Here is a 115,343-nt window from a genome sequence, read left to right on the forward strand (position 1 = left end):
GATAAAAACCGTAATGTTGCTTCCAAAGCACTATCAAAGACCAATCAACCTAGCGGCTATGCCCTTAAAATACCTTATTTTAGGAAAACCGAGTCAGCTGACTTTGAGTGTCAAGAATACGATGCAGGCGAAGTCTGCATTAAAATAACAGGGCAAGTCTATGGGCTTGCCGCAGCAACTTGTCAATTAGGTACAAGTCTATCTTTTGGCCTTGGTGACTCAGAAGGTACCGTCGGTATCAAAGGCTCTGCTATCAGCATTCCAGATTACAACACGCATGCTGGTCAAAAAGAATCGGGGGCTTCAGCTGCTGCGATAAATAAATCTAATTTGAATGGTGTCATGGAAAGTAGATTTAAAGCCGATGCTTTTGTTGGTGTTGAAGCTGGCGGCTCTGTAACCGGTGAAGTCCTATGGCGTCCACCAAGTGTCAACATAGCGAATGGTTCAGGAAATATTGACCATAATAAACTCCTGCCACTTGGTAAGGTAAGTGCTTCAGCTTCTGTAAATTATGGTATCGGTGCTCATTTTGAATTTCGGCTAACATATCAAAATGGATGCTTTTATATAATAACGATAGCAAAGTTAATTGTTGGGCCTGGTTGTTCAGGAAAAGTAGCAATTGAGTTAAACCCTGAAAACGCAGATAGATTTATTACATGTTGTTTAAATATTCTAAACCAAAGTGGCTTTCGTAAAATTGCCATCTTTGGCGATGTCGATAGCAACGATGAAAATAAAGACTTCATGGCGTTGAACCTTTACCTAACATTAGCAATTGCTTTGGGATTAAGCTTGGGTGAGGTAATGCTGTTACCTTTATCAGAATTAAAAGCGCATAGAGATAAAGTATTAAAGAAAGACTATGCTCCGCTTCTATCTGAACAGATTTTAAGAACAGATATTAAAGATAGGATGCAAGCGTGGATAGTTAACCTTCCACCAGAGACGCTATCAGGCTTACTTAACTGCCTAATTTCATATCAAGATAAGGCGGCAGATAATACAATCCAAGTTGTTGCTATTTTACAAGTTTTGCGATGGTTAAAAACTTCACCAAATGGCACCAATCAAAACCAATTTGAGCGAACGCTTGTATTAATGAACGGTGATATTGAGTCGCAACAATCCCCTCTCACTCAATGGAACAGCTTTACAACGAGTTGGCTAAGGTTAGCAAAGTTTATTATCAAACATGAAGAAGAAGGTGGCTCTGATAGCTATGACTTTAACCGCTCATCAGCCGAACTTTGTAAAAACATGAGTCTTTATAAATTAGAGACTAATCACATACTTGATATCAAAACAACGGAATACAAATGCTTTTATAATGGCGATGACCTCGACGAAGACACAAAGAAAATACGAAAAAAACTCGAAAAACGTATTCAAACATTTAAGAAAATCGCATGGAGTACTGATGAAATTTAAAATACTAATTATTGCGCTAGTATCGATTATAACTGTTGGCTGTACAGAGGTTACAACACCTCAACAAGCTGATATTAAAGTTTTTAAGAAATTCCTTTCGGAAAATCCTATATCGTCAGTAAGTCCAACCGTTGATATCGCAAGTATATACCATCAAGGTGATCCACTTTTTGAAGGAGTGTTGAATATTCAGCGTAAGTTATGGGGAAAAGCTGAAAAAACACTTCAACCTTTAGCTGATAAAAAAAATCCAGAAGCGATGTATTGGTTAGCCACCATTACCTACGGTTCGAGCATATATGATACCCCGAAGGCCGGAAAAATGTTAATGGAAGCAGCAGAGTTAGGTAACCCCTATGCCGCTCTATTTTTTTCACCAGATAGCCGCTATTGTAATATGTATTTTAAAAAACAATGCAGTGAGAAGTGGGTAGAAAAAGCACAAAAACTGTTTGCAGAACAAGCAAAAACAGGTGACGTTCGTGCCGTATATTACAGTACGATATTAAAACCAGATTTAACCCACGAGCAATATATTAACGCCATTATCAATGCAGCAGACAATCACTATTATTACCCGCTTGTTGAATACTCTAATATTTTGAGAAAGTCAGAAAGTTCTAATCAAGAAATGAAGGAAATCGCTATTGAACTTCTTAATTATGCACGCTTTTATAACTTTGTTCCTGCTATTGAATCCTTAATGAAAATTGAGGGTAAACATAAAAGAATGAATGGTTCTATATATAAAGAATTAATGACACAAGGTATTTCTTTAGGTTCAAACTATGCCTGGCGAGGATATAGAATCTTAAGTATTGAAGATGACTCTTTATCTGAAAAAGATAAATATATTGCAGCAAAAGCAACTGAGCTTTTTAATGGTGATGACTTTGCAATAAGCTTTACTCATCCTCCTAAAGAAAAAGAGGCTTTAATTGCTGCGAATAAAAAGGCACAAGAAAAAGTTGATTCGGTGAAAAAAGTAATCTTTATAGATGGTGCTCATTATCAAGTTCTTTATTAGCATTTAATTTAACTGTTTGAAAAGCGCTACATAACTATTTAAGTAGCGCTTTTTAATCACCTCAAGCAAATTATTGCCCAATTTATTTTTAGGTGTACCATTCTTTTTTTATTCAAAAACTAAAAATATCGCTAAGCTAAGGCCTTAACTAAGAAGTACGTTTTATGCCCTTTCGGTGAATCATTAATTTCACCATAGACTTTAAATCCCTGTTTTTCATAAAACGGTTTTGCTTGAAAATCTAACGTTTCAGTACGTATTTGAGTTAATTGTTTTTCTTTCGCGAACGCCGCTAAATGTTCGATAAGTTGAGAGCCTACACCTTGCCCACGGGTTTCTTCAGATAGCCAAAGTAACTCTAGTACGCAATAGCTCCACACCACACTCGCTTGCAGCCCACCGACATATTCACCTTGTTCATTCTGCGCCATAATGGCAAAACGTAAGCCTGATTCAAACTCACCATCATTGGGTAAATACGGTGCGTTAAACGCGCTAATACCATCACTTATCACTTGTAATTGATGCTCAGACGGCTGAACAGATACTTCAATTTTCAATGTTTGCTCCAATAGCGATAAACAAAATATTAACGCGGAGAAATTAGCATGAAAATTATCTTAATGCTTTGGGTTATCGGTTATTCTGCGACGTCGGTTAGAATCATTAGTAGCATGTGTAAATACACTTTTAGTTTGAGCCGTTATTAAAGAAAATTGCTAATAAAAAAGCACTCAATTGAGTGCTTTTTTAATTAATGGGTTTGTTTTGCCTTAACTATCTTTTCCGCTAATTCGGCAAACCCATATCCCCCATTTTCTGTCGTAATAAATTGGGGGTGATGAATTAACTTAGGTAATAATGCGCGGATATTATTAACACCAAATGTTAATGGCAACCATGCAAACATACCTTCATCATTTAAAGAGTCACCAACATAACTGATTTCAGTTAGATCCAGTTTTTCATCTAGTAAAAATCGCGTTAAGTAAGCTTCACTCGTTTGCTGTTTACTATGATGACCAACCCAAGCATTAATATGAATTGAGCTTTGTGTTGCATGAACTCTCTGCCCTTCAATATCAAGTTGCTTTATCTTTTCAAGAATGGTTTTCGTTACATCCGAAGGTAACGGCGCTCTATCTTGTGCAATATTGACGGCAACATCACAAAATCGAAAAGGTTGATCAAGGCTCAAACTTACATCAGGATAATCCAGTAGCAAACTTTCAATAGCATGGTTCAGTGTTTGTTGCTCTCTTTTCATCATCTCGGCGTTACGAATATAGTGTGTCGTAAAACCTTGCTGATCTTTACGCATCCAAAACGCGCCATTTTCGCCAATAACACCATGCAAAGGCCATAACTTTGCCATTTGATCGCACCAACCGGCACAAGCTCCCGTTACAGCAATAACGTTAACACCAACGGCTTCGAGTTTACTTAATGCTTGTAACATCTCGGGTGGTAATTTACCTTCCCACGTTAACGTATCATCGACATCTGTCAGTAACCATTTCAGTTTTTTCAACTGATGCACATCTACGTTGTCCAATGACTCAACCATTTACCACTCCAAGAATCACTTCTTCGTTTTGTTTGAAGTGATCATAAGGTATGCGCTTGGAAGTGTCACAATCAAATAAGTGGATATTTTCAGGTTTAATATTCACCCCTAAAGTATCGCCCATTTCAATTGGGCTGTGCCCTTCTACTCGTAAAACGAGCTGTTGCGATTGGGGCTCTTGTGTCTGGCAATAAAGTAATAAATCAGCCCCCAACGCTTCAATAAACTCGACTTCAACGTTAAACCAAGGCTGATCATTATCGATTTGTAGATGTTCAGGACGAAGCCCAAGCTTCACTTTCTTTTGCTCTAAAGGTTTTGCTGATAATGATTTTACAGAGCCATTTAGCTCAATACCTTGAGACGTCATATTCGCATCAAGAATGTTCATTGAGGGAGAACCAATGAATGTCGCAACAAATAAAGATGCTGGGTTGTCATAAATTTCTATCGGTGCCCCTACTTGCTCGACGTTACCTTTGTTCAACACTACTAACTTATCAGCCAGTGTCATTGCTTCTACCTGATCATGCGTAACGTATACAGATGTCGTACCAAGGCGACGTTGTAGCTTTTTGATTTCAAGGCGCATTTGAACACGTAACTTAGCGTCGAGATTGGATAATGGCTCATCAAAGAGGAACACTTTAGGGTGCCTTACAATAGCTCGTCCCATAGCGACACGCTGACGTTGACCACCCGATAATTGATTGGGCTTGCGATCCAATAAATGATCAAGTTCTAACATGGTCGCAGCTTCATTGACTAAGCGTTCAATCTCGTGCTTTGGCGTTTTACGGTTACGTAAACCATAAGCCATGTTATTAAATACCGTCATATGGGGGTATAAGGCATAGTTTTGAAATACCATCGCAATATCACGCTCACCCGGTTCGAGATCATTGACCCTTGTCGTATCTATGCTTAAATCCCCTGATGATATTTCTTCAAGCCCTGCAATCATGCGAAGCAATGTTGATTTACCACAACCACTTGGACCAACTAATACCACCATTTCACCGTCTGAAATATCAAGGTTCAGTTCATGAATTGCTTTAAAACCATTTGGGTAAGATTTCGCAATTTTATTAAGCGTTAAAGTAGACATTTATTTCTCCGAATCAACTAGGCCTTTAACAAAGGCTTTTTGCATTGCTATAACAACAATGACTGGTGGTAACATTGCGATAATCGTGGTTGCCATAATTTTGTTCCATTCAATGACGCCATCAACCACTCCCGTCATTTGCTTGATCGCCATGACGATAGTGAAATAATGGGTATCCGTCGTGATCAATAACGGCCATAAATATTGGTTCCAACCGTAGATAAAAGTGATCACAAATAAGGCTGCGATATTGGTGCGTGATAATGGCAATAAAATATCGAAAAAGAATTTTATTGGACCTGCACCATCAATACGTGCGGCTTCAACAAGTTCATTGGGAATCGTTAAAAAGAACTGCCTAAATAAGAACGTGGCTGTTGCACTAGCAATCAATGGAATGGTTAAGCCTGAAAATGAATTCAACATCCCCAAATTACTGATCACCTCAAAAGTCGGCATAATACGCACTTCAACAGGTAACATCAGGGTAAAAAAGATCAACCAAAAAGCAATCATACGGCCACGAAAACGGAAGAAAACCACCGCATAAGCTGACATAATAGAGATTGATAATTTACCCACAGTGATACATATCGCCATAATAAACGAGTTAAGTAATAGTCCATTTATGGATAATGACTTATCACTAAAAGCGGTATGCCCACTGAGTAAATCTTTAAAAATACTGAACCCAAGATCACCAAACCACAGAGGAGTACTTGTCGCGAAATCATGATTTTCGTGTGTCGTTGCCACAATGGCTAACCATACTGGTAACGCGATAGAGATCACGCCAAGTATCAACAATAGATGACAACAAAAATTAAAAAGAGGTCTTCTTTCTACCATTAGTACGCTACCTTCTTTTCAACATACTTAAATTGAATAACCGTTAATAAAGCAACCAATATCATTAGGATCACTGACTGTGCCGCTGAGCCACCTAAATCTAATCCAATAAAGCCATCATTAAATACCTTATAAACCAAGGTTGAGGTGCTATTACTTGGCCCGCCTTGTGTCATCGCATGAATAATCGCGAAGGTATCAAAAAAGGCGTACACAAAGTTCACGACTAGTAGGAAAAAGCTCGTTGGGGAAATCAGTGGGAAACTGATCGTTAAGAAGCGCTTAATTGGGCCACTGCCATCGATAGCTGCTGCTTCGTGTAATGATTTAGGGACAGATTGTAATGCCGCTAAGAAGAACAGAAAGTTATAGCTGATTTGCTTCCAAGTCGAAGTAATGATCACCATCCACATCGCATGGCTGCCATTGAGTTTGGGATTCCAATCTACGCCCAAGAAATGCAACATATCGGTAAACACACCAATCGTTGGATCAAATAAAAATAGCCACAATGAACCAGCAACAGCCGGTGCTACAGCGTAAGGCCAGATTAAGAATGTTCGATAGGCTAATGAGCCACGGATAATTTGCTCGGCTAATGCCGATAATATTAACGCGCAAACTAATGCTAATACGGCAACACTAATACTAAATTGAAGTGTCGTAAAAAAAGCATCTAAATAATTAGGATCATGAAACAGGTTCATGAAGTTTTCGAAACCAACAAATTCTTGGCTCATACCAAAAGCATCTTCAAGTAGAGATGATTGATAAATCGCTTGTCCTGCCGGCCAAATAAAGAACACAAACGTGATCAGAAGTTGTGGCGCAATAAGGAAAAACGGAAGCCATTTGTTTTTAAATACAACAGGGGATGACATACAAATACCAAAATAATACAGGCAAGGTGTATATCCCCCGCCCAAATTAGCGGGGGATGAATCTTAATCAAATCGTTGAATTATGATTTTTGTGTTCTTTCAAAGCGACGAAGCTGTGCATCACCTCGGCTTTTCGCATTATCCAATGCTTCTTTTGCCGAAATTTTACCCGCCCATACGGCTTCAAGTTCTTCATTAATAATGTCGCGTGTTTGTAAGAAGTTACCGAAGCGTAAGCCTTTTGAATTAACCGTAGGTGTTGTCGATGTCATTTGCTTAACAGCAACATCTGTACCTGGGTGAGTTTTGTAAAAGCCTTGCTTTTGGGTTAGTTCGTACGCTTTTTCTGTGATTGGCAAGTAACCAGAGAATTGGTGCCAATCAGCTTGAACAGCAGGACTTGAAAGGTAGGTGAAAAACTTAGCAACACCTTTGTATTCTTCTTTTGAGTGTCCACGAAGTACCCATAACGATGCACCACCAATAATAGTATTTTGTGGTTTTTTCACTAATTCATCATCATAAGGTAATTGTGCAACACCCACATCTACCCCTTTCATATTCTCTTGAATACCAGCCAGACCCGAAGATGATCCCATGGTCATCGCACACTCACCTGTATAGAAAAGCGGCATACCATCCGATTGACGACCACCATATTTAAATAGACCTTCTTTAGCCCACTTACCCATCTGTTCAACATGTTTAACGAAAGGCGCATTATTAAAGGTAAATGTGGTATCTACACCATCAAAACCATTATTGTTTGTCGCCATTGCAACATTGTTTCTTGCACCAAAGTTTTCAATTTGAGTCCAAGACTGCCATGTTGTACTAAAACCACATTTAGCGCCTGAAGCAATCAGCTTACGAGAATCTTCTTCTACTTCTTTCCATGTTTTCGGTGGGTTAGTAATACCCGCTTTAGCAAACATATCTTTGTTGTAATAAAGCACTGGGGTTGAACTATTAAATGGCATCGATAACATTTTGCCATCGTTGCTTGTGTAATAACTTGTTACGGCTGATAGATAATCGTTTTTGTTAAAAGGTTCTTTGGTATCAGCCATTAGTTCATATACAGGATAAATCGCTTTCTTAGCTCCCATCATAGTGGCAGTACCCACTTCGAAAACTTGTACAATGGCAGGCTGCTCTTTCGCTCTAAATGCAGCAATTGCACCTGTCATCGTTTCGGCATAAGTACCTTTATAAACAGGTTTAATCTCGTATTCAGATTGGCTGGCATTAAAGTTGTCGGCAATTTCATTTACCTTTTTACCTAATGCTCCACCCATAGCATGCCACCATTCAATTTCGGTCTTTGCTTGCACTTGTGTACTCATTAGCGCCGCTGCAACGGCAAGTCCTGCAATATGTTTAAAAGCCATTTTTATTCCTTGGAAACCATTTTTAACAAAAGCTGACGACTTAGTGGATGTTCACTTCTTGTGTTCCAACCACTCGTTTATTTTCAAGTGAACATTAGAAGCAAAAAGTGACATCTCGGTTACAGTTGCATGAAGTAAATAAGATTAAGGCTTTCAGAGTAGTTGTAATAAAATTTTCATCAAACAAAGGGATAGTTCATTTGAAAATAACTACATATGGAAAAGAAAATGAAAATTACAGCTCACCGTGGTTTTTCGAGCTTAGCCCCTGAAAATACCCTTGCAGCGATGAAAGAAGCGATTAACTATGGCTGTGAGTGGATTGAAATTGACGTCCAATTAAGTGCTGATCACGTTCCTATGGTAATACACGACAAGACGGTAAACCGTTGCAGTAACGGTAAAGGTGAAGTGAGAAACTTGTCTAAAATAGAACTAAAACAGCTAGATGCTGGCTCTTGGTTTAGCGATGATTTTAATGGTGAATCCATACCGACATTAGAAGAAGTATTATTGCTAACAAGTGAAGCTAAGGTCGCGTTAAATATAGAATTAAAAATTCACACAGGAGACTGTGTTCATTTATTATGTGAAAAAGTTGCTGAAGTGATTAGTAAGTTAAATATTGAACCTGAGTTGATGCTTTTCTCTAGTTTTGACCAATCAGCGCTATTAGCCATAAAACAGCACCTTCCTCACGTTAGAAGAGGTCAATTGTGGGAAACGATCCCAAATAATCACGCTGATGTTTTGATAGAGCTAGACGCTTTTAGTGTTCATTGTAATTATCGTTATTTAACAGAAGAAAAAGCAAAAGCAGTAAAATATTTAGGTTATCAGCTTTACTGTTACACCCCGGACCAACCGGAACTTGTTGAAGATCACTGGCTATGGGGAGTTGATATGATGATCACCGATACGCCAAACCGTTACCTAGCATAAAAATAATCAAATAGAGGATGGCAACATATTTCATGGATGATTTAAGTACCCGTCAACAACAAATAATTACTTTAATACATAAGCAAGAATATTGCTCAATTGAAGAATTAGCGCAAAAGTTTGAAATAACACCACAAACCATCAGACGCGACATTAACTTACTTTGCCAACTAGGGATCACTATGCGTCACCATGGTGGCGTTGGTCTTCCTGTTACGTTAAGCAATCGAAGTTACGATGCAAGACAAATCACTAATAAAGACGAAAAACAAGAGATAGCAATAAACGTCGCTAAAGCTATCCCCAATGGGTGTACACTATTTTTAGGTATCGGAACCACCATAGCGTGTATTGCTGAGCAATTAGTTAACCACCGAGAATTACGTGTAGTAACGAATAATTTTGAAGCTGCGCATACTCTCTCTAAGTTCGAAAATATAGAAACCTGGATACCCAGTGGAAGAATAAGAACAAATGGTGGTGATATTGTCGATGACACGGTACTCAATTACTTTAGTCAATTTGCAGCAGACATCGGTATCATTGGCTGTGCAGGTATCAGTGAATTACCTTATGCCTCCCCCCAAACCACTTATTCAGCAGAGAAAAAACAAGAAGTTGCGATGGAGCATGAGCTAAGAGAGGCCAGAGTCAGTCAGGCTATTTTAGAGAATTCTCAACAAACTTGGTTAGTCGCAAATCATACGAAATGGCAACGCAAAGCCAGTACAAAAGTAGCTCCTCTTTGCCAGTTTTATCGTGTATTTAGTAACAATTTCAAAGGAAATTGATTTTAATTGATGTATACAATTGAACGTAAGTTAATAAATAATATAAAAAAGCTATAAGTCGTTTTGCATATCATTACAAAACGACATTATTGCTTTTAGTTATATTTAAGCAAATGTTATTGAGTAAGCTCCGTACCACAACGATAAGCATCAATAACAACTGAACTTGCTTTACCTTCCTTCGTATCAATCACTTTCGTGATGTGAAAGCGGTTACCACCTAACATGTAAGTTTTATTTGCGATCTCAGCGTCTAGATTATCAGTATTAGCACTTTTCACGACGTCAGTATCAATTAACGTACACTGCTTTTGATTCATATTTGAAATAATTAGTGGCTTAACATTTTCAGCACCAGGAAGAAGCTCTGAATCAGTTTTTTCAGTTGTTCTTTCATTACAGTTATATAACTCAGCAACAACACTGCTAGGACGTGAGCTCTTGGTATCCATAACCTCTATGACAGCAAAGTGATTACCACCCTTAGCATAAGTGACATTTTTTAGCTCACGATCAACATTATTTGGATGTGCATCTTTAATCGAGTGAGTAGCAATAATTTGGCACTTTTCTTCTTTTGCTAGAGCAGCTGAAATTGCCGTCACTTTATTGGCTTCCGGTGAAACATGTATTTTTCTTGTCACACAACCAGAGACTAATAAAAAACAAATTATTAAGAGGGTTATTTTTTTCATGGTAATTATCGACGCTAATAAGATTATGTATATTCTAAGATAGCAAATTTACATCTTCAACCTAGCAACAGAACAAATTAATAACACCTAATATAAAATAATTTCACTTTTGACATTTTCACTACTTTTCAGTCTCTATAGAGCTAATCTTGATATATTTTTAAATAAACCGTTAACTTATTTTGCATAAACTAAGGTTCATTTCCCTGATTCAACCATCACCTTAATTGTGGACGCTTTTTCAAAGTGATCGAGCTGATGCGTTTTAATCCACCATTCAGCCGCCTCCATTAATAACTCAGGATCGTCATTTTTATTTTTGAAAAATGCGTAAAATGACACGCCTACATTTTCACCTTTACTGGCTATTTTCTTTTCGCACACGTTAATAATTTTATTTCTTAGTGATGCTCTCATTATTTTCCTTTATTTTATTATTTATCAGCAGAGTTAGATTAAGGCATCTAATATTTCTTAATACCGATTATACAACTTTCAAAGCAGGCCATTTCACTAACCATTGTTTTGACTTGACTCTATCTTCAAATATTTCGCGAGGTCTTTTGGCATTATATGTAATGCAGTAATTAAATAGAGATTCAAAACCAAATGCGGCAATGCATTCATATTGATCTTGACCTATTTGACGTACTGCAACAGCCGTTTCCTTTTCAGGCCAATAGCTCATTGCATTCATGGTACTTTGATACGGTTTATCATTATTTCGATTATGCATTATCGCTTGATTACGCACTTGCCAATTAAGATCGGGCATACATTTATTTAATTCTGCTTCATAATCTAAATAGGCGTTGGGATTTAATTCTTCAGGATCAAAATAGATGACATCAATGTCATTTAAAGGGCTCGGTGATTTGAAATCATGTAATGCATCCCACACTAAATTTCTCACAAAACCGGCGGCAATGTAACACTGTGGTAAGCCCAACAAAGAGACATAATAAAGCGCCTCGGTTCTTACCGAATCTTGTTTTATTAATTCTACAATTTTGTCCATTTTCCCTCACCAAAAGACATATATTCTTCAGAAAATCGCTTTGTTCCCCACTCTTAAAGTTGCACCTATAAACAATATTGAACCAAACGAAAATCACGTTGAAACCATAGTAGCGGTGTTCACAGATTAGCAAGTGTAATCAAACACGATGATATCTTCGAGCAAAGGCCTAAACACTTGTTTCAAAGCATCGTGTTCAACATGCGGTAAATAATTTTGTCGGCCACCTTCATCCGAAAACGTCATCAAAACCGAATGGGTATAACCTTTATTTTTATCTTCAGGACTATCATTTTCACCCCATTCTACCGATTCAACACCCTCGATTTTCTCGGGTATTAGTTCGAACAAACCTTTGAGTTTTTCAATCTCGGATGCAGGTGACGACTCTTTGAATTTTATAAGTAATATATGCCTAATCATCTTTTCTTGTCCCTAATATTTAATACTGCAGCATAACCTACCTCATAGTGACACTGAGATAGAACAGGATTAAACAAAAAATTAGGCATGAAACAATGAAAAACCGTATTAAAATAAAACTTCAGCTATCATACGCAGAGCTAATAGCGTTAGTAATATCTTTATAATTTTAACGAGGATGGCATTATTTGCCTTAAAACGAAGCTTGGTACCTATATATGACCCCATCACAGCCCCTATAACCATAACAACAATGGCAGGCACATCAGTAAGTAGTTCCGAGGAAAGTACAAGGTATACGGGGATCTTGGCTAAATGACTGATAGACATAAACAGCGAACTGGTCGCTATGATTTCGTCTTTACACTTTAGCTGTTTCGTTAACACCGTCAAAGCAAGTGGGCCAGGAGCACCAATAACAAGCCCTAATCCTGTTTGTAGAAAACCGATCAAATAATAGTTTTCATACTTACTCACTGCTTTAGAAAAACGCGGATTCCATAAGTTAAGTAAAATATACAAACCGATACCCAATGGAACATAATCCATTGGTATATGAGACAAACCATAACCGATGACAAGTGAGCCTAGTACCGAACCAATTAAGAAGCGTGGTAGCAGCCCCCACCTCACTTTATTAATTGAAAACAGCATCCTAGATGAGTTGCTTGCTAATTGAACAAGTCCGTGAGTAGGGATGATAAGGCTTGGCGCAAGAAATGAAGGTAGAAAGGCAATCAATAGCATACCACCACCAAACCCGACTACGGCAGCGATCATAGAAGTAACTAAAGCAAGTATCCCTAATATAATTTCGATAACAGTACTTCCCTTGTAATGTTATTTAACGTGCGTGCTAATGAGGTAAATAAGTAACATCCACGTTGGTTTTATTGTGATAAGGATGGTTTAAGCATGTATACAAACGCTTTGTCTTGCCCAGTAATCTCGAAACCAAACCTTTTATATAGTTGCCCCACCCGGTTTCCTTGTAAATAACTCAGCTTAATAGGTAATGATTTTTGGTTAGCTAATTCAATAACAGTTTTCAATACTTGGCTACCAATGCCTTTACCCTGATACTTTGGTAACAAGAAAAAACGACAAAAGTACAGATGTTCAGCGTGGAATTGCACAAGGTAGCTCCCCACTGCGACTCCGTCGACTTCGATTATGATTGGTTTTTCCTCGTCCCATTCTTCGTGATGAATTTTTCTTTGAACATTTTCGTTCCAACCAAAGACAGCTTTAATCGGTTCAAATTCTGCTGATTTCTTAAGTTCGAACAGGAACTCATAATCACTGTTTTCTGCTTGACGGGTTGTGTACATCTAACTCTCCAAACCTACAACTACAGATAACTCATCATTCCTTGCTGATAGATGCCAAATGCTAGTGAACAATCTACACAGCAAATGGCATGGCAGCATGGTGAAGTCTAATTCTAGCTAATTAATATTAATTATTAATAACTTGAGGATTTCGAACAAACTAGATAATCAAAGCCATTATCAACGAGAGAATCTTCCATAATAGAAATCACTTGCCGACTCGTTTTTTTACACATGACATCCGAATAATTGATCTTGTTTAGAATTAGCGAAGATATATGCTCAATTTCGTATTCAAACCCACCTCCGCTAACAACCTCTGAAATTTGTGTTTGCTCACCTTTAAACGATATGTCGATTTTCTTTGGGTTCCACCATTTGTTATGAATAACGATTTCTAGTTCAGGCCCTCGAATGATGGCTTCTCGTTTGAGATCACGCGTGATCGATGCGCAAATTTCACCATTTATCTGACCATCAAACTTAAACACAACATTTTCATCGACTTCACTTTGGTTATTATCATTAACGTATTCGACAGTTGGTTTCTCTATAGGACTATTTGTTAATCGACACAAATCAGCATAAAACCAGAGACCGTATACACCAACATCTAAAGTCGCCCCGCCACATAACTTTGGATTAAATAAGTGCCAATCATTATCGAACTCATGCCAATTACCAAATGAAGCTTCTATAGCGTTAATTTCTACCTTGTTTTCTTTTATAAACTGCTTCATTGCTTGATAAGCGGGAAATGCGACTGTTTTCATTGCTTCAGCTAAAAGTAACCCTTTTTCTTCAGCAAGTGTCGACATAGCATCCCAATCTTGTAAGTTCGTGAATGCTGGTTTCTCTACAAGAACATGCTTTCCTTTATTTAAAAATAATTCAACCAAGCCTTTATGAAATGGGTGAATAGTCGCGATATAGACAATATCTACATTAGCGTCGTTTGCGAGTTCTGTGTAGGAACCATAACTTCTTTGGCAACCATATTGATTTGAAAAGCTATCAGCTCGCTGTTTATCTCGTGCCGCAACAGCATAGAGTTCAGCATTGTCGACTTGCATAGTCAGGTCTGAAACAAAGCGATGTGCAATTTTACCAAGCCCTGCAATACCCCAGCATGCTTTCTGATTATTCAACTTATTATCCTTTAATGTTTGCTTTCTGGTCTTGTCCGCGTTTAGTGACCAATATTCCCATAAGGATACACAAAATACCCAATAAAGGGGTGAGCTCTACACCATTACTGATAGCATCCCAAACAACTCCAGTCAGCAATTGACCGGTTATAACAAGTATTACTGTCAGCGTTGCGCCGACTTTTGATAACACATAACTATTAAGAGCGACAAACAAAGCCCCCATTACACCGCCAAGCCAAGCTATCACAGGAGCATCCATAATAGTTTCAACCGGAACAGTAGATGTAAAATAAACGACAAGACTCAGAAAAATAAACCCTACAACATGATTCCCAAACGATGCATAAAATGCGCTGGTATCCTGACTAAGTCTTCCATTAAGCACTCGGCAAAAACTGATGCAACAACCATTCAATAGTGCAAGAAATATAACTAGCGTCATCATTACCCCCTACCGAATAATGTCATTAAGCAACCTGCTACCATCAACATTAATGCAATAAAATCATTAGAATTCATTGCGCGTTTAGCCAAACCAAATAAGCCAAAAGAATCGCAAACAAGTCCAAACAGCACCTGACCTGCCATGATCAGTGCGAGTGAACCAGACAATCCCAATGGACTATTAACAGTAATCGCAGCCAAAATCACAGTGAAAGCGCCTGGTATACCTCCTAAATAAGCCCAAATTGGGGTTTTAGTTTTAGGTAATAACGATATTTTTTTCCCAATTAAGATACTGGCGATCATCAATACAATAAGAGAGACCACAGCACCGATGCCATGTGCAACCCAAGATGCAAGTAAAGGGGAGCTAAAAAATGCCATATGACTATTAAGTGCGATCATACTGGCGAGTGTTACTCCCCCAGCTATCGCTAGAGATAAATGAAATGGTTGAGTTTTCATATTATTTTTCCAATGGTTATCCGTTGGGATGCAATATATAGCGTTTCTTTTGTATTGATAATCCGTTATATTTTGAACTCTTTGTTTCCTATAAGTTAACAATATTAGATGGACACATTTTCAACCATTCCCATATTCACAGCCGTTGTAGAATTGGGCAGCTTTTCCGAAGCAAGCCGCAAACTCGGAATAACCAAGTCAGCGGTAAGCAAACGAATTAGCGCATTAGAGACCCACCTAGGTGCTAAGCTTATTCAACGGACGACACGGAAACTAAGCTTAACTGAGGCTGGAGAGCAATATTACAGCTACATACATAGAGCAAAATCTTTGGTCAATGAAGGTGAGGATGCTATAAGCAGCCTTCAGGGCTCTCCCAAAGGTCACCTCAAAGTAAGCGTTCCTATGGTATTCGGCGAGCTTCATATTGCCCCTTTACTCAGTGAGTTTTTACGTCTTTATCCAGATATAAAACTGAATTTATCTATGGATGATAAAGTCGTTGATTTAGTAAAAGATGGATTGGATATGACACTTAGAATCGGGGCATTATCTGATTCAAATTTAGTGGCTCGTAAGTTATCGCCGTGTCACAGCGTACTTTGCGCATCACCTGAATACCTTGAAAAATACGGAACACCAACAGCGCTAAACGATCTAAAACAACATAACTGTTTATATTATTCTTATTTCAGATCTGGCATAGAGTGGACTTTTTATGGTCCCAGCGGCTTAGAACGAATTAGGCCAGAAGGTAACATTCAGGTAAATAACAGTAATGTTCTAAAACAACTGATGCTTGATGATGTTGGGATCTGCCAAATGCCACTTTTCCTTGTTGAACATGAGATAGCTAACGGCACGCTAATTCCAATATTGGAACAATATCGGTTACCCGAACATGGCATATACGCTGTATATCCTGAACGTGCATTTATGCCAGCAAAATTGAAGGTATTTCTTGATTATTTAGAACAAAAATTGAGTGATAAAAGCCAGATTTGGTAATAAGCTTCAGTCTAACTGGAAAAGAGGTAATGATGAGTTAGCCGAATAGACTAACTCATTTATAAACATATACTTGTCAGTATATTTGATATATACATTTAATGAATGACTAAAAGTATAATGCAACCAGTTTCTAAAACTGTTTAACCAGACAAAATTGAAGGGTTGGAACTCACAAGCATAGAAAATGATAAATAATAGGTTAATTCACCTTTATTCAATGAGTCGCTGTGTGTTACATCAACGTCACGTTTGTTAAAATCTGAATTAATATTTAATAGCCGTTTTTCCAATTGACGCAGCACTTTCAATACGCTGGTGTGCTTCTTTTAACGTCTCGACACTAAAACCATTCAATGTTGAGGTAAGTATTGACTTAATACGTCCAGCATCAATCAAGTTTGCAGTTTGGCATAAGATATCTTGTTGCTTCTGAATATCATCAGTATTAAACAGTGAGCGAGTGAACATAAACTCCCAAATAAAACCTACGGATTTACCTTGTAGTGCTGATAGATCAACGCCACCATCAAATTCTACAATTGAACTGATCATGCCTTGTGGAGCAATCAGCTCGACCATTGCATCCCAGTGACCTTTGGTATCAGCAACGTTTAAAATATAGTCAACATACTTAATGCCCTGCTCACGAGCAGACTCCACTAGGTTACGGTGATTCACAACATGGTCAGCGCCCATTTCCCTCACCCACAGTTCAGTCTCTGGCCTTGAAGCCGTTGCAATAACAGTCAGGTTAGTTAGCTGTTTCGCCAATTGAATAGTAATAGAGCCAACACCACCAGCCCCACCAATAATCAGGATAGATTTCTTTTCTTCTGGGCGGATACGCAGGCGATCAAATAAAGCCTCCCAACCAGTCAGCGTCGCTAGAGGCATGACTGCCGCAGATTCATCGGATAGACTTTTTGGTGCGTGAGCTGTAATTCGGTAATCTACCGCTTGGTATTCGGCGTTTGCCCCCATGCGAGTCACATCACCTGCGTAATAAACACGGTCTCCAATTTCAAAGCCTTCTACATTGTTACCTTTAGCAATTACTTCGCCTACTGCGTCGTAGCCTAATACTTTTGGGGTTTCTAATGTTTTGTCTTTTGCGTTACGGATCCGAATTTTTGCATCTGCTGGGTTAATAGAGGTTGCACTCACTTTTACAAGCAGATCATTTTCTTTCAAGTCTGGAAGGTTAGTTTCAAATTCAAATAAGCTATCTTGCTCATTAATCGCAAGTGATTGAGTAAAACCAATTGCTTTCATTGTTAATGGTGACATTATTCATTCTCCTTTGATTAGACACATTCAACCTAGAGAATTTTTACTCCAGATAAACCGCCTAATTTTTAAATTGTATTTAAGCTGTATTTGATAACCACACGACTCAACGGTGTAGTGAAGGGATACTTTTCTACTAGTTCAGTGAGATCACGCCCTGTGTAACCAACCACTCATGCGTAAGATTCATAGTGAAGTCCAAGCTCGATTAATGGTATAACCTCTTCAACATTCGACTTATAGATACCATGGCTCGACGGTAACCAAGCAGAAGAGAGAAGACTCACTCAACTTCGAATCCCATGGTTTTCAATACATTGGTAATTAATAACGTTGTCGTGCGATGAAAAGACAACTCTGTTACACCAATTTTAATCCTTTTATCCATTGATCTTTTTTCTTAAGGTGGCGTGGGGTTTAGAATACAAGGTCAAATACCAATAAAAAACAGCCTAAAATTTGAATAATTATCAAAAAAAAATTGATAATAACGAGCTTAACTTTCTTTATATTGTGTTGAAGCAGACTGCTTAGATGCTTCTATGACAGATAAGTTATTAACAATTAAAAGCAACCTTTAATTTAAATGATTATCAAATGTCATTTGATAATTTATTGCCCTGTCGCGACGACTACTTTATAAGTAGTGAAATTCAGTAATTACTGATGCCCTCTTTACCAGTAAAGGCCTAGTTATGCTTTTAGAAGATCTACAAGTCATTTTAAAAGTGGCGGAGTTTCGCAGTATCACAGCCGCCGCAACAAATTTAGATATGCGTACCGCAACGGCTAGTGCCGCCGTTAAACGTGTTGAAGCATACCTTGGTGTCGAAATTTTTGTGCGTAGCACACGCCATTTGAGGTTATCTTCAGCGGGAGAGCGCTATTTACCTCAGTGTGAAGAAGCGCTAAAAATGCTTGAGCATGCCAAAGTGAATATGCAGGAAGAGCTGGGCATTATTGACGGTGAAATCCGTATCGCACTATCGTCTGATTTAGGACGAAACCTCGTCACCCCTTGGTTAGATGAGTTTTTACTTCAATACCCAAATGTATCTCTGCGTTCAAGTATTAGTGACAGCAATATTGATTTCTATAGGGATTCAGTCGACATGGCTCTGCGCTATGGTTCGCCAACAGATCAGAATGTGTATGGCTTTAAGATCTGTGACGTTCCAAGAGTGGTATGTGCAAGCCCGAGCTACCTAGCTGAACATAACATACCAACGCACCCAAGTGATTTACTAGAGCACAATGCACTCTTTTATCAGCTATATGATGTTTTGCAAAATGAATGGCTGTTTAGCAATGAGGAAACGACTCATAAAGTAAAGCTCAAGGGTAACAGGGCTTCAAATGATGGCGATCTTGTTAGACGCTGGTGTGTTGCAGGTAAAGGAGTCGCAATTAAATCTAGCCTTGATATGTCTGACGACCTTCTTGCAGAGCGGGTAGTGAGTATGATGCAAGAATACAAAACCACACCGACGGAACTGTGGTTGGTCTGTCCCAGCCGTCAGTCAGTCACCCCAACAGTTAGACTATTAAGAGATTTGTTTAGGAATAAAACAAAGACGATTCTAGAACAGTTAAATGAAATAGGGGCAATTTAAGATACGGACTATGCCTTAAATCAGTATCTCTATACCTAGTAAATAAAATATATCCACTCCCCGAAAGCGACCACGGTACATTTAGGTAATTTGCTTTATTTAGTCTGCTAAGTATTAATACGTACTGACTGAGGGAAAAAAAGCCCACTCAAAGTAATAAGTGGGCTGAAATGATAAGTTTAATATGCGCAAAAAGAATGAGCGCAGTTTCATATTATCCTTTTCTAAAATAAATTTAAATATTAATCATGTATTTAATAGTAAAGCTATTTATACCCACTGCCGTGTTGGCTAATATTTGGATATAAACGATTTAGACGTCTTGCGCTAAACCGCCATAGCCTTAGTAGTTTTCGGTCACACTGTTACGGCTTAACCCGTATATTACATGATCAACTACTCGATCATTTAATCTCTCAGCTCGAGTTATGATGCCCTCTTGCTTGAAACCCAAACGCTCACAAACACTACGGCTAGCTTGATTATCGACCGCCGCTGATATTTCAACTTTCTGCATATTCAGCTCTGTGAAAGCGTAGTTAATAAGCTTTGATAGTGACTTACTGACAATACCCTTACCTTGTAAATCACGACGTAACCAGTAGCCAATTTCTACCTTTTGTAAATCGTGGTTGATGGTATTAAAGCTAATATTACCGGCCACTTCACTTTTAAACATTATTGCACAAACGAGTGATTTACCGTCTGCATATTCGTGTAATGACTTCTTGATAAAGCTCAGGAAGAACTCTTCATTTTTTGCATGAGGCGGCCAAGCTAACCATTCACTTAAATAGTCACGCTGATTGGAGACAATAGCGAGATATTTGGACGCAAATTTAGGCTCAACGAGCGCAAGTGCTAAATCCTCTTCAACTTCCATTTTAAACATGATTTCCCTCTTAAAAAATCTAGCTTTCTATCCGATGACTATCCGTTTTTTAAATTCTCATAATGTTGCCTTTTTTTGACAAAAAGACAATTGGATAGCAAAAGTAAAAATGAATTAGGTCGCTCTATGTGGTATGACTTTGACGTCTGCTAGCTTCAGAAAATTTTTTAGTAGGACAAAAACTAATCAACCGTGTATAAATAAGTAAAAGGTCCACCAAACAATGGTGCAGTTAAAGGTGTTTTACTAACGGCTTTTGCATTGGAATACAATCTAAACTAATACCTCTTGGTGAATGATAGGTAGATAGTTTCTCCCCTATAAACCCACATGAGCGATAGAAAGGCGCCGCATTTATCGTGGATTCTAATTTCAGTAACAATAGGCCATTTTCTTTAGCCAAGTTTTCCAATAAAGTAATTAACACACTATTACATAATCTAAAGTTCAAACGTAGAATGTTCGTGGGCAAATAAATACCAACTTGTTCAGATGTATATTATTTACCACGGCTCATTTCAGTGCCTATTAACCGACAATAGAAACAAGACTACAATGTATTACCCTTGTTTAATTACTTTGTTATATGTTCTAAGCACATAGTAAATCAAGGTGCTTTAGCTTTTTGTAGCGTAATGCTATAGATATACAATGTGACAACTCTTTAGTTGGTACATGGTCGCCAAGCTTAAATATTAATGCTCGATTACCTTCATACTCAAAGGTCTTTCCGTATACCTCTTTAAAGGTATCAACTAAGGTTGTTTGGCAGTGGAAGTAAATACGATATTCATTTGGAAATTTGGGTTTCCAGTCATATCTAATAGTGCTTCCAGTTTTAGAAATATAACTTGGCTCTCCCCACTTTAGTGTTTCAATTAAATCAGCAATCCCATTTTCATTTGCTGTATTTATGATAAGTGAACGAATAACTAAGAGAGACTCTGTTACTTCATCAGGATACGTTTCAAATTTTTGTTTAACACTTAAATCCATTCGTTTTATCCTATAAACAAGAACATATCACGCTTATTTAAAATATGGGCAGTACTACCCCATTTATTTAAGCACTAAAGTGTCACTAAAAAACAATGTATTGGAGTGCAATCTTATCCACTTTCCGATAACACACATAAATGTTTACGGTTACAAGTTAATAGTATCTGTTGGGTGATTGATCCCATCGTAAATTTTGACGGGCTCTAAATCATAAGGATTAACGCCATCAAGACATGCAACATTAATTGCAAATTGATGGGGATTAGAACGTCTTTGATGATGAGTATATATACCACAAGTCTTACAAAAGTAGTGTTTAGCAGTATTAGTGTTAAATTGATAAAGGGTTAAGTTATCTTCCCCCTTTATGATCTTTAGGTTTTCAAGTAATACAGAAGCAGCTATAGCACCACGTTTTCGACACATAGAACATGAACAACGACGAGGATCTTCTAATCCGTTTGGCAGGGTCAGCTCTAACTCCACTGCTCCACAATGACATTTTGCAATGTGAATTCCTTTAATTTCCATATTTAACCGCCATATCGATTTATCAACAGAAATACAAAATTTAATATGACTACTTTTATTCTTAACAGCGTTGTTTCGCAAGCCTAGCAATTTACTTTAAATCGCTTTTTTTATGCTTTCAAATCTACCATAAAAAATAACGAATCGAGTACACACATACATCACCACCAACGTGGCAATAATAAGCTCGAAATATGCTAACTGATTAATTTGATGTACATATTGGGCAGGTATGCCTTGCAATTCCATCCAATGAGCTAATTTATACAAAGCAGTAGAGCCGATAACCATAGGAAACGTGAAGGACGCAAAACTCGCGTTAAACGGCAACCTAAGTAACCTGAAAAACGCGCAATAAATAACACTTGTTAATAGAATTGCGATACCAAATAAAATGCCTACCAGTACTGGGGAAGGCTGCTCTATCAAACTTAAGTAACCTGCTAAAGTTGCACTTGCCGGTGCTGCAAGTATCGCAATAGTTGGCTTTTCAGTGTCAGCGATGGGATCAGTAAAAAGCAAACGGTAGAACATGAGAGGTAGCATGACTACGCAGGCCGCCGTTCCAAATAATAACGCGACATGAGCAATTGGTGCTAAATCAGATCGCCCAGAAAAAGTAACGTCCGCAACAATAATTCCAACAGGAGGAATAAACCAACTTGGCACCATGTGATGTAATTTGAAACTTTTGATTCGATGATAAACAAACGTGATCATGAAAATCACATGCATCATGATAGCAAATAGCCAAATGCTATCGCCGACAGTTGGATTAAATTCTCCAATAGAATGAGAAACTATCATTAGCGCCATGGCAAACGTTGGAAGAACACTTCCAATCACAGGGTGAGCAAGCTCGGATTTTAACTGTTTAGGATGAAGGCAAAACTTGATGAATAAAATAAACAACAGAGAACATGCAATTGCTGCGGTAAACCACTTAGAGAGGCCATTGAAAGTGTATGCATTCTCCCAACACCAACCGAGACTTCCCACTCCCAGTGCAAGACCAGCAATGGATGTTGGAGCATAAAGAAGTTTCTCTTTTGCCGATTTCATTATAGACAGCCCAATTCCTCATAAGCATTAAGATAGATTTTATATACCACTTAAAAGTGCAAATCAACCATATAAAAACCAATCTGCAACCTTACACGCACCAATAAATTACATAATAAACATACCATTAACTTTTATAGGGATTTAGATGAGAGCGTGATGCTTATATAAAATATGATTAAAGGGGGTATTTACGAGTATTGAATAGTGATAACGGCTTTATTGTTTTTTCATTAAAACGACAAGTAACAGAACGCGTATATTTATTTTAAATGGGGTTTGGTTATAAGACTATTGACTCAAATAAATATTCAATAATATCTCCTTGTAATTAACATTTCAGACCTTCCGCTTTTTATGCCGCAAGTTAATCAACTCTTCTAACTGCTTTTGATCTTTACGGGCTTGTTCATATTGTTGCTTGGCAAGCCACCGTTTTTTTACTTCTTCAAAGCGTTTTACTTGTTGGTTGCTGACTTGTAATTGCTGTTTACTGTGATCACACTCCGCGCTCATGATTGCTTGCTCGTGCTGATGATGATCAATCATGGTCGTTAACTGTGACGTTAATTGATTGCTGTTATTTAACATTGCACTGTTAATCGTAGAGCCTTGTGGTTGATCAGCCCCCATATAATGCTGTTTTAACTGACCTAATAACTGTAGTTGTTGTTGATAGTTATCCACTTGCTGGCGCTGCTGCTGGTAAACAACACTGAGTTTATCGCGTTTTTGCTCTGATAGTCGTTGTAATTGCTCAACAGCTTTGACTGGCAAATTCATGGTTTATTCTTGCTCCATTTCCTAAAACACGGTGCGGTTATGGTGCTGACGAATTGGGTTGATTTACTGAAAACAAGTTGGCTAATTGAGTTAAGCTCGCTTGGTAATCACAGTGTTCAGTTACAGGCTGCTGTAAGAACTGTTTAAGCTGGGGTTGCATCATTACCGCTTGATCTAATTCAGGATCCTGTCCTTGCTGATACCCTCCTAATGGTAATAACTCTTTTACTTGCTGATAGTTAGCATTTAACTGCCTAAATTGGTTAGCAACAGTGACATGAGCTTGTTCGGTACAATTGCTCATACATCGGCTGATGGAAGCATTGATATCAATTGCAGGATAATGCCCTTGCTCTGCCAATGTGCGAGATAACACAATATGACCATCTAAAATGGCGCGTGCCGAATCCACTACAGGATCTTGCTGATCGTCCCCTTCTGCTAACACGGTATAAATCGCGGTTAAGCTGCCGTTGGGATTCTCTCCGTTACCAGCACGTTCTAATAATTGTGGTAATAAACTAAATACTGACGGTGGATAACCCCGAGAGGCTGGCGGCTCTCCTAATGCGAGTGCAATTTCACGCTGAGCCATTGCATATCGGGTCAATGAGTCCATCAGTAGCAATACGTCTTTACCTTGATCACGAAAATATTCGGCAACACGGTGACAAAGCTTGGTAGCACGTAAGCGCATGAGTGGTGATTCATCAGCAGGCGCAGCGATGATCACCGCACGTTTACGTCCTTCTTCACCTAAGCTACGCTCAATAAATTCACGGACTTCTCGACCTCGTTCACCAATCAGCCCTACCACAATAATATCGGCGGCAGTGTATTTGGTGATCATCCCCATCAAGACACTTTTACCTACGCCACTGCCAGCCATTAAGCCAATTCGCTGACCTTTACCAACAGTCAATAAACCATTAATCGCTTTAATACCAACATCTAACGGTGATTCAACTGGCTGGCGTTTCATTGGGTTAATAGGCTTTGGTTCTAACGATAAACACTCACCACCTTGTAACGGTAATCCATTATCTAGCGGCTCTCCTAGCCCATTAACCACCCGACCAATCCACTTGTGGCTAACATTCACTGTACTGCCACCTTGAATTGGGATCACCTTAGCACCTGCGTATAATCCACCGAGTTGGCGAACTGGCATTAAATACGCAATATTGTGATCAAAACCGACCACTTGTGCTTCAATCTGCTCACCATCATCAGCCACGATTAAACAACGTTGATCGAGTTTAAAACGACAGCCCACGGCTTGTAGCATTAAACCATTCACTTTTACTAACCGCCCTGTGACCCGTGCAATAGGCACGCTATCAAGAGCGGCAAGTGCGGTTAAACTATCCGCCTGAAGACGATTCATGCGGATCTCCTTGTTCAACACGGATTGGGGTATCTAACGGTTGATTCTGCTCAACTAAATGTAGCTGAACATTCTCGATACAGGCTTCTAGTCGCGCATCACAACCCACATCAGCCTCTGCGTTATCTGTTATCAGCTGACAACCGCCGACGGGTAATACGGGATTAGCAATCAACTTCCAAGACTCAGGTAAGCTCTTATTGATGGTATGGATCCGATCAATATCTTGCGGGTTAAGTTCAATGATGATCTTTTCAGTTTTACCAGGAATCGCATCCAGCGCTTCTTCTACTAAAGCAAGAATTTGCTGTGGCATTAATGTCAGTTCAGCCCGAATAACCTGTTGCGACACTTTTTGAACCAAGTCGCAAATGAGCTGACGTTGTTGTTTGTCTTTTTCTTGTTGCCATTGTTCTAATTCAAACAAGATTTTCTCAACCGGTTTTACAGCTTGGCTAAATATCTCTCGTCCTGTTTGCTCACCTTGTCCATAACCTTGTTGGAAACCGTCTTTTTGCCCTTCGATAACACCTTGAACACGACCTTGCTCAACACCTTGGTTAAACCCTTCGTCATAGCCTTTGTTTAAACCTTGTTGAAAACCTTCATCCAATTTTTGTTGTAATTCAAACTGGCTGTCTTGCCAATTGATAGCAGGATCAACATCACCTAATCCATCATTAAAACCATGATTCACAGGCTCTGCCACAGGAGGAAAACGATGAGGTCGATATTGCCCCGGTGATAACTGATGTATTTTTACTTTTTTCATCATCACTCCACCGTCATTTCCTGATAGAGCTGAAGATCAATCTCGCCAATTTCTGCCAGCTCACGTACTTGATCCATAATGGCATTACGGGCGCGTTCTACTTCACTCACAGGTACTGCACCTTTTAGTGCCATTTCATCTTCTAGGGTTTTAACCATACGCTGTGGCATTGAACGTTTAATCGCTTGTTGTAAGCTGATCTCAGCACCTTTTAACGCAATCACCCAAGTAGCAACAGGGATTTCTTGTACCAGCCTATCCATGGTTGATTCTTTCTGGCGACCTAGCACCATAAAGTCAAACATGTTGGTTTCAATTTCGTCCACCATTTCTTCATCATGTAAACGAAGTAATTCCATTAATTGGCCGCGATCACCTTCGAAACGGTTGATAATATCGGCAACTTGCTTGGTACCTAAAATAGGTGCATTTTGTGCTTGAGACATATGGGCAATGCAACGTTCAATTAAATCATGTAAGTCAGCTGCAACATCATGATCTATTTCATCGAGTTGCGCGACGCGATAAAGCAGTTCGTCATGGTAATCTACAGGCATTTTCGCCAACACTTTCGATGAGGTTTCTGGCGGTAAGTAGGCTAAGAATATCGCCTGCATTTGTGGGTGTTCTTGGCTGACGTATTTAGCCAATAATTCTGCATCCACCCATTGTAATCGTTGCATGTTATTACGTAGTTCATCACCGTAGATGTTATTAAGTAACCCTTTGGCTAAATCATTACCCAACGCTTTACGCAAGGTATTTGAAAGGTATTCTTTTGATGCGCCACGAATACCACTGTGAGCACGAAAGTCTTCAAAAAAGTGCTGGATCACCCCTCTCGCACTATCACTTTGAATACCACTTAATGCCGCCATAGAAAGGGTGACACGCTGAACTTCGTCACGGGAAAAGTGCTTCAATACCTCAGCGGCAGCATCTTCTCCCATACCCAACAACACTACTGCTGTTTTATCAACATAAGTCAGTGCTGGGGCTTTACTTTCCGTCTGATTTTTTGTTTGTGATTGACTCATTAACATTCACCCATTGTTTTAAGACTTCAGCAACACGCTCTGGCTCTTCGGTTGAAATAAGCTGTAAGTGTTTAAGTTGGATTTCTAACGGCGACCCCTGTGGTGGCAGCAAGTCATTGCTGGCATTAAAGGCGTTATTAGTGGCGTCTATCCCTTTCGCGGCTAAACGCTCATTTAAGGTTTCTTCGTGCTCTTGCTCTTCGCGAGTTTGCAAGCTTTCATCGTAAGAATGTGCAGTATCCTCTTCAGCAAAAGTTAACTCATCACGTCGACGATCTAATCCTGTTAAATGACTAATAAGCTTTCTTAGCACGAAGAAGATCATCGATAAACCGAGAATACCGCCGATCATGTAGCGCAATGGTTGTTGTACTGTAGGATCTTGCCACCACGGAATAGCAGGTGGCGCATCAATCGCAATCGGCGTAAAGTTGAAGCTTAAAATACTCAAACTATCGCCACGATCAGCACTGATCCCGACTGCATCTTTGATCATATTGCTAATTTGCTGTGTTTCCGCTTCTGTCCATGCTTTACCATTTGGCGCAGCCGTAGAATTAAGCAACACAGAGACATTGAGTTTATTTAATTTACCTTGTTGGTATTGGGTATGGCGAACACTACTGCCTAAGGCATATTGACGATTAATTTCCGTTCGTTCATTGGTATTTTTACTGTCTTTGTTCTCTTCTTCGCCAGTAACGGGTGGCTTGTTACTCAATGAACCTGGCACACCTAAAGCAATATTATCAATACTGTTATTTTCAATACGGTGCTCGTTTTTCACCACTGGCGTTGAATCAACAACCTCTTTGGTTTCTTGTACATGGCTAAAATCAAGATCAGCAGCGACTTGCACGCGGTAATTACTTGGCCCAACAATAGGCGTTAGCATATCAGCGGCTCGTTGTATCACCTGATTTTCAAGATTCTTTTGATAATCTAGGTACTTAGCATTCACTTTACCCATTTCAGCCGAGCCAATATCTGCACTGAGTAAACGCCCGTATTGATCAACAACTGAAACATTTTCTGTCTTCATCCCTGTTACACTGCCAGTAACAAGGTTAATGATGGCTTCAACTTGCTCAGTTTTTAGATCTTCACCCGGTTTTAACTCAACCATTACTGACGCTGTTGGGGCTTCCGCATTGTGGCGAACAAATAAGGTTTTTCGTGGAATAGCTAAGTGAACACGGGCATTGGCGATAGCATCAAGGGCAATAATAGTACGCACTAACTCGCCTTCCAATCCATGACGATAACGTGCGGTTTCCATGAACTGGCTGGTTCCTAACGACGAATCTTCTTTTAACGAATCAAGCCCTGTGGGTAACTTGGCTTTGATCCCTTTTGCTGCCAGTAACATTCTGATTTTCGCGACTTCACTTTCCGCCACCAGCACTTGTCCGTTGGCTTCTTGTAAACGGTAAGGGATACCTTCTGTTTCTAATACCGAGATAATTTCACCACTATCAAAACGTTCTTGCTGCCCATATAACGGGCGGTAATTTTGACTTGAACTCCATAACGCCACCACAATAATGGCAGCTACAATCGCAGCAAGCACAGCAGACAAAACTAGATTGCGCTGACTGCTGTGCCAAAGGTTTTTAAGATTTTTCATATACGGATTTGAAGACAACGCACTGGAAGCGGTTGAACCTGTTGCCGTATTTGTCATCGATGGTTGGGCAATGATTTCAGACATAAGTTACACCGGCATCTTCATAACATCTTCAAATGACGCAACCACTTTATTACGCACTTGCATGAGAGCAGAAAAAGATAAACTGGCTTTTTGGCTTGCCACCATCGCGCCTACCAAGTCGTCACTTTTCCCTAATTCAACCGCTGTAACTTTGTCACTGGCGATTTTTTGATGTTGATTAACGGTATTTAAAACTCCTGTCATAGCTTGCGAAAATGACAATGGCGAAACCGCAAACTGTGTATTGGTTGCTTCGACCTGCGTAAGATTAGGTTTTACGATGAAATCAGCTTGAGTTCGTTGCTGCATCTGCTGCATTTTATCAAGCATGAGTTGTTCAGATGATACAGACGGTAGCGAATTATTTGTGCTCATTTAACTCTCCTTTTATGCCGCAGAACCTAATACAGCATCGATGTCTATTCCTTGTTCACGCATCGCGGCTAACTTGTAACGCAGTGCGCGAGTAGTAACGCCCAATTGCTGAGCCGTCTTAGTTCGGTTACCACCGAATTGTTTAAGAATTTTTATAATGTATTGAAACTCTGCCATTTTCTTCGCTTCTACCCGACCATTCCCTGCCTCAGTTTGAGGTAAAGATGGCGCAGCATTAGGATCAATCGGCAACATTAAATCTTGTGCAGTAATGAAATCACCATGGCGCATCACCAAGGCTCGTTGCATGACATTTTCTAACTCACGGATATTGCCCGGCCAATGGTATTTAGATAATGCAAAACACGCATCTTCCGACAACTGACAAGCACTTCCCATTTGATATTTATTTATGAAAAATCGCGCAAGAGGGAGAATATCAGCGCTACGATCTCGCAGTGATGGCCAATGCAACGGCAGTACATCTAAGCGGTAATAAAGATCTTCTCGGAACGTCCCTTTTTGAATTTCTACACGAAGATCTTTATTGGTTGACGCTATTACGCGAATATCCAATGGAACGGTTTTATGACTACCCACTTTTTCTACTTCACGCTCTTGCAACACACGCAATAATTTAGCTTGAAGACTGGGTGACATTTCAGCAATTTCATCTAATAAAATCGTACCGCCATTGGCCTCTTCAAATTTACCGGTTTGCGTTTGTGTCGCGCCAGTAAAAGCTCCTTTCACATGACCAAACAACACCGCTTCGAGCATAGATTCAGGAATAGCTGCACAGTTAACGGCAACAAAAGACGCATTTGAACGAGATGAATGTTGGTGGACATATTGCGCTAACACTTCTTTCCCTGTGCCAGATTCACCCGTGATCAATACTGTCGCATTTGTCCCCGCTGCACGGTGCGCTAACTGCAACACTTGCTTACTACGCCACGATTCCACCACGATATTGGTTAATGGTTTATCTAATGCTTCAACACGTGAGAGCAAGCCCAGTAACTGTTCAGATTCAAAAGGACGAAGTAAATAATCGGTTGCACCTGCCTTCATTGCTTCTGCCGCCATCATTCCTTGCGCCTGATCAACAATAGCAATAGAAATAGGCGTGGATGAACGATTAGTCGCTACAGCTTTTTGATGGAATTGACGAATAAAATCGGTAAGTGAGATATCTGTGATATGCGAGCTAACTAAAGTAATAGCTGAGCGAGATTGATATAACGCGGCACGCCCAGAAGTGAAATGATTTACGCTATAACCGTTGCCTTCAAGCACAGCAATAATTTGGTTTGCTGCACTTTCGTTTGGCTCGACTAATTGAATATTGTTAGGCTGCATTAGCTACCCTTCCTTTTTACTGCATCTTCCTTGCGAATAGCGCGAATAGTCACGCGACGATTTTTAGCTTTTCCATCTTGGGTATTGTTATTTGCTACAGGATAGCGAGAGCCATGAGAGCGAATTTCCATCAGCGATGAACGCACACCATTTTCACGCAGAATGCTAGCTACATCGTCAGCACGAACTTTTGAAATCTGTAAATTGGTAACATTGGATCCAACATTGTCTGTGTGTCCATCAATTAATACACGTTTGACATTTTTGTCATATTTTAAGTAACTCGCTAAATCAGCCAAGATTTCATTTTGCGATGAACTAACCACTCGTTGACCCAACCTAAATTGCAATACCACGTCTCTCGCATCTCGGTATGCCATTGCAGGTAATTTAGCTCGACACAGATTAAAATCAGCCATAGCATGGGCCATATTTACTGAAGGAACTGTTACATCAAACGTGTTGTTTTGATTCGACGATAACAGCCTTACTCCTAACCAATTACCTTGCGCCATAGCTTCAAGTAAGGTTTCAATATCATTATAAAAAAACACTTTCCCTGATTTTTTAGCTACCCCTACTTCATCGACGGTGATAGGCGCAGTATTCAATGCCCAAGGGGACTGTACTTGGCTTAATATGGCACGCTCATAAGGTGCTTTTACATGGTCGCTTTGTACCTGTATGCCAAGTGGCTTCTTAGGTTTAGCAACAAAAGTAATTGCTCCAAATTGGCTAATTTTTTGACTCAATGAACAACTAAATTTATCACCTTTATATTACCACGAAACAAGATCCATCGATAAAAATAACTCTTTAGCGACAGTGTTAATGGGAACGAATAAAGCAATAAAAATTGAAGATATAAAAATAACCGTATGTTTTATGAGTGTCATAATAAGCACTCACCTCTACCTATTAATCTCATGCTTTATTATAGCCAAATAATTTAATAGCAATTTTATATTTAACCATTATATTCTCACACTTGAATATATCTATTTAATAATAATAGAAAACAAGTCGAATAAATATTATTTGACGCTTTTAAAGACATTTTTTTGACGATCATGATGACGATTAAATATTATACTAAAGTCTAATGTTATTTCATTATTAATCATGTGGTTAGCCTTTAATTATTATTTGGTTTAATTTCATCATAATCGAAGTTTTTTAAATTTAAACATTAAAACAATTTTTATTTCATCGAATCCTAATGGTATGAACTAAAGTCACATTTTTGATCTTAAATGTTTTTAATTTATATCTTCATAGTTATAAACACGATAAACATATTTATATATTACGAATAAACATCAACTACACTTTATTTTTAACCACTTAATTATGATAACTATGGAATATATAAAATCAGATTTTGACAAAAGATATCCCATATTGAATGTGGAATTACTAGGAAAACCTATTCATATAATCAAAGATGAATTAGCTAATATTTTAAGTGATTCATTGCTGGGGTTGACTGACCAAATACAAAAATGGGTGAAAACCCATGAACTGACGATGTCGGTTACTAGTATTGATTTTCAATCCCCAAAACAGGGACAACACACAGCATTTACGGTGGCCCATAATGATGGTGGTATGATGAATTTCCGCTGTTCTGCACCGCTGCTTATTGCACTCGCCGATCGTTTTTATCACTCGCCAGTAAATCGCCTAAATAGTGTTAAGAGTCAGGTGATTACAAAAAGTGATTTACGTTTACAAGAACGGATAGGACAACTTTTTTCAGCCCAGGTAGCACCTGAAGAGATGTGGCAAGCCTGTGATAGTTCACTATCAGATGATATCGGCTTAGTCATTCAACTTTCCGTTACCTGTGAAGAAACGATTGGCGACATTATTATCTGTATTGATTCGGCATTAATTCAAACATTAACCAGTGTTATTGGCTTACAACCCACCTCTGAACTTAATGCGCTCTTTAGCCAGCAACTTGAATCGACCAAAGTCAAACTCAACACAGTTTTATGTGAAAAACAGATGCCTTTGGACCAAGTATTGCAGCTAAAGCCCGGTGATATCTTCGATATTGATTTAATGCAATCCTCAACGATCAGTATCGGTCAAGAGTACTTATTTAACGGCCATGTCGCAGAGCAAAACGGACAACTTGTTTTAATCATCAATACCAGTAAGGACACATAAGCATGAGCGATATTAACGAATCCGATCTATTTAATGGTGATGACCTTAATTTTGACGATCTTCAGCTAGAACAATTTGATGAAACACCTCAACTCGATAACAGCATGTCACAACGTAGCTTAAGTTTTTTCAAAAAGATCCCCGTAACAGTCACTCTTGAAGTCTCAAGCACAGAAATCTCATTAGGTGAGTTAATGAAAGCCGGTGAAGGCAGTGTTATTGAACTAGATAAACTCAACGGTGAGCCGCTTGATGTGAAAGTGAATGGTTCGCTGATGGGCCATGCCGAAGTGGTTGTGATCAATGAGAAATATGGCCTACGGCTAATTGATGTCGTCGAATCACCTCTTAACACCATGGATAGTTAACCAATGATCGCTCAGGGATACCACTTACTGACGAAAACATGTCAACAGCGCCATTGTTTGTATTTGCTTACATTGTTGCTTATTGCTCTTGGCGTACTGTTTTCTTCGGCTGCAGAAGCCAATAGTGGGCTGAACTTCTTGACCGTTACAGATGATCAAGGCGAGCAAGAATACAGTGTGAAATTACAGATCTTGTTGTTAATGACAGCACTGAGTTTTATCCCTGCCTTTCTGTTAATGGCGACCAGTTTTACCCGCATCATTATCGTACTTTCTATTTTGCGCCAAGCATTGGGTTTACAACAAAGCCCACCAAATAGAATACTGGTGGGTATCGCTCTCTCTTTGACCATTTTGATCATGCGTCCGGTCTGGACTGATGTATACGATAATGCCTTTGTCCCCTATGACAATGGCGATATCACTCTTTTACAAGCCTTTGATACTGCCGAAAAACCTGTTCGTGATTTCATGTTAAAACAAACCCATCAAAGTGCTTTAGAGCAAATGATGCGTATTGCCAACGAACCTCTAGATCAGGATGTAGAGAATATTTCTTTTGCTATCGTGCTCCCCGCTTTTGTGATCAGTGAGCTTAAAACAGCGTTTCAAATTGGCTTTATGTTGTTCATTCCTTTTCTGATCATCGATTTGGTGGTGGCCAGTGTTTTAATGGCAATGGGTATGATGATGCTATCGCCACTGATCATTTCTTTGCCTTTCAAACTCATTGTATTTGTTCTTGCTGATGGCTGGACCATGACGGTCGGTTCGTTATCTGCCAGCTTTGGATAAAGCAAAGAAAGGAGTAAATGATGACCCCAGAGCTAGCAGTAAACCTATTCTCTAACGCGGTGTGGATCATCATCAATATGGTGATGGTGTTAGTAATACCAGGTTTATTAGTCGGTTTAGTGATTGCCGTTTTTCAAGCTGCGACCCAGATCAACGAGCAAACCTTAAGTTTTCTACCCCGTTTAATTATGACGTTGCTAATGGTGATTTTTGCCGGACATTGGATGCTGAGGCGCTTAATGGAGTTATTTGATTACTTATTTCATAACATTCCGGGAATGATTGGCTAATGGTAATCTCATTTGCAGAGCTAAACGCCCTTCTCGCCCAGTTTTGGTGGCCGTTTTTTCGCATTGGGGCTGCCATGTTAGCCATGCCATTTTTCGGTGATGCGTTAATCCCTATTTGGGTTCGCGCTTTGTTAGCACTTGCTATTAGTTTTATTGCAGCTCCTCTTATGCCAGCGATGCCCACTACAGATTTACTTTCTTTATCAGCACTTATGTTGGCGTTTGAACAAGCTATATGGGGAGTTTTATTTGGCTTAATTATCCATTTCTTATTTTCAATTATGACACTACTTGGTCAGATCATTTCACTACAAATGGGATTAGGTATGGCTATCATGAATGATCCCGTTAATGGAGTATCTGTCGCTATTCTAGGGCGAATGTTTTTACTTTTTTCGACCCTATTGTTTCTTGCCTTAGATGGACATTTGCTAGTAATCGATATTTTGGTTCAAAGCTTTACCTCTTGGCCTGTTGGTAGTGGTTTAGCACTTTCATCGGTGAAGCAAATACTCACTCTTTTTGGTTGGATGTTCAGTTCAGCGCTTGCGATTGCTTTACCTGCCATTGTTTCCATGCTTCTGGCTAATATAAGTTTCGGGGTAATGAACCGCGCCGCGCCAAGTTTAAACGTCTACGCCCTCGGTTTTCCTATGACCATGTTGTTAGGTTTATTTAGTGTCTTAATTTCAGTTAGCGGTGTACCTACACGCTATGCTGAATTAGTCCATTACACCTTAGATCAGCTCCAAATTTATATTTCGGGGGGTGCATGAGTCAGTCAACTTCACAAGATAAAACTGAAAAAGCGACCCCACAGAAGATCCGAAAAGCCCGTGAGCAGGGTCAAATCCCACGCGCAAAAGACTTCACTGCCGCCACAATTTTTATTGCGGTTATCGTTTTCTTTTATTTCCAAATTGACGTTATTTGGCAAGCGCTTAATGGCGTATTTAAATTAAACATGACAATGTCTCGTGATGATTTACGCTCACCTTGGCTTGCCATTGAAGCGTTAGGCACAAGCTTAGCCATTATCATTCAATTACTACTGCCATTATTTGGATTAATTCTAATCACCGCTATCGCCAGCAGTTTACTGATTGGTGGTTGGCTATTCTACCCTGCAGGCATATTGCCAAAATTATCAAAAATTGATCCTATTGCAGGGATAAAACGGATGTTTTCAACTCGTTCTTTGGTCGAACTTTTAAAATCAACACTCAAAGTGTGTGTGATTTTTCTGCTGTTATATCTCTACCTTGATACCAACTTAAGTCGCTTATTAGGTATGCAAAACTTACCGCTTAAGCAAGGCGTATCGTTAATTATGACCATTCTCTTTCATGGCATTTTGCTAATGGGTATCGCGCTGTTTCTTTTTGGTTTAATCGATATTCCGTACCAAAAGTGGGAGCACGCCAAAGAACTAAAAATGACGAAACAAGAACTTAAGGAGGAATTTAAAACGAATGAAGGTAATCCTGAGATCAAGCAACGCATTCGTCAAATTCAACAACAATTCGCTCGTAGACAAATTGATAAAGCAGTGCCTAAAGCTGATGTGGTGATCGTTAATCCAACCCATTATGCCGTTGCGATTAAATACGATACTACGCTGTCTGAAGCGCTCTTTGTGGTAGCAAAAGGCATAGACGAAACGGCAATGCATATTCAAACCATCGCCAAACAACACGATGTTGAGATCTTACATTCACCGCCATTAACGCGTGCGATTTATCACAGTACCCAAATTGAGCAAGCGATCCCAAGTCAACTCTATGTCGCCGTAGCTCATATATTAACTTATGTTTTACAGCTTAAAGCCTTTCGAAAAGGTAAAGGAAATCAACCACAAACGTTACCTAATTTTATTATCCCAAAACATTTACAGCATTAATTTCAGCGCATTTTTACCGGATTGGATGAAGGACTTCTCATGTTAAATTGGCTCACAACTCTCAAACAGTCGAGTAAAGGTTATATCGGTATTCCTATCGCCTTACTGATGATCCTGGCAATGGTGATTTTGCCACTGCCTCCTATGCTGCTCGATGCCTTATTCACCTTTAATATTGTCTTGGCAATCTTGGTATTGTTAGTCAGTACCACAGCTAAAAGGCCGTTAGACTTTTCTGTTTTTCCCACCATTCTATTAGTCGCAACATTAATGCGACTCACTTTGAATGTGGCCTCAACACGAATTGTATTACTGGAAGGTCACAATGGTAGCGATTCAGCAGGTAAAGTGATCCAAGCTTTTGGTGAAGTCGTTATTGGCGGTAACTATGTTGTGGGTATGGTGATTTTCGTGATTTTAATGATCATCAACTTTGTGGTTATCACTAAAGGTGGTGAACGTATTTCTGAGGTGGCAGCTCGTTTCACCCTCGATGCCCTACCTGGTAAACAAATGGCGATAGATGCGGATTTAAACGCTGGCATTATTGACCAAAATCAAGCTAAACAGCGCCGTCGTGATGTTGCCAATGAAGCGGATTTTTACGGTTCAATGGACGGTGCTTCAAAGTTCGTTCGTGGTGATGCCATTGCAGGTTTATTGATCCTATTTATCAATATCATCGGTGGTATCAGTATCGGTGTTTTTGAATACGGACTCAGCGCTTCTGATGCTTTTAAAACTTACGCCTTACTGACCATTGGTGATGGTCTTGTCGCGCAAATTCCTTCACTGCTGTTAGCAACCTCTGCCGCTATTATTGTGACTCGCATTAATGATAGCGATGATGATATGACGCAAGCTATGCAGAACCAATTGCTTGCCTCACCTGCGACATTATTCACTGTGGCATCTGTGATGGCAATCATAGGTATTGTGCCAGGCATGCCGCACTTGGCATTTTTCAGCTTTGCCGCAGTGTTAGCCTTTGCGGGCTGGCGACAGTATAAAAAGCCTCACCACCACCAGCAACTTGATGAGGTTGAAGCCGTTTCTCAAGCCATGCAACTCGACCACGAAACGCCATTAACATGGGATGATATTCCTCATGTTCAAAGTATGTCGTTATCGCTCGGTTTTCGTTTAGTCCACCTGGTTAATAAAGAACAAGGCGCGCCACTCACCCAACGTATTCGGGGGGTTCGAAAAAATCTCTCTGAACAAGTCGGCTATTTACTGCCTGAAGTAAATATTCGCGACAACCTTAGCTTAAAGCCGAATCACTATACTATTGCCGTTCATGGCGAGATCATTGAACAAGGTAGCATTGAGCCTGAACGTTTAATGGCCATTGCCGTGGGTGATACCTATGGTGAAATAGATGGCATCCTTGGACATGATCCTGCTTATCAACTTCCTGCGGTATGGATTGAAAATAGCAACAAAGCAAAGGCCTTGAACATGGGTTACCAAGTGGTTGATGATGCAACGGTAATTGCTACTCACTTAAGTAAAGTGATGAAAGTGCATTTATCCGATTTGTTTACCCATGATGATGTGGATTTTATTAATCAACGTTTGGCGCAGCAGGCCCCCAAATTGGCTGAAAGTTTAAGTGCTGCATTAACGCCCGCTCAGCAACTTAAGGTGTATCGCCAATTACTAATCGATCAAGTGCCACTTAAAGATATCCGTACCATTGCCAATACCATGTTAGAAGCATCTGAAAACACCAAAGACCCAATCTTAATTGCTGCTGATGTGCGTTGCAGCTTACGCCGTACCTTGGTGAACCTACTCAATGGTGATAAGAAAGATCTTAACGTGTATGCCCTATCAGATGAACTTGAGCAAATGTTATTGACATCACTTCAACAGGCACAAGCCAGTGGCAATGTAATGTTAGATAGTTTTCCGATTGAACCGAATATTTTAAGCCAATTTCAACAAAATATGCCACTTGCGAAGCAACAGTTAAAACAACAAGGTGCTGCCCCTGTTTTACTCGTGATGCCACAATTACGGCCACTGCTATCTCGCTATGCGCGAACTTTCGCCCAAGGCTTAGCGGTATTGTCTTATAACGAAGTTCCTGAAAATAAGAATATCAATATTATTGGCAACTTAGGTTAATCCATTCCCGTGAAATAGAACGAGGACGCTCTATGACAATTCAACACACATTAAACACGATGGACGAACTTTACAGTTATATTCAAAGTATTGTCCCATCGTTAACCCGCAATAACGACGATGCGATCCTACTTGATGCATTCGAGCAAAACGATGTTCGTCATGTGTGTCAGGCAATTCGTGAAACCACCACCAATCAAGTTACCTACCAACATCTAACATTACGTTTTGGTAGCAATAACGAACAAAGTGTTTACCAATTTGATGTTTCTAAACCTGTACAGTTTTTGTTTGATCTCTACAGCTTATATTTAGCCATCCGCCATATTGAGTTTCAGCTATCGACTTTCCATAAAGATATTATTAATCCGTTGGTGGTCCCGATAAACTCAGAAACGCTATCATGGCCTATTGGACAAGGCTTTATTAATCAGGTATTTCAACATCATTCCGTTGCTATGCAATACATTATTCCCTGTGTTCAGCTTCATGACATGGAAAATAGTGAATGCCATAACATGATGACATTGAATGCAAATTTAGAATCATTAAAAAAGAAAGCAGTAAAACTCTGGATAGATATTATTCCACCCACCCGCTATTTAGAGACAATAAATAACATTAAACCTGACGCAATTAAAACATCCCATATTCTTAATGACGACCATAAACGTTCAGGTCTGATTCCTGTCATCCGCTTTATACGTAAAAACAACACTTTATTTATTGCGGGACGGGTGGGTAGCCAGCATGAGTTAAAACAATATCGACTACTTGGTGCGCAATATTATTTCGGTTACGTCAGTGATATACCGATATCAGTATCAATGAAAAAACACGTAGCGAATAATAATTAAATAAAAAACCATGACTTTTATACCTCAACAGCCCTTTAAAGATTAATGAAGTTTTCTTATCTAATAATATTAATAATTAATAAGAAAACCTCATTTATTTGGCTCAATATCAAATTTATCCCCCTATTCTGTTATTTTTTGAAAATATTAAAAATAAAAATTAATGATCTTTTCCAACTGACCGCATAGATACATTGAGCAGGAAATACCTCGATAGATTGATTACAAGGAGAACTATCATGGCTCTATCTATGCACACCAATTACGCATCACTGGTTACACAAAATACACTGAGCAATACTAGCAATTTGTTAAACACAGCAATGGAACGTTTAAGTACTGGTTACCGTGTAAATTCAGCCGCAGATGATGCTGCTGGTCTTCAAATCGCAACTCGTCTAGATGCGCAAACTCGTGGCATGTCAGTAGCTATGCGTAACTCGCAAGACGGTATTTCAATGATGCAAACCGCTGAAGGTGCATTTGATGAAATGACTAACATCGTATACCGCATGAATGACCTTGCAACACAGGCATCAAACGGCACAGTATCAGCAAACGACCGAACAGCGCTTGATGCAGAATTCCAACAGCTTGGTGAAGAGCTTGCCAACGTAATGGCATCAACCAGCTTCGGTGGACAAGATATATTAACCGATGCCGGCTCATTTGGTGCAGCCGCAGTTAACTTCCAAATTGGTACTCAATCAGGTGATCAACTTGCGGTTGATGTATCTACTGAAGTACAAGCAGTGAATGCAACCATTGGTCTTGGAGGCGCATTAACTCTAGGTGATTTGACTTCTGAAGCCAACGCACAAACAGCACTAAATACTCTAACAGGTGCTAACGGTGAAGCAGGTTTACTGAAAGAAATTGGTGATGCACGTTCTGCACTGGGTGCCAACATTAACCGCCTTGACCACACCATCACTAACCTAGGCAACATGGTTGAGAATGTATCTGCAGCCAAAGGTCGTATTGTTGATGCTGACTTTGCAGTGGAATCTTCAAGCATGACTAAAAACCAAATGTTAATGCAAGCGGGTACGACTGTACTTTCACAAACTAACCAGTTACCGGGTATGGCAATGTCACTACTTCGCTAAACTTTGTTTTCTTTCTCCTAAGCCTCCTTCGTGGAGGCTTTTTTGTAACCAGTAGATGTCAATAAATCGGAATTTAGTAAATCAAGCTGTTGGTTGACGGAACATAGGAATAAAGCAGGAAATAACAAACGGAAGTCACTTTTCCGCCACCTAATCTAACAATCATAACCAACTGTTTTTAAATGATTTATATAGAAGTTTTTTTGGCATGGCTCTTGCGAATATAGCTAGTCACTTAAGGAGCATTAGATGAATACAATTGATCCAGCGCAAATGGCACGTAACCTTGCAACGGCAGATACACAAAAATTCCAACAACGCGCCCAATTTCAAGCAGATAAATACCAAAGCCAATTAACTGCACTGGGAAAAGTAGAATCTGCCCTACGTGATTTTCGCTCAACGATTCAGGACATTAACAGCTCAACAACCAGTATTATTCAAAATAAAGCCACGTTGAGTGACGACAATCATTTTACGGTTAATGCGAATGCTCAAGCGTTAAGTGGCAGTTATCAGATCTTTGTTGAACAAATTGCCAGTGCGCACCAGGTAAAAACAGGGATGCCAGCGAATTTAGATTCAACAACGTCAGTACCTAACACAGGAACACTTTCATTCACTATTGATGGTCAAACCCTTGATCTCGATCTGTCGACAATAGATAGCGATGGTGATGGGCAATCCACGATATCAGAGCTCACAACGGCGATTAATAACCACCCCGATAACCCCGGAGTCAATGCCACGCTAGTTCGTACCAGTGGGCAAACTCATTTTATGCTATCAAGCACCGAAACGGGCGTTGCAAATACTTTAAGTGTTAGCGCAAGCACAGGCACAACATGGTTTGATGATGCTTTTACTAACTTAACTGAAATAAGTGCACCACAAGACGCAGTGATTTGGCTCGGTGCTGAAACTACCGGCTTAAAACTGACCAACAGCAGTAATACATTTTCAAATGTCATTGATGGTATTGATATCACTGCAACCAAAGCACAAACCTCTGGTGACCCTGCTCTTTCCATGGCTATCGATACCGATCAAGACGCTACTTTAGAGCAAGTTAACGCTTTCATAGAAAGCTATAACAAGGTGATGAGTACCCTTGATAGTTATACCCAGACCGGATCAGCAGACACTAAACGCGGAGCACTAGCGAATGACCCTACCCTTCGATCTATTGAATCACAATTAAACAATTTATTACGTGATCAATTTGAAGGAAAAAGATTGTCAGAAATTGGGATTAGCCTTAATCGCGAAGGCAAACTCGAAGTCGATAAAGATAGCTTTAAAAACGCACAACAAACCATGGGGGCGACCATTGAGTCCATGTTTAACGGCGACGGAAATTTACTCGATTCATTAGAGGATTCACTCAAACCTTTTCTCCAGTTCTCTTCAGGGATGTTCACTTCTCGCAAAGAAGCATTACGGAGCAACATCGACCGTATCGACGATAAACAAGTCGCTCTCGATCGTAAATACGACATGACTTACACCCGCTACCTCAAACAATTCACCCAGATGAATCAAATCATGACCCAAATGCAGCAAACCCAAGGCTTATTTGGTTAAAAGGAGTACAACAATGTTAATGCAAGATGCAGGTTTTAATTCATATCAACAAGTCGACTTGGATGCACAAGCCGCTTCAGCTTCCCCCCATCAATTGGTTTTGATGCTGATCGATGGCTTTCAAGATGAACTTATCCGTGCACAAGGACATATCGAAGCCAAACGATTGGACGCTAAAGGGATCAGTATTAATAAATGCATGAATATATTAATTGGGCTAGATAGTGCATTAGATTTGGAACTTGGCGGCGAAGTTGCAGCCAACTTGCATGACCTTTATGAATTTTGTCAACTTGAACTTTACCAAGCAAGTATCAAAAACGATATCTCCCACCTCGATAATGTCACTTTAGTGATGAACAACATTCGAGAAGGCTGGCAAGGGTTTGGACAGCATGCAGCCAAATAATTCCATATCGCTCAACATGCTCACCGCAAAAATTCAGCAAGCTGCTGAGACTGAAAATTGGTCTCGCTTACAGCAGCTTGATGATGTGTTACGTACGCTGTTATTACCGCTAAAATCGAAACCTAAAACAGCGCAACAGCAAGTACAAATAGCAGCGTTAATGGCTGCACATCGCCAAGCATATCTTGCGTTACAACAAGCACAACAAATACTGCAACAAAAAATAGCAACTGCTGACAAGGAAAAAGAACGCCTTGACGCTTATCAGTCAACCAACGGTAAGGAGTGAACGATGTTAATTAATACTGCGCTCACCAAAATTGACAATGTATCGTCATCATCTGATATCAAACAAGCAGGGATGCTTGATGAACTCTCAGACGCTACATTAGAGCAAGAAGGTTTCTCGAAAACATTACAAACATTTTCCCAGCAAGGCGAAAGTACTTTACCAGAGCTGCTATTAGGCAATGCAAATGCAACAGATCTTGAACAGCGAGACCCAACAACAATGTCGCAACATCAAGCATTGCTGCCTGAACCGCCTAGTGAAATTGAAGCCAATATAACCACTTCAATCGTTGGTGGTTTTTCACTTGATCACCTTGCTAAACTGCCAGATATACCGACAGCTACAAGCTCACTGTCCCCTGCTTTATTTAAGCAGCAACCAGTTCTTACGAGTGTAATACCAAGCTCTCATCGAGTGCTTGACGGTGTCAAAATATCAGCGATTAACCATGCAAACAATCCTATTAAGGAAGTAATAACACCACTAACAATAACTTCACTACCAAGTTTAGCCTTAGAAAAAATCTCATCGTTGAACACGGTAAAAACACCGGTTTTCAATGGTGAAATGCCCGCTGCACAATCGGTTCAAAACCTTACAGCAGTCGAACAAGTTTTATCTGCTCAGGCACAAACACAAACCAACATAACGGTTAATCGTGTGAATTGGGCTCCTATAAGTATTGATCCTCAATCTCCACAATGGGGTGAGAAAATGCTGAATATTCTTCAAGATCGCGTTTCTCTTCAAGCGACACAAAACATGCAAGAAGCACGTATTCGTTTAGATCCACCTGATCTTGGCAAACTTGATCTGATCGTCAAAATGGATGGCGATAAGTTGAATGTTCAAATCAGTGCCAATAACAATGCAGTACGTGATGCACTTAACCAAGTATCAGAACGTTTACGTCATGATCTCCAACAGCAGTTTGTCAGTGTCGACGTCAACATCAGTCATGACAAGCAACATTCCCATTCAGATCAAACCGCACAACATTCAACCCAAGATGATAACGATCATAGGGTAATCACTTCCTCGTCATCATCAGACGTTGAAACATCGACAACCAATGAGCATTGGTTATCTACGCTCGCATAATTTTTCTTATTTAGGATCAGGATGATGACTAATAAAAAAACGTTTACTAATCTCTTAATCATATTGCTGATAAGCATTATTGTTGCTGTCGTCACTTTTAGCGCTACTCTATGGTATAGCCAACAAAATAAGTCCTCCGCAAATACGAACACATGGTTCACAACATTATTTCAATCTGAACCAAAAGCCACGGCACAACCTGCCTTTCATCCTCTCGATAAAGTCATCGTAAGCGTAAAAGGAGAACGTCAATCTCATTATGTGATGATTGAACTTGCCGTACAAACCCACTATCCCGAACGTATGAAACAAATCGATAGCTACATGCCGCTCGTTCGCAATGCATTACTCAAAATGTTCAGTAAGAAAAAGTACGAAGAGTTACAAAACCAGCAATCTATCGATCAATTACAGCAAGAAGTAAAACAAACCCTGACCGCTGCCTTTGCCAATACTACGTTCGCTCGTGATATCGATGATGTGCTTTTTACCAAATACGTCATTCAATAATGAGGTGAGTATGCTTGATCACAACCCAACCACTCACTATGACCTAGATACAGCTCCATCGCCGCAACAGCATCATATTGATGAAGATTTATTAATCCGTAATCACCTTGTTTTAGTGAAGCGCGTGGTAAATCAACTCCGTCACCATACTAGCTCACATTGCAGTTATGAAGACATGCAACAAATTGGATTAATTGGACTATTAGAAGCTGCGCGACGTTATGGAAATGTCGAGGATCCTCAATTTCCTGCTTTTGCCGTATGTCGTATTCGTGGTGCGATTTTAGACGAACTGAGACGACTAGATTGGCGTTCACGTCACACACGCCAGCAAGCTCATGAGCTTAATGACATCACCCGTGACTTAATGAAGCAACTTGGCCGACAGCCAACAGAAGCTGAGATCACGTCTGCACTTGGCATTGATAGTGAAAATTATCAGCTACGTTTACAAGCCTGTATGGCAAGTGAAATGCAAAGCCTTGACCAACTGTTAGAGGCAGGTAAAGAGCTAGATGCACCGCTGGAATATAACGGTGTTGAACATGAACATATGCGTCGCACACTGGAATATGCTTTAACACAATTATCAAGACGAGAGCAGTTGTTGCTGACCCTGTTTTATCAACATGAGCTAAATCTGCATGAGATCGCATTAGTGCTAGACCTTACTCCACCCCGTATTTGTCAGCTGCATAAACAAGCACTGAAATCCCTCAATCACTCTTTATCGGCTTAGGAGCTGTATATGCAAAAGTTTATCGGTGCCATCATCATTATTATTTGTGTATTTGGTGGCTATGTTTGGGCTGGCGGAAATTTACGTGCTATTTGGCAACCTGCTGAATTGTTAATTATTGCCGGAGCAACTTTGGGATCCTTGATCATTGGTAATCCACCGCATGTATTAAAGGAAATGCGCCAACAATTTCGTCAAATACTCTCGCCTCGTAATAATGAGGCTCAGTACTACATGGAATTGATGGCATTACTACAAACCTTGCTTGATACCGTTCGTAATAAAGGTTTTAAAGCACTCGATGAGCATATTGAGTCGCCTCAAAGCAGCACAATTTTCAATCGTTACCCTCTCATTAAGAACGATCATCATGTTATTTCTTTCATTACAGACAATTTACGTTTAATGGCAATGGGACAAATGTCGCCTTATGAACTTGAAGGGTTATTAGAACAAGAAATCAGTGCAATAGAAGAAGACTTACTCTTGCCTTCGCGTTCTATGCAACGCACCGCAGAAGCCTTACCTGGATTTGGTATTTTGGCAGCGGTGATGGGGATAATTATTACCATGCAAGCCATTGATGGCTCTATCGCCATGATTGGCTATCACGTTGCAGCCGCATTAGTCGGTACTTTTCTTGGGATTTTTGGCTGTTATTGCATTCTTGATCCTGCCAGTAATGCCATGGCACAGCGTGTTAAACGCAATATGTCGGCATTTGAATGTATAAGAGCAACACTTGTCGCCTATGTCGCTAAAAAGCCGACCTTATTAGCTATTGACGCAGGAAGAAAACATATTCAGCTAGACATTAAACCTACATTTAACGAAATGGAGAAGTGGCTAACTGAACAGGAGGTATAATGCAGAACACAGAGCAGATCGTCTTTAAACGTGCAGTAAAACGACATTCACATCAACAACACGGTGGCGCATGGAAAGTCGCTTTTGCTGATTTTATGATTGCTCTTATGGCACTTTTTCTAGTGCTTTGGCTTTTGCAAGTTGTTGACGAAAAAGAGCGAACAGCTATTGTTGCTTACTTTAATAACTCCAGTGTTTTTGATGAAGGTTCTGGCAATCCTTTCGATACTGACAATAGCCCATCCCCTATTGATTTTGGCGGTGATGCAGCCGATATGAGTGCTCAAAATGCCGCTATGACAATGAAGTCTATTTACAATGGTAATGGTAACGGTCCAGAAAGTGATGCTTTAATCCCTGGTAGTTTTGAAACTCAAGAACAACTTTCCATTTTAGCATCTGTTGTTGAAGAGACTGCTAAACAGGTTTCAGCACAAGGCAATATTGCAATTGATATTACTCCACAAGGATTAAGAGTTACTTTACAAGATGATTTTAAACAAAATATGTTTCATCGAGGTAATGCGAATTTAACGCCTTTTTTTGAGGATGTCTTGCTCACTATCGCTCCTATTTTCAAACAGATAAGTAATTCAATTATTATCAGTGGTCATACTGACGCCACACAATTTAAAAATCGATTTAGTCGCCAAACAAATTGGGAACTCTCTTCGTCACGTGCAAATGTTGCGAGACAAACATTGATATCAGGCGGCATGCCAAGTGATCGAGTTTTGCAAGTCGCGGGCATGGCAGAGCGAGCGCTATTAAATAAACAAGATCCAAGTGCCAGTGAAAATCGTCGTATAGAACTATTTGTCTTGACCACATCTGCAGCTAATGTTGTAGATGCGCTATTTGGAAAAGGTGCTCCAGAAAGTATTATAAAAGCACAAGATGATACGCGTTTAAAGAAACCCGTATTGCGAAGTGACTTAATAAACCTTTCAATACCAACAACGAAAAGTGCGCCACCAACTATGTCTAACTTTTAAGTTATATTTTATTAATATGGTCAACGTACCCAGCATAAAACGATACTTTTTTAGTGGATATTTAACTAATGAATTATACAGAATTAAAACAGCGGAAAGCTGATAACTTACAAAAAACCTTTCTTTGGTTAATTGTTATCGACTATATACTGCTGTCTTTTTTTCTGTTTCAACTGTCGGCCCTAAATTTAAGGGCGGGTACAGTTATTAGCTTATTGTTGATTTTCTATAATGGACTACTTGCTTTTTTTTGTTTCCATCGCGCCAATCGAATAGACGATGGTTATATTATATATCCAATAATTTCAGCAATTCTACTTGCGTTTATTTGCTTTCTTTATTTCTTTTTCTTAGTTGCTTAGAGCTGACGATGCAAAAACTGACTAAAGCTTTTCCAAGCCAAAAGCTGATAACAAACAACACCATCAAAAAGACACTGCTACATGCATGCGACCACACAGCAGATAAACGAAAGAAATAACCAAAGCTAAAAGCAATGCCATTGAATGCTTCAAGCGGCATCTGTAACCACGGCGTATTAGTTGAGTGTCCTATTGCTGCAACCACACAAACTAAAATAATGCAGGCAATACATAAGCCCAATTTATTTTCGACATGCTTCATTTTATTCATCACCCTATATTCGTTAGTGTGTTTTTATAGACGAATATGTGACTTTTCTTGATATGATTTCAGTATTAATTGATGTAATCCAATAAAATAGATAGGAAAACACAAACGTATAGAATCTAAAACGGGTTACCCAACAGTAACCATTAATCACTGCTGGATGACCCTTTAATCGTTACTTCTTCACACACACGACGATCGCATTACCTGATTCCCCATTCCAAGGAATTAGTTTCTCGTAATCATGTTCAAACATATGAACATCAAAATATGGCTCAAGTAGCGCTTGAAGTTCAATAAAGCTCACCGCAACCATTGGATGCTCATCATGCCAAATTTCAGTATTGAGTGTATCCGCTTTTTCAATACTCAATTTCAGCGCTTGTTTTTCACCTTCACCTTGATAATACCAACCAGAGCTGAAAGTAAAGCGGCTGTTATCATGTTCAACACTGTGGCTGACAAAGTAACTGTTGTTGATTAAGTTCTTTTCAACCGCATTGAAACAAAATATACCATCTTCTTTTAACGCCGCATGTGCACTTTCAATACAACGCGTTAAATTGGCAAGACCATCGCTGTAATGAATGGAATACAAGAAACAGGTGATCAAATCCAATGGCTGATCAACGTTAAATTCACACATATTCTGCAAAACAAAGGAGGCTTCTGGACAGCGAAGCTTTGCTAGATCCAGCATTGGCTGATTGATATCTAAACCAGTACTTTGAAAGCCATGGTCAATAAAGTGACGAACATGAGGGCCTGTACCACAGGCTAGATCTAGATGTCGCGTACCTTTATTACCAAAAAGCTGGTGAAGGCGACGAATAGACTCGGCTTGAGCTTGATAATTAATATCAGCACACATTAAATCGTAGTAAGAAGATAGATCTGTATACAGCGCTGTAGAAGTGATTGTTGCCAATATCTTATACCGTGTAGGGTTATTAACTGGCGCGGATAGTATAGTAATTGACGCCTGTTAAAAAACACGGATTTTTATCATTACGATAAATTTTATTCACCAACAATATAAAAAGTAATATTAATTGAGCGCATCCCTTTAATCACAGTTCTAACAACACTGGATTATTTACATCCACTTACAAATTAAACTGAGGGCTCCCCTTGTATGCCTAGTTATTAATCACATAGGATAGAGACATACCTTTATAGGTTAATTTAATCATAAAACAATAAATTAAATATTATTTCAATATATAACAACACCAAAAGCTTATTACTCAAACTTTCGTTTTTCAATTTTCATACGCTGGTGAAATATAAAGGAATAATTATGACGATTAAATTTCAGTTTTTCACACTTAATAACGACAGAAGTCAATTTACATTTCTTGACATGTCATCATCGACATTTCATAAAGAAAAGGAGATTTTACTCTCTCAAAATTATGAAGTTTTAGATGATATTATTTATGCAAAGACTAGTGAAGAAGCCGTTGAGCACTACAAATCTGATTACATATATGTATTAGAAGAAACTACAAAAGCTATAAATCCACTTTATTCTCTTATACTGTTTATCATCGAATCTACGCGAGCTTATTTTAAACGTAAGTAACTAAAATAAAACTATTTAGCTAAACTCATCGTATTATTGTTTTATAATTTCAATTCGATGGGTTTTACTTTATGAATATATTGATAATTGGTGGTACAGGCGGCATTGGCTCAGCTTTGATCAACTTATTAATAAACCAAAACACTGAAAACACGATTCATAGTACATACCATATTACACAGCCTGAACTGATGCACCCTCAACTCACTTGGTATCAAGTCGATGTCAGTAAAGATTCTGATGTGGCCGAGTTATCAGAAACCGTTAACCAGCTTGATATCGTGATCAATGCGGTTGGCATGTTACACAGTGGCGATATGATGCCAGAAAAAACTATTACTCAATTTGATAGTGATTTTTTCAATCAAAATATCTCAACGAACGTATTACCTACTCTGCTCATCGCTAAGCACTTATCTCCTAAATTAAAATCAAAAACATTGAATTACTTTGTTACTGTTTCAGCAAAAATTGGCAGTATTGAAGACAATAATTTAGGTGGATGGATAAGTTACCGAAGCTCAAAAGCAGCCTTAAATATGGCTTTGAAAACCATTAGTATTGAATGGAAAAATAAAAAGTTTAATACCTGTGTATTCGCTTTTCATCCCGGCACTACAGACACTAACTTATCAAAGCCTTTTCAGCGCAACGTACCTGAAGGTAATTTACAGACGCCCGAAAAAGTCGCTGCAGCATTAATTAACTTGCTACAGCGACTGAGCTTAAAAGATAATGGAAAATTCTTTAGCTACGATGGCACTGAAATTCCATGGTAAAGATTTAAAATATCCAGCTATATAAGTAGCCTGAACTCATAGCCATGGTTAAAACAACCGTAACAAAAGCAATAATCATTGGTGTTTTAAATATTGATTTCAATAAGATAACTTCTGTTAAACTTGCGCCAGCACTACCAATAATTAATGCCATCACCGCCCCTAATCCCATTCCTTTTGCAGCTAATGCGGCACTTAACGGAATGACGGCTTCTGCGCGAATATATAATGGAATACCAATGACAGCCGCTACCGGAATTGCAAATGGATTATTATCACTTGCGATTTTCGCGATGAATTCAGTTGGCATAAAACCGTAAATTAATGAGCCAATAGCGATACCACCGATTAGGTACGGCAGTACTTTTTTGAAGTCTTTCCATGTTGTATTCCAGATTTTTTTCCATTTATTGGTTTCAACTTTCGCCCCACCACAGCTTTTAGCACCACATGACGATTCAGGTTCAATATAGGCTTCTGACTTTACAAAGCGTTCAAAATTGAGCTTTTCTAATAGCACGCCGGCAATAACAGACACTCCCATCGCCACCACAAAATAGAATGCCGCAACTTTAATACCAAAGGTTACAACAAATAAACCAATGATTACGGGGTTAAGCAGTGGACTTGCTAAAAGGAACACTATCATAGTTCCAAAACCCGCTTTAGCTCTAAGTAATCCTTTTAAAAACGGGATTGTCGAACAAGAACAAAACGGAGTAATAGCTGCTAATAATGCAGCAACAACATAACCCTTACCTTTCTTTCCACTTAATATTCTCTGAATTTTTGCTGGTGGAATATAACTTTGTAACACACCAACCAAAAAGCTAATCAACAAAAACAATAGCGTTAACTCAGTCGCTAAGAAGAGGAACATCTCTAACGTATCTTTTAACATCACAACACCTAAGACTATACTTCTAGAATAATCGAAATATAATTGATCTTTATTGGATAGATCAAGTTATTTCTAGTATTATCGAAATATAAATTCAGTAAGGGTAGCAACAATGGATACAGAGATCATCGCTAAAGCATTGAAAGAGTTAGGACATCCGACACGATTGATGATTTACAAAACAGTAATTAGAGCAGGTCATCAAGGTATTGCTGTTGGAGGGTTACAAGAAAAGCTTTCCGTTCCTGGCTCAACCCTCTCTCATCATATTGCTGGGCTGGCCTCTGCAGGGCTCATATCACAACGTAGGGAAGGACGGACTTTGTTTTGTGTCGCTGAATATCAGAAACTGGATTCAGTAATTACGTATCTAAAAGATGAATGTTGCGCAGACGAAAATCAAAAATAAACGTGTAGTAAGTGGCATTATTTCAATAAAGCGACAACCGTATGACGATGTACATTCGCTTGTGCTGCTAAAGAGCGATACGTTGCACTAAATTGCTGGTTTCCAGCCCCCGAGAGTTGGCTTAGCTTATCTTCTACTTGCTTAACATCTCCCAGTGACGTGTTTGCCTTCGCCGCTGCCATTTGTTTCGCCAGTGAAGCCTGATATGCTTTTATATCATCAAGGCTTTGCTGCACTTGTCGTAAATGTTGGTTCACTTGCACTAATGCATCACGAATTTTCTCACGATTATTTAATGTAAATTGTCCATCTTCGATACCTTCGGGTTCAGGCTTAATCGTCAGTGTATTGGCCTGCCCAGCAGGGTATCGGTGTCCTTGACCAATTACTTGTACCTTTCCTTCCAACCCTTGAAAGCCTTCTTCATTGGTTCGAAATAATATATCTCCATTATCTTGCTGAGATGCTCTTAACCCAAAGGGGATAACATTGCGATCAACTTGCGATACTAGTGCTTTATCGCTCAGTTTCGCATCCATGTTCACAACAACCGTTCCTAACTGTGGAAAGCTTAATTTAATCAGCTCACTGTGCTCTCGCTGACGCTGAACATTCAGACCGGGAACAGAAAATGTACGTGTTATTGGTCTATGAATATTAACTTTAAGTTCAGCATCAATAACCCGAAGACCGTCACTCTTAGCATTATTCAATGTGTGTTTTATCGAATCAAGGTGATGATTAGCATTGTTTTGAGCTGACGGAGAAACAACGCGTTGAGCAATAAGCTCAGTACTTAAGATCTTCTTTATGGCTTGTAAGTCACGACCTACAACACTTAAAGCTTGTTGCGCTATTTGTACCGATGTTACTTGCTGTTGTCCTTTAGCTAGTAGGGTTTTTGAAACAGAAAATCCATCTTGTTGGTAACTTAATTGTTTTAATTCAGAGCCAGAGACTTTTTTGGTATCAACTTTGTCTGCCACTGACGGAACAATAGCCGCTTTCTTATTCGCACTAGTAAAATTTATACTCTGCGTTCTGACTTCTGATGTACTTGTAACCATAATTCTTTGCTGCCTTACAATCGATTAAACAATGAAAGGTCGTTAATTTTCATGTAGCTTGCCTGTGTTGCCTGAAGCGCAGCCATATAATTATTTAAGCGAACCGACGCTTCACCATAGTCCAACGCTTCTAAATCATTGGTTACCGCTTCAACAAATAACTTATTATCGCCATGGCTGGTTTCCATTAAATCTAAATTATTATGACGCCCACCAATATCGGTTACTGCTGCTAATACATTATCATGCGTCGTATCTAGGGTATTTAACGTTGCTTGTAAGGTGTTATTGATATTTACTGTCGGGGCTTGTAACTCGGTTATAGCAGCGTCAATCTGATTTAAGATATTGTTACCGCCAAGATCGAGAATTTCTTGTGAAGCAAAGTTTGCTTCCATCGTAACGCCTTTGGCTACCGTCACTACGCGCTTATCGCTATTACCTTCAAAAATATAGCCACCAGCAGGTTGTGATGTAATAGCTGGGACATCACTTTGAGTCCCAGAGAAAAGGTAATTTCCTTCTTCATCTTGGACGTTAAATGAAGACATAAAAGCATCGCGTAAACTGACTAATTTATTAGCATAACTTTCTCTATCAGCATCTGATAAAGCGCCATTTGACGCTAATAGCAAGGAGTCTCGCATGTCCTTAATTGTGTCACTTGCCGCCATTAAGTGAACTTCTTGCGATGACAACGCTGTTTTCACATTACTAATGTTATCTTGGTACTGATTTATCGCGCTATTTTCACGGTCTAAATTCAGTAAGTTGATAGAATCTATTGGATTATCAGATAATTTTAGTAAGCGCTGACCTGTCGACATCTGCGCTAACACTTCACCTAAGCCTTGATTATTTTTTGATAAGCTGGTTAACATTAGCTGACTAAATTGCGTATCACTGACTCTCATCATTCATCCCTTACAATAATCGTAATACTGAGTCGAACAGTTCATTAGCTGTACTGATCACTTTCATATTTGCTTGATAAGCATTGGTAAATGTCATTAGGTTTGCCGCTTCTTCATCACTGTTAACCGCACTTAAATTATCTCGTGCAGCGTTGGCTTGACTAAATAAGGTTTCTGCGGCTTTTTGATCAACTGCGGCTTGTCGCGTTTCTATTGCCGTTTTACCCACCATTGAGGCAAATGCATCATTTAAAGTAACACTACCTAACCCAGTTATCGTCATTGGTTTAGTCGACAAATCAATCAAGTCTTGTAATACATCGCTGTTGCCCGGTGCTCCGTCAGAAGAGAGAGCAAGTTCTGCGGGTTTTATCGCTGTGATATCAAGACTGGACGCTGGCGAATTAGGATCAAATGAAAACAATGCTTGGCCTGGATCACCATTTAAATCAGTACCAGTCGCTAAAACCTGATTAAATTCAGTTGCTAGGTTTTGAGCCATCTCATCAAGGGCTTGCTGGGTTGGTTTTAAAGTATCTTTAAGGTAATTATCAAACGCCCCTAATTGTCCACCTAACTCACCTGTAACTGCAAAAGTTTGCCCAGAAAAATCAATTTCAATGTTCTTAATAAACGGCTCATTAACTATCGGAGTAGATTTTAATTGCGCAGCATCACTGCCTAAAATCAAGGGCTGACCAGATGCTAGGGTAACTTGTAAGCTACCATCTAGTTGCTGGGTTGAACTGATTTCTACCACTTCTGAAAGTTGTTTAATTAATACATCACGTTCATCAATAAGCTGAGAAGGATTACCACCTGTCGCTTGTGTCTCAACAACGCGATGGTTTATATCAGCAATATTGCTCATTAAACTGTTAGCATGATCAATAGACGCCGTAGCCTTGTCACTGATACGGTTACCTTGACCATGTAAAGATTCCTATAAGGTATTAAAGCGACGAGATAATGCTTTAGCTTCATTAATAATTTGCTGGCGATTAGGGGTAGATTCCGGTTTTAGCGTGGCGTCATTTAACGCCGAATATAAAGAATCAAGACCAGCACTAATATTAAAGCCCTCTCCACCTAATAAGCTTTCGAGCATCGTCATACTGTCTAAATTCGCATTGCTTGCAGCTTGTTGACTGGTTGCAGCCCATGTTTGTTTTACAATAAATTGATCTGAAATACGACGTATACTGGCAACTTCAACACCACTTCCCGCGCTTAATATATTGTTACCTGCAAGAGCGCTCATCATAGCCTGCTGTCGACTAAACCCTGGCGTATTAACATTAGCAACATTATGAGCAGTGACATCAAGCGCCGTTTTATTAGCATTTAACCCTGTTAAACCAATATTAATCATATTCATAGCGATTACTGCTCCTTGTAAGATTGCAATGATTGTTGAAAAGCAGTACACGTTCGCATTGCCAATTGATTGGCTGCTTTATTGTTAACAGGCTTTAGTGTGTCTTGTTTTTCTACTTCTTTATGAGTTAATGCGGCACTATTGTGAACATCATTAAATCCTTGGCTAGGATTTAACTGTTTCATTAACATTACTTTAATACCTGTTTGCTGTTGTTTTGCCATTTCAATTGCCAACTGACCATCATAAAAATCGCGATAGACGCTCTGTTGTTTACTGGAAAATGGATTATCTTCATCAGCCAAGACATCACTGCTACTTCGCATTTTGCGTAAGACCATTTGTAAAAACATCGCTTCAAATTGTCCTGCCACCACCTCTAAACCTTGCTCATCAGATAGCGAATGTTTGATTTTCTGCAAACCATTATTATCATGATATAGAACATTATTTTTGCTCATTGCACTGATATTGTCGTCGAATTTCATCTAACTCTCCTAAATCACTACCAGCTCTGCATTCAATGCGCCTGCTTCATGTAGCGCCTGCAAAATAGACATGAGATCATCAGGTGACGCACCTAAGCTGTTCACAGCATTAACTATAGTATTAAGCTCAGTCCCTTCAGGCCAAATGTACATTTGTGCCTCATCTTGGTTAATATCAACATTAGAATTATTCACTCGTTCTGTTGTGCCTTGACTAAAAGCATTAGGCTGGCTGATTTGATCGCTCTCTGAAATCGTTACAGTAAGGTTGCCGTGACTCACAGCCGCTTCACTAACACGGACATTTTTGCCAACCACAACCGTTCCTGTTCTCGCATTAAACACCACCCGCGCAGCTTTTCTCCCTGTCATCACTTTTAAATCTTCCAACATCGACATAAAAGTCACCCGTTGTTGTAAGTCTTGCGGCGCACGCATTTCAACTCGACCTTTACTGATCGCAGTCGCTACTTTTGGACCGAAGGTAGCGTTTATTGCACGGGAAATATTTTTCGCTGTGGTAAAACTTGGTTGGCGTAAATTTAACGTGACTATGCTGCTGTTATTAAAGTCCGTCGGTATTTCTCGCTCTAACGTTGCACCATTAGGAATTCGCCCTGTTGTTGGTGTATTGACCGTGATTTTTGAACCACTTTGTCCTTCTGCTTTTACCCCACCAACAACCACATTACCCTGTGCAACAGCGTACACTTCACCATCAATACCTCTAAGTGGCGTCAATAATAAAGTACCGCCACGTAGGCTTTTTGCATCACCAATAGATGAAACAACAATATTGAGTTCTTGACCAGGCCCCGCCATTGCTTCAACGGTAGCAGTAACACTCACTGAGGCGACATTTTTAAGCTTTGGATCGATCCTATCGCCAATTTGTACTCCAAATTGACGTAGCATATTGGTGATAGACTGGCTGGTAAATTTCACTTGATTTCGATCACCTGAGCCATCGAGACCAACCACCAAGCCATAACCCACTAACTGATTTGAGCGTATGCCTTGCACATCCACTAAATCCATCATAGGTACTGCTGTTTTAGCGCTAACGTTAAACGGCATCCAACCAAACGTCACACACAAAAAAGACAGGATAAAATAAACCATTTTTTTCATTAGAAAGGCATCCATGGGCTAGTGAAAAATTGTGTTAACCAGCCTGCAGCATTGCTATCAGCCAGTGCACCTCTGCCTGAATAAGTGATCCTCGCATCACCAATACGCTGAGAAGACACTTGGTTATGACGATTAACATCATCAACCCGAACCACGCCCGTTAAGCGTATGTATTCATCCCCTTGGTTAAGTCGAATCCACTTTTCGCCACGGATCATTAACACGCCATTAGGTAATACCTTATGTACGGTGACAGTGATTGCCCCTTGCAACTTATTCCCTTGAGTACTGGCAGCTGTGCCATCAAAACCACGATCACCGCTGACACTGGCAGACAGATCATCAAAAGTTTTATTACCTAATGTCGGTGCCGCAAATTCAATAGAAGAGGATTTACCAAACTTAGTATTGGCTTTTTTGCTTGACTGCGTTTGCTCGTCCAACTCCACCGTTAATACATCGCCGACCCGATAGGCACGGCGATCTTGAAACAAGGTCATCGAATAATTATGGCGATACAAGCTGCCATGCTTGGCTTCAGGTAAGCTGTAATCAAGATCCGGTGGCGCGAATGCAGCATCATTAGGCTCGGGCGGAATAAACTCTTCACGCACCGAACAACCTGATACAAAAGAGAGTAAACATAGCAGCATTAAAAGCGTCTTCATCCTCACTCCTTACACGGCTTGAGCGACAAATTTCAGCATGTCATCAGCGGCAGAAACAACTTTGGCATTCATTTCATAAGCGCGTTGAGTGGTGATCATATCAACCATTTCTTCAACCACTTGCACGTTAGAACCTTCTAGCGCACCTTGCTTCAAACTGCCTGCGCCATCAATTCCTGCAATCATCTCTTGCGGCTGACCACTGGCTTGTGTCTCTTTATAAAGGTTACCGCCAACAGCTTCTAAGCCTGCTGGATTGATAAATTTCGCCAAGGTAATTTGTCCCAACTCTTGCGGCTGAGGATCCCCTGCAAGCGTCGCAGTTACAATGCCATCAACGCCAATTGATATCGTATTGGCTTCTTCAGGTATTTGAATTTGCGGTTGAAGTGGCAGACCTTGTCCATTCACCATTAAACCTTCAGAGTTAACGTGAAACTGTCCATTACGGCTAAACATTACTTCACCATCGGAATTTTCTATTTGGAAAAAGCCCGAGCCCATAACAGCAAGATCCAACTGTTGTTGGGTATTTTGTGAATTCCCTTGAGTAAACACTTTTTGTGTGCCAACTACACGCACACCACTACCAAGCTGTACTCCACTCGGCAATTGATTTAACTGATCAACCTGCGCGCCTGGTTGACGTTGTATGCTATAAAACAAATCTTCAAAAACAACACGATCACGTTTAAACCCTACCGTATTAACATTGGCAAGGTTGTTGGAAATAGCAGTCATTTTTGTATCTTGTGCTGCCATTCCTGTTTTACTGACCCAAAGTGCTGAATGCATGATGACTCTCCTTGTAATTATGTTTACCTACGTGATTAACGTGGGTTCATTAAGCGGGTTCCAGCTTGTGCTAAGGTTTCTGCGGTTTTCATCATTCGCACTTGCATTTCAAAGTTACGAGTTAGCGACATCACACTAACGAGCTCATTAATCGCCGACACGTTACTGCCTTCCAAATGCCCTGCCGTCATCGCTACACTCGGGTCTTGAGCAAAAAATTGATCATTCACTGGATGTAATAAGCCATCACTCTGTTTTTGAAGTTGATTAAACTCCGGATTAACCAACTTTAATTGTCCAACTTCAAGTTCGGCACCTCCACCTAGCGGCACGATTGACACAACGCCCTTATCGCTAATATCAACCGCTTGATGCTCAGGTAGCACTAAGGCTTCTCCTTCTGACATCAAAGGAAAACCGTTAACTCGCATCATGCCTTGATCATCAACACGAATATTACCGGCACGGGTATAGGCTTCATTACCAGCGACAGTTTGTACGGTAAAAAAACCATCACCATTAATAGCAATATCTAGTGCGCGTCCCGTTTTGATCACATCCCCAGCATCAAAGCGTGTCGCTGCTGAGTTAGTCACAACCATGGTGCGACCATCAAACCCCGCGCCCTGTAACGGGATACTTTTCACTCGCTCCATATCCGCACGAAAACCCGCCGTATCCGCATTTGATAAGTTATTTGAGCGCACGTGCTGCGCTTTCATCACTCGGCTTGCGCCACTTGTCGCGGTATATAAAAAACTATCCATAGTTGCCTCTTACTACACCGCGTTAAAGAGTGATTGAGTTAATTTGTCAGATGTTGAAATAGTCTTTGCATTTGCTTGATAGTTACGTTGAGCAGTCATTAGACTTACTAATTCACTCGTCAGGTCAACATTTGATCCCTCCAATGCGCCAGCAACTAATCCACCTAAGGTACCCGTACTTGGCGCACCATTAACAGGAGCACCCGAGCTGAAACTTTGGATCCAAGAAGTGCCATTGGTTTTTACCAATCCTTGAGGGTTTGCAAAGTCAGCCAGCATCACCTGACCTTGCAACTGAGATTGACCATTAGTGTATGCGGCAAACACCATGCCGTTATCTTCAACACGCACACCAGCCAGCTCACCCGAGGTATACCCATTAGGTGCATTGGTACTTACACCAAAGTTCGCGCCAAACTGAGTCGTACCTGCAATATCAATGTTAATATTCGCCGCATCTGCACCTGCAGGAATGAAATTCACGGCAAAAGGTGCCGTTGGTGATTGCAATGTACCGTCGGTATTAAAAACAACATTTTGGGTTTGCGTCGGTGTAGCCGCGCCATCAACGACTACATTCACCTGCCACTCATTGGCATTAGTTTTGGTGAAATACTGTGTAACAGTGTGAGGGTTGCCTAAAGAGTCATAAACTTTTGAGGTATAAGAAGAGTTAAAGCTGTCAGTAGCATTAGGATCGAAGGGATTAATAGCAGGATCAATAACACTAGAACGGGCATCTAAGTTAGCCACAAAAGCAAGCTCATCTGTCGCTTTTGCTGGCAGTGAAGCGGTGGTGATTTTTAAATTCCCTACCGCGCCTGCTTGTAAATTGTTATTCGCATCAACTGTATAGCCTTGAAGCTTGGCGCCGTTATTACTAACAATATTATTATCTTTATCTGAGCCAAACACACCTGAACGTGTATATAAGGTTTGCCCAGTAAGATCTTTAGTAACAAAAAAACCGCTTCCCGAAATCGCCAAGTCTAAAGGTCGCCCTGTCCCTGTAATTGAACCTGTTTTATCAAAGTTCTGTGAAATAGCGGCAACTTCAACCCCTCCTGCTTGCATACCATTGTATACCGCTGAAAATTCAGTACGTGACTCTTTAAAGCCTGAGGTAGAAACATTGGCAATGTTATTACTAATGGTATTTAACTGAATATTGGTTGCGTCTAATCCACTTAATGCGATATCAAAACTCATAACATCCTCTTTTATTTAATTCCTTGAATACTTTCGTTAATGATTTTAAAAAAACGAAAGTTAAAATGGCTTACTCGCCAAACTGGCTAATTTGATAGAAAGGCACTTGACCAATACCTTCAACATTCACTAAGGCAGCACCACCATTAGAAGGAACTCGAACTTGCGAAACTTCTCCTGCTAATAAAACACTGGGTTGTGGTAAGTCTTTTTCCACTTCAATACTGATTTGATATTTCCCTTTTGCTAAGTCCAACGCGTTAGGATCAATCGTAAATTCCACATCACCTTTATTTTTTGGACCTAAGGGCATAATTTTCTGATTGCCTAATTGGTCTGTTAAAACTATCGAAACCGTGTTCGATGCATGATTTAGTTCAATCCGCCCTTTTTGTTGTTTATCGTCGGCTAGTTCGATTTCAGAGCCTTCAACATAAACAGTTTGTCCAACTAACCCTGCCGTCGACAAAACTTGCATGTTATCCAGTAAAACCATACTGTTTTGCATCAACTTGGCCATATTCTCTGTACTTTCAACCTGAGAAAATTGCGCCAATTGCCCGACATACTCAGTACCATCAAGTGGATTTAACGGGTCTTGGTTTTGGATTTGTGCCACCATCAAATTAATAAATTCATTTTTTAATGAGTTAGCATCGTTAGCATTATTTGGGTTACCGGCTACTGACATATTGGTAGATTCAATCGCAGGCACATCCGTACTAAGTGCATTAAATTGTGCAATGGTCATCAGTTACCCTCACCTAAACGAAGCAACCCTTGCTGCATACTTTTTACATTACTCAACACTTCAACATTGGTTTCAAAACTGCGTGTTGCTGACATCATGTCAGCCATTTCTGCAACTACATCTATATCAGGGTAATAAACATACCCCTCTTCATTGGCGAGTGGGTTACTCGGTTCAAAACGTTTTTCCGCGTCTCCAGCATGTTGTACGACATCCATAATGCGTACTTCAGCACTTGGGTAATCTGCTTGTTCTCCTGTTAATTGAGTTTTGTTGTAAACTGTAGCAAATACAGGTTTTAACGCCTTGTAAGCATCGTCGGGATTGGCTGCAACAGCATCGGCATTCGCTAGATTACTAGCGACAGTATTTAAACGTATGGTTTGTGCATTCATTGCTGAACCCGCAATGGAATAAATATCAGTAAATGCCATTGTTAACGTCCTTTAATTACGGCAGCTAAACCCTTAAACTTCATATTCATAAACGTTAAGCTGCTCTGAAAATCCATGTTATTTTTAGTAAACTTTGCTTGCTCGACACTAAGCTCTACCGTATTGCCATCTTTCGAGTTTTGGTAAGGCACAGCGTAACCATCAGACACCACCAGTTGTGTCGGAGCTTTTTGTACTTTTCCAACCCCTATTTGACTTGCGATGGCATCAAAGCGAATATCTTTTGCTAGGTATCCAGGGGTATCTACATTTGCTAAATTACTGGCAAGCACCTTGGCTCTTTGCACTCGAAAATCGAGCGTTTGAGGATGAACACCGAGTGCATTTTCAAAACTTATTGACATTAACCACTCCTTTGACAGTACAACCAAGATTGTAATAGAGAGGATTAATCCAAAATACGTGCCAAAACATTTAGCATATATTATCAATAGCTTACGTTTAAATACGGAAAGTTAACTTCCCATAGGGGAAATAATCGGAAAGGAAATAACACGAATTAGCCAACTAAATGTAATTGTTCCTCTGATACTATTAATGAATCCATTCAAAACTTAATAGTAATTTTTATTTTTTAATATCTATATCTCAACATTTAAACAAAAGAAATATATAGGCAAACCTGTATAAAAAGCTTGACTACATACTAGGTAAGAAGTTATTTTCCGCTTTCAAATTACTCCCCCACATAGAAGTATGAGTATTGGCACTAATTTTGCTTATGATTACTAATACAAAAAAACTTATCGAGGAAAAAATGTTTAAATTTATATTTAGTTTTATTTTATTATGTTTATCTCAATCAAGTTTTAGTGAAGAGATAACCATAACATTTATTGGGAAAGTAACGGAACCGACAAAAAGAATAACATCCAGTAAAATCATTAAGATAGAAAACATCAAATCAGATAAAAGTCGTTTTAGTATCAAAGAAGAAAACATACCATCAAATCCTTTAGCAAAGTTATATATCATGACTTACTATTGATACTAAGTTAATATTTAAAAGAGCACTCTTAAACCTAAATAATATATTAAATCATAAGGTTATTATCTAATTCCTTTAGTAGAAAGTGACTATTAAAGGCATACTAACTTAACATTAATAATGCAACTAAGAGTGAAAATTTTGAAGAGATTTGAATTAGAGTCAAACCCGGTAAATAAAGAATTTTTGATTTTAACGTATTTAATAATTCTACTTTTTTTTTCACCTTTCAGAGTTTTTGCTGATAACTTACAAGAAGTTAAATTAACAAACTCAAATAGAGTTAATATACAGAAGATTAAAAAAACCTTAGTCGGCGAAATAAAAAATGAGATCCAGCATTACAGTGATATTCATGGCTGGAAAAAAGTGGTTCCGAATATAAAGGTTAATATTCCGAAGGCCATAACATCATTACCTCAATGCCCAGCACCTGTTCGTTTTACTGCACAAGATAATCAGCAACAGCCCATTGGACGCTTAAAAAAACAAATAACGTGTGAAAGCTCAACTGTAAACTGGCGACTCAATGCTACGGTTTACGTCCAATTAACACTTCCAGTAATGGTCGCCCGCACTTTAATCCATCGTGACGAGATTATTACAAGGGACATGCTCGACAGCAAAAAACTGCAGCTTAAAGCTCCTAAAAGCATCATCACCAATGTAGATCAAGTGATAGGCTTACATACCAACCGTCGAATTCGCCAAGGACAACTGATTACTGAAAACTTGTTAAAAAAGCCGTTTTTAATCAATAAAGGGGATCAAGTACTGATTGTCGCTAAGAAGGGTAAGTTTGAAGCATCAACCAAGGGAGTGGCGTTAGATCATGGAAAAATGAAAGAACAAATAAAAGTGGAGAATACAGCGAATCAAAAAGTCATTCATGCTCGTGTTTTTGCGCAGGGAAAAGTGGAAACAATATTTTGAGTATCTCACTTATAAATAACGATTGATTATTAAGTCAATCAGCATTTTTTCCGCTCTTTATCAAAACACTGATAAATCTTTTTCAAGGTTTCTTCTGAGGCCGATCGATTTCTATATCCATGAACTTGATCTATCGTATAAGGTATAGAAGTATTTTTGTTAATGCTAATACTATCTTCATCCTTTTAGGATAAGGATTAGTAAAACCGAAAGCCAATTTCGCTGTGCTCACAGAATTTTGATATTAAATAATATTTTTCGATAAAAATGATGAAATTCTCTTTTCTTATTTAATTTTTCTGTGTGGTTGGTCGCCCAAGTAAATTAAGCAACTTGTGTAGGAATATAAATGATGAAAATTGATAAAATTGCAACCGCGCAGTTTCCCCATACTCAGCTAAAATCACCAGAGCAACAACCAAGTGCTCAGCCCGTTAAAAGTAACGTCATCAATACATCCACCACTATCGACAGCCAACTGTTAGCGCAAGCGCAACAACCGCTAAGTGCCCTACCTGATGTTGATATGGCAAAAGTTGAACAGATCAAAAACGCCCTAAATCGTGGCGAGATCAACTTAGATATCGAAGCACTTTCAAGCGCGATTTTGCAATTTCATACCGGTCATGAATAAGCATATTGCTAATGTTATAGGGAGCAAAACATGCCTACCCCCCACAATAAACAACAAATGATCACTGTGCTTATAAAAGATATTCAGTGCGATATTGCTGATTACCGCCAGCTTTATAAACTAATGCTACAGCAGCACCAATGCTATTTGAAATTTGATGGCGTATTACTTTCTCAACTAACGGAACAACAACTGCCTCTGCTTAACCAACTTACACAACGAAGCCAACAGCGCACACAACAACTACACAAGCTCGGCTTATCCATTAATAATCAAAGCATGAATAAACTGATCCATGCTTTACCACATGCAATACAGAGTAAACTTCAGCAACAATGGCAGACCTTAGAAACGCTGGTAAAACAGTGCCATGACTTAAATCAGCGTAACGGGATATTATCAGCTAACTTCAGCGAATTGCTCAATCAAGTGTATGCTCAAATGCCTCAACAAAATGACAATAACGCCTATAGCACACCGAACTTAATGCAGTATTAAAGGCTAATGAGGTATTATTTGGGCAATAAAAAATGCACTATCCTCTCTCTACCTCTCAGTATGTTCATCATGCTGATTTCGTTATTGTTAGCCAACACTAGCCAAGCTGTCACAACAATACCTCCCAAGTACAAAGCAAAATTTGAACAGCAGGTTAGTATACATTACCAACGGTTATCACCCCATAAACAAGTGATCGATAAACAGTTCACGCGCCATAAGCCTACCGTTCAACATATTATCAAGCAGCTTGATGCCAAAAAGCTGCCGCGCAGTCTGGTCTTAATTCCAATGATTGAATCGACATTCGATCGTCATGCAGTCTCTCATGCAAAGGCGGCTGGACTTTGGCAGCTCATGCCCGCAACAGCAAAACGATTTGGCTTAACTGTCTCAAATACTAAAGATGAAAGATTCAATATTGCACGTAGTACCGATGCTGCAATGCAATATCTGATCTTTCTCTATAACAAATTTGATCAAGATCTAAAGCTGACTTTAGCCGCTTATAATTCAGGGGAAGGACGTGTACAACGTGCATTAAAACGTGTCGTTGATAAACATTTTTCAGCGTTACGCTTGCCTAATGAAACCGTTGATTACGTGCATAAGTTTTATGCTTTAGAAAAGCTGGTCGATCTTAATGCTTTAGCAAGCTCAATACCGAGAACTCACTCTCCCTTCGCTATCAGTGCAGTATCTATTAATAATGATGTCGTGTTTCTAAAACAATTATTTGAAACCAAAACAGTTATTAATATGAAACCCATAAAGCCAATAATTACGCTTAAATCTTTATCAGACTAATCTAAAGATAAAAAACATTAGTTAATCAGCAGGTTGCTAGTTGAAATAAACGTTAGGAGAAAAAGGAAATAGGTGAAAATTCAAGCTAAGTAACAAAAATTATGGTAATAACAGAGGAAGCTTACGGCGCCCAAAAATCTGAGAGCATAACGTTATTTGCTTCTCAGATACTTGGTCATAATTTATAAGGCTTTGATATAAATTGCTAAGGTAGTCTCGTTCCCAATTGCTTAACTTTTCAGAATTGAGTAATAATGCATCATTAATCTTCTGGGCAATTAATGAGCTATTGATCATAGCTCCCACTCTTTATCCCATTCGCGCTGCATTTGTAAGTTTTCAATTCGCTCGCGAACGCTCACTTTTCTTTCAGCTGCCTTTGGTGCTACTTTTTTCTTTGCTTTAGTTTCTGTGCTTGTACGTTTGGCGTCAGTTTGCTTAGTCATGAATGTCTCTCTTAATACATAATCGTAAATAGCTATATCGGTAGATAATTAAATGTTGCAGTTATCAAACAATAAAAGTGCATGATATGGAAAGGTATTGATTAACTAGGAGGTCAATATACAGCTTTGATATTGAAATTATTCAATTTATTAAAAGTAATATAAAGACTTGTTTACATAATACCAAAATTATTGCATAACTTCCACACAAACATTTTCTCTCGCATTTGTAAACTGATTTTTCAACCAAATACCTTGTAGTTAGTTAACGTAGAAAATTGAATTATTATTAACGACAACAAGGAAGAGGAAAACTTCACAAATCAGTAAGTTAACACTAACCCAACAACAAGCGCAGGCGAATGCTACGATAATACGAAATTAGATGAAGAAGAGTAGGTAATAAATGGACATCGAGATCTATCAAGTTGATGCTTTTACTAATGAAATATTTAAAGGCAACCCTGCGGGTGTTTGCATTACAAAAGAAACGTTATCGGAAGATTTAATGCTATCTATTGCTGCTGAAATGGCAGTATCCGAAACCGCTTTTTTATCATTAAATAACATGGTCTTAAAATGGTTCACGCCTCAATCGGAAGTCAAATTATGCGGTCATGGTACGCTTTCTGTTGCTCATATTTTAAAAGAAAAAAAGCTGTTTAACGTTAATGATACCGTGACATTTAATACCCTATCAGGGGCATTAACGGCCTTAATTAAATCATTAGCCATAGAGCTCGATTTTCCGGCACCAATACTTGATTTAAATATCACACCATCCACAGAATTGTTAGCGTCTTTAGGCATTGAAGCTACACATGTTATTGCTTATGGTATTTTTGATTCAAAAATATTCATTGAAGTTGATAACGAAGAGATTGTTTTAAATCTTACGCCAAACTTTGATCGCTTAAAAAAAATTGATGGTCGTGGCGTATTAATTACCGCATTAACCCAACGCGATGATCTTGATTTTATCTCTCGCTTTTTTGCCCCTTGGGTTGGCGTTAATGAAGATCCTGTAACAGGTTCAGCACACTGTGCTTTAACACTTTATTGGTCAGAAAAGCTCAATAAAGTGAAACTTAATGGTTATCAAGCATCAGTGCGTGGTGGATATGTCAGCACCGAGTTATTACCCAATAAACGTATAAAACTCATCGGCTCTGCTATTACTACCATGAGAGGCACAATGCAATTACCTAGTATATAACGACATCTGGTATATACGGTATTTAGTAGGTGGCACACGATTGGAAAACATAAGATAGCAATGCCGTTTTGAGGTATAATGCGGCATTGAGTTACTTAAAGATAACTGTGTTTTTCAAGCTATGAACATCCCAATTAAAAATGAAACCACGCCTGAAGTCTCTTGCTCTAACTGTAAAGCCTGCTGCTGCCGTTTAGAGGTTATGATTATCTCAGATACAGGTGTACCAGAAAGACATATCAAACGAGATATGTGGGGAAGTGAAACTATGCTTCGACTCGCTGATGGTTGGTGCTCTGCTCTTGATAGAGAGACCTTCATGTGTACGATTTATGAAAACCGTCCTTGGATTTGCCGCGAATTTGAAATGGGCTCTTACGAATGTGTTGATGAGCGAACTGAATTTCTATAGCTCTATAACGAGTTAGCGCTTACCTTTTATATAAAAGCTAACTCGCCTATCTTACTCAATTAAAGACGGATCCCTTCAACATTGAGCTCTAACTCTACTTCTGTAGAAGCAGGACCTAAGTTTGTTTTAATATCATAGTCTTTTAATGTAATCATTGTGGTACCAACAAACCCTCGACGATAGCCCCCCCACGGATCATTACCTGCACCAACATGTTTAACATCAATCGTAACCGGTTTAGTCACGCCGTTTAACGTTAAATCACCCGTCATGGTAGCTTTTCCATCGCCTAACTCTTTAAAAGAACTGCTAACAAACGTTGCTTCTGGAAACTTATCAACATTTAAAAAATCACTGCTACGTAAATGTTTATCACGTTCAGCATGGTTGGAGTCCACACTCGCCGTTGCTATATTCACTTTAACTTTTGATGCTTCAGGCTGCTTTTCATCATAGCTAAACTCACCATCAAAGGTATTAAAACGCCCTACCAACCAACTGTAACCAAGATGCTGGATCCGAAATTGAATCGATGCATGTGAGCCCGTAGTATCGATTTTATAATCATCGGCTAACGCAACAGATGACATGCTAGCCGCAGCAAAAAGTGTGCAAGGAATAAAAGATCTTAGTAGGCGTTTTTTCATCATAATCTCCGTTTATGTAGTAATACGTCTTATCAAATTATTATCATTATGCTTTGCCTAGCATGCGTTTTAACGTGTTATCTTTATCTATAAAGTGATGTTTTAACGCACCAATGGCATGTAAAAGTGCAAAACTTATTAGCGCACAAGCACCATACCAGTGAATAGTACCGGCAATATCTTCTTGATTTTTAATACTTGTAAGCGTTGCTGGAATATCAAATACACCAAAGATACTGATCGCTCTTCCATCTGCCGTTGAGATCAAGTAACCACTGAACATCACCACAAATAACAACAGATACAATAGCCAATGCGTTTTTTGTGCGAGCCATTGTTCCCATTTAGCATGACTAGAAAGGGGGACTGGTGCGACAGTTAGTGTTCTGAATAGCATTCTCACGATCAACACAAAGAATAAGATCAAACCAATACTTTTATGGCTATCAGGCGCAGTTTTATACCAAGCATGATAATAATTTAAATCAACCATCCACCAGCCAAGCGCAAATAATCCAACTACAGTCAGCGCAACCAACCAGTGAAGAAAAATAATCATGGGATTCCAATTTTTATTTGGTATTTTTTTCATGGTTATTTGCTCGATGAGGAAAGCTGTTTAAGTATAATAAACAAAACGGTAACAATTTATTAACCAGATTTGTAAGTAATTGTGTATAACAACACAATATTTATTCGTATGAAAAATAAAAAGGAATACTTACCTGCAAAACGTTAACGCTATTTCGCATAAAAAACACTCACGAAACCCGTGTTCAGGATTGCTAAATATGAGTGATAACGGATAATAACGCACTTGTTTCCTTACTCGTATTCAGTGTTATGCGCCTTGATAAATTTATTTGTAAAAGTACTCAACTCACTAAAGCAGAGGCCATTGAGCGAATACATGCTGGCGATATTAACGTCAACAGTGCAGTAATTATTAATGAAGCAACACAAGTACATGAGAGCAATACCGTTATCATGGATGGCAAAAGGCTAATTGCACGTGAATTTCGCTATATCCTAATACATAAACCTGCGGGAACTATCTGCTCAAACATTGATGAAGTTTACCCTTCTCTATTTAACTACCTTGATGTTGACAATATCGCTGAGTTACATATTGCAGGACGTTTAGATGCTGATACCATGGGAATGGTACTGATCACTGATAATGGACGTTGGTCATTTAACATCACCTCACCGAATCAAAAATGCAGTAAAGTTTATCGAGTTGGTTTATCTCGAGATATTACGGCAGACGTGGCGGAAAAATTTAAAGCGGGGATAAAGTTACAAGGCGCACAAAAGTTAACCGCACCTGCACTATTAACTATTATTTCAGCGAAAGAAGTATTGCTGACAATTACTGAAGGCAAGTTTCATCAGGTTAAACGCATGTTTGCCTCCGTTGGTAATCGCGTAGTGTCTCTTCACCGTGAAGCGATTGGCGAGGTGACGCTTGATCTTGAAGTCGGACAATGGCGTTACCTAACCAAAGACGAAGTCGCCTCTTTTGTAAAAGCTGATTAACCAAAACAAATACTGAAAGATACAAAATCCGACTCATTACCTTTCCTCAAAGAAAAAGTAATAGTCGGATTATGTTTATAACAAGACAGCGTTTTTTACAGTAAAGCTAACACTCAACGGTTATTTATATGCGCCTGCACTGTAGTGTAGTTCATAGCTATGGGAGTAAATTTCAATGATATTACCAAATGGGTCTTCCATATAAATCATACGGTATGGCTTCTCGCCAGGGTAATAAAAACGTGGTGCTTTCATACGTTTTTTACCGCCAGCTGCAACGATCCTTTCTGCAAGCTCTTCAACATTTGGATCTTGAACACTAAAGTGGAATACCCCAGTTTTCCAATACTCGAAGTTATCTTCAGGGTTGGTTTGATTTTTAAACTCAAACAGTTCGATACCAATACGATCACCTGTTGATAAATGTGCAATACGAAAACGCTCCCAGTTACTACCAAAAACATCTGTACACATTTCACCAATCGCTGAATCATCTTCAATAATCTCTGTCGGCTCCATGATCACATACCAACCCAGAACTTCGGTGTAAAACTTAACCGCAGCATCAAGATCAGGTACTGAAATACCAATATGAGAAAAGCTACGTGGGTAAGTCTGATTTGTCATGGTTTGTTCTCTTCATCGTTATTGTTGATGTGAGTAGATTACAAACCACAAATTATTAAGTAAAATTATCATTAATAATAAAAATGAGTACGTTTTGTAATGATTAATCCCATTTGGTTACGTAGCTTTTGTACTTTGGTAAAAACTGGACATTTTACTCATACTGCTGAAAAGCTTTATATGACACAATCAGTTGTCAGCCAACATATAAAGAAATTAGAGCAGTATTTAGAGCAACCACTGCTCACTCGCCACGGAAAAAAATTTACTTTGACTCACGCTGGTGAACGCTTATACAACGAAGCTAACCAAATTGTATTGTCGCTTACAGATTTAGATAAAAGGATCAGTATTGATCCTCGTTATGAAGGCATAGTACGCATTGCTTCTCCAGGTAGCATTGGTTTGAAGCTCTACCCTCATTTGCTGGCTTTTCAACAACAACACCCTGAATTAGTTATTGATTATCGCTTTGCGCCTAACCATGAAATAGAAACCTTACTTGCAGAGCAGCGTATCGATATTGGCTTTATGACACGCCTTTCAAATAAAGCCACTATAACCCTAAATGCCATTGGTGAAGAAGCGCTTTTGCTGGTTACGCCAGCCTCTATTTCACCGCCAAATTGGGACAAGCTTATTGAGTTAGGCTTTATAGATCATCCTGATGGGGTTTATCATGCAAGCCAGTTACTCAGCGTTAATTACCCGGAGTTTAAACATATTAACCAATTTAAGCGGTCAGGATTTTCTAACCAAATTAACCTTCTTTTAGAGCCAGTAAAATTAGGATTAGGGTTTACTGTTTTGCCTCGTTACGCTGTGGATGCCTTTCAAGATAAAACGCATGTAAATATCCATTTGTTTGACAATGAAGTTAGCGAGAAGATTTATTTAGGCACTCACGCCAACCGATTTATTCCTAACCGTGTTGAAGCTGTGATTGAAGAAATAATGACTTGTCTACATGCTTAAAGTATAAGAGTCACTGATTGCAGGCAAACTTAACTAATACATAAGGATAGGTGTCACTCAGTCGATACCTGTCCATGCTTTTACTATTCCCAACTCATAAATCACTTTGCTATTGTTTAAAATCTATACTCAACCTGTTGATCATCTCTGTTGAATACCCTTCAACATATAAAATGATGTTTTATTTAAATATGAATTTAATTGATTTCTAGACATAAGTAATTATTTACACATTATAAAAGGCATATATGTTATTCATCAAAATATTTGTTGTTTTGGCGTTAAATTCATATGCCGCTGTTGGAGAGTATAGGAAAGAAACCTGAACCGCTCATGTTGTTTATGGGGTTAATAATAAGCCCAATCTTAGCAATGCCTCAGTTATATAAGTTTTATAACCCATTCTAATCATGCTCATGGTTATCATTAATTCGTAATTCACTTTGCTATTTTTTATTCAACCTATTATCTATCCTACATTACGTATCGCTTCCAATATAAAACAAAGTTTTATATTTACTCACTTTCATTGATTTTTTAAATAACACACAATAAATTAAACAATGTAAAATTAATATTTAACGCTATTTCTTTTCTTATATCTTTCTGTCAATTGATATTTATAACTTTTTCTTCATTGTATTGTAAAAATAAAAAGTTGCCCAATATAAATATAACCTATTGTTTCTGTACCAAATAAAATAAAAAAAGCCGTTAATTGCAATTATGCAAAAATAGTAACTTATATTACGCAATTGATGACGCCGATTAAAAATAGTAGCTTCATGAAGAATGCAACCTTATCACAACAAAGATGCAATAAAATAACAATACAAGCTAAGGGAATGTAATGTCTGACGTTAATATATTTAAACAACCGAAACCCTTCTATTTGATATTTTCTATCGAATTTTGGGAGCGCTTTGGCTTTTATGGAATGAATGCAATTTTGACTGTTTATATGGTCAAAATTCTTAATATGCCTGAGTCTGCTTCATTTACATTATTTGGTGCCTTTACAGCATTGATATATGGTTCAGTAGCGCTTGGCGGTTGGGTTGGTGATAAAGTTTTAGGGACCAAACGTACAATTACGCTTGGTGCAATCGTGCTAACGATTGGTTATGCATTACTTGGTCTTTCAGCGAGTCATGGTAACGATAGCCAATCGATGATTTATATCGCGATGGGGTTCATTGCTATGGGTAATGGCTTATTTAAAGCCAACCCTTCAAGCTTACTTGCAAAAGTATACGGTGAAAATGACCCTCGCTTAGATGGTGCTTTCACCATGTATTACATGGCGGTAAACTTAGGCTCGTTCTTCTCAATGCTTTTAACACCATGGATTGCTGACAAATTCGGTTATGATTTTGCGTTTTCATTAAGTGCTATCGGTTTAATCATTACCGTTGCAAACTTTATTGTGAGCAAAAAAACGGTTCAGGATGTTGGCTCTCCAGCTGATATGAAGCCTATTAATAACTTTTACCTTTTATGTGTTGTTATTGGTACGCTCGCTTTAAGCTTTGTGAGTTCTTTCTTGCTACAGCATCTGTTTTACGCACATGCAATTCTAGTCGTTGCAGGTATTGCTATTGTTTCGTTGTATTTTAAAGAAGCTTTTTCAACATCAGGCAATGAACGAGCAAAAATGCTAGTCGCTTTTGTACTTATGCTTCAGGGTGTTGTGTTCTTCGTACTTTACTTCCAGATGCCGACATCATTGAACTTCTTTGCCATTCACAATGTTGAACATAGCATATTCGGAATATCCGTTGCTCCAGAGCAATTCCAAGCATTAAACCCAATGTGGATAATGCTTGCAAGCCCATTCCTTGCTATTCTTTACAACAAGTTAGGCGAACGCTTTTCAATGCCTTTCAAATTTGCATTCGGTATGGTGCTATGTAGCTTTGCTTTCTTAATTCTTCCAATAGGTGCTAAGTTTGCCAATAGCCAAAGTATTATTAATTCTGGTTGGTTAGTCGCCTCTTACCTATTCCAGTCTCTTGGTGAATTGCTGGTATCAGGTCTTGGTTTAGCCATGGTGGCACAGCTTGTACCACAACGTATGATGGGCTTTGCTATGGGTATGTGGTTCTTAACCTCAGCAACAGCGGCTGTTATCGGTGGCTGGGTAGCATCATTAACCGCTGTACCGAGTAATATTGTCGACCCACATCAAACACTTATCATTTACAGTAAAGTGTTTAATGAAATTGGTTTTGGCACAGCCGCAATAGCATTGATTACATTACTTATTGCGCCAAGATTAACGCGTATTATTTATGCTAAAGACACAACAGAAAAAGTAACAGCAACAGCTTCGGCTTAAAATAACAAATACAACAGCGGGCGTGTTAATGATTAACACGCCCGCTGTTTTTATTTATTACTTTTAAAGCATATTAGCGAAGGATCATTTGATCACGCTCAGGACCAACAGAAACCATTTTAACTGGTACGCCCATTAGATCTTCAATACGAAGTACGTACTCTTGTGCACCTTTAGGTAGCGATTCAAATGTACGACAACCTGTAATATCTTCTTCCCAACCTGTCATTTGCTCGTATACAGCAGTTAATGATGCAGTTTGAGGCCAAATTGGGTTTTCAGTATGCTCACCGTTGTAAGCCACACAGATTTTCAGATCTTTCATACCCGTTAGGCAGTCGATCTTAGTTAGTGCAATTTCAGTTGCTGCTTGTAGTTCAATACCGTTACGAGTAGCCACTGCATCGAAGTAACCCATATCACGTGGGCGACCGGTTGTTGCACCGAATTCTTTTGCATCTTCACGGAATTGATCTTGATCTTCCATTGCAGTGATCAACGTACCTGTACCAACTGAAGAGCTGAATGCTTTTGCTACTGCAATAACACGCTCAGGATGAAGAGCAGGTAAACCACTACCAATACCAGCGTAAGCTGCAGTTACGTTAGAAGATGTTGTCCATGGGTATTCACCGTAAACTAAGTCACGACCCGCACCAAGTTGTGCTTCAAATAACAACGTTTTATCTTCTTTTTGTAGTGCTTTAAGTGGCTCTGTCACGTTACAAATGCTGTCACGCCAAGGCTGAGAAACCTCTAGTAGCCACTCTGTCATTTCTTCCGCTGTTTGCGTGAATTCAAATGATGGGTATAGCGCTTTAAGTTGAGGAAGTTTCCAATCCATCATGAATTGAATACGCTCGCGTAACACTGCAGGTTGTTTTAACCAACCAACAAGAATACCTTTTTTCATTACACGGTCGCCGTATGCAGGAGCGATACCTTGACGTGTTGAACCGTAAGCACCATCACCAAGACGTTGCTCTTCTAAGGTATCTTCCAGTGCGTGAAGAGGTAGGCACAATGTTGCACGATCTGAAATGCAAAGTTTTACTTCAACGCCAGATGTTGCCACTTCTTCGATTTCTAAAGACAGCTTTTCAGGGCTAATCACCATACCAGGGCCTAACACAGCAATACAGTCAGGATTAAATACGCCGCTAGGTAATTGGTGTAATTTAAACGTACCAAAATCGTTAACAACAGTGTGACCTGCGTTATTACCACCTTGGAAACGGATACTTGCTGAAGCTTGGTCTGCTAAATAATCAACAATGCGACCTTTACCTTCATCACCCCAGTTAGCACCAACAACAACAATAGACGACATAATTTAAATCTCCTCAAAAGCAATGACAACTATCCTATGCTCATCCAGCTAATAAGAATAATTAATAATCGTTATTAACTTGATAAGAATATCATATCTGGAGTATGGTTAATCTCTTCTACTCAATATGTTATCTACGATGATTAATATCATCTACTGCTTAGGAAATCATTGCGAATATGATTGATATCCACTGGCTCAATACCTTTGTAGCTTTGGCAAAACACCAGCACTTTGGTAAAACTGCAGCTGCGCTACATATGACACAACCTAATGTAAGCCTTCATCTCAAGCAATTAGAACAAACCACGCGTGTTAAGTTAATTGAGCGTAACCCTTTTCGTTTAACTCACGCAGGCGAACGTCTGTTACAAAGTGCAGAAAATACTTTAATGGAACTGCAAATTTGTCAGGCCGATCTGAATGCTATTAATGAGCTTAATCGCGGTACTCTAACCATAGCAGCCAGTGACATTATTTCTCGTTTGTTATTAATTAGCCCTTTTCAGTCTTTCAAGAAAGAATATCCGGGGATTGATCTGTCTCTTTTTAATACCACTTCATCTCAAGCAACCGAGTTAGTCAAAAGCGCGAAAGCCGATTTGGGATTCGTTATTGCACAAAAAGAGAGTCAACCACTGCATTTTACTGAATTACGACAAGTGAAATGTTGTGCATTAGGTAATGGTTTATCACGCTGGCAGGCACTGTCGGCTAACCCTTCGCAAATCATTCCGGTCGAACCTCTCGCCGCAGAAGAACCAACATTGATTTTGCTAGGTCACGATACCCGAACCCGTGAATTGATCGATATGGCGTTGCCTTTATTAAAATTAAAGAAGTACCATGTAATGGAAGTGGGCAGTGTGGATGCGCAGATTGATTGGGCAGAAGCGGGATTTGGTGTAGCGATAGTACCGAGTTTTTCTTTACATTCAAAGCCACACTTACAAACACAAATAACACCACTGCCTGATTTCCCGACAACCAGTTTGGGCTATATTGTACGTCAAAACCAAGTGCTTTCACGAGCAATTAAACAACTATTACGCTGGGTAGATGATGAAATCCAACGATCTCAGTAATGCTAGCGTTCTCTGAAGCTACTCCTAGTGCTAGATATAATTAAGCCCTGTAAATCAGGGCTTAATATATATGCTAACAGCACAGTGTTCCGAACATAATGTGTTATTTATGAACTTGCTTTTTTAAAGTATACGCATCAGCAAGATCACCTTGGACACGTTTACCATCTTTATCTAAATGGAAGATACGTTGTTCACCCACGAAATACTGTGTTGATTGACCACCACCTAAATTTAAGGTGATCGTATCGCCTTTATCATTCCAGTCAAACTTACCTTCTGTAGTTAAAGGTTTGGTTTCTTTATCTTGATAAGTTTGATCTAAAATGTAAGTTCCATCATCTTTTAGCGTTAAGCTTGTTTCAATTCCAGAGCAATCAGCACAAGGCTCAATACCGGTATATTCACCCATCCAATCAAGTGAGTTTTTCGCATTATCAGCAGCTTGTGATAATTCTGTAACTTGACCGTTCGCCGTTGATGCCGTTTTATCTGAAGCTTGATCACAACCCACAAGCACTAAACCAAGAAGGGCTGTAGCTAAAAGCGTTTTTTTCATCTTAATCTCCTTGAAATAACACAAGATATCATGGATACGTACACTTCATAAAACAGAACACCATAATAGACAATGCTATCAATTACTCAGCAGTTGCATCCTTAACTGCGTCTTTCATATTATCCGCAGCTTTGCCTGCATCATCTGCCATCTCTTTTGATGCATCAACTGTTTTATCTGCAACTTCATTCGCCGCTTTTGCTGTATCGTCAGCAGCCTGCTTTGTGGCATCAACAGCATCATTAGCAGCTGCTTTAGTTGAATCAACAGCATCATCGGCTACAGCTTTAGTTGAATCAACTGCATCATTGGCAGCTTCTTTTGTCGAATCAATTACTTGTGTAGCGGTATCTGACGCCTTGTTTTGCATATCTGTTGCGGTTTTATCTGTGCTTTGGTCACAGCCAACAAGTGCTAAACCAAGAATTGCAGCAACTAATAGTGTTTTTTTCATCTTAATCTCCTTAGAAGAAACAAGATACCTTGAAACTCACAAGTACGAGTTTCACGGTATCTTGCTATAAAATTTGAAATTTTAGGGCGCTTAATTTAATACATCTGATGCTTTTTTCTCTAAATCATCAGCAGCATTTTCTGTTTTATCAACAGCTGAATCGCTCATTTCAGCGGCTTTATCTTGCGCAGCTTCAGCTGAATCATCGACAGATTTCACTGCTTCATTTGCGGCATTTTTTACGTCATCTTCTGCCACTGCTGTTTTATCTATTGCAGCATCTTTCATTTCATCCATTGAATGATCTGCAGAACCTTCAGCTGTATTGATCGCATCAGACGCTTCAGTAGCTTTTTCTTTTGTCTCATCCATTAACGCTTTTGAATCATCAGCAACAGTATCTTTTACTTCTGATACCGAACTATTCATTTCTGAAACTCCCGTAGAAGTCTTTTCATCAGCTGATGAATTCGTTAAAGAATCTTTCAATTCAGATGCTTTTTCTTTCATAGAATCAAATGAATTATCAACAACTTGCTTTGACTTGTCAACCACGTCAGTTGTCTTCTCTTTTACAGAATCAGTCATCTCCGACGCTTTTTGAACCGCTGAATCACTTAATTCAGATGCTTTATCAACCACTTTATTGGTTTGATCTTTGACTACGTCTGCAGCATCAGACACCGTATCTTTAGTTGCATCTAACGCCGTACCAGATTGTTCCGTCACTTTATCTTTCATTTCAACGGTTGAATGTTGGGCAGCAGATGTACTATCTGTAGCTGTATCTTGTTTTGCCTGATCACAACCAACTAAAAATAAACCAGCGATAGTCATCGCGATAATTGTTTTTTTCATACAAACCCCTGTAACGAATACTGTTTTAATATGACCCTGACAGTATCTATCTACCAGATAAACCTATGTCTTAACGACGTCATTTCCAAGTCAATAATAGGTCAATTTATTACTTTTAGGTAAAAAATCTCTTTTAATTCAAGATGGAAAATATAAAAAATGGAAAATAACGTAACATTATTTTCCATTCTTCTTAGGAAAGGTAGAGTTTCTCATTAATTGAAAAATTCTAGATTTTGATAATAACTATATCAATATTTAATATAGTTATTACTCGTTGTTTTTTTAAATATGGAATAAAATTTTTAACTGATACATAGAATATTATTGTATATCCTAAAAGTTAAGTGCCTTCTTCAGCTATATTTTTCACTACCCTAATAAAATTATCACCCTTTACTTAATACTAAAAACCATATACTCCAAATAAATGAGAATAGGCTAATAATATCAATAGATCTAACGAATTAATGATAAATTTTCATTAATAAAAAATACTTAAAAATTTAATAGCGTATTTTTTATATCCGTTAGTACATATCCTATTGCATAAATAGTAATAATTAAGGCATATATACCCCAAAGCTATAATTAATATATCATAAACAATAAATCTAATTCACGAATAAAAATACATATAAAAATGAATATAAGAACAGCAAAACAGGTATGATACCTGCTACTCAACCTATATAAGCATAGCAAATGCAGTGCCCAACAATAATGATTTCTCTATATATTTAGTTGCTGATTACTCCAGAATAGTATTCTTAAGTACTAATACATCCAAACGCATTACTCATATTGGTAGTGATGAGAATAATAATAATTTAAAAGTTGTAATACCTTAAAAGTAATGAGTTTGTACTATGAACATATTCAACATCATCTTTTATTAACGTAATTCATATATTCCTTTTTATATGTGATTTAATATCCATTATTCAGGCAGAAAAATACGTAAGTAGTAATAATTTTATAGTGACGAAAAGACTTTACTGCATAGTAATAGATTAAATTTTCAATGTAGATAAATACTTATTACTTTATTTAATAAGCCTTAATATTACAGCCACATGAAATAAGCTCATACTCTGTAGGTCCAAACAACTTACATTCTTTTTTAAACAATATAACATCAGAACCTACCGGACAAAAAACACTCGACTTGATAGGTACATTTACTGCTTTTTCACTGTCTTCTGGAATAACTTTTAGAACTAATTTTCGCTCTCCTGTTTCAAAATTTGAGAACGTTTCTGTTACTTCTCCAGTTACAGAATCAATGTCATAAGTCTTTTCACCAACGAAAAAAAGAGCCCCAGCCAAACCTGTAAAAGATAGAAACAAAAAGGCAACAAATACCTTTTCATTGCATAACTGACTCATCAATCCTTTTCGCAAAATACCTAATCCTATAGCAAACTCTCTTTGAGCAACGCTCTATAATTTAGCATTTTAGAGCCCTCAAATTAAGCTATTTTATGTATAGGATCTTATAAAAAATGAAAATAAATGACATCTCCCTTCAAAAGCTCGTCGTAATATTAGTTTAAATCATTGTTATTAAACGGATAAAAACCATGACACAAAATTAACACTGTTTGACATAACCCTTACTTTTTTAATGGGAAATGAATGATTTTACCTTCCGCTGTTAAGATTTCTATCACTTTAGGCGTACCATCTGATGCTAGATATAGCTCTCCTATTGCACTTCGATTCACCAATCGGTGCCCGCCTGCAATATCTGGATCACGCTTTTCAATCAGCAATTTCTTACGCTTGGTAAACCAGTTTAACGGTGAATGAGGGCTATATAGTGCTCGATCCATTGCATCACAAAAGCGTAATAAGCGATTAGGGAATTCATTTTTTAAACCACTACACGTGATCTGATAAATATGGAATTTACCTTTATGGTTACGAAGCGTTATGTCATAAGCAAAAGAATAATGAACATCGCCAGATAAAATAATAAATTGGGTCGGTGTTTTGGTATGGGTAAAAATACTCAGTAATGTATTGGCTGAACCCGGGTGTGCCATCCAGTTTTCTGCATCAACGAGCAATGGTTGCCCTATCCATGTCATCATTCGTTGCAATGTTTCAATAAACTTTACACCGAACATGGGTGCAGCAGAAACAATAATCACCGCCGGTTCATGTAATAATTCCTGCTGAAACTCAATCATGGCTTCCCAATCCATTAACCCTGATGGACGGTTATCATTCGATTCTGAACGCCAACGTCGAGTACGCGTATCTAATACTACCATTTTAGGTGTGGTTGAAATGGTATAGTGCCATTGTTCAAACTGATTTAAACGCGCGATAAATGCATCTTGTGTTTGATTACAGGGCTTATAAAAATACTGCTTGGCGTCATCAAGGAAAGGCTGTTCAAATTTCTCTGGTGCATTACCCCATGCCTGACATAGCCAGTAGCTTATGAGCGCATTACCAATAATTCGGCGTGAAAATAAGTTGTTAAACGCTGCGGTTTCCCAGCGACGATTAAGCATATAATCATCCGTTACATCATGATCATCGAAAATCATATAAGTTGGAATATGTGCAAACAAACGCTGAACTTGAGGGAGACCTTGAACGAAATCATCCATAATATGGCTTTCTTCGTGCCATAGTTGCTGCCATTTAGGTGCAATTTGCACCCCACCACAAGTGAAATTTCGCTTCGAAAAACGCTCGCGATCAATCCAATCCCATAATGTTGGTGACCATACCAGTAAATACATCGCAAAAAATTCACTAAAACTGATTAGATGATTTTCACATTCTCGCGAGCTAAAAATAGGCACAACACGATCAGGCAATAATTTACCTAACCACGTTTGAGTATCAATATACGTCGGTAATAATTTATCTCGTCCATATAAATGATAAGGACTCTGATACAAGGCTTCTGTATCTGCAATGTTAGTCTGTTCAAACGTTTCAGAGGGTAAACCTAGCAGTTGGATCACTTGTTCAATGGCATCAAGTGTAGGACCTGCAACATGATCTGCGTAAATTTGATCACCACTCATCATTAATAAACTTGGGCGTTCAAGAATGGGTTGATCAGCAACTTTACTATCCGCTGCCACTAAGCTGTCTTTACTTGGATAATGAGGGTTACGACAAGAGCCATGTAAAACATAATCGGCTTTAGTGTTGATCACAATGTTGATCATAGATTCATTATCGTAGGTCAATGACGGAATGAAATCGGTTAAAAGCCCTTGCTGGGTATCAAGCTGATAAGCAAGTGGAGTATTAACTGCAAATTCACCCTCAAACTGTGCGAGTACAACCCAAGCATGTTTACCGATTTGAATTTGATGTTCATCTGCAATAACGGCTTGATAACAAGGTGTATCATCACCTTGTTGGTATAAGTAAAAAGTAGCATTCAATCGTTCCGTGGTCGCAAACCATAGTACTAATTGCGTTGCTGTCGCTTTACGTAAAATAGGACCGGCAATAATAAGTGGTAAGGATGATGCTGGTGCTTCTTTAGACATTAACTTCTCAACTCGCGCATAATAATTCAGTGTCAATCACTGCGATACCATCAAAACAACAATAGATAATCAGACTTAACCTATTGAGTAAACATTTTCTTTAGTTCTTGCTGAATCCATTTTATAACGGGCCCTGTCGCTCGATCACGGCGTTTAACAACGCCCATTTCAATCCATTGCGAAGCGGGAATATTTTCCATCGACAGTTTTACAACACCTTCGGAGAAAAAGTCATACGTAAAAACATGATCAGGCACAAATGCCCAGCCCATATTTCTTAATACAAACGAGGTGATTGAATAGTAGCTGTCAATTTGCCAATAATTAGCTGATAACGCTTCACTGTGGTGGCGTCCACTTCGATCGCAAATTAATAGCTGGCGGTGCTGGCTTAATTGCTGCACGGTAGGTGCTGAAATTTGCGCTAATGGATGATTTTCACCCACAATCAGTGATGAGTTAAATTCACAAATAGGTGTAAATTCTAAACTACTAGGCAAGGTTTTACTGAAAAATAAAATGCCAATATCTGCCATTTCTTCATCGACACGGGTCGCTATATCATCTTTCGAGCCATTAATAATGGTTAATTTCAATAATGGAAATGTCTCAGAAACACGTTGAAAGAAATCTTCAAAGGCGGTTAATGGTGATGCTTCATCCATTGCGATGGTCAGGGTAACTTCTTCACCTTGCGTTAACGTCAATGCCCGAGATTGTAACCGTTCACATTGGGCTAATACGACCTTTGCTTCTTCATACATTTGCTGACCTTCAGGGGTCAGGATCGGTAATCTTGCACTTCGATCGAATAGTTCAAATCCTAAATCTGCTTCTAGGTTACTAATGGAAGTACTGATCCGTGACTGTGCTTTTCCTAACCGCCGAGCAGCTGCCGAAAAAGAGCCTTGTTGTACTGAAATAACAAAAGCATTGAGTTGATCTAATGTCCAATCCATAAATCAATCCATCCGATAATCAGATATATAATATCTTTGAGCAATCTAATATTCGGAGATAATACAGCGATTCCCACCAACTGAATAGTCGTGGGTCGACCATTTTATGAGAATATTTATGCACAGTAATGAACCGATGTCGTTGTCGAGCAATATATCTAAAAATTTTTGGCGTTATACCATCCCTTCAATTGCGGCAATGATGGTTAATGGGCTCTATCAAATTGTTGATGGGATCTTTGTCGGCCACTACGTTGGCTACCAAGGCTTAGCCGCAATTAATATGGCATGGCCGATAACATTCGTATTATCAGGTTTAGGCTTGATGATTGGTATTGGTAGCGGGACGCTAATTTCAATCGCCCGCGGTGAGCAAAATCAGCGTAATGCTCAGCGCGCTTTTAATACCGGCTTGATCCTAACTTTTATCATTGGCTGTCTTTCATTTACTGCGTTTACATTTTTTGGCGACTATTTTTTACAACTTCAAGGTGCCCAACAAAACATTAAGCACCTTGCTTTAGACTATGTTTCTACTTTTGGTAATGCTGCCTTTATTACTGTCTTAGCAGGCGCAATGCCGATGTTGATCCGAAATGATGACAGCCCGAAAATCGCAACAACGTTATTAGTAATAGGCGCACTGACCAATATTCTTCTTGATTATGTATTTTTGGGGTTAATGGGTTGGGAATTAAAAGGTGCCGCGATTGCTACGTTGATCGCACAGGGTATTAGTTGTGTTGGTGGCTTAATCTATTTTTGCTCTCAATACTCAACTTTAAAGCTAAAAATTTTACTGCCTGATTTTTCATTGTCAGAAAGTAAAAAGATCATGGTTTTAGGCTCATCAGCACTGATCATGTACCTCTATGGTAGTTTTGTTGTCGCATTACACAATTATCAATTCATGATATATGGCACAGAATTAACTGTTGGCGCTTTTGCTATTGTCGGCTACATGATGACGATGTACTACTTGGTCGCAGAAGGTATTGGTGAAGGTTTGCAACCGCCAGTGAGTTACTACTACGGTGCGAAACAACCTCAACATATAAGACAAACATTAATTTTAGCAATGAAGACGACGGTGATTGCAGGTATCGCTTGGTTCTTGTTACTGACGAGCTTCCCATCAACCTTGATCAGTTTGTTTAACAGCAACAACAGTGCACTGACATTAGAAGCGACCCAAGGTATTCGTTTACATCTGTTTGCAATGTTTTTAGATGGCTTTATTGTCTTGGCAACAATGTACTTTATGTCGGTGAATCAAGCGTCAAAAGCATTGGTGATTTCAATTAGTAACATGCTAATACAACTGCCGTTTTTGTATTTCTTACCGAAATTACTTGGCGTTGTTGGTGTATGGTTAACTATGCCAGTATCCACTATGGTATTGAGCTGTATTGTTGCGGTTATTGTTTCGCATGATATCAATAAGCGCTGTAAACCGCTTGATTCAATAGAGAACCAAGCACCCTTGATCGATTAATAAGTAAATCAATCGGCAATATAAAACGCATCAGATCGATAACCGCTCTGATGCGTTTGATTTTTAACTACAAATTTTTAAACCTATTTAAGGCCAGGTTTAAGACAGTGTTTGTTTTATCCATGCTGAAATATCCTCAATTTGAGGCATGCAAACCTGATGCTCCATTGGGTATGTACGCCAGTGCGGTTTAAATCCCGCTTTAATAACATCATCTCGTGCCATTTCACCTAATGTAGGAATAACAACGGGATCATAAGAGCCATGCATAATTTCAATCGGCATATTACGATTCACATCGCTATATTGGATGATCTCTGCGGTTGGAAAATAGGTTGATAATGCTAATATTCCCGCTAATGGCTTGGAGTAACTTAATCCTGCTTGATAAACTACAGCACCACCTTGTGAAAATCCCGCAAGAATAATGCGTTCAGAAGGAATGCCACGACTAATTTCACGCTCGACAAGATCTATTACCTTTTGAGCTGATTCCATCAGTTGTGCTTCATTAATTTTACGAGATGTATCTAATGAAATAATGTCATACCATGCTGGCATTAACACATTACCGTTGATCGTTACATTTAACGTTGGCGAATGAGGAAAAATAAAGCGTATTGGCGATGTTTCTTCTAACTGTAAATGCGGTAACAAAGCCTCAAAATCATGTCCATTTGATCCTAAGCCATGTAACCAAATAACACTGGCTGTCGCGGGAACATTTGGTTCTATTTCAACACTCGCTAAATAATCCATTTTCCTATCCTTATTATTTTCCAAATACATACGTCTATTACATCGCGGATTTTACTGCGCGAGATAAGCGAACAGCTGCCATTTTTGGATCCGCGCTTGGATCATCAAAGAAACGACTTACAACATCAATGATTGCACTTTGAACATCACTGGATGTAGCTAAATTATGTGAAAAACTGGGTACAAGTGCATTGTTTTTTGCTGCAAACTTAAATGCTTTCATTGAGGCTAATGAACAAGAATCAAATCCCTTTAAAGATACATCCTTACGGATCGGGATTGAGCCTTTATCTAAACTAAATTCTCGTTGAAATGACTTTGTTAATAGTATTTGAGCTAAATCTTGTTGTGCCATCTCATCTGCTTTATTACTTTTTAACTTAAAGAAAGTAATGGTATCAAGATTATAAGAAAACATACCTTGTGTTCCCGGTACTGGTACACATAAGTAATCTTTACCTGCTATTCTGTGCTCGCTAGTAAACTCACCTTTTGCCCAATCTCCCATTATTTGCATTGCGGCTTTGTCATGCATAAGCATTTCAGTTGCTTGGTTCCAGCGACGCCCTTTTGCATTTGGATCTATATACTCTCGCATCTTTTTGAACTGACGAAAAACCTCAACCATTTTATCGCTACTAAGCTCTGTTAAATCTAAATCAACAAACGCTTTCGCATAATCTTTTGCACCAAGTACACTTAACGCCACCGCTTCGAATAAAGTAGCATCTTGCCAAGATTCCCCACCATGAGCTAATGGGATGTAACCTGCCGCTTTGATTTTATCGGCCGCCACGTAAAATTCAGTTAATGTTGTGGGTACTTTTGCGCCTGCAAGTTTAAAGATATGTGGATTAATCCAGAGCCAATTGACCCGATGTAATGTTACAGGTACAGCAACATAATGACCTTCATATTTTATCAACTGAAGATCATTAACTATTTGCTCCACCTCAGGTAATAACACGTTATCCCACTGCTCTTGCTCTGCAATCTTATTAAGTGATGTCAGAAAACCTAAGCGTCCCCACTCTTGAATATCTTGTCCTTTTAACTGTGCAGCTGTGGGTGGATTGCCCGATATTGCGCGCATTTTTAGGACTGTCATCGCACTTTGACCACCACCACCTGCAATGGCGAAATTTTTCCAGTGATGCCCTTCCGCCTCCATTTTCTCTTTTAAAACTTGAACAGCTTTAGATTCACCTTTTGATGTCCACCAATGCAACACTTCAACAGTACCTCCTGCAAAAGTTGGCTGACAAACAAGCAGTAATAAGGCGTAGAGACTCCATTGCTTGATATTCATTTTTACCTTAGATCTGACAATAACATTAGGCACTTTTTAATAACCGAGGGAGTACAACAATCACTAACAACCCACCTTTAATAGCGTTTTTGATCGTTAACTGACCACCATGAGCTCTTACGATATTACGCGAAATCCCCATCCCAAGCCCATGTCCCGTATTATCGGTTGCTAAGCGAACATAGGGTTCAAATACCGTTTTTAACTTTGCATTAGGGATCCCTTGCCCCTTATCACTAATGGTAATGATCAATTTATCTGCACTATCAATGACATTTACCGTCACGCTGTGTCCATATTTCACGCCATTATCAATTAAGTTACTTAAACAACGTTTTAAGGCTAACGGTTTTGCCATAATCGGCAAAATAGGATGTTGAGGTAAGCAAACTTTTGTATCTTTATGATTATGATGTTCAGCAATACTGTTTAGTAACTGTTCAACATCAATGGTCACTAAATTCTCATGTAAATCGGTATCCTTTACACACTGCAGGGCCCCTTTCACCATGATTTCGAGTTCATCAAGATCATGATTAAATTTATCTATTTTTTCATCATCATCGATCAATTCTGCACGTAACCGTAAGCGAGTGATTGGCGTTTTTAAATCATGTGATATAGAAGAAAATAGCTGTTCACGATCTTCAATATATTTTCTTAAACGCAACTGCATTCGATTAAATGCTTGTGTCGCCATCACTAATTCACTCGCCCCTTGCTCTTTTAATGGCGGCTGGTAAATATCAAGGCTTAATGCGTTAGCAGCATCCGCCAACTGTTTTAATGGTCGTGTCTGTCGCCTAACCATAATGTAAGTAAACAGCAGTAATAAAACGGTACTAAAGGTTAAAAATATAATTTGCTGACGCGTAATAATCTCATCTTTTAACATCATATAAGGGGCAGGTAATAGCGCTGCAATATATAACCACTGATCTTTATCAAGCTCTATTTGCACTACTAAAATGGGGGGATTAAGCGGCTCTAAACTTAACGTATTATGTACCCAAGAACGCGGTAGATCTGACAGCAAAATATCATTTTTTAATACATGCAACGTTTCTGGACGTGAAAACTCAACATGAATATTACTAAGAGTAGGTAATTTTTCATGCAACACCGTTTTAAAAACTGACACAGCCATTTCTTTTTGTTCAGTATTTTTAATTGGCTTGATATTGATCTCTTGATCATTAAACGACACAAAAAAACGTGTCCCGCCCATATTGCGCAACTGCTCTAATACAATATGGCGATATTCTAGCGGCAATGATTGAAAAAAATTCACTGTCGATGCAAACATGGTTGCCATACTTGCTGATGATGATTGCAGCCCCTCCAAATCTCGTTTCTTTGATTGGGTGTACCAAATACCTGTTGCGATCACTTGCGCAAGAAACACAGCCAACAAAGTTAACCATAACGTACGTGAAACCAATGACTTAGGCCATAGTGACTTCCATTTCATAATTTAATTTTTACCTATCTCAAGATAATAAAAAAGTGTGGTAATCACCACACTTAATCTTGTTTATCTATAATACAGCTAACGTTACACATGGTCGTCATAACGAACATCAGCAGTAAATATATAACCGTTACCACGACTGGTTTTAATTAAACGCTGAGTACGACCTTTGTCGCCTAAACGGTTACGTAAACGACTTAATGCGACATCAATACCACGCTCTGACGGTTGCGCATCTCTTCCACGAGTCGCACATGAAATAGTATCGCGATCTAAAATTTGATTCGGTCTCGATAGAAATAGCATCAACAATGAATAATCACCACTTGTTAGCTCAAACGCTTCATTATTCAGTACATTTACTAAACGATGTGCTGTGGTATCTAGACGCCAATTAGAAAAACTAATAAATTTTGCACTAGGGTTGGAGTGCTGGTTATCTGACACTTTGCTACGACGTAATATCGCTTTAATACGAGCTAACAGCTGTCTAGGACTAAAGGGTTTTGCGATATAGTCGTCGGCCCCAATCTCAAGCCCTATGATTTGATCCATCTCCTCAGAAACAGCCGTCAGCATAATAATAGGGACATCTGACGTTTTGCGAATATGCTGACATAAGGTAAACCCATCATCCCCCGGCATCATGATATCGAGTAGAATCAAATCTGGATATCCACCAGCAAGGCAACGTTTCATTTCCTCGCCTTCCGCGGCAGTTTGTACTTCAAAACCGTTCTTGGTTAAGTACTCCTCCAGTAATTCACGGATTTCTTTATCATCATCAACGACGAGGATTTGTTTAGAGATACTCATGTATTTACTCACCATACGACATTAGACTATTTCTCGCTCTTAATCAGCGAATACATTGAGAAATAGAGCGAATATAGGCTATTTACTATTTCCTGTATTTGACCACTATTTAAAAAAAATGTCAGCAATTTGCGCTATCCATGACGCATTATCGGTACCTCCTTAACATATTTAATACCTTACAACGAAAAAACCAGTGGTAACCGCTAATGAAAGCAATAACACACTGGTTATATTTGTATCGACAAGCAATAGTAACAAAGATGACTTAAGCGACTTTAGATTCTACTTTTTTAATGACTTCAACATTTTTATCTGATGCTGCATCATTTGCATGATCACTCAATACTTCAGCCAATGTTGAACGAGACAATCGCCCTGTTACCTGTCCATCAGCATCCACTACTGGCAGTGGGTGATCACTATCTAAAGTCTCAGGGATCACGGTTTCAAGTAGCGCATCAGTTGAAACTGCTGGGACATCTTCAAGCATTGAAGCGTCTATTGCATTAGCATAATCAGATTCTTTTACGCTTTCTAATTTCTCTTGAGTTATCACCCCTTGATAACCTTCATTATCAACGTAATAAGCGAAATCATCTTTTACTTTACGCATTTCAGCAACAGCTTCGCCAATCGTTTCAGAAGAGATACGGACAACTTGTGGCTTCATGACCGTTTCAACCGTCAGTGCACGTGCACGGTTAACGTCTTTAACGAAAGCTTCGACATAATCGTCAGCTGGGTTTAATAAAATATCAACAGGTTTACCCTGCTGCACTAATACACCATCTCGTAAAATGGCAATGCGATCGCCTAAACGTAATGCTTCATCTAAATCATGAGTTATAAAGACAATCGTTTTATGTAACTTTTCTTGTAATTCAATAAGCTGATCTTGCATTTCACTGCGGATCAGAGGATCAAGTGCAGAAAATGCTTCATCCATTAATAAAATTTCAGCATCAGTACACAATGCGCGAGCTAAACCAACACGTTGTTGCTGACCACCAGAAAGGTTTGCAGGATAGCTATTTTCATAACCATTTAAGCCAACAGTAGCTAACCATTCTTTAGCTTTGGCTTGCCATGCGCTTTTACTCAGCCCCTGTACTTGCAAACCGTAGCCGACATTTTGTAAAACCGTGCGATGCGGCATTAAACCAAAGCGTTGAAAAACCATCGACATTTTATGACGACGAAAATCCTGAAGTTGCTTTTCATTAAGTGACATAACATCTGTCCCTTCAATTTCAATGACCCCTTCAGTTGGATCAATCAAGCGATTAAAGTGACGGATTAGGGTGGATTTACCAGAACCTGATAGGCCCATAATCACAAAGATTTCACCAGGGTAAATATCTAAGTTGATATCGCTTAAACCAACGGTATGACCAGTTTTCGCTAAAATGTCATCTTTAGATGCCCCATCTTTCACTTGCTGAACGACTTTTTTCGCTTTTGGACCGAACACTTTATAGAGGTTTTTCACTCTAATGAGGGGAGCCTGCTTTGATAATGAACTCATGATCGACCTCCTAAGTGTTGCTGTGTACGTTTAGCATAACTTTGCGATATGCGATCAAAAATAATTGCGAGTGCAACAATTGCTAAGCCGTTTAATAAACCTAAGGTGAAATACTGGTTGGTAATCGATTTTAATACAGGCTGACCTAACCCTTTCACACCAATCATTGAAGCAATAACAACCATCGCAAGTGCCATCATGATGGTTTGGTTTATCCCAGCCATAATATTCGGCATTGCAAGTGGTATCTGTACCCCAAATAAACGCTGCATAGGGCTTGCGCCATAGGCTGTGGCTGCCTCAAGCACTTCTTCATCAACCAAACGAATACCAAGATTGGTTAAGCGGATCACTGGTGGGACAGAATAAATAACAACAGCGATTAAGCCTGGAATTTTACCAAGGCCGAGTAACATAACAACGGGGATCAAATAAACAAAGGCAGGCATAGTCTGCATCACATCAAGTAGTGGTGTGACAACCCGTTGAACCTTCTCGGATCGTGCCATGGCAATACCTATTGGTATTCCGATCCCTATGGCAACCATCGTAGAGACTAAAATAATACTCATGGTTCGCATGGTATTATCCCACATACCAAACACACCGATAAAACCAAACGACAACACGACACCGAGTGATAATTTCCACGACCGACTTGCTACAAAGGCAATTGCTGCCAATACCGCAATCACTATCCACCAAGGTGTGGCAAGTAAAAGTTTTTCAAACCAGATAAGAAAAGAAAGAAGAGGATCGAAGAAGCCTTCGATTGTATCGCCATATTCACGAGAAAAAGAACGGTAAGCACCGTCCAACGTTTTTCGAATTTCAACTAACTGAGCACGCTCAAGCTGTGGAAATTCAGTTAACCATGATTTATCTGACATAAATGTTATCCATACATACTACTTTTATTTCCCACTTACGCTATCTCCTTAGCGAAGTGGCTACAGCGGTATTAGCTACCACTGTAGACGTACAGCTTACAAATCAGCTAAAGCACCACGTACTTTATCTGCAACTTCAGGAGAAACCCACTTCACCCAAATATCTTCGTGATTCGTTAAAATCTCTTCCATTACCGTTTCACCATCAGCTTGGTTGTCTTCCATCCACGCTAAAAGGCTATTCATTTGTGCATTAGTAAAAGAACGTTGACCTAAGTATTTCACCGCTTCAGGTGAACGCTTGGCAAAAGAGGTAGTAATAACGGTATCTACTTCTGACGGTGGGTACATAGATGCTTTCGGATCAACACACTCAGGTTTGGTTAAACACTCTTTAAAGTATTTAGCATCAATGCCTGAGCCAAAATCTACTTTTACCATTTTGTACTTACCTAACACCGCTGTCGGTGCCCAGTAATAACCAAACCACGCTTCACCACGCTCATAAGCTTTAGCAATTGAACCTGAAAGACCGGCACCTGAACCTGGATCAATAAGGTCAAATCCTGCATCTTCAAGTTTTAGTGCTTCGAAAAGGTTTCCGGCAGAAATCTGACAATTCCAACCCGCCGGACAATTATAGAATGCAGATTTATCAGGGTCTTCAGGGTGAGAGAATAACTTGGCATTCTTCTTAATACCCTCAATAGTCGCTAGGCTTGGATCTTTTTTCACCATATATTCTGGAACCCAAAAGCCTTCTTCACCACCATCAGAAAAACTCGTACCTGCATATTGGATACGCCCTTCTTCTACACCACGATCTAACGCGGCTTTCATCGAATTACTCCAAAATTCAGGTGCAATATCCGGTTCGCCCTTCTCTACCATTGATGTACCTGTCGGCATCGTATCACCAGGAACAAGGTCTGTTTCACAACCGTATCCATGTTGCAAAATGAAACTGTCCACATTGGCTAATAATGTCGCAGAGTTCCAATTCATATCAGCAATAGTGACTTTTCCACATTCACTTGCATAGACTTGAGTTGCTGACATTGCTGATAGCAATACCGTCGCAGCCAGAAGCTTTCGCATAAATATTATCCTTATCATTTATATCGAATCGATCAGCGCAAACGAGTAAAAACAATTTTTCAGTGCGCTAAGAACTACTCAAAAGGCAATTTATTGTGCCAATTTATTTAGTAGTCTAAACAAATTAAACCAAAAACACCAAGTTTATTAACAATAAATAATTATCTGGTAACAATTTTTAATATTACATGAATGGTTATTACATTCATAAACTTGTCCGCAATGAATGATAAAAAGCACGCTTATTAAACATAATTCTTATCGTTTTCGCCGCTCAATTTGCTTATGATGAAAACAGTTTTAATTCAGTCATGGATATTATGATGTATAAATTAGTTGCACTTGATATGGACGGCACTCTTCTGAGTTCTGACGGTACTATTTCCCAAGAAAATAAAGCTGCAATTTCAGCGGCTCGCGAGCAAGGGGTATCGATTGTATTAGCATCTGGACGCCCTTTAGAAGGAATGACATGGGCGCTAACTGAGCTCAACATGACAGGTAGCAATGATTTTGTTCTAAGCTACAATGCTTCACTCGTTCAACGTGTTTCCAATAAAGAAATTATTCGTAGTGAAACACTAACGGGATTAGACGCCAAAAATATTGCCTCACTGGCTAATGATCTTGGTGTTCATGTTCATGCATTTACACGTCGCCAAGGTCTAATTACACCAAAAAATAATTATTACACTGATCATGAAGCAAAAATTAATGGTCTTGCAATTACTATTGAAGACTTTGCAACACTAGAAAATGACGAAGAAGTGATGAAGGTGTGGGCGTTGAAGCACTAGCAGAATACTTAGACATCAAACAAAGTGAAGTTATTTGTATGGGGGATGCTGGCAATGATCACCATATGATTGAGTATGCAGGTCTTGGTGTTGCAATGGGAAATGCAACAGAAGAAACGAAGGCCATCGCTAATTTGATTACTGACACTAACGACAATGCTGGTGTTGCCAAAGTTATTCAGCAATGTATTTTAAATAAATAACATAAAAAATCGCTATTTCTAAACCAGAAATAGCGATTAATTCAAATTATTCCTGAGTGGATAATTAGTTAGCTAAAGCAACAGCATTTACATCAACCGTACGATCAGACCAATCTTTGTCTACTTCACCACGGATTTTAAGTTTCGTTGTTGGTGTTGCATTCACACCATTCCAATCTTTATGATCGATTTCAACTTTGATTTCACCAGTATTGTCTTTAAACATGTAATCGTCATCACCTAGTGAAGTTGTTATGTAACCTGTTAATTCAACAGCAGCATCATCTTGTGCATCTTTAACTTGGCTAATCATTTTAATAACAGGTGTTGCTGAAGGGCCAGTGAAGCCCCCTTGATGAACAGGTTGCGGCGCAGCCGTAGTTGCAGCAAATGCTGATGTTGATGTTGATGCAAGAAGAAAAGCAGAAACAACTAATAATTTTTTCATCACGTTAACCCGAGTTTATGAATATTATATTACAGCTGACAATACACATTATTGCCAAAACAAATACACATTGCTTTTTAACAATTACAAATAGGCATTTGTCAGTCTAACTATTTGCTGAGAGAATTATATCATGCCAAATATCAAAAGAACGTGAAATGATATTGTAAATATCGAGATATCTTTTTTATTAAAAATATTACTTGGTCATAGCAAACGAATTCAAAAATACATCAACCACAGTATTAATATTTTCTTCTACTTGAATACCTTCACAAGGTGGCGCTAATTCCATTACTTGAGGCCAGAAAAATAAACCTTGAAATAAACTCATGTATATATTGGTTAACAAAGCGACATCTTTATCAACAATTGCTTTTTCTTCAATAGCTAATTTAAACCAATCTGCAATTGCATTAGTGCTATATAGATCTTTCACTAAGTTTTTAGCTAATTCTGGCTGGCGAATAAATTCCATCACAATAATGCGAGAAAGAGAAATACCATATGTATTGTACATGATATCAACTTCTCGACGTGTAATTTCAGTTAACTGTGTTTTTAATGACGTTTGTGGATCAAAATGGTATTGCACATTTTCATTAACTGAGTTTTGAATAATCTTAAGCACTGAAATAAATAACATTTCTTTACTATCAAAATGACGATATAAGGTCCGTTTTGACACTTCAGCAACCTGTGAAATTCTATCCATATTCGCAGCAATAAATCCATGTTCGATAAATTCTGCCTTTGCTGCCGCAAGAATTGCTAAATGCTTCCGTTCCGTTTGCTTCATTGATTCACTGCCTATTTTCACCGCCTATGATCCTAATCTAACATTTTGTCACAAAAAAGTACACTTAATAGTTTACAAAACACCATTCCCTCATAAAATATACTCGAAAGTCTACTTTTTTTATTTCCATACAAATAAACATGCTTTCTAATTTTATACCGTCCCATACTGATAGCGGAGAATCCGGTGAAAACTCAATCAGCAATGTCCAACATGGCATCATTCTCATTTAGTAAACTCGTAGTTAGTTTATTAGTCGCGCTTGTCGTACTGTCAGGTTGTGGCGATAAAGAACAACAAGAACAAGTTAAAGAGCCTATAGTTAGCCCTGCACTTACTGAAATTGTAAAACCTAAAGCCAATACTAATTTGAGCTTTAATGGTGTCGTTCGCTCTGCGCAACGTGCCGACTTATCATTTCAAGTCACAGGTCGAGTAAACCATATCTTCGTTAACGAAGGTGACCGTGTGACTAAAGGTCAACTATTAGCAAAGCTTGATCCAAAAGATGCCCAAACTATTTTTGCCGCAGCACAACTTGAATTAACTGATGCAAGCAAAGCTTACCAACGTGGTAAAGCCATTTATGAAAGCAGCCAAGCGATTTCTAAAAGTGATTTAGATAAACTTATTGTGCGTTATAACTTGGCACAAAACCGAGTTAATGAAGCGAAAAACAAGCTAAATTACACACAATTAATCGCCCCATTCAGTGGCATTATTGGGAGTAAATTAATTGATAATCACGTTCAAATTCAAGCCAATAACCCTGTTTTAACACTACATAACATTGATGATTTAGAAGTGGTGATTAACATTACAGATAACGTAATGCTCGCAGGTATGACTTGTCGTGAAGCCGTTGCTGAATTGAACAATAACCCCGATCAACTGTTGCCACTGAGTCTGCGTACCTACTCCACCCAAGCCGATCCAATCACTCAAACATTCTCTGTTGTACTGGGTATTAATGATGATAAAGGATTAAATATCTTGCCAGGTATGCCCGTTAAGGTTTCACCTAACCTTGCATTGTGTCCACAGGAAAACCGAAACCCAATTATTGTTCCACTCGCGTCTGTCGTTCCTGACAACAAGAGCAAACAATTTGTGTGGGTGGTTAATAAAGACAATTCAGTATCAAAACGCTACATCACAGTAGGCAGTGTCAACAAAAACTGTATTACCGTACTTAATGGCCTGACAGTTGGTGAACGTATTGTGATCGCTGGTGTGTCTAAATTAAAATCAGGTATGGAAGTACGTCCATACACTGACAACACAAAAAATGGAGCGTAAATAGATGGATATCGCTCACTATACCATCGCCAAACGAACCAGTGTTTGGGTGATCATTGCACTGATCTTAATTGGCGGTTATATCAGTTACTTAAAGCTAGGTCGTTTTGAAGATCCTGAATTTGTGATCCGCCAAGCCGTCATTGTTACCCCTTACTCAGGTGCAACAGCACAAGAAGTCTCCGACGAAGTAACAGATGTCATTGAAGGTGCGGTGCAGTCTTTACAGGAACTAAAAGAAGTTAAGTCTGTTTCCAAACAAGGGATGTCAGAAGTTACCGTTGAGATAAAACTTGAATTTTCAAAAGATCAGGCGGCACTTCAGCAGGTTTGGGATAAGCTACGTCGTAAAATCGTTGATGTTCAACGTATGTTACCACCGGGTGCAGGGCCATCTATTGTTAATGATGACTTCTCTGATGTTTATGCCTTATTTTTCGCTGTAACAGGCGAAGGCTTTACTGATAAGCAAATGCAAGACTACGTTGATTCCCTGCGTCGCGAACTCGTTCTTGTTCCAGGTGTAGCTAAAACAGCAACATTAGCAGAACAGCAAGAAGGCATTTTTGTTGAAATCACCAGTGAGCGTTTAGCTAATTACGGTTTGTCAGTTGATAACGTTTTATCAGTATTACAAAAACAAAATATTGTTAATGTTGCAGGTAGTTTGACATCTAATGGCATGCGTTTACCTGTTATTCCAACACCTAACGTTAATTCATTTGAAGATTTACGCAACCTTCAAATTGGTATCGGTGATAACCATACTGTTTTACGTTTAAAAGATATTGCCGATGTTAGCCGAGGCTATCAAGAACCCACTAGCATGCTAATGCGCTTTAATGGCGAACGTGCGATTGGCTTTGGTATTTCCAATGTTACCGGTGGTAACGTGGTTGATATGGGGGATGCGGTTAAAGCGCGTGTTGCTGAACTTGAAAACCAACGTCCACTGGGTATGGATCTTCATATTATCTCAATGCAATCAGATTCTGTTCGTGATTCTGTAACGAATTTTATCGATAACTTGATTGCTGCTGTGGTGATTGTTTTCATCGTTTTACTGCTGTTTATGGGTATTCGATCTGGCGTGATTATTGGCTTTGTATTGCTGTTAACCGTCGCCAGTACTCTATGCATCATGTTAATTGATGACATAGCAATGCAACGGATCTCGTTAGGTGCGCTGATCATCGCGCTAGGCATGTTGGTAGATAATGCCATTGTGGTAACTGACAGTATTCTTGTTCGTCTCCAAAACAATGAAGATCGTAATATCGTTATTCCTGAAGTCGTCAATGCAACTAAATGGCCGCTCTTAGGCGGCACTGTTGTAGGTATTTGTGCCTTCAGTGCGATTGGCTTATCACCGTCAGATATGGGTGAGTATGCCGGTTCGCTATTTTGGGTAATCTTATACTCTATGCTACTTAGCTGGGTCTTTGCTGTTACCGTAACACCGTTACTGTGCCATCAGTTCTTAAAAGTTAAGATCAAGCAACAAGATACTAAGCCAAGTAAAATTGTAGAAAGTTACAAAGCTTTATTAACTTGGGTTTTATCACACCGGAAAATAACTGGCTTATTGCTACTAGCAACACTCATTGGCGCTATTTGGGGAATGAGATTTGTACCACCTGGCTTTATGCCAGAATCACAACGTGCGCAATTTGTTGTTGATGTCTACCTTCCTCAGGGAACAGACATCACCAATACAGAAAAAACGATCGCTAGGATTGAACAAGATATTACAAATAAAGAAGGTATCGGAAATATCTCAAGCTTCATTGGTGGTGGTGGCTTACGCTTTATGCTGACTTATGCACCAGAAGCTCGCAATCCAAGCTATGGTCAATTACTGATTGATATTAATGATTACCGTAACATAGCTCCATTACTTATTAATCTGCAAACTGAGCTTGATAATAAATACCCAGAAGCCTCGATCAAAGTATGGAAGTTCATGCTAGGTCGTGGAGGTGGTAAAAAGATTGAAGCCGGTTTCCAAGGTCCTGACAGTAGGGTCCTACGTGATCTTGCTGAACAAGCGAAGGCAATCATGCTGTCTGATCCAAACTTGATTGCTGTTCAAGATGATTGGCGTCAACAAGTACCTGTTATTAAGCCTGTTTATTCAACTGAAAAAGCACAGCGTTATGGATTAACAAATCAGGAAATTAGCCAAGCAATTGCACAAACGTTATCAGGTCGAACAGTTGGGGTTTATCGTGAAGGGAATGACTTAATTCCAATTGTCGTTCGCGCGCCAGAAAGTGAACGTACCCATGAACGTGCAATTGAGAACACAGAAGTCCATAGCCGTATGGTAAATGGACCAATCTCTGTTAGCCAATTAATCGAGACTGTTAATGTCGCGTGGGAAGATGCCATCTTACGTCGAATTAACCGTATACCAACGATTTTGGTTCAGGCAGATCCTACACCTGGTGTATTGAGTGCCGATGCATTTAATGAAATACGTGTAAAAATCGAAGCTATCGAGTTACCACCGGGATATAAATTGACATGGTACGGTGAATATAAAGCATCCAAAGACGCAAATGAAGGACTCGCAATTTCTACACCTTATGGCTTTGCTGCAATGATTTTATCCGTGATCTTTATGTTTAACGCATTAAAGCAGCCATTGATTATTTGGCTAACAGCGCCATTAGCTATTATTGGCGTTACCATTGGTCTGGTTATTTTCCAAACACCTTTCGAGTTTATGGCAATTCTAGGGTTCCTTAGCTTAATAGGTATGATGGTTAAAAATGCGATTGTTCTGGTTGACCAAACAGATATCGAAATAAAAGAAGGGAAAGCACCGTACCAAGCAATTATTGATTCAGCCTTAAGTCGTGCACGCCCAGTTTTACTTGGCGCATTGACCACAATTTTAGGTGTTGCTCCTTTACTTGTTGATCCTTTTTTCAAGAGTATGGCAGTAACAATCATGTTTGGTTTATTGTTTGCAACCATTTTAACTTTAGTGATTATTCCACTACTTTATGCTGTACTGTTTAAAGTGGAAATCGAACCATAATAGTAACCACCTAGTCAGATAACCTTTCAAAGGGTCGTATTGTAATACGTCCCTTTTTTCATGCTTATATTAATCAATAAACCCAACCAATTTATGATTTCATTTATATCTGTATACATAATATAAAAATCCTGTCTATGATCATAAGAAATTATTCTTAAATGACCGTGACGATAAAAAATTATGACGCAATTTGTATGGCAACCAATTAGATCCCCTTTATTCCTTTCTACTCTACTAATTAGCTGTACTTTTTTCTCCAGTAATGTTTTAGCTGAAGACGTTATTAATAACTCATTAGATTACTCAAGTTCAAATAATCTATTGCTTCAGCAGTACAAAGATAATTACGTTCTACCCTTTTACTACACTCAAAAACCTAATTATCAAGAATACCAATCGGTTATTCCTGAAGACGGTAAATTAAGTAAGTACAACATTAATTTTCAGATCAGTCTTAAGTACCGTTTAGCTTCTGGTATTTTAAATCAAAACGACAAGCTCTATGTGGCTTATACACAGCGTTCAAATTGGCAAGCGTATGCTTCTTCAGCCTATTTTAGAGACACAGAATATGAGCCATCTATTTTTTGGACTCTGCCTGAAAAAGCCGAAAATAATGCTTGGGGTTATGCTGGAACAACTCTTGGTCTCGTCCATGAATCCAATGGTAGAGGCGGAGAACAAGAAAGAAGCTGGAATCGTGCATTTGCTGATTTCACATTCGAACATAACAATTACACATTAAGTATCAAGCCATGGCTACGTCTAGACTTTGGTGCAAAAGATTACAATAAAGACATTACCAACTACATGGGATATGGACGTATCAGCATGAACTGGTTCGTTGATAGTAATAATCTTATTTCCTTGACCGTACGTAACGCTTTGGAAAGTGGATTTTCACGTGGTTATGAGCGTATTACATGGAGCTTCCCAATCTATAAACGTCTTCGTGGATATATGATGTTAGAAAGTGGTTACGGTATTTCGATCTCTGACTACAACCATTACGATAATGCAGGAGGTATTGGTTTCTCATTCTAATAACCCCATCATCTAACGTACTGCATAGCAATAATATTTTGTTTTGCAGTGCGCCTTATTGGCTTCATATCGTATGACTCAATATTCTATATTTACATTGCGATTTACTTTCTGGTTTGCAAAAGGCATTTGGTCGTTCTGTTCCCCCTTTCCTATTCTATGCCTATCAAAACAGACATCTTAACATTAAGACTTTTTGTATTATTGGAATGATGTATGCATTTTCTTGTTATATCCCAATAACGAGAAAGACCAATGAAATTATACTTATTGTTTTTTTTACTGCTTTCATCATCAGCGTATAGTTTCAATAACCACTCTCCTATTGCCAACTACAAAACAAGAGAGGTATTAACGTTTGATTATTCAAACTGTAAAACACTACTCCAACTATCATTTTTTCATGCTGGCTTATGTCAAAATAAAGCGTTAAACAATTTTCAGCCCCTTACGCCGACCTCAATATCATCTACCTATAAAGAAGCAAATATCGCCATAAGTTTTGATTCTGATACGCGTTTTTATATCACGTCTTATAGTGAAAATGATGCTTATGGTTTCCATTTACATATCCCTCTCGATGCATTTAGTCCATAGCAATACAACGATAAATATTTCGCAATTTTGTAACGTGATTTAATATCCCATTCCCCTAACGACATCAACATACGGTATGATGCTATCAATTAAGACAATTGAGTATTCAGCATGTATCATCAAACACTTAAAAAATTTTTTGGTTTTGATTCTCTTAGAACGGGTCAGGAAGAAGTCATTACTCGTGTTCTTGATGGCCATTCTGCTGCCGCTATTTTTCCAACGGGCTCGGGTAAATCACTTTGTTATCAACTTCCCGCGATTGAATTGCCGCACCTAACACTAGTGATCTCACCACTCTTAGCATTAATGAAAGATCAGCTTGATTTCCTTGCATCAAAAGGTATTCCCGCAGCATCTATCGACTCAAGCCAAACTTGGCAACAGACTCAGCAAGTTATGCAGAGTATTCGCCAAGGTGAGATTAAAGTATTAATGATATCTGTTGAGCGTTTGAAAAATGAGCGTTTTAGGCATTTTATCAGTCAAGTCCCTATCTCATTACTGGTCGTTGATGAAGCTCACTGTATTTCAGAATGGGGGCACAATTTCAGACCCGATTACCTGAAATTACCTTATTACCAACAGTCTTTAAATATTCCGCAAGTACTACTACTAACAGCAACGGCGACGCCAACTGTAATTAATGATATGCAAGATAAATTCAATATTGCAAAAGATGATATCGTCGTTACAGGTTTCTATCGCAAAAATCTTGATCTCTCTATTTTAGCAGCCCAAGATGATGAAAAATTGGATGTACTTCAACAACAATTGATAGCACAACCCAATACCCCATCCATTGTTTACGTCACTTTACAGCATACTGCAGAAGAGATTGCGGCAACTCTCACGAGTAATCATATTCCCGCTCAGGCTTACCATGCAGGTATGGATGCCGATCGTCGCCAGCATATACAACAACAATTTATGGCAGGAGAGATCAATTGTATTGTTGCCACCATCGCCTTTGGCATGGGGATCGACAAATCTGATATTCGCCAAGTAATCCACTTCGATCTCCCCAAATCAATTGAAAACTATAGTCAGGAAATAGGCCGTGCTGGTCGTGATGGTGAAAACTCTACCTGTACTGTCATTGCAAATAAATCAGGTCTAAATGTGCTACAAAATTTCATTTATGGAGACACCCCCGATCGCAGCTCGATAGCAACCGTATTAAATGAAATAAAAGCACAATCACAACAGTGGGAAGTAATGAATAATCGGTTATCAAAAGACGCCAATATTCGGTTATTACCCTTAAAGACACTATTAGTCTATTTAGAAATTCGCCAGATCATTGAACCTCAATATACTTATTTTGCTGATTACCGTTACAAGCTCAACATTAGCCAGCAAGAGATCTTAACGCATTTTAATAGTGAGCGTCGCCAATTCGTCGAAGCTATCTTTGCTTGTTCAACAAAAGCAAGAGTATGGAATACACTGGATATGGACGCTTTATGGCAAGGCTATAATGCTGATAGAAAACGTGTTGTTGCGGCGATTGACTATTTTAATGAAAAAGGTTGGATCACTTTAGAAAGCAAACAAATGACTGATGTATATGCTATCAAAAATCATCACTTTGATATCGATGTTGAGAGTGAGGCACTGTATCAACTATTTCAACAAAAAGAGCATAGTGAAATAAAACGTATCAATAGCATGATTGCTTTTTTTGAAAGTAAAACCTGTTTAAGCTATCAATTAGCCCGTTATTTTGCTGACCATCATGCTCCAGAACATTGTAACCATTGTTCTGTTTGTCGAGGAAAAACGATCACATTGCCATCATTACCGCCACTCCCTGAAGTGTCGGATCAACTTCTTACTCAGTGGTGTGATCAATTTATTGAAGCGTGTGATTTTCCTCCTTCAGTTGCTGCAATCACGCGTTTTTTAAATGGTATGACTACACCACTAACCACCAAGATAAAAGCAAAGCAATTTAATGGCTTTGGACAACTAGAAGCGTACCCCTTTGAGCAAACTTTTGCTCACATTACACGCTTATATGGCTAGTTTATGTTAATTCTTTATCAATTTAGATATATGAAACTCACTTTTCATTATTAATGAATAGCGATCTAAATCACAACGTTTTAGAATAGACCCTTAACCTATGGGGATTAAAGTATGACTATTGAAAAAGAAGAATACCAAGTTTGTGATGCATGTGGTGTTTCAGCGGAGATGGGCTTTATCATCAAAGAAAACGACGACACTGCTGATGTTAAAGTCTTTGCTAACGGTAAAGATGCACTAGAAATAGAACTTTCGAACTACCTTGCTTTAGCTAAAGAAGTAAATGCTAATTACAAAGTAGAAACAACCCCAGTAAATGCAGATAGTACAGAATTAACAGCGCGTATCCAATTTGAATGTAGTGCAGAAAAGCTTATCTTTGAACTACGCAGCCGCTCTCTAGCTAAATAACCATCGTTCTTTAGCTTTAACTCTAGTCAGCAATGATTATCAATCTTGGTTATCATTGCTGACTTTCTTTTATTTTACTGGTACTAAGTTTTTCCACATTAAACGACCGTTTAATTCCGCTTCATTCTCAATAGCACACTGAAGTTTATAACCATCGACGTCAATAATCGCACCCAGCGAATAAGCTTTATCCTCAAAGAAACATAAACGCTGATTTAACGCATGTCCATCAATGTTCAGCTCAACACTCGCATTATGTTGTGGGTTTGCTTCAGCACTATAAGTTTTAGCATTCGCTACATTAAAAGATACTAAAAATAAGAATGTACAAAGCCCTATAGTATTTTTAATTAGTACTTTCATTGTTTCTGACATAAAGCAACTCCCTTGCAAAAATCTATCTATACTTATTCTATGTTCAGGATAATAAAAAAGCAGCCATAGAGACTGCTTTTTTATACATTTTTAATTAGTATTCAATTGCTCGAGGCAATTCCTTCGCTTGTGAAACCCAATCTTGAACGCTTTTCAATGCTGGTAATTGGCGAACTAGTGCCTTTTCTTCATTCACTTCTAGCATTTTTGCATGTAAATTTTCTGCATTACGCTGCGCAAGCTCCGGAACAGTATCAACACCAGAGAATTCTAGTAAATCAGCGTATTGAGTGCTTATCCCTTTAATACGAGATAAATCAGCTCGGTTAATCCAATTTAATACTAATTTACTACTGATACCCGTTGCTTCAACAATGGCTTTTCGGCCAGCAGGTTTCTGACCTTTATCCAATAATTGCTCCATCGTATGAATATCTGCCGCTTCTAATTTAGCCGCATATACTTCTCCGATACCTTCAATAGTTGCTAGTTTAGTCATTATCTGCTCCAAATATTAAATAAGTCCATCATTACAAAATAATAGACAACAGAAATTAGAAAAACTCAAAAAAATGAAAAATAATCTCAATCCAGTAATATAGCTAAATTAATATGTCGTTTCGCTCACAAAACTTTTAAAAACTTTTAAAAACTATTAATAAAATAATCTTTAAATCTAAGACTAAAAGACGTAAGCGTTCTTTAACAGCTACAGAAAAAGCAAGTTACACATTATCAATTTCACTTTGCTTTAGTACAGAGATAAGGTCCTTGCACTTGGATTTTTTAAATAGTTAAACCTGCTATTGTCATTACGAGAATAAAAACCAAGCAAGTCCGATATCACTAATGAAACCATGAACTTTTTCGTGATCAATAAAAGCAAAGAAAGCTGTTATCGCTAAAGCACAGAGTTATCTACGTAAAAATTCACTCAGTAGGAGAAAGATCATTCGTCGAAAGTTAGTACTATTTTCTTTGTCATAAAGTCCAACATGGTGACCACAAGCGACGAAAGTAACACTAACAAAAGTTAATTATAAATGAATAACCATCATCGGCGATTTCAAGAGTTTTCCTTTTTATTAGCACGCCCACTTGATTTCCAGTAGAACAAGTTTATATTCTGAAAATTATTTTTTAGATATCAATATCGTAAATATTTAAACAATAAATTAATCACAACAAGTATATACATTTTATCTAAAATGGCTGATTTTAAATATCATATTTATGTCAAAAAAAAGCTCAGCATTATAATGCTGAGCTTTATTCATTCAGGGAAGTTATTTTAGTGGTAATGTTTCTTTCACATATTCTCCAGGCGCTGTATAAAGTGCTTTATAGTTATCACTTCCAATTTCGCGCGCTGGTACTTTTTCTTTCTTATTAAAATCCCCTAACCAAGTATCCCAATGCGTCCACCAAGAACCATCTTGACGTTTAGCATTATCTAACCATGATTCTGGGTTTTCATCTTGTTTATCACTTAGCCAAAAACCATATTTATTCTTTTTAGGATGATTTACTATCCCTGCGATATGGCCAGACTCTCCTAGTACAAATGTCGACTTCCCACCTAATTGCTTAGCGCCTCGATATGTACCTTGCCATAAAGCGATATGATCTTCTTGAGTAGAAATAAAGTATGTTGGTACTTTGATTTTAGATAAATCAATAAAAACACCACCAACTTTTATTCCTTTATTATCGACTAACTTATTATTTAAATAGAACTCTCGTAAAATAGTACTATGGCATGCAGCTGTAACATTCGTACTATCACCGTTCCAATAAAGTAAATCGAAGTCTATTGGGCTATTACCTTTTAGATAATTATTAACATAATAATTCCAGTAAAGGCTATTTTCACGCAATAAACTAAACGTCACGCTCAAAGAGCGACCGTCCATATAACCATTTACATCGTTCTGTGCTTCAATTGCAGATACTAATGGATCATTAATATAAGCACCAATTTCACCAGGTTGTGAGAAATCGAGAAGTGTTGTAAAGAATGTCGCTGATTTAATACGATTGCGCATACGCTTAGCTGCATAATAAGCAAGTGTAGTAGCTAATAATGTACCACCAATACAGTAACCTGCTGCATTGATTTGTTTTTCGCCAGTAATGTCTTCAATGGCATCAACGGCAGGGATAACACCGTCTAGTACATAGTTTTCAAAATCCACATCTCTTTGTGGTGTACCTGGATTTCTCCAAGACATCATAAAGACTGTGTGACCTTGTTCTACGAGCCAACGAACCATTGAATTATTTTCTCGTAAATCAAGGATATAATATTTATTGATAAACGGAGGAACAATTAGCAACGGTGTACTGTTAACATTTTCAGTTAGTGGCTTATATTGAATAAGTTCAAATAACTCATTCTTAAAAACAACTTCACCATCGGTATTTGCAATGTTGACACCCAGTTGGAATGCGTCACTATTAGTCATGCGAATTTTGAGAACATCCGCACTGCTCTGCATGTCTTCTTGCAATAACTCCATCCCTTTGATTAAGTTTTCACCATTAGTTTCAACGGTCAACTTAGCCAGTTCTGGGTTTGTAGTAACAAAGTTTGTTGGCGACATCGCATTGATTGCTTGGCGTGAAAAAAAGCCTAAACGCTCTTTTGCCTTATCATCAACACCTTCAATGGAATCAATCGCTTCACGCATTGAGTCGCTAAAAAGCAAATAAGATTGCTTAATATAATTGTAAAACGCTTCATTTTCCCATGCAGGATCGCTAAAACGTTTATCATCTTTTGCTGGCTTAATTAGAGATTGTCCACCATCAGTTGATGGCATAGCAATATTCTGCCATATCTTAACTTGTTTTTCCCACCAATCCATTTGGACTTGAGCAAGCGCTGCTGGCTGTGATGCTGCTTTTTCAAAAAACTCTGCAGTATCTTCCAAATTAATATCATTCAGCGCTTTATTCAATGGGGTGTTCATGGCTGCCTTGCCGGAGTCTAACTCCTTCCACCATAGCTGGTTCATATCTTGGAGCTTGGCAAAGTAGTCCGAAAAGAAGTGATTGTTCATAACAAAAACCCTGTACTTGGACTAATTCAATTACGCTTGGGAACATTTAACTCAGCATAATTGAGAAAAGCTGTAACAAAAAAGTCGCCCTCATATAAATGAGAGCGACTAGAAATAAACCTTAAGCTACTGGCGTTGCTTTTTTAACATTGTCAGCAACAAGCTCTTCTACTTCTGTTTTGAATGATTGAGCAACAGAGTTGAACTTGTTGCTATCATCAATAAGCTGCTTAGAAAGCTTAGTCAACGTTTCAAGTTGTTGGCTATTGAACGCAGTTAGAGATTGGATATCTTTTACTTCGCTAACAGCTTTAAGCTGAGACAGACCTAAATCACTGTATGCACGAACTGCTGCAAGTTGTAGTTCAGTTAGCTCTTCAACATTCTTAGTGAATAGTTTGTTGAACTTAACGTATGGTGCTAGTGATTTTTCAGTTTGCTCAGAGAACGACTTAAACATTTCCGTATACATAGATCTTTCCTCATTAATAGTAATGAAGTACTGCATGTATTTTTATACAGTACCTATATTTGTAAAAATTAAACGCGTTTTAGAATAACGGCTGTACCCATACCACCACCGACACATAAGGTCGCAATACCGTACTGATCTTCTCGGCGGCGCATTTCATGTAATAAACTCACTAAAATACGATTACCTGATGCACCTAGTGGGTGACCTAGAGCGATGGCTCCGCCATTGACGTTTGCACGTTCAACGAGATCTTCAACTTTTGAATTCGTTTCTTTTGCTACTTCATAAAGCACACCTAGAGCTTGGCCAGCAAAGGCCTCGTTAAACTCTAAGCGCTCAATTTTATCAATTGATAATTGCGCTTTATCTAGTGCTTTAAGTACTGCTGGTACAGGCCCTAAGCCCATAATTTCAGGAGCAATACCTGCTTGCGCATAACTTTCAATTTCAGCAAGTGGCGTAAGGTTGTATTTATTTACTGCCGCTTCTGAAACAACAATAATTGCACTACCGCCATCATTAATACCTGATGCGTTACCAGCAGTAACAGAGCCATCACGTTTAAATGCAGGGCGGAGTTTTGCTAGACCTTCGATTGAAGCATCTTGTTTCGGGTACTCATCTGTATCAACAACAACGGTTGCACGACGACCTACCACTTCTACAGGTGTAATTTCATCAACAAACTTACCTTGCTCAATAGCAGCAACGGCTTTTTGTTGGCTCGCTAGTGCGAAATTATCTTGCTGTTCACGTGTTAAGCCAACTTTCTCAACAACATTCTCAGCAGTTACACCCATGTGGTAATTATTAAAGACATCCGTTAAACCGTCAGCAATTAATAAATCGCTTAGTTCAAGGTTACCCATTTTTTGCCCATCACGAATTTTCGATGATGCACAAAAAGGAATTTGAGACATGTTTTCTGCGCCAGCAGCAACCACAATGTCAGCATCACCAGCTTTGATGTGCGCGGCAGCATCCATTACCGCTTTCATACCACTACCACACACCATATTTAATGTGTATGCAGGTACTTCATTAGGAATGCCCGCTTTTAAAGATGCTTGTCGGCCCGGTCCCATACCTTGACCTGCGCCAATGACATTACCGAAAATTACTTCATCAATAGCTTCTACTGGCACTGATGTTTCCGCTAACGCGCCTTTGATTGCGGCAGCGCCAAGCTCTGCTGCTGTTACTGATTTTAGTGCACCGTTAAAACTACCGATTGGTGTACGTTTTGCAGCAACAATAAATACCCTAGCCATATTAGTTTGCGTCCTTACTTAAAAATTCAAAAATCAGTCAATCATGCTTATTGCATGTATAAGCCGCCATTTACTGATAATGTCTCACCAGTAATATAGGCTGCGGCATCACTTGCTAAAAATGTCACTGCTGCTGCTACTTCTTGTGGTAGCGCTAAGCGGCGCATTGGAATTTCAGCTTTAATTGAATCAAGTACTTCAGGTTTAATCGCTTCAACCATTGGTGTGCCTGTATAACCAGGAGCAACAGCATTTACAGTTACGCCTGCACGAGCACCTTCCGCTGCTAGCGCTTTTGTAAAACCAATCATGCCAGCTTTAGCCGCAGAATAGTTAGCTTGACCAAACTGCCCCTTCAAGCCATTAACTGAAGAAATATTAATAATGCGCGCATTACCTTTCTTACACATTGAATCAAATAAAGGCTGAGTAACATTAAACAGACTATTTAAATTTGTGTTGATTACTGCATTCCATTGATCGGCAGTCATACGCTTGAATGTGGTATCTTTAGTGATACCAGCGTTATTGACCAATACATCAATTTGACCTTCTTCCTGAAGCAATGTTGCTAACGCTTCTTGGCAGTAATCCGTATCAGTTACGTCGAGTGGAAATAATCGAACAGACTCAGATGAATAATTATTTGCATCGAACCACTCTTGAGCCGCTTTTTCACCTGATGGGTAATATGTAGCAACTACTCGAAAACCTGCATCGACTAATGCTTGAGTGATCGATGAACCAATACCACCTTTAGCACCTGTAACTAATGCGACTTTACTCATTTAAGGCTCCTTCCTTTTTATCTAATTATTAATACACTTGATAAACTCAAGGTTTGTTTCATGGATTTAGCCGATGAGCTATATCTAATCACTTATACAACATGACTCACATATTAAGCGCTATATAATACAGTCACATTACAAACCCGTTGCATATTCAATATAACAACACAGATGCATATTGATATCAAGAAGGTAATTAACAATTTTAAAGCTATTTGATATTAGTATTAACAAACCACTCAATATGATTAAAATGGATATTTTAAATTTAACAATTACTTTATTGATTTATATCAACGCATTTTTGAATTTATTCTCTATTTTTTCAAATAAACATATAGTTATTAATTATTCTTAACCATACGATAAAGCCAATGTTGCACATTTGTTAATTTATTGTAATCAAGCTTGTGCTCCGTTTTTTTTAATAGCACTGAAAAATTAATTTTTGCCCTCCTCTATCTCAACCTTTGTTTTCAGTTATTCAAAAGATAAGGCGACATAAGTGACTTGATAACTTTCTTGCTGCCCTGATATATATAAAACGCCATCAAACATATCTAATGAATGGTTAACCGCTATTTTGATAACCTAAAAAAACGTGAACTAAAGCCACATTAGATAGTCTCAGCTTCTTTGCTTAATGCATTAAGTAAGCTCTAAAGGAAAATGAATTTATGTTAGCGAGTACTTTTCAACGATTAAATCACTACTTACAAAGCCAAGTCATAGGTCAACCCGATTTAGTCAAACAGTTATTAATTGCTTTACTAGCTGATGGGCACATCCTTGTAGAGGGGCCTCCAGGACTTGCAAAAACACGCGCTGTTAAAGTGCTTTCTGATTGTATTGAAGGTGAATTTCACCGAATTCAATTTACGCCAGATCTATTACCTGCTGATTTAACAGGTACTGATATTTTTCGTCCTGAGACAGCTGAATTTATTTTTCAACCAGGTCCTATTTTCAACTCATTAATTCTTGCAGATGAGATCAACCGTGCGCCAGCAAAAGTACAAGCTGCAATGCTTGAAGCAATGGCTGAAAAACAGATCACCGCAGGTCGTAAAACATACTCATTACCTGAGTTATTCCTAGTAATGGCAACGCAAAACCCAATTGAGCAAGAAGGCACTTATCCACTACCTGAAGCACAATTAGACCGTTTTTTACTACAGCTTAATGTTGATTATCCAAGTGCTGAAAGTGAATTAGAGATCTTACGCCTTAACCGTGGTGAAGCATTAGGTATTGAAAAAGCAGAGCCTATTCATATTAGCCAACATGATATTTTTGCTGCGCGAAAAGAAGTGCTTAATATTCATATGGCAGAAGATGTAGAGCATTACATTATTCGTCTCGTCATGGCGACACGCCAATCTGAAAAGTTCAGCTCTCAGCTTAAAGATTGGCTTCAAATGGGTGTTAGCCCACGTGCAACATTAGCCCTTGATCGTTGTGCTCGGGCTCATGCATGGCTTAGTGGTCGTGATTTTGTTACACCAGAAGATATCCAAATAATGGCATACCCAGTTTTACGTCATCGCTTATTACTTAGCTATGAAGCACAAGCTGAAGGTATTGCCGCAGATCGCGTAGTTGAAGAATTGATTTCACAGGTCGCTAGTATATGAGCAAATCACACTTAACCGTAGCGCTGCCACCCCATAGCGATGGGGTTAATGTGTGTTTGGCTGAGCTACTGCAATATAAGAATCAGGCTATGCGTTGGTTGCCACCTGCTCACAGTATCTGGTCACAATTAAATGGCCTACATCAGAGTCGCCACAAAGGACGTGGGATGAACTTCTCAGAAGTACGTCCCTACCAAGCTGGTGATGATATTAGAGCTATTGATTGGCGTGTAACCGCACGTACTGGCAAAACACATACCAAACTATTTACGGAAGAACGCGAGCAACCCGTTATGTTGTTAATTGATTTAAGCCGAAGCATGCAATTCGGCTCGCAATTGATGCTGAAATCTGTTCAAGCGGCTCACTTTGCTAGTTTATTAAGCTGGCTTGCTATAAGTGAACAAGATCGTATAGGGGCAGTAATTTATAACGGTTTGAATGTTAATGAATGTAAACCAACGGCACGCCAGCAAGGTCCACTTCATATCATCAATAAGCTTATTGAATCACAGCAGTTGGCATTAAGTGCATTAGAACGGCCTCAACAATTTAACTTTTCTGATGCATTAAAACGGTTACACCACCTTTGCTCTAAAGGCAGTGAAATCATTATCATCAGTGATTTTAACCAATTATCACTCAATGATAAGCGACGTTTAACACAACTACGTCAACATAATCGAATTCAGTTTGTCCAAATCCATGATCCATTAGAGCAAGGACAAACACAATTTAGAGGCTATGAACACGTTGCAGATAAACAGCAATCGGCATGGCTTAATTTTTCATCAAAGAAAACACGTGATTCATTAAGCCAGCAGTATCTAACGCATCAAAACTTTGTCGCTGATATCGCGAAATCATTGGCGATACCTCTACATTATTTATCTGCAGCGGAACCTTTGTTGCAGCAATTAACAACGCGTCAAAGGAGTTAAGTAATGGCAACACCAAGCGTTCAGCAACTCCCTTTAGCGGATATACATCTACCTCAAGCTCCTAACTTTTGGCCTTTAGCATGGGGGTGGTGGGTATTATTTGCTGTTTTGATCCTCGCTATTGCAGCAGTAGTTACCCTTATGAAGCGTCAGAAGCATGCTAATGCTGCACAAAAAGAAGCATTACAGAAAGTTTCACTAATAACAGAAGAACAAGGGGTACCCGCTCTCAATACATTACTAAAACAAGCCGCGTTAAGTTATTACTCGCGCGCTTTAGTAGCGCCATTAACAGGTGAGGCATGGTTGGCATTTTTAGATAATCAACTACCTGCGAAATACAGTGGCTTTTCAGAACTTAATTCGGTGTGGCTATCAGGTTCATTTTCAAACACACCATTGAGTAGTGATGATTTTCAACCATGTAAAACAATGGCAAAAACATGGCTTAAACATGCTTTGCCGCCACGAAAACTACCTAGCATAACGCAAAAGGAGTCTTCAAATGTTTGAATTTGTATGGCTTTGGGCATGGGCATTTTTGCCTTTAGCATGGCTAGTTTACCGTTTTAGTAAACCTGTTATGCGGCCTGCGGCAATTCAATTACCCAAATTACCTAGCGGTGTTGGTCAAAAACAGCCTCGTTCTATCATTCGTAAAGTATTAATGGCTTTACTGTGGACTTGTCTTGTCTGTGCTGCTGCAAGACCGGTTTGGTACGGTAACCCAATCGAAATAAAACCAGAACACCGCGACATGTTATTAGCTGTCGATTTATCGGGCTCAATGTCAATTCCAGATATGGTGACTAAAAATGGGCAGAGTGTAGATCGCTTAACCGCAGTAAAACATGTGTTATCGGATTTTATTGAGAAACGAAAAGGTGATCGCTTAGGTTTAGTCCTTTTCGCTGATCACGCTTACTTACAAACACCTCTTACATTTGACCGTAAGACGGTTGAAAAGCAATTAGATCGTACTGTTTTAGGCTTAATTGGGCAAAGTACCGCAATTGGTGAGGGCCTGGGTATTGCGACAAAAACCTTTATTAACAGTAAAGCGCCACAACGTGTAATTATTTTATTAAGTGATGGTGCAAATACCTCTGGTGTAATCGATCCACTTGAAGCCGCTAAATTAGCCAAAGAAAGCGGTGTGAAAATCTATACCGTTGGTGTTGGTGCTGATCAAATGGTGCAACAAGGTTTCTTCGGTGATCGCATCGTCAATCCATCACAAGATCTTGATGAAAAGACTTTAACTGACATCGCCAAGATGACGGGCGGTGAATATTTCCGAGCACGTAATCCACAACAGCTTGAGAAAATTTACGACATCATCAATAAACTTCAACCTGTCAATAACGCCCAGCAAACATGGCGTCCACGTGATGAGTTGTTCCGATATCCTTTAGCCATAGCATTACTACTTTCTGTCGTCATTGCTGTTATGAGGAGACGTCATGGCTAATTTTACTTTTATGCACCCAATATGGTTCTTGGCACTTGTGCCATTAGTCTTTCTTTTACCTTGGCTTAAAACCAAGAAACAAACCACGGGTTTAATTGCTCCACACCTTGCGAATAAATTAGGTATGGCTCAACCCAAATCAGCATCATGGCCCATTGCCATACTCACTTTGGGCTGGCTAATCGCTGTGGTTGCGATGGCTGGCCCTAGTTGGAAAAAAGTAAAACTACCTGCTTATAACTTAAGTGGCGCACGCGTATTGGTAATGGATATGTCCCGCTCTATGTATGCGACCGATATAAAACCGAACCGTTTAACACAGGCGCGTTTTAAAGCGCTTGATATGTTGCCGGGCTGGAAAGAAGGCAGTACGGGGTTAGTCACCTATGCAGGAGATGGTTATGAAGTCAGCCCGTTAACTGAAGATAGCCATACTTTAGCAAACTTGATCCCTAGCCTATCGCCAAAGATTATGCCAATTCCTGGTAGTAATGCCGCGGCAGGTATTGCTGAAGCTATAAAGTTACTTAAACAGGCTGGTAATAGTACAGGTGATATTATTTTAGTGACCGATGGTATGTCTAAGCAGGAATCAGCTAAAAGTTTAGCCGAATTAAAAGGTACTCAATATCGTGTCTCTATCTTAGCCATGGGCACAGTTGATGGAGCACCTGTTCCACTGCCTGATGGTCGATTATTAATGGATAATGGCTCACCTGTTATTTCAAAAATTAATCCGAAAACACTAGAACCTATTGTTAAGCAAACTGGTAGTATTTTGCAGATGGTTCAACCGACAGACCAAGATGTTAATGCGATTGTCCACTTCACTGCAAAACCACAAGATAGCGGTAAAAAAGATCAACAAAAAGAACTGCAAGAACGCTTAAATGGCGGATTTTGGTTAGTTTTACCTTTGTTATTACTAGCATTGCTTGGTTTCCGACGTGGCGTTGTCATTGCCACTATGTTCTTCTTTTTACCCATAGATCATGCACAAGCTAGCCCATGGGTAAATGCAGAGCAACAAGCTTACCAAACTTATACCGATGGTAAATATAAGCAAGCGGCACAAGATTTTGAATCTCCGCAATGGAAAGGTATCGCTGAATATAAAGCAAAGAATTATGCTCAAGCCATTGAAACCTTAAAACCATTACATGATTCAATGTCGCAGTACAACCTAGGTAATGCTTATGCACAAAGTGGGAAATTACAGCAAGCGGTAGATACCTATGAAAAGCTACAGAAAGCCGATCCTAACTACCCAGATGTTAAGAAAAACCTCGATATCGTGAAGAAAGCACTAGAGCAACAAAAGAAACAACAGCAGCAGAATCAGCAGCAGCAGAATCAGCAGCAGAATCAGCAGCAGAATCAGCAGCAGAATCAGCAGCAGAATCAGCAGAAGAGTGACAAGCAACAGCAGCAATCACAAGGCTCTAACGACAAAAAGCAGAGCCAAGATAACAGCCAGCAGTCACAACAAAACCAAGATCAGCAAAAATCATCAGATAACAAACAATCTAATGATAAGCAGTCTTCACAATCGAAAAAAAATGACCAAAAGCAGGATCAGAACAGCGCAAATAAACAGCAGCAATCCCAAAGACAGCAACAACAAAATCAGTCTGATAAACAACAAGGGAAAAATCAGCAGCAACCTCAACAGGCAAATAGTGGTAAACAATCACAGCCAGAGAAAGAGAAAACAGCCGAGCAAAAAGTGGCTGAACAACAACGTGCTGATGAAAATGCAAAACAAGCTGCAAAGCAACAGCAACAGCAACAGCAACAGCAACAGCAAGCTAAGGAAAAATCAGCCACTAAGTCTAAACAAAATAAAAGCAAAGAAACAAATAACAACAATCAAGTACGAATGAGTGACCAAGCATCAAAAGACGGGGATGTGCTTTCAGCCAGTAACCCTATTTTGAAGAAATTGGAACAAGTACCTGATGACACAAGTGGTTTGATCCGAGCTCAATTAATTTTGCAAGCGCAACAGAAAGAAGCGCAGCAAAAAACTGAGAACTCATGGTAATAGGACAATGAATAGATTTATGAATAAATTATTTTTTGGCAAAAAAGTAAATACACCATTGTTGTACATTGCTTTGTTTTTCAGTGCGCTACTCTCAACCCAAGCGATGGCGGCACAAGCGGAAGCAACAGTGTCTAAAAATATTGTTGGTGTTAATGAGGTTTTCCAATTAACGGTTGCTGTCGATGATAGTGTAAATACCAATTCACTTGATCTTGCGCCATTAAGTCCTGACTTTGCTTATGGCCGCCCTAGCGTAAGTAGCGGTACTTCGATGATTAATGGGGTTATTTCACGTAATACTAGCTGGACAGTAGCGCTAGCTGCAAACAAGGTTGGCACTCTTACGATCCCTGCGTTTCAAATTGGTAGCTCAAAAACCGACCCAATTACGATTACTGTTTTAAAAAGCAGTAAACAAACACAAGCAGCCAACGCGAACCAATCATCTATTTCCATTGAAGGCATTAACGATAAATCAAGCATCTATGTTGGTGAATCAATTAATTATCGAGTGCGTATCTTAATTGGCGAGCAAATGGATCAAGCGAGTTTAGCACCACCGTATGGTGATGGACTAACAGCAACACAAATTGGGCAAGATGCTCAGAACGAAGTTGTTCAAAATGGACGTCGCTATATTGTGATCACCCGTAATTACCAGATCACTGCAGATAAGCCAGGGAATATAACCTTACATGGTGCGAAATTCAGTGGTAGCGTGATTAAAGGGAGTCGTGGCTTCGGTTCAACATTAACAGTGCCAGTTGATAAAACAGCAAAAAATATTGAACTTACAATTAAAGCAAAACCAAGTAACTATAAAGGGTTATGGCTACCAACCTCTGATTTGCAACTCAATCAAGTATGGCAACCATCAGTCAACGGTAAAACTAGCGTGGATGCAAAAGTTGGCGAGCCTATTACACGTATTTTGACCTTGCGTATTAAAAATATTGCCCAAAGTAATATGCCGAATATCAGCTTAAAGTATCCAACATCGGTACGAAGTTATGATGAAAAACCTGAATATTCAAAAGGGAATGGATATACAACAATGACGTTAAAGCAAGTCATCATTCCTCGTGAAACAGGCACGATTGAATTACCTGCAATTAGTATTAATTGGTGGAATACCCAGCAAGAAAAACAGCAAACAACAAAAGTTGATGGGCTAACGTTAAATGTAACGGTCGATCCAAATGCAAGCAGCACAATTACGCCACCAGCGTTAACAACACCGTCTGTTGTTACGCCTCAAAATAGTGCTAATGCTAACAACGTGCATAATAATGTAGTGCAACATGACTACTGGCAATGGGCGACAGCAGTATTTGCTTTACTTTGGTTAATAACATTAGGGCTATTAATTAAAGCACGTAAGGCGCAATCTGCATCAAATACCGAAATTGTACTTCAATCGAGAACGACGAATGTAGAGCAAGCATTAAAACAAGCAATTACAAAACGAGAAACAGTACAAATTCAGACTTACTACCAACAATGGAAACAGCAGCAGCATGAAAAACTCTCTGCTAATCCAGAGCTCGCAGAACAATTAGATAATGCAGTAGCTGAAATTATGGCATCAACTTATAGTCAAGATCGTCAGCAGTGGAATGATAAACGTATAATACAATTGCTTAATCAAGCACAGCAACTGAAAGCAACAACATCACATGCATCATCTCTCTCAGGCTTAGATCCTAAATAAGTCTATTAATTAAATAGCAGCCTCAAAACCTCTGTTGCAGCTATAAATGCCGTAGCGGAGGTTTTATTTTCTTACATATTAAAGCATTTAATTCTTTCTGTTTTTTTGCCTGTTCGTCAAAATTTTTATGGTGCTAAAACATCCATTAACACACATTATACATTCACTGCCTTTTATTGTTATCAAACAAGCTGTTTGTATGCCGATTCATCATATTTTGATAATTAAATGTTAAATATAACGTTATATTTATGTTAGTTAAAACCTTATAAAAAGATAACTGGCTATTTCAAACAGAT

General features: G+C 38.9%; 119 protein-coding genes and 5 pseudogenes (1 of these 124 only partly in view). 51 read left to right on the plus strand and 73 right to left on the minus strand.

Annotated features, from left to right (window positions below; genetic code table 11):
* A protein-coding gene (locus tag SKA34_RS03370) for a LysM domain-containing protein (protein ID WP_006644105.1) crosses the window boundary here: on the plus strand, positions 1-1,434 show its 3' portion. It extends 2,220 nt beyond the left edge of the window; the window shows 1,434 of its 3,654 coding nt (coding positions 2,221-3,654); the start codon falls outside the window, past its left edge; the stop codon is at positions 1,432-1,434.
* The gene (locus SKA34_RS22575) at positions 1,424-2,461 is read left to right on the plus strand and encodes a hypothetical protein (RefSeq protein WP_006644106.1); all 1,038 of its coding nucleotides are present in this window, start codon (positions 1,424-1,426) and stop codon (positions 2,459-2,461) included. The genes SKA34_RS03370 and SKA34_RS22575 overlap by 11 nt, the downstream gene beginning before the upstream one ends.
* Positions 2,462-2,592: 131 nt before the next feature.
* On the opposite strand, the gene SKA34_RS03380 is transcribed toward SKA34_RS22575, so the two are convergent.
* From SKA34_RS03380 to ugpB, 6 genes are all read right to left on the minus strand, one after another.
* Positions 2,593-3,021: a GNAT family N-acetyltransferase gene (locus SKA34_RS03380; protein ID WP_006644107.1), complete on the minus strand. Its 429-nt coding sequence runs from the start codon at positions 3,019-3,021 to the stop codon at positions 2,593-2,595.
* Between the two features lie 194 nt (positions 3,022-3,215).
* Positions 3,216-4,028, minus strand: coding sequence for an HAD-IIB family hydrolase (locus SKA34_RS03385; RefSeq protein ID WP_006644108.1), 813 nt, complete (start codon positions 4,026-4,028; stop codon positions 3,216-3,218).
* Positions 4,021-5,136, minus strand: coding sequence for a sn-glycerol-3-phosphate import ATP-binding protein UgpC (locus SKA34_RS03390; protein ID WP_006644109.1), 1,116 nt, complete (start codon positions 5,134-5,136; stop codon positions 4,021-4,023). The genes SKA34_RS03385 and SKA34_RS03390 overlap by 8 nt, the downstream gene beginning before the upstream one ends.
* Positions 5,137-5,985 carry a sn-glycerol-3-phosphate ABC transporter permease UgpE gene (gene ugpE, locus SKA34_RS03395; RefSeq protein WP_006644110.1) on the minus strand — a complete coding sequence of 283 codons (849 nt, stop codon included), beginning with the start codon at positions 5,983-5,985 and terminating at the stop codon, positions 5,137-5,139.
* Entirely contained in the window at positions 5,985-6,866 is an 882-nt protein-coding gene (gene ugpA, locus SKA34_RS03400; RefSeq protein ID WP_005364408.1) for a sn-glycerol-3-phosphate ABC transporter permease UgpA, read from the minus strand. The genes ugpE and ugpA overlap by 1 nt, the downstream gene beginning before the upstream one ends.
* 80 nt (positions 6,867-6,946) lie before the next feature.
* Positions 6,947-8,257, minus strand: coding sequence for a sn-glycerol-3-phosphate ABC transporter substrate-binding protein UgpB (gene ugpB / locus SKA34_RS03405; protein ID WP_006644111.1), 1,311 nt, complete (start codon positions 8,255-8,257; stop codon positions 6,947-6,949).
* A gap of 228 nt (positions 8,258-8,485) precedes the next feature.
* Between ugpB and SKA34_RS03410 the strand changes: the two genes are divergently transcribed.
* On the plus strand, positions 8,486-9,199 hold the full coding sequence (locus tag SKA34_RS03410) for a glycerophosphoryl diester phosphodiesterase (protein ID WP_006644112.1): 714 nt from the start codon (positions 8,486-8,488) through the stop codon (positions 9,197-9,199).
* A gap of 32 nt (positions 9,200-9,231) precedes the next feature.
* Positions 9,232-9,990, plus strand: coding sequence for a DeoR/GlpR family DNA-binding transcription regulator (locus SKA34_RS03415; RefSeq protein WP_006644113.1), 759 nt, complete (start codon positions 9,232-9,234; stop codon positions 9,988-9,990).
* A 116-nt stretch (positions 9,991-10,106) separates the two neighbouring features.
* Here SKA34_RS03415 and SKA34_RS03420 read toward each other — a convergent pair whose 3' ends face one another.
* The 9 genes from SKA34_RS03420 to SKA34_RS03460 form a co-directional block, all read right to left on the minus strand.
* Positions 10,107-10,634: a DUF1471 domain-containing protein gene (locus tag SKA34_RS03420; protein ID WP_157044444.1), complete on the minus strand. Its 528-nt coding sequence runs from the start codon at positions 10,632-10,634 to the stop codon at positions 10,107-10,109.
* A gap of 249 nt (positions 10,635-10,883) precedes the next feature.
* Positions 10,884-11,102 (minus strand): DUF6500 family protein, encoded by a 219-nt coding sequence (locus tag SKA34_RS03425; protein WP_006644115.1) that lies wholly within the window; start codon positions 11,100-11,102, stop codon positions 10,884-10,886.
* A gap of 67 nt (positions 11,103-11,169) precedes the next feature.
* Positions 11,170-11,703, minus strand: coding sequence for a nucleotidyltransferase family protein (locus SKA34_RS03430; protein WP_006644116.1), 534 nt, complete (start codon positions 11,701-11,703; stop codon positions 11,170-11,172).
* A gap of 126 nt (positions 11,704-11,829) precedes the next feature.
* Positions 11,830-12,126: a Dabb family protein gene (locus SKA34_RS03435; RefSeq protein WP_006644117.1), complete on the minus strand. Its 297-nt coding sequence runs from the start codon at positions 12,124-12,126 to the stop codon at positions 11,830-11,832.
* Positions 12,127-12,234: 108 nt separating this feature from the next.
* Positions 12,235-12,945 (minus strand): sulfite exporter TauE/SafE family protein, encoded by a 711-nt coding sequence (locus SKA34_RS03440; protein WP_255348822.1) that lies wholly within the window; start codon positions 12,943-12,945, stop codon positions 12,235-12,237.
* 71 nt (positions 12,946-13,016) lie between these two features.
* Positions 13,017-13,457: a GNAT family N-acetyltransferase gene (locus SKA34_RS03445; protein ID WP_006644119.1), complete on the minus strand. Its 441-nt coding sequence runs from the start codon at positions 13,455-13,457 to the stop codon at positions 13,017-13,019.
* Positions 13,458-13,591: 134 nt separating this feature from the next.
* Complete coding sequence (locus SKA34_RS03450) at positions 13,592-14,605, minus strand: Gfo/Idh/MocA family protein (protein WP_006644120.1); 1,014 nt, start codon at positions 14,603-14,605, stop codon at positions 13,592-13,594.
* A 4-nt stretch (positions 14,606-14,609) separates the two neighbouring features.
* Entirely contained in the window at positions 14,610-15,053 is a 444-nt protein-coding gene (locus SKA34_RS03455) for a DMT family transporter (RefSeq protein ID WP_006644121.1), read from the minus strand.
* The gene (locus SKA34_RS03460; protein ID WP_006644122.1) at positions 15,053-15,517 is read right to left on the minus strand and encodes a DMT family transporter; all 465 of its coding nucleotides are present in this window, start codon (positions 15,515-15,517) and stop codon (positions 15,053-15,055) included. Before SKA34_RS03460 ends, SKA34_RS03455 begins: the two co-directional genes overlap by 1 nt.
* 108 nt (positions 15,518-15,625) lie before the next feature.
* Here SKA34_RS03460 and SKA34_RS03465 point away from each other — a divergent pair, with 108 nt between their 5' ends.
* Positions 15,626-16,525: a LysR family transcriptional regulator gene (locus tag SKA34_RS03465; protein WP_006644123.1), complete on the plus strand. Its 900-nt coding sequence runs from the start codon at positions 15,626-15,628 to the stop codon at positions 16,523-16,525.
* Positions 16,526-16,792: 267 nt separating this feature from the next.
* Here the strand turns inward: SKA34_RS03465 and SKA34_RS03470 are convergent, their stop codons facing one another.
* Positions 16,793-17,815, minus strand: a complete 1,023-nt coding sequence (locus SKA34_RS03470; RefSeq protein WP_006644124.1) for a zinc-binding alcohol dehydrogenase family protein — start codon at positions 17,813-17,815, stop codon at positions 16,793-16,795.
* Positions 17,816-17,991: 176 nt separating this feature from the next.
* Positions 17,992-18,203: pseudogene (locus SKA34_RS23460) on the minus strand (glycine/betaine ABC transporter); the annotation flags it as partial.
* A 307-nt stretch (positions 18,204-18,510) separates the two neighbouring features.
* Between SKA34_RS23460 and SKA34_RS03475 the strand changes: the two are divergent.
* On the plus strand, positions 18,511-19,428 hold the full coding sequence (locus tag SKA34_RS03475; RefSeq protein WP_006644125.1) for a LysR family transcriptional regulator: 918 nt from the start codon (positions 18,511-18,513) through the stop codon (positions 19,426-19,428).
* Between the two features lie 343 nt (positions 19,429-19,771).
* Here the strand turns inward: SKA34_RS03475 and SKA34_RS03480 are convergent, their stop codons facing one another.
* The 14 genes and pseudogenes from SKA34_RS03480 to SKA34_RS23775 all read right to left on the minus strand — a co-directional run.
* Entirely contained in the window at positions 19,772-20,320 is a 549-nt protein-coding gene (locus SKA34_RS03480) for a GNAT family N-acetyltransferase (RefSeq protein WP_006644126.1), read from the minus strand.
* Positions 20,321-20,552: 232 nt separating this feature from the next.
* Positions 20,553-20,705, minus strand: a pseudogene (locus SKA34_RS23465) (GNAT family N-acetyltransferase); the annotation flags it as partial.
* Positions 20,706-20,911: 206 nt separating this feature from the next.
* On the minus strand, positions 20,912-21,316 hold the full coding sequence (locus SKA34_RS03485) for a DUF1801 domain-containing protein (RefSeq protein WP_006644127.1): 405 nt from the start codon (positions 21,314-21,316) through the stop codon (positions 20,912-20,914).
* A gap of 150 nt (positions 21,317-21,466) precedes the next feature.
* The gene (locus tag SKA34_RS03490) at positions 21,467-21,850 is read right to left on the minus strand and encodes a GFA family protein (protein WP_005364371.1); all 384 of its coding nucleotides are present in this window, start codon (positions 21,848-21,850) and stop codon (positions 21,467-21,469) included.
* 96 nt (positions 21,851-21,946) lie between these two features.
* On the minus strand, positions 21,947-22,912 hold the full coding sequence (locus SKA34_RS03495) for a TDT family transporter (RefSeq protein WP_006644128.1): 966 nt from the start codon (positions 22,910-22,912) through the stop codon (positions 21,947-21,949).
* A gap of 339 nt (positions 22,913-23,251) precedes the next feature.
* Complete coding sequence (fliJ, locus tag SKA34_RS03500) at positions 23,252-23,695, minus strand: flagellar export protein FliJ (RefSeq protein ID WP_006644129.1); 444 nt, start codon at positions 23,693-23,695, stop codon at positions 23,252-23,254.
* Between the two features lie 37 nt (positions 23,696-23,732).
* Entirely contained in the window at positions 23,733-25,082 is a 1,350-nt protein-coding gene (gene fliI, locus SKA34_RS03505) for a flagellar protein export ATPase FliI (RefSeq protein WP_006644130.1), read from the minus strand.
* On the minus strand, positions 25,060-25,857 hold the full coding sequence (gene fliH, locus SKA34_RS03510) for a flagellar assembly protein FliH (RefSeq protein ID WP_006644132.1): 798 nt from the start codon (positions 25,855-25,857) through the stop codon (positions 25,060-25,062). The genes fliI and fliH overlap by 23 nt, the downstream gene beginning before the upstream one ends.
* A complete protein-coding gene (locus SKA34_RS03515; RefSeq protein WP_006644133.1) occupies positions 25,857-26,891 on the minus strand; it encodes a flagellar motor switch protein FliG in 1,035 nt (344 codons plus the stop codon). The genes fliH and SKA34_RS03515 overlap by 1 nt, the downstream gene beginning before the upstream one ends.
* Complete coding sequence (fliF, locus tag SKA34_RS03520; RefSeq protein WP_006644134.1) at positions 26,854-28,602, minus strand: flagellar basal-body MS-ring/collar protein FliF; 1,749 nt, start codon at positions 28,600-28,602, stop codon at positions 26,854-26,856. Before fliF ends, SKA34_RS03515 begins: the two co-directional genes overlap by 38 nt.
* 3 nt (positions 28,603-28,605) lie before the next feature.
* The gene (locus SKA34_RS03525) at positions 28,606-28,977 is read right to left on the minus strand and encodes a flagellar hook-basal body complex protein FliE (protein ID WP_006644135.1); all 372 of its coding nucleotides are present in this window, start codon (positions 28,975-28,977) and stop codon (positions 28,606-28,608) included.
* 12 nt (positions 28,978-28,989) lie between these two features.
* The gene (locus SKA34_RS03530; protein ID WP_006644136.1) at positions 28,990-30,339 is read right to left on the minus strand and encodes a sigma-54 dependent transcriptional regulator; all 1,350 of its coding nucleotides are present in this window, start codon (positions 30,337-30,339) and stop codon (positions 28,990-28,992) included.
* On the minus strand, positions 30,339-30,758 hold the full coding sequence (locus SKA34_RS23770) for an OmpA family protein (protein ID WP_369750670.1): 420 nt from the start codon (positions 30,756-30,758) through the stop codon (positions 30,339-30,341). The genes SKA34_RS03530 and SKA34_RS23770 overlap by 1 nt, the downstream gene beginning before the upstream one ends.
* A pseudogene (locus SKA34_RS23775) lies at positions 30,738-31,103 on the minus strand (OmpA family protein); the annotation flags it as partial. The gene SKA34_RS23770 and the pseudogene SKA34_RS23775, both read right to left, overlap by 21 nt.
* 643 nt (positions 31,104-31,746) lie before the next feature.
* On the opposite strand from SKA34_RS23775, the gene SKA34_RS03540 reads away from it, so the two are divergent.
* From SKA34_RS03540 to SKA34_RS23470, 18 genes are all read left to right on the plus strand, one after another.
* Positions 31,747-32,514 carry a FliM/FliN family flagellar motor switch protein gene (locus SKA34_RS03540; RefSeq protein WP_232284207.1) on the plus strand — a complete coding sequence of 256 codons (768 nt, stop codon included), beginning with the start codon at positions 31,747-31,749 and terminating at the stop codon, positions 32,512-32,514.
* Positions 32,515-32,516: 2 nt separating this feature from the next.
* The gene (gene fliN, locus SKA34_RS03545) at positions 32,517-32,882 is read left to right on the plus strand and encodes a flagellar motor switch protein FliN (protein ID WP_006644139.1); all 366 of its coding nucleotides are present in this window, start codon (positions 32,517-32,519) and stop codon (positions 32,880-32,882) included.
* Between the two features lie 3 nt (positions 32,883-32,885).
* Positions 32,886-33,677 (plus strand): flagellar type III secretion system pore protein FliP, encoded by a 792-nt coding sequence (gene fliP, locus SKA34_RS03550; protein WP_006644140.1) that lies wholly within the window; start codon positions 32,886-32,888, stop codon positions 33,675-33,677.
* Between the two features lie 20 nt (positions 33,678-33,697).
* Positions 33,698-33,967: a flagellar biosynthesis protein FliQ gene (gene fliQ / locus SKA34_RS03555; protein ID WP_006644141.1), complete on the plus strand. Its 270-nt coding sequence runs from the start codon at positions 33,698-33,700 to the stop codon at positions 33,965-33,967.
* Positions 33,967-34,743, plus strand: coding sequence for a flagellar biosynthetic protein FliR (gene fliR / locus SKA34_RS03560; RefSeq protein ID WP_006644142.1), 777 nt, complete (start codon positions 33,967-33,969; stop codon positions 34,741-34,743). Before fliQ ends, fliR begins: the two co-directional genes overlap by 1 nt.
* On the plus strand, positions 34,740-35,867 hold the full coding sequence (gene flhB / locus SKA34_RS03565; RefSeq protein WP_006644143.1) for a flagellar biosynthesis protein FlhB: 1,128 nt from the start codon (positions 34,740-34,742) through the stop codon (positions 35,865-35,867). The genes fliR and flhB overlap by 4 nt, the downstream gene beginning before the upstream one ends.
* Before the next feature lie 39 nt (positions 35,868-35,906).
* Complete coding sequence (flhA, locus tag SKA34_RS03570) at positions 35,907-38,000, plus strand: flagellar biosynthesis protein FlhA (RefSeq protein ID WP_006644144.1); 2,094 nt, start codon at positions 35,907-35,909, stop codon at positions 37,998-38,000.
* Positions 38,001-38,032: 32 nt separating this feature from the next.
* Positions 38,033-38,857 (plus strand): EAL domain-containing protein, encoded by an 825-nt coding sequence (locus tag SKA34_RS03575; RefSeq protein ID WP_006644145.1) that lies wholly within the window; start codon positions 38,033-38,035, stop codon positions 38,855-38,857.
* Between the two features lie 239 nt (positions 38,858-39,096).
* Positions 39,097-39,966 carry a lateral flagellin LafA gene (gene lafA / locus SKA34_RS03580; protein WP_006644146.1) on the plus strand — a complete coding sequence of 290 codons (870 nt, stop codon included), beginning with the start codon at positions 39,097-39,099 and terminating at the stop codon, positions 39,964-39,966.
* A 249-nt stretch (positions 39,967-40,215) separates the two neighbouring features.
* On the plus strand, positions 40,216-41,550 hold the full coding sequence (gene fliD, locus SKA34_RS03585) for a flagellar filament capping protein FliD (RefSeq protein WP_006644147.1): 1,335 nt from the start codon (positions 40,216-40,218) through the stop codon (positions 41,548-41,550).
* 13 nt (positions 41,551-41,563) lie between these two features.
* A complete protein-coding gene (gene fliS, locus SKA34_RS03590; RefSeq protein WP_006644148.1) occupies positions 41,564-41,959 on the plus strand; it encodes a flagellar export chaperone FliS in 396 nt (131 codons plus the stop codon).
* Entirely contained in the window at positions 41,946-42,248 is a 303-nt protein-coding gene (locus SKA34_RS03595) for a hypothetical protein (protein WP_006644149.1), read from the plus strand. Before fliS ends, SKA34_RS03595 begins: the two co-directional genes overlap by 14 nt.
* 3 nt (positions 42,249-42,251) lie before the next feature.
* Entirely contained in the window at positions 42,252-43,352 is a 1,101-nt protein-coding gene (locus SKA34_RS03600; RefSeq protein WP_006644150.1) for a flagellar hook-length control protein FliK, read from the plus strand.
* 24 nt (positions 43,353-43,376) lie between these two features.
* Positions 43,377-43,862 carry a flagellar basal body-associated protein FliL gene (gene fliL, locus SKA34_RS03605; RefSeq protein WP_006644151.1) on the plus strand — a complete coding sequence of 162 codons (486 nt, stop codon included), beginning with the start codon at positions 43,377-43,379 and terminating at the stop codon, positions 43,860-43,862.
* A gap of 10 nt (positions 43,863-43,872) precedes the next feature.
* The gene (locus SKA34_RS03610; RefSeq protein WP_006644152.1) at positions 43,873-44,601 is read left to right on the plus strand and encodes a FliA/WhiG family RNA polymerase sigma factor; all 729 of its coding nucleotides are present in this window, start codon (positions 43,873-43,875) and stop codon (positions 44,599-44,601) included.
* 9 nt (positions 44,602-44,610) lie between these two features.
* Positions 44,611-45,468 (plus strand): flagellar motor stator protein MotA, encoded by an 858-nt coding sequence (motA, locus tag SKA34_RS03615; RefSeq protein WP_006644153.1) that lies wholly within the window; start codon positions 44,611-44,613, stop codon positions 45,466-45,468.
* On the plus strand, positions 45,468-46,463 hold the full coding sequence (locus SKA34_RS03620; protein WP_006644154.1) for a flagellar motor protein MotB: 996 nt from the start codon (positions 45,468-45,470) through the stop codon (positions 46,461-46,463). The genes motA and SKA34_RS03620 overlap by 1 nt, the downstream gene beginning before the upstream one ends.
* A gap of 68 nt (positions 46,464-46,531) precedes the next feature.
* Positions 46,532-46,825 carry a hypothetical protein gene (locus SKA34_RS23470; RefSeq protein ID WP_006644155.1) on the plus strand — a complete coding sequence of 98 codons (294 nt, stop codon included), beginning with the start codon at positions 46,532-46,534 and terminating at the stop codon, positions 46,823-46,825.
* Here the strand turns inward: SKA34_RS23470 and SKA34_RS03630 are convergent.
* Positions 46,788-47,096, minus strand: coding sequence for a hypothetical protein (locus SKA34_RS03630; protein WP_157044467.1), 309 nt, complete (start codon positions 47,094-47,096; stop codon positions 46,788-46,790). The two genes, SKA34_RS23470 and SKA34_RS03630, sit on opposite strands and share 38 nt — an antisense overlap.
* Before the next feature lie 172 nt (positions 47,097-47,268).
* On the minus strand, positions 47,269-47,964 hold the full coding sequence (locus SKA34_RS03635) for a class I SAM-dependent methyltransferase (RefSeq protein ID WP_304412102.1): 696 nt from the start codon (positions 47,962-47,964) through the stop codon (positions 47,269-47,271).
* A gap of 429 nt (positions 47,965-48,393) precedes the next feature.
* Between SKA34_RS03635 and SKA34_RS03640 the strand changes: the two genes are divergently transcribed.
* Entirely contained in the window at positions 48,394-48,678 is a 285-nt protein-coding gene (locus SKA34_RS03640; RefSeq protein ID WP_006644158.1) for a hypothetical protein, read from the plus strand.
* 71 nt (positions 48,679-48,749) lie between these two features.
* Positions 48,750-49,457 (plus strand): SDR family NAD(P)-dependent oxidoreductase, encoded by a 708-nt coding sequence (locus tag SKA34_RS03645; RefSeq protein WP_006644159.1) that lies wholly within the window; start codon positions 48,750-48,752, stop codon positions 49,455-49,457.
* A 4-nt stretch (positions 49,458-49,461) separates the two neighbouring features.
* Here the strand turns inward: SKA34_RS03645 and SKA34_RS03650 are convergent, their stop codons facing one another.
* Positions 49,462-50,358 carry a permease gene (locus SKA34_RS03650; protein WP_006644160.1) on the minus strand — a complete coding sequence of 299 codons (897 nt, stop codon included), beginning with the start codon at positions 50,356-50,358 and terminating at the stop codon, positions 49,462-49,464.
* Positions 50,359-50,470: 112 nt separating this feature from the next.
* Between SKA34_RS03650 and SKA34_RS03655 the strand changes: the two genes are divergently transcribed.
* A complete protein-coding gene (locus tag SKA34_RS03655) occupies positions 50,471-50,767 on the plus strand; it encodes a helix-turn-helix transcriptional regulator (RefSeq protein WP_006644161.1) in 297 nt (98 codons plus the stop codon).
* Between the two features lie 17 nt (positions 50,768-50,784).
* On the opposite strand, the gene SKA34_RS03660 is transcribed toward SKA34_RS03655, so the two are convergent.
* The 12 genes and pseudogenes from SKA34_RS03660 to flgB all read right to left on the minus strand — a co-directional run bounded on the left by SKA34_RS03660 (position 50,785) and on the right by flgB (position 60,734).
* Positions 50,785-51,834: a hypothetical protein gene (locus SKA34_RS03660; RefSeq protein ID WP_006644162.1), complete on the minus strand. Its 1,050-nt coding sequence runs from the start codon at positions 51,832-51,834 to the stop codon at positions 50,785-50,787.
* A 14-nt stretch (positions 51,835-51,848) separates the two neighbouring features.
* Positions 51,849-52,748, minus strand: a complete 900-nt coding sequence (gene flgL / locus SKA34_RS03665; RefSeq protein WP_006644163.1) for a flagellar hook-associated protein FlgL — start codon at positions 52,746-52,748, stop codon at positions 51,849-51,851.
* 10 nt (positions 52,749-52,758) lie between these two features.
* Positions 52,759-54,126 (minus strand): annotated as a pseudogene (flgK, locus tag SKA34_RS03670) (flagellar hook-associated protein FlgK).
* A gap of 5 nt (positions 54,127-54,131) precedes the next feature.
* Positions 54,132-54,614: a rod-binding protein gene (locus tag SKA34_RS03675; protein WP_006644166.1), complete on the minus strand. Its 483-nt coding sequence runs from the start codon at positions 54,612-54,614 to the stop codon at positions 54,132-54,134.
* Positions 54,615-54,623: 9 nt separating this feature from the next.
* On the minus strand, positions 54,624-55,691 hold the full coding sequence (locus tag SKA34_RS03680; RefSeq protein WP_232284253.1) for a flagellar basal body P-ring protein FlgI: 1,068 nt from the start codon (positions 55,689-55,691) through the stop codon (positions 54,624-54,626).
* Positions 55,692-55,744: 53 nt separating this feature from the next.
* On the minus strand, positions 55,745-56,413 hold the full coding sequence (gene flgH / locus SKA34_RS03685; RefSeq protein WP_006644168.1) for a flagellar basal body L-ring protein FlgH: 669 nt from the start codon (positions 56,411-56,413) through the stop codon (positions 55,745-55,747).
* 9 nt (positions 56,414-56,422) lie between these two features.
* Positions 56,423-57,208 carry a flagellar basal-body rod protein FlgG gene (gene flgG / locus SKA34_RS03690; RefSeq protein WP_006644169.1) on the minus strand — a complete coding sequence of 262 codons (786 nt, stop codon included), beginning with the start codon at positions 57,206-57,208 and terminating at the stop codon, positions 56,423-56,425.
* 35 nt (positions 57,209-57,243) lie between these two features.
* Entirely contained in the window at positions 57,244-57,975 is a 732-nt protein-coding gene (locus tag SKA34_RS03695; protein ID WP_006644170.1) for a flagellar basal body rod protein FlgF, read from the minus strand.
* 12 nt (positions 57,976-57,987) lie between these two features.
* Entirely contained in the window at positions 57,988-59,184 is a 1,197-nt protein-coding gene (flgE, locus tag SKA34_RS03700; RefSeq protein WP_006644171.1) for a flagellar hook protein FlgE, read from the minus strand.
* A gap of 70 nt (positions 59,185-59,254) precedes the next feature.
* Positions 59,255-59,935 carry a flagellar hook assembly protein FlgD gene (gene flgD, locus SKA34_RS03705; protein ID WP_006644172.1) on the minus strand — a complete coding sequence of 227 codons (681 nt, stop codon included), beginning with the start codon at positions 59,933-59,935 and terminating at the stop codon, positions 59,255-59,257.
* Positions 59,935-60,369: a flagellar basal body rod protein FlgC gene (gene flgC / locus SKA34_RS03710; RefSeq protein ID WP_006644173.1), complete on the minus strand. Its 435-nt coding sequence runs from the start codon at positions 60,367-60,369 to the stop codon at positions 59,935-59,937. Before flgC ends, flgD begins: the two co-directional genes overlap by 1 nt.
* 2 nt (positions 60,370-60,371) lie before the next feature.
* The gene (gene flgB, locus SKA34_RS03715) at positions 60,372-60,734 is read right to left on the minus strand and encodes a flagellar basal body rod protein FlgB (protein WP_006644174.1); all 363 of its coding nucleotides are present in this window, start codon (positions 60,732-60,734) and stop codon (positions 60,372-60,374) included.
* 776 nt (positions 60,735-61,510) lie between these two features.
* On the opposite strand from flgB, the gene flgA reads away from it, so the two are divergent.
* The 4 genes from flgA (at position 61,511) to SKA34_RS03740 (ending at position 64,250) form a co-directional block, all read left to right on the plus strand.
* Positions 61,511-62,311: a flagellar basal body P-ring formation chaperone FlgA gene (gene flgA / locus SKA34_RS03725; RefSeq protein WP_369750657.1), complete on the plus strand. Its 801-nt coding sequence runs from the start codon at positions 61,511-61,513 to the stop codon at positions 62,309-62,311.
* Between the two features lie 352 nt (positions 62,312-62,663).
* Positions 62,664-62,945, plus strand: coding sequence for a flagellar biosynthesis anti-sigma factor FlgM (gene flgM / locus SKA34_RS03730; RefSeq protein WP_006644177.1), 282 nt, complete (start codon positions 62,664-62,666; stop codon positions 62,943-62,945).
* 30 nt (positions 62,946-62,975) lie between these two features.
* Positions 62,976-63,443, plus strand: coding sequence for a flagellar export chaperone FlgN (gene flgN / locus SKA34_RS03735; protein ID WP_006644178.1), 468 nt, complete (start codon positions 62,976-62,978; stop codon positions 63,441-63,443).
* An 18-nt stretch (positions 63,444-63,461) separates the two neighbouring features.
* A complete protein-coding gene (locus SKA34_RS03740) occupies positions 63,462-64,250 on the plus strand; it encodes a lytic transglycosylase domain-containing protein (protein WP_232284211.1) in 789 nt (262 codons plus the stop codon).
* A 99-nt stretch (positions 64,251-64,349) separates the two neighbouring features.
* Here the strand turns inward: SKA34_RS03740 and SKA34_RS03745 are convergent, their stop codons facing one another.
* A complete protein-coding gene (locus SKA34_RS03745; RefSeq protein ID WP_006644180.1) occupies positions 64,350-64,547 on the minus strand; it encodes a hypothetical protein in 198 nt (65 codons plus the stop codon).
* Positions 64,544-64,696 carry a hypothetical protein gene (locus SKA34_RS23265; RefSeq protein ID WP_006644181.1) on the minus strand — a complete coding sequence of 51 codons (153 nt, stop codon included), beginning with the start codon at positions 64,694-64,696 and terminating at the stop codon, positions 64,544-64,546. Before SKA34_RS23265 ends, SKA34_RS03745 begins: the two co-directional genes overlap by 4 nt.
* Before the next feature lie 406 nt (positions 64,697-65,102).
* On the opposite strand from SKA34_RS23265, the gene SKA34_RS03750 reads away from it, so the two are divergent.
* Complete coding sequence (locus tag SKA34_RS03750) at positions 65,103-65,912, plus strand: PhzF family phenazine biosynthesis protein (protein WP_006644182.1); 810 nt, start codon at positions 65,103-65,105, stop codon at positions 65,910-65,912.
* Positions 65,913-66,033: 121 nt separating this feature from the next.
* Entirely contained in the window at positions 66,034-66,324 is a 291-nt protein-coding gene (locus SKA34_RS03755; protein WP_006644183.1) for a YkgJ family cysteine cluster protein, read from the plus strand.
* Between the two features lie 59 nt (positions 66,325-66,383).
* Here the strand turns inward: SKA34_RS03755 and SKA34_RS03760 are convergent, their stop codons facing one another.
* Positions 66,384-66,971 (minus strand): YceI family protein, encoded by a 588-nt coding sequence (locus SKA34_RS03760; protein WP_006644184.1) that lies wholly within the window; start codon positions 66,969-66,971, stop codon positions 66,384-66,386.
* 46 nt (positions 66,972-67,017) lie between these two features.
* Complete coding sequence (locus SKA34_RS03765; RefSeq protein ID WP_006644185.1) at positions 67,018-67,563, minus strand: cytochrome b; 546 nt, start codon at positions 67,561-67,563, stop codon at positions 67,018-67,020.
* 251 nt (positions 67,564-67,814) lie between these two features.
* On the opposite strand from SKA34_RS03765, the gene SKA34_RS03770 reads away from it, so the two are divergent.
* Positions 67,815-68,510 carry a pseudouridine synthase gene (locus SKA34_RS03770; RefSeq protein WP_006644186.1) on the plus strand — a complete coding sequence of 232 codons (696 nt, stop codon included), beginning with the start codon at positions 67,815-67,817 and terminating at the stop codon, positions 68,508-68,510.
* Positions 68,511-68,630: 120 nt separating this feature from the next.
* On the opposite strand, the gene SKA34_RS03775 is transcribed toward SKA34_RS03770, so the two are convergent.
* Complete coding sequence (locus SKA34_RS03775) at positions 68,631-69,137, minus strand: lactoylglutathione lyase family protein (RefSeq protein ID WP_006644187.1); 507 nt, start codon at positions 69,135-69,137, stop codon at positions 68,631-68,633.
* A 99-nt stretch (positions 69,138-69,236) separates the two neighbouring features.
* Between SKA34_RS03775 and SKA34_RS03780 the strand changes: the two genes are divergently transcribed.
* Positions 69,237-70,112 carry a LysR family transcriptional regulator gene (locus tag SKA34_RS03780; protein WP_006644188.1) on the plus strand — a complete coding sequence of 292 codons (876 nt, stop codon included), beginning with the start codon at positions 69,237-69,239 and terminating at the stop codon, positions 70,110-70,112.
* Between the two features lie 850 nt (positions 70,113-70,962).
* A complete protein-coding gene (dtpA, locus tag SKA34_RS03785; protein WP_006644189.1) occupies positions 70,963-72,450 on the plus strand; it encodes a dipeptide/tripeptide permease DtpA in 1,488 nt (495 codons plus the stop codon).
* A gap of 73 nt (positions 72,451-72,523) precedes the next feature.
* On the opposite strand, the gene SKA34_RS03790 is transcribed toward dtpA, so the two are convergent.
* Positions 72,524-73,780, minus strand: a complete 1,257-nt coding sequence (locus SKA34_RS03790; RefSeq protein ID WP_006644190.1) for an adenylosuccinate synthase — start codon at positions 73,778-73,780, stop codon at positions 72,524-72,526.
* A gap of 179 nt (positions 73,781-73,959) precedes the next feature.
* On the opposite strand from SKA34_RS03790, the gene SKA34_RS03795 reads away from it, so the two are divergent.
* Positions 73,960-74,865, plus strand: coding sequence for a LysR family transcriptional regulator (locus SKA34_RS03795; RefSeq protein WP_006644191.1), 906 nt, complete (start codon positions 73,960-73,962; stop codon positions 74,863-74,865).
* Between the two features lie 103 nt (positions 74,866-74,968).
* Here SKA34_RS03795 and SKA34_RS03800 read toward each other — a convergent pair whose 3' ends face one another.
* From SKA34_RS03800 to SKA34_RS03825, 6 genes are all read right to left on the minus strand, one after another.
* Positions 74,969-75,424, minus strand: a complete 456-nt coding sequence (locus tag SKA34_RS03800; protein WP_006644192.1) for a copper resistance protein NlpE — start codon at positions 75,422-75,424, stop codon at positions 74,969-74,971.
* 82 nt (positions 75,425-75,506) lie between these two features.
* Complete coding sequence (locus tag SKA34_RS03805) at positions 75,507-75,878, minus strand: hypothetical protein (RefSeq protein ID WP_006644193.1); 372 nt, start codon at positions 75,876-75,878, stop codon at positions 75,507-75,509.
* A 90-nt stretch (positions 75,879-75,968) separates the two neighbouring features.
* Entirely contained in the window at positions 75,969-76,736 is a 768-nt protein-coding gene (locus SKA34_RS03810) for a hypothetical protein (protein ID WP_006644194.1), read from the minus strand.
* A 1,050-nt stretch (positions 76,737-77,786) separates the two neighbouring features.
* Positions 77,787-78,125, minus strand: a complete 339-nt coding sequence (locus SKA34_RS03815) for a hypothetical protein (protein ID WP_006644195.1) — start codon at positions 78,123-78,125, stop codon at positions 77,787-77,789.
* A 227-nt stretch (positions 78,126-78,352) separates the two neighbouring features.
* On the minus strand, positions 78,353-80,263 hold the full coding sequence (locus SKA34_RS03820; RefSeq protein WP_006644196.1) for a hypothetical protein: 1,911 nt from the start codon (positions 80,261-80,263) through the stop codon (positions 78,353-78,355).
* Positions 80,264-80,343: 80 nt separating this feature from the next.
* Positions 80,344-81,222: a LysR family transcriptional regulator gene (locus tag SKA34_RS03825; protein WP_006644197.1), complete on the minus strand. Its 879-nt coding sequence runs from the start codon at positions 81,220-81,222 to the stop codon at positions 80,344-80,346.
* A gap of 118 nt (positions 81,223-81,340) precedes the next feature.
* Between SKA34_RS03825 and SKA34_RS03830 the strand changes: the two genes are divergently transcribed.
* Positions 81,341-82,717: an MATE family efflux transporter gene (locus tag SKA34_RS03830; RefSeq protein WP_006644198.1), complete on the plus strand. Its 1,377-nt coding sequence runs from the start codon at positions 81,341-81,343 to the stop codon at positions 82,715-82,717.
* 99 nt (positions 82,718-82,816) lie between these two features.
* Here the strand turns inward: SKA34_RS03830 and SKA34_RS03835 are convergent, their stop codons facing one another.
* From SKA34_RS03835 to SKA34_RS03865, 7 genes are all read right to left on the minus strand, one after another.
* Positions 82,817-83,476, minus strand: a complete 660-nt coding sequence (locus SKA34_RS03835) for an alpha/beta hydrolase (protein ID WP_006644199.1) — start codon at positions 83,474-83,476, stop codon at positions 82,817-82,819.
* Between the two features lie 37 nt (positions 83,477-83,513).
* Positions 83,514-84,785, minus strand: a complete 1,272-nt coding sequence (locus SKA34_RS03840) for an ABC transporter substrate-binding protein (protein ID WP_006644200.1) — start codon at positions 84,783-84,785, stop codon at positions 83,514-83,516.
* Positions 84,786-84,810: 25 nt separating this feature from the next.
* On the minus strand, positions 84,811-86,256 hold the full coding sequence (locus tag SKA34_RS03845) for an ATP-binding protein (protein WP_006644201.1): 1,446 nt from the start codon (positions 86,254-86,256) through the stop codon (positions 84,811-84,813).
* A gap of 84 nt (positions 86,257-86,340) precedes the next feature.
* A complete protein-coding gene (locus SKA34_RS03850; RefSeq protein ID WP_006644202.1) occupies positions 86,341-87,072 on the minus strand; it encodes a response regulator in 732 nt (243 codons plus the stop codon).
* A 268-nt stretch (positions 87,073-87,340) separates the two neighbouring features.
* On the minus strand, positions 87,341-88,600 hold the full coding sequence (locus tag SKA34_RS03855) for a glycine betaine/L-proline ABC transporter ATP-binding protein (RefSeq protein ID WP_006644203.1): 1,260 nt from the start codon (positions 88,598-88,600) through the stop codon (positions 87,341-87,343).
* Entirely contained in the window at positions 88,597-89,490 is an 894-nt protein-coding gene (locus SKA34_RS03860; RefSeq protein WP_005364222.1) for a proline/glycine betaine ABC transporter permease, read from the minus strand. Before SKA34_RS03860 ends, SKA34_RS03855 begins: the two co-directional genes overlap by 4 nt.
* A 96-nt stretch (positions 89,491-89,586) precedes the next feature.
* The gene (locus tag SKA34_RS03865; protein WP_006644204.1) at positions 89,587-90,588 is read right to left on the minus strand and encodes an ABC transporter substrate-binding protein; all 1,002 of its coding nucleotides are present in this window, start codon (positions 90,586-90,588) and stop codon (positions 89,587-89,589) included.
* A gap of 323 nt (positions 90,589-90,911) precedes the next feature.
* Here SKA34_RS03865 and SKA34_RS03870 point away from each other — a divergent pair.
* Positions 90,912-91,588, plus strand: a pseudogene (locus tag SKA34_RS03870) (Cof-type HAD-IIB family hydrolase).
* A 64-nt stretch (positions 91,589-91,652) separates the two neighbouring features.
* Here SKA34_RS03870 and SKA34_RS03875 read toward each other — a convergent pair.
* On the minus strand, positions 91,653-92,036 hold the full coding sequence (locus tag SKA34_RS03875; RefSeq protein WP_006644207.1) for a YgiW/YdeI family stress tolerance OB fold protein: 384 nt from the start codon (positions 92,034-92,036) through the stop codon (positions 91,653-91,655).
* A gap of 199 nt (positions 92,037-92,235) precedes the next feature.
* Positions 92,236-92,835 (minus strand): TetR/AcrR family transcriptional regulator, encoded by a 600-nt coding sequence (locus SKA34_RS03880; protein WP_006644208.1) that lies wholly within the window; start codon positions 92,833-92,835, stop codon positions 92,236-92,238.
* Positions 92,836-93,021: 186 nt separating this feature from the next.
* Between SKA34_RS03880 and SKA34_RS03885 the strand changes: the two genes are divergently transcribed.
* From SKA34_RS03885 to SKA34_RS03910, 6 genes are all read left to right on the plus strand, one after another.
* Positions 93,022-94,134, plus strand: a complete 1,113-nt coding sequence (locus SKA34_RS03885; protein ID WP_157044446.1) for an efflux RND transporter periplasmic adaptor subunit — start codon at positions 93,022-93,024, stop codon at positions 94,132-94,134.
* A 4-nt stretch (positions 94,135-94,138) separates the two neighbouring features.
* Positions 94,139-97,180: an efflux RND transporter permease subunit gene (locus SKA34_RS03890; RefSeq protein WP_006644210.1), complete on the plus strand. Its 3,042-nt coding sequence runs from the start codon at positions 94,139-94,141 to the stop codon at positions 97,178-97,180.
* A gap of 183 nt (positions 97,181-97,363) precedes the next feature.
* Positions 97,364-98,227 carry a phospholipase A gene (locus SKA34_RS03895; RefSeq protein ID WP_006644211.1) on the plus strand — a complete coding sequence of 288 codons (864 nt, stop codon included), beginning with the start codon at positions 97,364-97,366 and terminating at the stop codon, positions 98,225-98,227.
* 255 nt (positions 98,228-98,482) lie between these two features.
* On the plus strand, positions 98,483-98,824 hold the full coding sequence (locus SKA34_RS03900) for a hypothetical protein (protein ID WP_006644212.1): 342 nt from the start codon (positions 98,483-98,485) through the stop codon (positions 98,822-98,824).
* Positions 98,825-98,935: 111 nt separating this feature from the next.
* A complete protein-coding gene (locus SKA34_RS03905; RefSeq protein WP_006644213.1) occupies positions 98,936-100,852 on the plus strand; it encodes an ATP-dependent DNA helicase RecQ in 1,917 nt (638 codons plus the stop codon).
* Positions 100,853-100,966: 114 nt separating this feature from the next.
* Positions 100,967-101,266, plus strand: coding sequence for a DUF406 family protein (locus SKA34_RS03910; RefSeq protein WP_006644214.1), 300 nt, complete (start codon positions 100,967-100,969; stop codon positions 101,264-101,266).
* A gap of 69 nt (positions 101,267-101,335) precedes the next feature.
* On the opposite strand, the gene SKA34_RS03915 is transcribed toward SKA34_RS03910, so the two are convergent.
* The 6 genes from SKA34_RS03915 to SKA34_RS03940 form a co-directional block, all read right to left on the minus strand.
* Positions 101,336-101,641: a DUF1496 domain-containing protein gene (locus tag SKA34_RS03915; RefSeq protein WP_006644215.1), complete on the minus strand. Its 306-nt coding sequence runs from the start codon at positions 101,639-101,641 to the stop codon at positions 101,336-101,338.
* 94 nt (positions 101,642-101,735) lie between these two features.
* Positions 101,736-102,140 (minus strand): DUF4332 domain-containing protein, encoded by a 405-nt coding sequence (locus tag SKA34_RS03920; protein WP_006644216.1) that lies wholly within the window; start codon positions 102,138-102,140, stop codon positions 101,736-101,738.
* Positions 102,141-102,927: 787 nt separating this feature from the next.
* Complete coding sequence (phaC, locus tag SKA34_RS03925) at positions 102,928-104,703, minus strand: class I poly(R)-hydroxyalkanoic acid synthase (protein WP_006644217.1); 1,776 nt, start codon at positions 104,701-104,703, stop codon at positions 102,928-102,930.
* 121 nt (positions 104,704-104,824) lie between these two features.
* Positions 104,825-105,175: a phasin family protein gene (locus SKA34_RS03930; protein WP_006644218.1), complete on the minus strand. Its 351-nt coding sequence runs from the start codon at positions 105,173-105,175 to the stop codon at positions 104,825-104,827.
* A 68-nt stretch (positions 105,176-105,243) separates the two neighbouring features.
* Positions 105,244-106,449: an acetyl-CoA C-acetyltransferase gene (locus SKA34_RS03935; protein WP_006644219.1), complete on the minus strand. Its 1,206-nt coding sequence runs from the start codon at positions 106,447-106,449 to the stop codon at positions 105,244-105,246.
* A gap of 47 nt (positions 106,450-106,496) precedes the next feature.
* Positions 106,497-107,237: an SDR family oxidoreductase gene (locus tag SKA34_RS03940; protein ID WP_006644220.1), complete on the minus strand. Its 741-nt coding sequence runs from the start codon at positions 107,235-107,237 to the stop codon at positions 106,497-106,499.
* A 680-nt stretch (positions 107,238-107,917) separates the two neighbouring features.
* Here SKA34_RS03940 and SKA34_RS03945 point away from each other — a divergent pair.
* The 6 genes from SKA34_RS03945 to SKA34_RS03970 are packed head-to-tail and all read left to right on the plus strand — an operon-like array spanning position 107,918 to position 115,044.
* Positions 107,918-108,874, plus strand: a complete 957-nt coding sequence (locus SKA34_RS03945) for a MoxR family ATPase (RefSeq protein ID WP_006644221.1) — start codon at positions 107,918-107,920, stop codon at positions 108,872-108,874.
* A complete protein-coding gene (locus SKA34_RS03950; protein WP_006644222.1) occupies positions 108,871-109,815 on the plus strand; it encodes a DUF58 domain-containing protein in 945 nt (314 codons plus the stop codon). Before SKA34_RS03945 ends, SKA34_RS03950 begins: the two co-directional genes overlap by 4 nt.
* A gap of 3 nt (positions 109,816-109,818) precedes the next feature.
* The gene (locus SKA34_RS03955; RefSeq protein WP_006644223.1) at positions 109,819-110,328 is read left to right on the plus strand and encodes a DUF4381 domain-containing protein; all 510 of its coding nucleotides are present in this window, start codon (positions 109,819-109,821) and stop codon (positions 110,326-110,328) included.
* On the plus strand, positions 110,321-111,286 hold the full coding sequence (locus tag SKA34_RS03960; protein ID WP_006644224.1) for a VWA domain-containing protein: 966 nt from the start codon (positions 110,321-110,323) through the stop codon (positions 111,284-111,286). Before SKA34_RS03955 ends, SKA34_RS03960 begins: the two co-directional genes overlap by 8 nt.
* Positions 111,279-113,330, plus strand: a complete 2,052-nt coding sequence (locus tag SKA34_RS03965; RefSeq protein ID WP_006644225.1) for a VWA domain-containing protein — start codon at positions 111,279-111,281, stop codon at positions 113,328-113,330. Before SKA34_RS03960 ends, SKA34_RS03965 begins: the two co-directional genes overlap by 8 nt.
* A 19-nt stretch (positions 113,331-113,349) precedes the next feature.
* Positions 113,350-115,044 (plus strand): BatD family protein, encoded by a 1,695-nt coding sequence (locus tag SKA34_RS03970; RefSeq protein ID WP_006644226.1) that lies wholly within the window; start codon positions 113,350-113,352, stop codon positions 115,042-115,044.
* The last annotated feature ends 299 nt before the right edge of the window (positions 115,045-115,343 follow it).

The organism is Photobacterium sp. SKA34 (genome assembly GCF_000153325.1).
GTDB lineage: Bacteria > Pseudomonadota > Gammaproteobacteria > Enterobacterales > Vibrionaceae > Photobacterium.

Excerpts from the sequence above, each read along its gene's own strand:
- SKA34_RS03600 (WP_006644150.1), top strand. The coding sequence starts at position 42,252 with ATGTTAATTAATACTGCGCTCACCAAAATTGACAATGTATCGTCATCA.
- fliQ (WP_006644141.1), top strand. The coding sequence starts at position 33,698 with ATGACCCCAGAGCTAGCAGTAAACCTATTCTCTAACGCGGTGTGGATC.
- SKA34_RS03865 (WP_006644204.1), bottom strand. The coding sequence starts at position 90,588 with ATGCGAAAGCTTCTGGCTGCGACGGTATTGCTATCAGCAATGTCAGCA.
- SKA34_RS03765 (WP_006644185.1), bottom strand. The coding sequence starts at position 67,563 with ATGAAAAAAATACCAAATAAAAATTGGAATCCCATGATTATTTTTCTT.
- SKA34_RS03390 (WP_006644109.1), bottom strand. The coding sequence starts at position 5,136 with ATGTCTACTTTAACGCTTAATAAAATTGCGAAATCTTACCCAAATGGT.
- SKA34_RS03755 (WP_006644183.1), top strand. The coding sequence starts at position 66,034 with ATGAACATCCCAATTAAAAATGAAACCACGCCTGAAGTCTCTTGCTCT.
- SKA34_RS03490 (WP_005364371.1), bottom strand. The coding sequence starts at position 21,850 with ATGGAAATTAAAGGAATTCACATTGCAAAATGTCATTGTGGAGCAGTG.
- fliS (WP_006644148.1), top strand. The coding sequence starts at position 41,564 with ATGTTAATGCAAGATGCAGGTTTTAATTCATATCAACAAGTCGACTTG.
- SKA34_RS03460 (WP_006644122.1), bottom strand. The coding sequence starts at position 15,517 with ATGAAAACTCAACCATTTCATTTATCTCTAGCGATAGCTGGGGGAGTA.
- SKA34_RS03815 (WP_006644195.1), bottom strand. The coding sequence starts at position 78,125 with ATGAGTCAGTTATGCAATGAAAAGGTATTTGTTGCCTTTTTGTTTCTA.
- flgC (WP_006644173.1), bottom strand. The coding sequence starts at position 60,369 with ATGGCATTTACTGATATTTATTCCATTGCGGGTTCAGCAATGAATGCA.
- SKA34_RS03800 (WP_006644192.1), bottom strand. The coding sequence starts at position 75,424 with ATGAAAAAAACGCTTTTAGCTACAGCCCTTCTTGGTTTAGTGCTTGTG.
- fliL (WP_006644151.1), top strand. The coding sequence starts at position 43,377 with ATGACTAATAAAAAAACGTTTACTAATCTCTTAATCATATTGCTGATA.
- SKA34_RS03620 (WP_006644154.1), top strand. The coding sequence starts at position 45,468 with ATGCAGAACACAGAGCAGATCGTCTTTAAACGTGCAGTAAAACGACAT.
- SKA34_RS23770 (WP_369750670.1), bottom strand. The coding sequence starts at position 30,758 with ATGGCTGATTTTAATCTGTGTCGAGCTAAATTACCTGCAATGGCATAC.
- ugpA (WP_005364408.1), bottom strand. The coding sequence starts at position 6,866 with ATGTCATCCCCTGTTGTATTTAAAAACAAATGGCTTCCGTTTTTCCTT.
- SKA34_RS03860 (WP_005364222.1), bottom strand. The coding sequence starts at position 89,490 with ATGTCAGATAAATCATGGTTAACTGAATTTCCACAGCTTGAGCGTGCT.
- SKA34_RS03895 (WP_006644211.1), top strand. The coding sequence starts at position 97,364 with ATGACGCAATTTGTATGGCAACCAATTAGATCCCCTTTATTCCTTTCT.
- SKA34_RS03485 (WP_006644127.1), bottom strand. The coding sequence starts at position 21,316 with ATGGATTTAAGTGTTAAACAAAAATTTGAAACGTATCCTGATGAAGTA.
- SKA34_RS03435 (WP_006644117.1), bottom strand. The coding sequence starts at position 12,126 with ATGATTAGGCATATATTACTTATAAAATTCAAAGAGTCGTCACCTGCA.
- SKA34_RS03675 (WP_006644166.1), bottom strand. The coding sequence starts at position 54,614 with ATGAAATTCGACGACAATATCAGTGCAATGAGCAAAAATAATGTTCTA.
- SKA34_RS03950 (WP_006644222.1), top strand. The coding sequence starts at position 108,871 with ATGAGCAAATCACACTTAACCGTAGCGCTGCCACCCCATAGCGATGGG.
- SKA34_RS03660 (WP_006644162.1), bottom strand. The coding sequence starts at position 51,834 with ATGGTTACAAGTACATCAGAAGTCAGAACGCAGAGTATAAATTTTACT.
- SKA34_RS03790 (WP_006644190.1), bottom strand. The coding sequence starts at position 73,780 with ATGTCGTCTATTGTTGTTGTTGGTGCTAACTGGGGTGATGAAGGTAAA.
- SKA34_RS03965 (WP_006644225.1), top strand. The coding sequence starts at position 111,279 with ATGGCTAATTTTACTTTTATGCACCCAATATGGTTCTTGGCACTTGTG.
- SKA34_RS03480 (WP_006644126.1), bottom strand. The coding sequence starts at position 20,320 with ATGTTTAAAATGGAAGTTGAAGAGGATTTAGCACTTGCGCTCGTTGAG.
- SKA34_RS03795 (WP_006644191.1), top strand. The coding sequence starts at position 73,960 with ATGATTGATATCCACTGGCTCAATACCTTTGTAGCTTTGGCAAAACAC.
- SKA34_RS03855 (WP_006644203.1), bottom strand. The coding sequence starts at position 88,600 with ATGAGTTCATTATCAAAGCAGGCTCCCCTCATTAGAGTGAAAAACCTC.
- lafA (WP_006644146.1), top strand. The coding sequence starts at position 39,097 with ATGGCTCTATCTATGCACACCAATTACGCATCACTGGTTACACAAAAT.
- SKA34_RS03825 (WP_006644197.1), bottom strand. The coding sequence starts at position 81,222 with ATGGATTGGACATTAGATCAACTCAATGCTTTTGTTATTTCAGTACAA.
- flhB (WP_006644143.1), top strand. The coding sequence starts at position 34,740 with ATGAGTCAGTCAACTTCACAAGATAAAACTGAAAAAGCGACCCCACAG.
- dtpA (WP_006644189.1), top strand. The coding sequence starts at position 70,963 with ATGTCTGACGTTAATATATTTAAACAACCGAAACCCTTCTATTTGATA.
- SKA34_RS03905 (WP_006644213.1), top strand. The coding sequence starts at position 98,936 with ATGTATCATCAAACACTTAAAAAATTTTTTGGTTTTGATTCTCTTAGA.
- fliI (WP_006644130.1), bottom strand. The coding sequence starts at position 25,082 with ATGAATCGTCTTCAGGCGGATAGTTTAACCGCACTTGCCGCTCTTGAT.
- motA (WP_006644153.1), top strand. The coding sequence starts at position 44,611 with ATGCAAAAGTTTATCGGTGCCATCATCATTATTATTTGTGTATTTGGT.
- ugpB (WP_006644111.1), bottom strand. The coding sequence starts at position 8,257 with ATGGCTTTTAAACATATTGCAGGACTTGCCGTTGCAGCGGCGCTAATG.
- SKA34_RS03425 (WP_006644115.1), bottom strand. The coding sequence starts at position 11,102 with ATGAGAGCATCACTAAGAAATAAAATTATTAACGTGTGCGAAAAGAAA.
- SKA34_RS03655 (WP_006644161.1), top strand. The coding sequence starts at position 50,471 with ATGGATACAGAGATCATCGCTAAAGCATTGAAAGAGTTAGGACATCCG.
- SKA34_RS03890 (WP_006644210.1), top strand. The coding sequence starts at position 94,139 with ATGGATATCGCTCACTATACCATCGCCAAACGAACCAGTGTTTGGGTG.
- SKA34_RS03695 (WP_006644170.1), bottom strand. The coding sequence starts at position 57,975 with ATGGATAGTTTTTTATATACCGCGACAAGTGGCGCAAGCCGAGTGATG.
- SKA34_RS03945 (WP_006644221.1), top strand. The coding sequence starts at position 107,918 with ATGTTAGCGAGTACTTTTCAACGATTAAATCACTACTTACAAAGCCAA.
- SKA34_RS03750 (WP_006644182.1), top strand. The coding sequence starts at position 65,103 with ATGGACATCGAGATCTATCAAGTTGATGCTTTTACTAATGAAATATTT.
- SKA34_RS03775 (WP_006644187.1), bottom strand. The coding sequence starts at position 69,137 with ATGACAAATCAGACTTACCCACGTAGCTTTTCTCATATTGGTATTTCA.
- SKA34_RS03915 (WP_006644215.1), bottom strand. The coding sequence starts at position 101,641 with ATGTCAGAAACAATGAAAGTACTAATTAAAAATACTATAGGGCTTTGT.
- SKA34_RS03940 (WP_006644220.1), bottom strand. The coding sequence starts at position 107,237 with ATGAGTAAAGTCGCATTAGTTACAGGTGCTAAAGGTGGTATTGGTTCA.
- SKA34_RS03445 (WP_006644119.1), bottom strand. The coding sequence starts at position 13,457 with ATGTACACAACCCGTCAAGCAGAAAACAGTGATTATGAGTTCCTGTTC.
- SKA34_RS03875 (WP_006644207.1), bottom strand. The coding sequence starts at position 92,036 with ATGAAAAAATTATTAGTTGTTTCTGCTTTTCTTCTTGCATCAACATCA.
- SKA34_RS03645 (WP_006644159.1), top strand. The coding sequence starts at position 48,750 with ATGAATATATTGATAATTGGTGGTACAGGCGGCATTGGCTCAGCTTTG.
- SKA34_RS03495 (WP_006644128.1), bottom strand. The coding sequence starts at position 22,912 with ATGAAATCGGCAAAAGAGAAACTTCTTTATGCTCCAACATCCATTGCT.
- fliN (WP_006644139.1), top strand. The coding sequence starts at position 32,517 with ATGAGCGATATTAACGAATCCGATCTATTTAATGGTGATGACCTTAAT.
- fliJ (WP_006644129.1), bottom strand. The coding sequence starts at position 23,695 with ATGAATTTGCCAGTCAAAGCTGTTGAGCAATTACAACGACTATCAGAG.
- SKA34_RS03970 (WP_006644226.1), top strand. The coding sequence starts at position 113,350 with ATGAATAAATTATTTTTTGGCAAAAAAGTAAATACACCATTGTTGTAC.
- SKA34_RS03830 (WP_006644198.1), top strand. The coding sequence starts at position 81,341 with ATGCACAGTAATGAACCGATGTCGTTGTCGAGCAATATATCTAAAAAT.
- flgN (WP_006644178.1), top strand. The coding sequence starts at position 62,976 with ATGCCTACCCCCCACAATAAACAACAAATGATCACTGTGCTTATAAAA.
- flhA (WP_006644144.1), top strand. The coding sequence starts at position 35,907 with ATGTTAAATTGGCTCACAACTCTCAAACAGTCGAGTAAAGGTTATATC.
- SKA34_RS03780 (WP_006644188.1), top strand. The coding sequence starts at position 69,237 with ATGATTAATCCCATTTGGTTACGTAGCTTTTGTACTTTGGTAAAAACT.
- SKA34_RS03835 (WP_006644199.1), bottom strand. The coding sequence starts at position 83,476 with ATGGATTATTTAGCGAGTGTTGAAATAGAACCAAATGTTCCCGCGACA.
- SKA34_RS03650 (WP_006644160.1), bottom strand. The coding sequence starts at position 50,358 with ATGTTAAAAGATACGTTAGAGATGTTCCTCTTCTTAGCGACTGAGTTA.
- SKA34_RS03880 (WP_006644208.1), bottom strand. The coding sequence starts at position 92,835 with ATGAAGCAAACGGAACGGAAGCATTTAGCAATTCTTGCGGCAGCAAAG.
- SKA34_RS03760 (WP_006644184.1), bottom strand. The coding sequence starts at position 66,971 with ATGAAAAAACGCCTACTAAGATCTTTTATTCCTTGCACACTTTTTGCT.
- SKA34_RS03960 (WP_006644224.1), top strand. The coding sequence starts at position 110,321 with ATGTTTGAATTTGTATGGCTTTGGGCATGGGCATTTTTGCCTTTAGCA.
- flgB (WP_006644174.1), bottom strand. The coding sequence starts at position 60,734 with ATGTCAATAAGTTTTGAAAATGCACTCGGTGTTCATCCTCAAACGCTC.
- SKA34_RS03805 (WP_006644193.1), bottom strand. The coding sequence starts at position 75,878 with ATGAAAAAAACACTATTAGTTGCTGCAATTCTTGGTTTAGCACTTGTT.
- SKA34_RS03745 (WP_006644180.1), bottom strand. The coding sequence starts at position 64,547 with ATGATCAATAGCTCATTAATTGCCCAGAAGATTAATGATGCATTATTA.
- SKA34_RS03630 (WP_157044467.1), bottom strand. The coding sequence starts at position 47,096 with ATGAATAAAATGAAGCATGTCGAAAATAAATTGGGCTTATGTATTGCC.
- flgH (WP_006644168.1), bottom strand. The coding sequence starts at position 56,413 with ATGAAGACGCTTTTAATGCTGCTATGTTTACTCTCTTTTGTATCAGGT.
- SKA34_RS03640 (WP_006644158.1), top strand. The coding sequence starts at position 48,394 with ATGACGATTAAATTTCAGTTTTTCACACTTAATAACGACAGAAGTCAA.
- SKA34_RS03920 (WP_006644216.1), bottom strand. The coding sequence starts at position 102,140 with ATGACTAAACTAGCAACTATTGAAGGTATCGGAGAAGTATATGCGGCT.
- SKA34_RS03910 (WP_006644214.1), top strand. The coding sequence starts at position 100,967 with ATGACTATTGAAAAAGAAGAATACCAAGTTTGTGATGCATGTGGTGTT.
- SKA34_RS03840 (WP_006644200.1), bottom strand. The coding sequence starts at position 84,785 with ATGAATATCAAGCAATGGAGTCTCTACGCCTTATTACTGCTTGTTTGT.
- SKA34_RS03465 (WP_006644123.1), top strand. The coding sequence starts at position 15,626 with ATGGACACATTTTCAACCATTCCCATATTCACAGCCGTTGTAGAATTG.
- flgE (WP_006644171.1), bottom strand. The coding sequence starts at position 59,184 with ATGAGTTTTGATATCGCATTAAGTGGATTAGACGCAACCAATATTCAG.
- SKA34_RS03385 (WP_006644108.1), bottom strand. The coding sequence starts at position 4,028 with ATGGTTGAGTCATTGGACAACGTAGATGTGCATCAGTTGAAAAAACTG.
- fliD (WP_006644147.1), top strand. The coding sequence starts at position 40,216 with ATGAATACAATTGATCCAGCGCAAATGGCACGTAACCTTGCAACGGCA.
- SKA34_RS03820 (WP_006644196.1), bottom strand. The coding sequence starts at position 80,263 with ATGTCTAAAGAAGCACCAGCATCATCCTTACCACTTATTATTGCCGGT.
- SKA34_RS03475 (WP_006644125.1), top strand. The coding sequence starts at position 18,511 with ATGCTTTTAGAAGATCTACAAGTCATTTTAAAAGTGGCGGAGTTTCGC.
- SKA34_RS03525 (WP_006644135.1), bottom strand. The coding sequence starts at position 28,977 with ATGAGCACAAATAATTCGCTACCGTCTGTATCATCTGAACAACTCATG.
- phaC (WP_006644217.1), bottom strand. The coding sequence starts at position 104,703 with ATGAACAATCACTTCTTTTCGGACTACTTTGCCAAGCTCCAAGATATG.
- SKA34_RS03575 (WP_006644145.1), top strand. The coding sequence starts at position 38,033 with ATGACAATTCAACACACATTAAACACGATGGACGAACTTTACAGTTAT.
- SKA34_RS03415 (WP_006644113.1), top strand. The coding sequence starts at position 9,232 with ATGGATGATTTAAGTACCCGTCAACAACAAATAATTACTTTAATACAT.
- fliP (WP_006644140.1), top strand. The coding sequence starts at position 32,886 with ATGATCGCTCAGGGATACCACTTACTGACGAAAACATGTCAACAGCGC.
- SKA34_RS03470 (WP_006644124.1), bottom strand. The coding sequence starts at position 17,815 with ATGTCACCATTAACAATGAAAGCAATTGGTTTTACTCAATCACTTGCG.
- SKA34_RS03595 (WP_006644149.1), top strand. The coding sequence starts at position 41,946 with ATGCAGCCAAATAATTCCATATCGCTCAACATGCTCACCGCAAAAATT.
- flgG (WP_006644169.1), bottom strand. The coding sequence starts at position 57,208 with ATGCATTCAGCACTTTGGGTCAGTAAAACAGGAATGGCAGCACAAGAT.
- ugpE (WP_006644110.1), bottom strand. The coding sequence starts at position 5,985 with ATGGTAGAAAGAAGACCTCTTTTTAATTTTTGTTGTCATCTATTGTTG.
- SKA34_RS03680 (WP_232284253.1), bottom strand. The coding sequence starts at position 55,691 with ATGCCGTTTAACGTTAGCGCTAAAACAGCAGTACCTATGATGGATTTA.
- SKA34_RS03455 (WP_006644121.1), bottom strand. The coding sequence starts at position 15,053 with ATGATGACGCTAGTTATATTTCTTGCACTATTGAATGGTTGTTGCATC.
- SKA34_RS23470 (WP_006644155.1), top strand. The coding sequence starts at position 46,532 with ATGAATTATACAGAATTAAAACAGCGGAAAGCTGATAACTTACAAAAA.
- SKA34_RS03850 (WP_006644202.1), bottom strand. The coding sequence starts at position 87,072 with ATGAGTATCTCTAAACAAATCCTCGTCGTTGATGATGATAAAGAAATC.
- flgD (WP_006644172.1), bottom strand. The coding sequence starts at position 59,935 with ATGACCATTGCACAATTTAATGCACTTAGTACGGATGTGCCTGCGATT.
- SKA34_RS23265 (WP_006644181.1), bottom strand. The coding sequence starts at position 64,696 with ATGACTAAGCAAACTGACGCCAAACGTACAAGCACAGAAACTAAAGCA.
- fliF (WP_006644134.1), bottom strand. The coding sequence starts at position 28,602 with ATGTCTGAAATCATTGCCCAACCATCGATGACAAATACGGCAACAGGT.
- fliH (WP_006644132.1), bottom strand. The coding sequence starts at position 25,857 with ATGATGAAAAAAGTAAAAATACATCAGTTATCACCGGGGCAATATCGA.
- SKA34_RS03770 (WP_006644186.1), top strand. The coding sequence starts at position 67,815 with ATGCGCCTTGATAAATTTATTTGTAAAAGTACTCAACTCACTAAAGCA.
- SKA34_RS03530 (WP_006644136.1), bottom strand. The coding sequence starts at position 30,339 with ATGCAGCCTAACAATATTCAATTAGTCGAGCCAAACGAAAGTGCAGCA.
- SKA34_RS03955 (WP_006644223.1), top strand. The coding sequence starts at position 109,819 with ATGGCAACACCAAGCGTTCAGCAACTCCCTTTAGCGGATATACATCTA.
- flgM (WP_006644177.1), top strand. The coding sequence starts at position 62,664 with ATGAAAATTGATAAAATTGCAACCGCGCAGTTTCCCCATACTCAGCTA.
- SKA34_RS03930 (WP_006644218.1), bottom strand. The coding sequence starts at position 105,175 with ATGTATACGGAAATGTTTAAGTCGTTCTCTGAGCAAACTGAAAAATCA.
- SKA34_RS03845 (WP_006644201.1), bottom strand. The coding sequence starts at position 86,256 with ATGAAATGGAAGTCACTATGGCCTAAGTCATTGGTTTCACGTACGTTA.
- SKA34_RS03635 (WP_304412102.1), bottom strand. The coding sequence starts at position 47,964 with ATGTGTGCTGATATTAATTATCAAGCTCAAGCCGAGTCTATTCGTCGC.
- SKA34_RS03810 (WP_006644194.1), bottom strand. The coding sequence starts at position 76,736 with ATGAAAAAAACAATTATCGCGATGACTATCGCTGGTTTATTTTTAGTT.
- flgL (WP_006644163.1), bottom strand. The coding sequence starts at position 52,748 with ATGAGAGTCAGTGATACGCAATTTAGTCAGCTAATGTTAACCAGCTTA.
- SKA34_RS03515 (WP_006644133.1), bottom strand. The coding sequence starts at position 26,891 with ATGAGTCAATCACAAACAAAAAATCAGACGGAAAGTAAAGCCCCAGCA.
- SKA34_RS22575 (WP_006644106.1), top strand. The coding sequence starts at position 1,424 with ATGAAATTTAAAATACTAATTATTGCGCTAGTATCGATTATAACTGTT.
- SKA34_RS03900 (WP_006644212.1), top strand. The coding sequence starts at position 98,483 with ATGAAATTATACTTATTGTTTTTTTTACTGCTTTCATCATCAGCGTAT.
- SKA34_RS03935 (WP_006644219.1), bottom strand. The coding sequence starts at position 106,449 with ATGGCTAGGGTATTTATTGTTGCTGCAAAACGTACACCAATCGGTAGT.
- SKA34_RS03610 (WP_006644152.1), top strand. The coding sequence starts at position 43,873 with ATGCTTGATCACAACCCAACCACTCACTATGACCTAGATACAGCTCCA.
- fliR (WP_006644142.1), top strand. The coding sequence starts at position 33,967 with ATGGTAATCTCATTTGCAGAGCTAAACGCCCTTCTCGCCCAGTTTTGG.
- SKA34_RS03410 (WP_006644112.1), top strand. The coding sequence starts at position 8,486 with ATGAAAATTACAGCTCACCGTGGTTTTTCGAGCTTAGCCCCTGAAAAT.
- SKA34_RS03430 (WP_006644116.1), bottom strand. The coding sequence starts at position 11,703 with ATGGACAAAATTGTAGAATTAATAAAACAAGATTCGGTAAGAACCGAG.